Origin of the sequence: Achromobacter sp. Root170 (assembly GCF_001428165.1) — a bacterium.
Classification (GTDB): domain Bacteria; phylum Pseudomonadota; class Gammaproteobacteria; order Burkholderiales; family Burkholderiaceae_B; genus Achromobacter; species Achromobacter mucicolens.
Map to the genome: position 1 here is coordinate 507,606 of NZ_LMHN01000015.1, position 110,029 is coordinate 617,634.

General features: G+C 66.3%; 112 protein-coding genes and 1 pseudogene (2 of these 113 only partly in view). 76 read left to right on the forward strand and 37 right to left on the reverse strand.

Annotation, left to right across the window (positions count from 1 at the left end; translation table 11 throughout):
* The 5 genes in view from ASD87_RS16675 to ASD87_RS16695 are tightly spaced (at most 35 nt apart) and all read left to right on the forward strand, a layout consistent with a single transcriptional unit that may run on beyond the window.
* Positions 1-818 carry the 3' portion of an acetate--CoA ligase family protein gene (locus ASD87_RS16675; protein ID WP_056323814.1) on the forward strand. It extends 1,267 nt beyond the left edge of the window, so only the last 818 of its 2,085 coding nucleotides appear in the window; the start codon falls outside the window, past its left edge; it ends in the stop codon at positions 816-818.
* A gap of 32 nt (positions 819-850) precedes the next feature.
* A complete protein-coding gene (locus ASD87_RS16680) occupies positions 851-1,819 on the forward strand; it encodes a tripartite tricarboxylate transporter substrate binding protein (RefSeq protein ID WP_056323817.1) in 969 nt (322 codons plus the stop codon).
* A 4-nt stretch (positions 1,820-1,823) separates the two neighbouring features.
* On the forward strand, positions 1,824-3,026 hold the full coding sequence (locus ASD87_RS16685; protein WP_056323819.1) for an acyl-CoA dehydrogenase family protein: 1,203 nt from the start codon (positions 1,824-1,826) through the stop codon (positions 3,024-3,026).
* A 6-nt stretch (positions 3,027-3,032) separates the two neighbouring features.
* Entirely contained in the window at positions 3,033-4,052 is a 1,020-nt protein-coding gene (locus ASD87_RS16690; RefSeq protein ID WP_056323822.1) for an acyl-CoA dehydrogenase family protein, read from the forward strand.
* Between the two features lie 35 nt (positions 4,053-4,087).
* Positions 4,088-4,858 carry a hypothetical protein gene (locus ASD87_RS16695; protein WP_056323825.1) on the forward strand — a complete coding sequence of 257 codons (771 nt, stop codon included), beginning with the start codon at positions 4,088-4,090 and terminating at the stop codon, positions 4,856-4,858.
* Between the two features lie 22 nt (positions 4,859-4,880).
* Here the strand turns inward: ASD87_RS16695 and ASD87_RS16700 are convergent, their stop codons facing one another.
* Entirely contained in the window at positions 4,881-5,132 is a 252-nt protein-coding gene (locus ASD87_RS16700; RefSeq protein ID WP_156403441.1) for a prevent-host-death protein, read from the reverse strand.
* Positions 5,133-5,367: 235 nt separating this feature from the next.
* On the opposite strand from ASD87_RS16700, the gene ASD87_RS16705 reads away from it, so the two are divergent.
* The 5 genes from ASD87_RS16705 to ASD87_RS16725 all read left to right on the forward strand — a co-directional run bounded on the left by ASD87_RS16705 (position 5,368) and on the right by ASD87_RS16725 (position 10,950).
* Positions 5,368-6,120: a GntR family transcriptional regulator gene (locus tag ASD87_RS16705; protein ID WP_056323830.1), complete on the forward strand. Its 753-nt coding sequence runs from the start codon at positions 5,368-5,370 to the stop codon at positions 6,118-6,120.
* A complete protein-coding gene (locus tag ASD87_RS16710) occupies positions 6,071-7,387 on the forward strand; it encodes a malonyl-CoA decarboxylase domain-containing protein (protein WP_056323832.1) in 1,317 nt (438 codons plus the stop codon). The genes ASD87_RS16705 and ASD87_RS16710 overlap by 50 nt, the downstream gene beginning before the upstream one ends.
* Positions 7,388-7,441: 54 nt before the next feature.
* Positions 7,442-8,257: an enoyl-CoA hydratase/isomerase family protein gene (locus tag ASD87_RS16715; protein WP_056323834.1), complete on the forward strand. Its 816-nt coding sequence runs from the start codon at positions 7,442-7,444 to the stop codon at positions 8,255-8,257.
* A 4-nt stretch (positions 8,258-8,261) separates the two neighbouring features.
* Complete coding sequence (locus ASD87_RS16720) at positions 8,262-9,803, forward strand: malonyl-CoA synthase (protein ID WP_056323838.1); 1,542 nt, start codon at positions 8,262-8,264, stop codon at positions 9,801-9,803.
* A gap of 175 nt (positions 9,804-9,978) precedes the next feature.
* The gene (locus ASD87_RS16725; protein WP_056323841.1) at positions 9,979-10,950 is read left to right on the forward strand and encodes a tripartite tricarboxylate transporter substrate binding protein; all 972 of its coding nucleotides are present in this window, start codon (positions 9,979-9,981) and stop codon (positions 10,948-10,950) included.
* A gap of 4 nt (positions 10,951-10,954) precedes the next feature.
* Here the strand turns inward: ASD87_RS16725 and ASD87_RS16730 are convergent, their stop codons facing one another.
* The gene (locus tag ASD87_RS16730) at positions 10,955-11,911 is read right to left on the reverse strand and encodes an aldo/keto reductase (protein ID WP_056323843.1); all 957 of its coding nucleotides are present in this window, start codon (positions 11,909-11,911) and stop codon (positions 10,955-10,957) included.
* Between the two features lie 267 nt (positions 11,912-12,178).
* Between ASD87_RS16730 and ASD87_RS16735 the strand changes: the two genes are divergently transcribed.
* The 4 genes from ASD87_RS16735 to ASD87_RS16750 all read left to right on the forward strand — a co-directional run bounded on the left by ASD87_RS16735 (position 12,179) and on the right by ASD87_RS16750 (position 15,649).
* On the forward strand, positions 12,179-13,150 hold the full coding sequence (locus ASD87_RS16735; protein ID WP_056323846.1) for an ABC transporter substrate-binding protein: 972 nt from the start codon (positions 12,179-12,181) through the stop codon (positions 13,148-13,150).
* 322 nt (positions 13,151-13,472) lie between these two features.
* The gene (locus ASD87_RS16740; protein WP_056323849.1) at positions 13,473-14,363 is read left to right on the forward strand and encodes an ABC transporter permease; all 891 of its coding nucleotides are present in this window, start codon (positions 13,473-13,475) and stop codon (positions 14,361-14,363) included.
* A 1-nt stretch (position 14,364) separates the two neighbouring features.
* A complete protein-coding gene (locus ASD87_RS16745; RefSeq protein ID WP_056323852.1) occupies positions 14,365-15,159 on the forward strand; it encodes an ABC transporter ATP-binding protein in 795 nt (264 codons plus the stop codon).
* A 160-nt stretch (positions 15,160-15,319) separates the two neighbouring features.
* The gene (locus ASD87_RS16750) at positions 15,320-15,649 is read left to right on the forward strand and encodes a ribonuclease E inhibitor RraB (RefSeq protein WP_056323855.1); all 330 of its coding nucleotides are present in this window, start codon (positions 15,320-15,322) and stop codon (positions 15,647-15,649) included.
* A 3-nt stretch (positions 15,650-15,652) separates the two neighbouring features.
* Here ASD87_RS16750 and ASD87_RS16755 read toward each other — a convergent pair whose 3' ends face one another.
* The 3 genes from ASD87_RS16755 to ASD87_RS16765 are packed head-to-tail and all read right to left on the reverse strand — an operon-like array spanning position 15,653 to position 20,063.
* Positions 15,653-16,900 (reverse strand): FAD-binding oxidoreductase, encoded by a 1,248-nt coding sequence (locus tag ASD87_RS16755; protein WP_056324616.1) that lies wholly within the window; start codon positions 16,898-16,900, stop codon positions 15,653-15,655.
* Between the two features lie 8 nt (positions 16,901-16,908).
* On the reverse strand, positions 16,909-18,552 hold the full coding sequence (locus tag ASD87_RS16760) for an NAD(P)-binding protein (RefSeq protein WP_056323858.1): 1,644 nt from the start codon (positions 18,550-18,552) through the stop codon (positions 16,909-16,911).
* Positions 18,552-20,063: a polyamine aminopropyltransferase gene (locus tag ASD87_RS16765; RefSeq protein WP_056323860.1), complete on the reverse strand. Its 1,512-nt coding sequence runs from the start codon at positions 20,061-20,063 to the stop codon at positions 18,552-18,554. The genes ASD87_RS16760 and ASD87_RS16765 overlap by 1 nt, the downstream gene beginning before the upstream one ends.
* An 89-nt stretch (positions 20,064-20,152) precedes the next feature.
* Between ASD87_RS16765 and ASD87_RS16770 the strand changes: the two genes are divergently transcribed.
* The 8 genes from ASD87_RS16770 to ASD87_RS16800 all read left to right on the forward strand — a co-directional run bounded on the left by ASD87_RS16770 (position 20,153) and on the right by ASD87_RS16800 (position 25,902).
* Positions 20,153-20,539: a DUF350 domain-containing protein gene (locus ASD87_RS16770; protein WP_056323864.1), complete on the forward strand. Its 387-nt coding sequence runs from the start codon at positions 20,153-20,155 to the stop codon at positions 20,537-20,539.
* Positions 20,540-20,578: 39 nt separating this feature from the next.
* On the forward strand, positions 20,579-21,622 hold the full coding sequence (locus ASD87_RS16775) for an SPFH domain-containing protein (protein WP_056323867.1): 1,044 nt from the start codon (positions 20,579-20,581) through the stop codon (positions 21,620-21,622).
* 6 nt (positions 21,623-21,628) lie between these two features.
* Positions 21,629-23,104 (forward strand): DUF4178 domain-containing protein, encoded by a 1,476-nt coding sequence (locus tag ASD87_RS16780; protein ID WP_056323871.1) that lies wholly within the window; start codon positions 21,629-21,631, stop codon positions 23,102-23,104.
* On the forward strand, positions 23,105-23,269 hold the full coding sequence (locus ASD87_RS27205) for a hypothetical protein (protein ID WP_172802197.1): 165 nt from the start codon (positions 23,105-23,107) through the stop codon (positions 23,267-23,269).
* Positions 23,266-23,616, forward strand: a complete 351-nt coding sequence (gene speD, locus ASD87_RS16785) for an adenosylmethionine decarboxylase (protein WP_056323874.1) — start codon at positions 23,266-23,268, stop codon at positions 23,614-23,616. The genes ASD87_RS27205 and speD overlap by 4 nt, the downstream gene beginning before the upstream one ends.
* A gap of 130 nt (positions 23,617-23,746) precedes the next feature.
* Positions 23,747-24,505, forward strand: a complete 759-nt coding sequence (gene modA / locus ASD87_RS16790) for a molybdate ABC transporter substrate-binding protein (RefSeq protein WP_056323877.1) — start codon at positions 23,747-23,749, stop codon at positions 24,503-24,505.
* A 27-nt stretch (positions 24,506-24,532) separates the two neighbouring features.
* Positions 24,533-25,219, forward strand: coding sequence for a molybdate ABC transporter permease subunit (gene modB / locus ASD87_RS16795; RefSeq protein ID WP_056323878.1), 687 nt, complete (start codon positions 24,533-24,535; stop codon positions 25,217-25,219).
* Positions 25,216-25,902, forward strand: a complete 687-nt coding sequence (locus tag ASD87_RS16800; protein ID WP_056323880.1) for an ATP-binding cassette domain-containing protein — start codon at positions 25,216-25,218, stop codon at positions 25,900-25,902. The genes modB and ASD87_RS16800 overlap by 4 nt, the downstream gene beginning before the upstream one ends.
* 39 nt (positions 25,903-25,941) lie before the next feature.
* Here ASD87_RS16800 and ASD87_RS16805 read toward each other — a convergent pair whose 3' ends face one another.
* The gene (locus ASD87_RS16805; RefSeq protein ID WP_056323883.1) at positions 25,942-26,736 is read right to left on the reverse strand and encodes a TOBE domain-containing protein; all 795 of its coding nucleotides are present in this window, start codon (positions 26,734-26,736) and stop codon (positions 25,942-25,944) included.
* A gap of 175 nt (positions 26,737-26,911) precedes the next feature.
* Between ASD87_RS16805 and ASD87_RS16810 the strand changes: the two genes are divergently transcribed.
* The 13 genes from ASD87_RS16810 (at position 26,912) to ASD87_RS16870 (ending at position 43,195) form a co-directional block, all read left to right on the forward strand.
* Complete coding sequence (locus ASD87_RS16810; protein WP_082586321.1) at positions 26,912-27,508, forward strand: DUF4136 domain-containing protein; 597 nt, start codon at positions 26,912-26,914, stop codon at positions 27,506-27,508.
* A gap of 10 nt (positions 27,509-27,518) precedes the next feature.
* Positions 27,519-28,715 (forward strand): patatin-like phospholipase family protein, encoded by a 1,197-nt coding sequence (locus ASD87_RS16815; RefSeq protein ID WP_056323886.1) that lies wholly within the window; start codon positions 27,519-27,521, stop codon positions 28,713-28,715.
* Positions 28,716-28,888: 173 nt separating this feature from the next.
* Positions 28,889-29,347 carry a winged helix-turn-helix domain-containing protein gene (locus tag ASD87_RS16820; protein ID WP_369818549.1) on the forward strand — a complete coding sequence of 153 codons (459 nt, stop codon included), beginning with the start codon at positions 28,889-28,891 and terminating at the stop codon, positions 29,345-29,347.
* Positions 29,348-29,550: 203 nt separating this feature from the next.
* On the forward strand, positions 29,551-30,849 hold the full coding sequence (locus ASD87_RS16825) for an efflux RND transporter periplasmic adaptor subunit (RefSeq protein WP_056323888.1): 1,299 nt from the start codon (positions 29,551-29,553) through the stop codon (positions 30,847-30,849).
* A gap of 65 nt (positions 30,850-30,914) precedes the next feature.
* A complete protein-coding gene (locus ASD87_RS16830; RefSeq protein ID WP_056323891.1) occupies positions 30,915-34,145 on the forward strand; it encodes a multidrug efflux RND transporter permease subunit in 3,231 nt (1,076 codons plus the stop codon).
* Positions 34,142-35,635 (forward strand): efflux transporter outer membrane subunit, encoded by a 1,494-nt coding sequence (locus tag ASD87_RS16835; RefSeq protein ID WP_056323893.1) that lies wholly within the window; start codon positions 34,142-34,144, stop codon positions 35,633-35,635. The genes ASD87_RS16830 and ASD87_RS16835 overlap by 4 nt, the downstream gene beginning before the upstream one ends.
* Complete coding sequence (gene pdxJ / locus ASD87_RS16840; RefSeq protein ID WP_056323894.1) at positions 35,632-36,372, forward strand: pyridoxine 5'-phosphate synthase; 741 nt, start codon at positions 35,632-35,634, stop codon at positions 36,370-36,372. The genes ASD87_RS16835 and pdxJ overlap by 4 nt, the downstream gene beginning before the upstream one ends.
* 38 nt (positions 36,373-36,410) lie before the next feature.
* Positions 36,411-36,845: a holo-ACP synthase gene (gene acpS, locus ASD87_RS16845; RefSeq protein ID WP_056323898.1), complete on the forward strand. Its 435-nt coding sequence runs from the start codon at positions 36,411-36,413 to the stop codon at positions 36,843-36,845.
* A 49-nt stretch (positions 36,846-36,894) separates the two neighbouring features.
* Complete coding sequence (gene nagZ, locus ASD87_RS16850) at positions 36,895-37,953, forward strand: beta-N-acetylhexosaminidase (protein WP_056324624.1); 1,059 nt, start codon at positions 36,895-36,897, stop codon at positions 37,951-37,953.
* The gene (gene uvrC / locus ASD87_RS16855) at positions 37,916-39,742 is read left to right on the forward strand and encodes an excinuclease ABC subunit UvrC (protein WP_056323901.1); all 1,827 of its coding nucleotides are present in this window, start codon (positions 37,916-37,918) and stop codon (positions 39,740-39,742) included. Before nagZ ends, uvrC begins: the two co-directional genes overlap by 38 nt.
* Before the next feature lie 204 nt (positions 39,743-39,946).
* Entirely contained in the window at positions 39,947-40,519 is a 573-nt protein-coding gene (gene pgsA, locus ASD87_RS16860) for a CDP-diacylglycerol--glycerol-3-phosphate 3-phosphatidyltransferase (RefSeq protein ID WP_056323904.1), read from the forward strand.
* A gap of 160 nt (positions 40,520-40,679) precedes the next feature.
* Entirely contained in the window at positions 40,680-41,987 is a 1,308-nt protein-coding gene (locus ASD87_RS16865) for an MFS transporter (protein ID WP_056323906.1), read from the forward strand.
* Between the two features lie 206 nt (positions 41,988-42,193).
* Positions 42,194-43,195 (forward strand): cytochrome-c peroxidase, encoded by a 1,002-nt coding sequence (locus ASD87_RS16870; RefSeq protein ID WP_056323909.1) that lies wholly within the window; start codon positions 42,194-42,196, stop codon positions 43,193-43,195.
* Between the two features lie 74 nt (positions 43,196-43,269).
* Here the strand turns inward: ASD87_RS16870 and queF are convergent, their stop codons facing one another.
* Complete coding sequence (gene queF / locus ASD87_RS16875) at positions 43,270-44,094, reverse strand: NADPH-dependent 7-cyano-7-deazaguanine reductase QueF (protein WP_056323912.1); 825 nt, start codon at positions 44,092-44,094, stop codon at positions 43,270-43,272.
* Positions 44,095-44,411: 317 nt separating this feature from the next.
* On the opposite strand from queF, the gene aceA reads away from it, so the two are divergent.
* Positions 44,412-45,731, forward strand: a complete 1,320-nt coding sequence (gene aceA, locus ASD87_RS16880) for an isocitrate lyase (protein WP_056323915.1) — start codon at positions 44,412-44,414, stop codon at positions 45,729-45,731.
* 205 nt (positions 45,732-45,936) lie between these two features.
* A complete protein-coding gene (locus tag ASD87_RS16885; protein ID WP_056323917.1) occupies positions 45,937-46,332 on the forward strand; it encodes a DUF1398 domain-containing protein in 396 nt (131 codons plus the stop codon).
* Positions 46,333-46,359: 27 nt separating this feature from the next.
* On the opposite strand, the gene ASD87_RS16890 is transcribed toward ASD87_RS16885, so the two are convergent.
* Complete coding sequence (locus ASD87_RS16890; RefSeq protein ID WP_056323920.1) at positions 46,360-47,424, reverse strand: NAD(P)-dependent alcohol dehydrogenase; 1,065 nt, start codon at positions 47,422-47,424, stop codon at positions 46,360-46,362.
* Between the two features lie 106 nt (positions 47,425-47,530).
* Here ASD87_RS16890 and ASD87_RS16895 point away from each other — a divergent pair, with 106 nt between their 5' ends.
* A complete protein-coding gene (locus ASD87_RS16895; RefSeq protein WP_056323922.1) occupies positions 47,531-48,415 on the forward strand; it encodes a LysR family transcriptional regulator in 885 nt (294 codons plus the stop codon).
* Between the two features lie 28 nt (positions 48,416-48,443).
* On the opposite strand, the pseudogene bioD reads toward ASD87_RS16895, so the two are convergent.
* Positions 48,444-49,357, reverse strand: a pseudogene (gene bioD / locus ASD87_RS16900) (dethiobiotin synthase); the annotation flags it as partial.
* A gap of 133 nt (positions 49,358-49,490) precedes the next feature.
* Between bioD and ASD87_RS16905 the strand changes: the two are divergent.
* The 11 genes from ASD87_RS16905 to ASD87_RS16955 all read left to right on the forward strand — a co-directional run bounded on the left by ASD87_RS16905 (position 49,491) and on the right by ASD87_RS16955 (position 58,090).
* On the forward strand, positions 49,491-50,468 hold the full coding sequence (locus ASD87_RS16905; RefSeq protein ID WP_056323928.1) for a hypothetical protein: 978 nt from the start codon (positions 49,491-49,493) through the stop codon (positions 50,466-50,468).
* Positions 50,465-50,626 (forward strand): cbb3-type cytochrome oxidase assembly protein CcoS, encoded by a 162-nt coding sequence (ccoS, locus tag ASD87_RS16910; RefSeq protein ID WP_056323930.1) that lies wholly within the window; start codon positions 50,465-50,467, stop codon positions 50,624-50,626. Before ASD87_RS16905 ends, ccoS begins: the two co-directional genes overlap by 4 nt.
* 184 nt (positions 50,627-50,810) lie before the next feature.
* Entirely contained in the window at positions 50,811-52,298 is a 1,488-nt protein-coding gene (ccoN, locus tag ASD87_RS16915; RefSeq protein WP_056323933.1) for a cytochrome-c oxidase, cbb3-type subunit I, read from the forward strand.
* A gap of 10 nt (positions 52,299-52,308) precedes the next feature.
* Entirely contained in the window at positions 52,309-53,037 is a 729-nt protein-coding gene (ccoO, locus tag ASD87_RS16920) for a cytochrome-c oxidase, cbb3-type subunit II (protein WP_056323935.1), read from the forward strand.
* Positions 53,038-53,039: 2 nt separating this feature from the next.
* The gene (locus ASD87_RS16925; protein WP_056323938.1) at positions 53,040-53,216 is read left to right on the forward strand and encodes a cytochrome oxidase; all 177 of its coding nucleotides are present in this window, start codon (positions 53,040-53,042) and stop codon (positions 53,214-53,216) included.
* On the forward strand, positions 53,213-54,178 hold the full coding sequence (ccoP, locus tag ASD87_RS16930) for a cytochrome-c oxidase, cbb3-type subunit III (RefSeq protein ID WP_056323940.1): 966 nt from the start codon (positions 53,213-53,215) through the stop codon (positions 54,176-54,178). The genes ASD87_RS16925 and ccoP overlap by 4 nt, the downstream gene beginning before the upstream one ends.
* Before the next feature lie 74 nt (positions 54,179-54,252).
* Positions 54,253-55,743 carry a cytochrome c oxidase accessory protein CcoG gene (gene ccoG / locus ASD87_RS16935; RefSeq protein WP_056323943.1) on the forward strand — a complete coding sequence of 497 codons (1,491 nt, stop codon included), beginning with the start codon at positions 54,253-54,255 and terminating at the stop codon, positions 55,741-55,743.
* Positions 55,744-55,779: 36 nt separating this feature from the next.
* Positions 55,780-56,052, forward strand: coding sequence for a FixH family protein (locus ASD87_RS16940; protein ID WP_056323944.1), 273 nt, complete (start codon positions 55,780-55,782; stop codon positions 56,050-56,052).
* Between the two features lie 16 nt (positions 56,053-56,068).
* A complete protein-coding gene (locus ASD87_RS16945; RefSeq protein WP_056323947.1) occupies positions 56,069-56,305 on the forward strand; it encodes a hypothetical protein in 237 nt (78 codons plus the stop codon).
* Positions 56,306-56,408: 103 nt separating this feature from the next.
* On the forward strand, positions 56,409-57,332 hold the full coding sequence (locus ASD87_RS16950; RefSeq protein ID WP_056324626.1) for an ABC transporter ATP-binding protein: 924 nt from the start codon (positions 56,409-56,411) through the stop codon (positions 57,330-57,332).
* Positions 57,329-58,090, forward strand: coding sequence for an ABC transporter permease (locus tag ASD87_RS16955; RefSeq protein WP_056323950.1), 762 nt, complete (start codon positions 57,329-57,331; stop codon positions 58,088-58,090). The genes ASD87_RS16950 and ASD87_RS16955 overlap by 4 nt, the downstream gene beginning before the upstream one ends.
* 119 nt (positions 58,091-58,209) lie before the next feature.
* Here ASD87_RS16955 and ASD87_RS16960 read toward each other — a convergent pair whose 3' ends face one another.
* Positions 58,210-58,611, reverse strand: coding sequence for a DUF4168 domain-containing protein (locus tag ASD87_RS16960; protein ID WP_056323953.1), 402 nt, complete (start codon positions 58,609-58,611; stop codon positions 58,210-58,212).
* Positions 58,612-58,821: 210 nt separating this feature from the next.
* Positions 58,822-59,637 (reverse strand): sulfite exporter TauE/SafE family protein, encoded by an 816-nt coding sequence (locus tag ASD87_RS16965; protein WP_056324629.1) that lies wholly within the window; start codon positions 59,635-59,637, stop codon positions 58,822-58,824.
* 148 nt (positions 59,638-59,785) lie between these two features.
* Between ASD87_RS16965 and ASD87_RS16970 the strand changes: the two genes are divergently transcribed.
* Positions 59,786-60,583, forward strand: coding sequence for a helix-turn-helix domain-containing protein (locus ASD87_RS16970; RefSeq protein ID WP_056323954.1), 798 nt, complete (start codon positions 59,786-59,788; stop codon positions 60,581-60,583).
* Here the strand turns inward: ASD87_RS16970 and ASD87_RS16975 are convergent.
* On the reverse strand, positions 60,580-61,224 hold the full coding sequence (locus tag ASD87_RS16975; protein WP_056323957.1) for a hemolysin III family protein: 645 nt from the start codon (positions 61,222-61,224) through the stop codon (positions 60,580-60,582). The two genes, ASD87_RS16970 and ASD87_RS16975, sit on opposite strands and share 4 nt — an antisense overlap.
* A 476-nt stretch (positions 61,225-61,700) precedes the next feature.
* On the opposite strand from ASD87_RS16975, the gene ASD87_RS16980 reads away from it, so the two are divergent.
* Both ASD87_RS16980 and ASD87_RS16985 read left to right on the forward strand, forming a co-directional pair.
* Positions 61,701-62,831 carry a PHB depolymerase family esterase gene (locus ASD87_RS16980; protein WP_056323959.1) on the forward strand — a complete coding sequence of 377 codons (1,131 nt, stop codon included), beginning with the start codon at positions 61,701-61,703 and terminating at the stop codon, positions 62,829-62,831.
* Positions 62,832-62,974: 143 nt separating this feature from the next.
* A complete protein-coding gene (locus tag ASD87_RS16985; protein ID WP_056323963.1) occupies positions 62,975-63,496 on the forward strand; it encodes a DUF1993 family protein in 522 nt (173 codons plus the stop codon).
* Positions 63,497-63,539: 43 nt separating this feature from the next.
* Here the strand turns inward: ASD87_RS16985 and ASD87_RS16990 are convergent, their stop codons facing one another.
* Positions 63,540-64,037 carry a VOC family protein gene (locus tag ASD87_RS16990; RefSeq protein WP_056323966.1) on the reverse strand — a complete coding sequence of 166 codons (498 nt, stop codon included), beginning with the start codon at positions 64,035-64,037 and terminating at the stop codon, positions 63,540-63,542.
* Between the two features lie 53 nt (positions 64,038-64,090).
* The gene (locus ASD87_RS16995; RefSeq protein WP_056323968.1) at positions 64,091-64,447 is read right to left on the reverse strand and encodes a DUF1428 domain-containing protein; all 357 of its coding nucleotides are present in this window, start codon (positions 64,445-64,447) and stop codon (positions 64,091-64,093) included.
* A 169-nt stretch (positions 64,448-64,616) separates the two neighbouring features.
* Between ASD87_RS16995 and ASD87_RS17000 the strand changes: the two genes are divergently transcribed.
* Positions 64,617-65,591, forward strand: a complete 975-nt coding sequence (locus ASD87_RS17000) for a GlxA family transcriptional regulator (RefSeq protein ID WP_056323970.1) — start codon at positions 64,617-64,619, stop codon at positions 65,589-65,591.
* Between the two features lie 11 nt (positions 65,592-65,602).
* Here ASD87_RS17000 and ASD87_RS17005 read toward each other — a convergent pair whose 3' ends face one another.
* Positions 65,603-66,055 (reverse strand): GNAT family N-acetyltransferase, encoded by a 453-nt coding sequence (locus ASD87_RS17005; protein WP_056324631.1) that lies wholly within the window; start codon positions 66,053-66,055, stop codon positions 65,603-65,605.
* Between the two features lie 271 nt (positions 66,056-66,326).
* Here ASD87_RS17005 and ASD87_RS17010 point away from each other — a divergent pair, with 271 nt between their 5' ends.
* A complete protein-coding gene (locus tag ASD87_RS17010; protein ID WP_056323974.1) occupies positions 66,327-67,952 on the forward strand; it encodes a methyl-accepting chemotaxis protein in 1,626 nt (541 codons plus the stop codon).
* A gap of 4 nt (positions 67,953-67,956) precedes the next feature.
* Here the strand turns inward: ASD87_RS17010 and ASD87_RS17015 are convergent, their stop codons facing one another.
* Positions 67,957-68,442, reverse strand: coding sequence for a hypothetical protein (locus ASD87_RS17015; protein ID WP_156403442.1), 486 nt, complete (start codon positions 68,440-68,442; stop codon positions 67,957-67,959).
* Positions 68,443-68,551: 109 nt separating this feature from the next.
* Here ASD87_RS17015 and ASD87_RS17020 point away from each other — a divergent pair, with 109 nt between their 5' ends.
* On the forward strand, positions 68,552-69,139 hold the full coding sequence (locus tag ASD87_RS17020; protein ID WP_056323979.1) for an SUKH-4 family immunity protein: 588 nt from the start codon (positions 68,552-68,554) through the stop codon (positions 69,137-69,139).
* Between the two features lie 16 nt (positions 69,140-69,155).
* Positions 69,156-69,380, forward strand: coding sequence for a hypothetical protein (locus ASD87_RS17025; RefSeq protein ID WP_056323982.1), 225 nt, complete (start codon positions 69,156-69,158; stop codon positions 69,378-69,380).
* 144 nt (positions 69,381-69,524) lie between these two features.
* Here the strand turns inward: ASD87_RS17025 and ASD87_RS17030 are convergent, their stop codons facing one another.
* Positions 69,525-70,379 (reverse strand): helix-turn-helix domain-containing protein, encoded by an 855-nt coding sequence (locus ASD87_RS17030; RefSeq protein WP_056323984.1) that lies wholly within the window; start codon positions 70,377-70,379, stop codon positions 69,525-69,527.
* A gap of 264 nt (positions 70,380-70,643) precedes the next feature.
* On the opposite strand from ASD87_RS17030, the gene ASD87_RS17035 reads away from it, so the two are divergent.
* The 9 genes from ASD87_RS17035 to ASD87_RS17075 all read left to right on the forward strand — a co-directional run bounded on the left by ASD87_RS17035 (position 70,644) and on the right by ASD87_RS17075 (position 79,560).
* On the forward strand, positions 70,644-71,522 hold the full coding sequence (locus tag ASD87_RS17035) for a fumarylacetoacetate hydrolase family protein (protein ID WP_056323987.1): 879 nt from the start codon (positions 70,644-70,646) through the stop codon (positions 71,520-71,522).
* On the forward strand, positions 71,519-72,304 hold the full coding sequence (locus tag ASD87_RS17040) for an alpha/beta fold hydrolase (RefSeq protein WP_056323990.1): 786 nt from the start codon (positions 71,519-71,521) through the stop codon (positions 72,302-72,304). Before ASD87_RS17035 ends, ASD87_RS17040 begins: the two co-directional genes overlap by 4 nt.
* A gap of 94 nt (positions 72,305-72,398) precedes the next feature.
* Positions 72,399-73,715 (forward strand): amidohydrolase family protein, encoded by a 1,317-nt coding sequence (locus ASD87_RS17045; protein WP_056323992.1) that lies wholly within the window; start codon positions 72,399-72,401, stop codon positions 73,713-73,715.
* A 154-nt stretch (positions 73,716-73,869) separates the two neighbouring features.
* Positions 73,870-75,060, forward strand: coding sequence for an AMZ family class C beta-lactamase (gene blaAMZ / locus ASD87_RS17050; protein ID WP_056323995.1), 1,191 nt, complete (start codon positions 73,870-73,872; stop codon positions 75,058-75,060).
* A gap of 264 nt (positions 75,061-75,324) precedes the next feature.
* The gene (locus ASD87_RS17055; RefSeq protein ID WP_056323997.1) at positions 75,325-76,206 is read left to right on the forward strand and encodes a DUF2242 domain-containing protein; all 882 of its coding nucleotides are present in this window, start codon (positions 75,325-75,327) and stop codon (positions 76,204-76,206) included.
* A 105-nt stretch (positions 76,207-76,311) separates the two neighbouring features.
* Positions 76,312-76,737: a CopD family protein gene (locus ASD87_RS17060; protein WP_223576143.1), complete on the forward strand. Its 426-nt coding sequence runs from the start codon at positions 76,312-76,314 to the stop codon at positions 76,735-76,737.
* 314 nt (positions 76,738-77,051) lie between these two features.
* Positions 77,052-77,813: a MetQ/NlpA family ABC transporter substrate-binding protein gene (locus tag ASD87_RS17065; protein ID WP_369818556.1), complete on the forward strand. Its 762-nt coding sequence runs from the start codon at positions 77,052-77,054 to the stop codon at positions 77,811-77,813.
* Positions 77,814-77,819: 6 nt separating this feature from the next.
* On the forward strand, positions 77,820-78,923 hold the full coding sequence (locus ASD87_RS17070) for a methionine ABC transporter ATP-binding protein (protein ID WP_156403443.1): 1,104 nt from the start codon (positions 77,820-77,822) through the stop codon (positions 78,921-78,923).
* Positions 78,904-79,560, forward strand: a complete 657-nt coding sequence (locus ASD87_RS17075) for a methionine ABC transporter permease (protein ID WP_056324005.1) — start codon at positions 78,904-78,906, stop codon at positions 79,558-79,560. Before ASD87_RS17070 ends, ASD87_RS17075 begins: the two co-directional genes overlap by 20 nt.
* A 33-nt stretch (positions 79,561-79,593) precedes the next feature.
* Here the strand turns inward: ASD87_RS17075 and ASD87_RS17080 are convergent, their stop codons facing one another.
* The gene (locus tag ASD87_RS17080) at positions 79,594-80,616 is read right to left on the reverse strand and encodes a hypothetical protein (RefSeq protein ID WP_056324008.1); all 1,023 of its coding nucleotides are present in this window, start codon (positions 80,614-80,616) and stop codon (positions 79,594-79,596) included.
* A gap of 140 nt (positions 80,617-80,756) precedes the next feature.
* Here ASD87_RS17080 and ASD87_RS17085 point away from each other — a divergent pair, with 140 nt between their 5' ends.
* Positions 80,757-81,947 (forward strand): PLP-dependent aspartate aminotransferase family protein, encoded by a 1,191-nt coding sequence (locus ASD87_RS17085; RefSeq protein WP_056324010.1) that lies wholly within the window; start codon positions 80,757-80,759, stop codon positions 81,945-81,947.
* On the opposite strand, the gene ASD87_RS17090 is transcribed toward ASD87_RS17085, so the two are convergent.
* A complete protein-coding gene (locus tag ASD87_RS17090; RefSeq protein WP_056324012.1) occupies positions 81,922-82,407 on the reverse strand; it encodes a hypothetical protein in 486 nt (161 codons plus the stop codon). The two genes, ASD87_RS17085 and ASD87_RS17090, sit on opposite strands and share 26 nt — an antisense overlap.
* Before the next feature lie 145 nt (positions 82,408-82,552).
* Here ASD87_RS17090 and ppk2 point away from each other — a divergent pair, with 145 nt between their 5' ends.
* Positions 82,553-83,710, forward strand: a complete 1,158-nt coding sequence (ppk2, locus tag ASD87_RS17095; RefSeq protein ID WP_082586323.1) for a polyphosphate kinase 2 — start codon at positions 82,553-82,555, stop codon at positions 83,708-83,710.
* 4 nt (positions 83,711-83,714) lie between these two features.
* Here ppk2 and ASD87_RS17100 read toward each other — a convergent pair whose 3' ends face one another.
* The 5 genes from ASD87_RS17100 to ASD87_RS17120 form a co-directional block, all read right to left on the reverse strand.
* Entirely contained in the window at positions 83,715-84,065 is a 351-nt protein-coding gene (locus ASD87_RS17100; RefSeq protein ID WP_056324015.1) for a DOPA 4,5-dioxygenase family protein, read from the reverse strand.
* 19 nt (positions 84,066-84,084) lie between these two features.
* Complete coding sequence (locus ASD87_RS17105) at positions 84,085-84,447, reverse strand: translation initiation factor Sui1 (RefSeq protein WP_056324017.1); 363 nt, start codon at positions 84,445-84,447, stop codon at positions 84,085-84,087.
* Positions 84,447-84,830, reverse strand: coding sequence for an RNA-binding S4 domain-containing protein (locus ASD87_RS17110; RefSeq protein WP_056324020.1), 384 nt, complete (start codon positions 84,828-84,830; stop codon positions 84,447-84,449). Before ASD87_RS17110 ends, ASD87_RS17105 begins: the two co-directional genes overlap by 1 nt.
* A gap of 132 nt (positions 84,831-84,962) precedes the next feature.
* A complete protein-coding gene (locus tag ASD87_RS17115) occupies positions 84,963-85,952 on the reverse strand; it encodes a tripartite tricarboxylate transporter substrate binding protein (RefSeq protein WP_056324022.1) in 990 nt (329 codons plus the stop codon).
* Entirely contained in the window at positions 85,949-86,806 is an 858-nt protein-coding gene (locus ASD87_RS17120) for an amidohydrolase (RefSeq protein ID WP_056324025.1), read from the reverse strand. The genes ASD87_RS17115 and ASD87_RS17120 overlap by 4 nt, the downstream gene beginning before the upstream one ends.
* Before the next feature lie 111 nt (positions 86,807-86,917).
* Between ASD87_RS17120 and ASD87_RS17125 the strand changes: the two genes are divergently transcribed.
* Positions 86,918-87,805 (forward strand): LysR family transcriptional regulator, encoded by an 888-nt coding sequence (locus ASD87_RS17125; RefSeq protein ID WP_056324027.1) that lies wholly within the window; start codon positions 86,918-86,920, stop codon positions 87,803-87,805.
* A 137-nt stretch (positions 87,806-87,942) separates the two neighbouring features.
* A complete protein-coding gene (locus tag ASD87_RS17130; protein WP_056324029.1) occupies positions 87,943-89,778 on the forward strand; it encodes an ABC transporter ATP-binding protein/permease in 1,836 nt (611 codons plus the stop codon).
* 10 nt (positions 89,779-89,788) lie between these two features.
* Here ASD87_RS17130 and ASD87_RS17135 read toward each other — a convergent pair whose 3' ends face one another.
* The 5 genes from ASD87_RS17135 to ASD87_RS17155 form a co-directional block, all read right to left on the reverse strand.
* Positions 89,789-90,592 (reverse strand): aspartate dehydrogenase, encoded by an 804-nt coding sequence (locus ASD87_RS17135; RefSeq protein WP_056324032.1) that lies wholly within the window; start codon positions 90,590-90,592, stop codon positions 89,789-89,791.
* Positions 90,593-90,777: 185 nt separating this feature from the next.
* Positions 90,778-91,725: a tripartite tricarboxylate transporter substrate binding protein gene (locus ASD87_RS17140; protein ID WP_056324034.1), complete on the reverse strand. Its 948-nt coding sequence runs from the start codon at positions 91,723-91,725 to the stop codon at positions 90,778-90,780.
* Positions 91,726-91,808: 83 nt separating this feature from the next.
* The gene (locus ASD87_RS17145) at positions 91,809-93,077 is read right to left on the reverse strand and encodes a carboxylesterase/lipase family protein (protein ID WP_056324037.1); all 1,269 of its coding nucleotides are present in this window, start codon (positions 93,075-93,077) and stop codon (positions 91,809-91,811) included.
* A gap of 138 nt (positions 93,078-93,215) precedes the next feature.
* Entirely contained in the window at positions 93,216-94,166 is a 951-nt protein-coding gene (locus ASD87_RS17150; RefSeq protein WP_056324040.1) for an adenosine deaminase, read from the reverse strand.
* Between the two features lie 45 nt (positions 94,167-94,211).
* A complete protein-coding gene (locus tag ASD87_RS17155; protein WP_230964910.1) occupies positions 94,212-95,102 on the reverse strand; it encodes a LysR family transcriptional regulator in 891 nt (296 codons plus the stop codon).
* Positions 95,103-95,324: 222 nt separating this feature from the next.
* On the opposite strand from ASD87_RS17155, the gene ASD87_RS17160 reads away from it, so the two are divergent.
* From ASD87_RS17160 to ASD87_RS17180, 5 genes are all read left to right on the forward strand, one after another.
* A complete protein-coding gene (locus tag ASD87_RS17160) occupies positions 95,325-96,116 on the forward strand; it encodes a hypothetical protein (RefSeq protein ID WP_235512729.1) in 792 nt (263 codons plus the stop codon).
* Positions 96,117-96,155: 39 nt separating this feature from the next.
* Positions 96,156-96,521 carry a hypothetical protein gene (locus ASD87_RS17165; RefSeq protein WP_056324048.1) on the forward strand — a complete coding sequence of 122 codons (366 nt, stop codon included), beginning with the start codon at positions 96,156-96,158 and terminating at the stop codon, positions 96,519-96,521.
* A 94-nt stretch (positions 96,522-96,615) separates the two neighbouring features.
* Positions 96,616-98,160 (forward strand): lytic murein transglycosylase, encoded by a 1,545-nt coding sequence (locus ASD87_RS17170; protein WP_056324051.1) that lies wholly within the window; start codon positions 96,616-96,618, stop codon positions 98,158-98,160.
* A gap of 14 nt (positions 98,161-98,174) precedes the next feature.
* A complete protein-coding gene (locus ASD87_RS17175) occupies positions 98,175-98,720 on the forward strand; it encodes a GNAT family N-acetyltransferase (RefSeq protein WP_056324638.1) in 546 nt (181 codons plus the stop codon).
* Positions 98,721-98,767: 47 nt separating this feature from the next.
* Positions 98,768-98,950, forward strand: coding sequence for an oxidoreductase-like domain-containing protein (locus tag ASD87_RS17180; RefSeq protein WP_056324053.1), 183 nt, complete (start codon positions 98,768-98,770; stop codon positions 98,948-98,950).
* A 10-nt stretch (positions 98,951-98,960) separates the two neighbouring features.
* Here ASD87_RS17180 and ASD87_RS17185 read toward each other — a convergent pair whose 3' ends face one another.
* From ASD87_RS17185 to ASD87_RS27125, 8 genes are all read right to left on the reverse strand, one after another.
* The gene (locus ASD87_RS17185; RefSeq protein WP_056324056.1) at positions 98,961-99,398 is read right to left on the reverse strand and encodes an acetyltransferase; all 438 of its coding nucleotides are present in this window, start codon (positions 99,396-99,398) and stop codon (positions 98,961-98,963) included.
* 37 nt (positions 99,399-99,435) lie between these two features.
* Positions 99,436-101,175 carry a peptidase M14 gene (locus ASD87_RS17190; RefSeq protein WP_056324058.1) on the reverse strand — a complete coding sequence of 580 codons (1,740 nt, stop codon included), beginning with the start codon at positions 101,173-101,175 and terminating at the stop codon, positions 99,436-99,438.
* A gap of 40 nt (positions 101,176-101,215) precedes the next feature.
* Complete coding sequence (locus tag ASD87_RS17195) at positions 101,216-102,082, reverse strand: ABC transporter permease (RefSeq protein WP_056324061.1); 867 nt, start codon at positions 102,080-102,082, stop codon at positions 101,216-101,218.
* 5 nt (positions 102,083-102,087) lie between these two features.
* Complete coding sequence (locus ASD87_RS17200) at positions 102,088-103,011, reverse strand: ABC transporter permease (protein WP_056324064.1); 924 nt, start codon at positions 103,009-103,011, stop codon at positions 102,088-102,090.
* A 164-nt stretch (positions 103,012-103,175) separates the two neighbouring features.
* Positions 103,176-104,702 carry an ABC transporter substrate-binding protein gene (locus tag ASD87_RS17205; RefSeq protein ID WP_056324066.1) on the reverse strand — a complete coding sequence of 509 codons (1,527 nt, stop codon included), beginning with the start codon at positions 104,700-104,702 and terminating at the stop codon, positions 103,176-103,178.
* 51 nt (positions 104,703-104,753) lie between these two features.
* Positions 104,754-106,607 (reverse strand): dipeptide ABC transporter ATP-binding protein, encoded by a 1,854-nt coding sequence (locus tag ASD87_RS17210; protein WP_056324069.1) that lies wholly within the window; start codon positions 106,605-106,607, stop codon positions 104,754-104,756.
* Between the two features lie 8 nt (positions 106,608-106,615).
* Positions 106,616-107,128, reverse strand: coding sequence for a winged helix DNA-binding protein (locus ASD87_RS17215; RefSeq protein ID WP_056324071.1), 513 nt, complete (start codon positions 107,126-107,128; stop codon positions 106,616-106,618).
* 216 nt (positions 107,129-107,344) lie between these two features.
* Positions 107,345-107,548, reverse strand: a complete 204-nt coding sequence (locus ASD87_RS27125) for a hypothetical protein (protein WP_162256780.1) — start codon at positions 107,546-107,548, stop codon at positions 107,345-107,347.
* On the opposite strand from ASD87_RS27125, the gene ASD87_RS17220 reads away from it, so the two are divergent.
* Positions 107,518-109,236 (forward strand): ShlB/FhaC/HecB family hemolysin secretion/activation protein, encoded by a 1,719-nt coding sequence (locus ASD87_RS17220; protein WP_056324075.1) that lies wholly within the window; start codon positions 107,518-107,520, stop codon positions 109,234-109,236. The genes ASD87_RS27125 and ASD87_RS17220 overlap by 31 nt on opposite strands.
* A gap of 25 nt (positions 109,237-109,261) precedes the next feature.
* Positions 109,262-110,029 carry the 5' portion of a hemagglutinin repeat-containing protein gene (locus tag ASD87_RS17225; RefSeq protein WP_056324078.1) on the forward strand. Its footprint extends 9,888 nt past the window's final position, so the window shows 768 of its 10,656 coding nt (coding positions 1-768); it begins with the start codon at positions 109,262-109,264; its stop codon lies off the right edge, out of view.

Below are 110,029 nucleotides of genomic sequence, written 5' to 3' on the forward strand. Positions count from 1 at the left end.
AAAGCCGCGCGGCGCTGCGCGAGGCCGAAGTGGCGGTGTTCGAGGACCTCGGTCTGGCCGTGGCCGCGCTGGCGCCCTATCTTTTGTGGTGCGAAGCCCGCGCCATCCGGCGCCAGGCGGATCAACCGGTATTGGACACGGTGGCCGTGCCGGCCTTGCCGTGCAACGAGGCGCAGGCGCGCGCCTACGTGGCCGCGTTCGGTGTGCCCGAGGCCGCCACCGGGGTGGCCCGCAGCGCGGACGAGGCGGTGCGCGATGCGCGCCGAGTGGGCTATCCCGTCGCCGTGAAAGTCCTGAGTCCCGACATTGCCCACAAGACCGAGGCTGGCGGCGTTGCGCTGAACCTGGCGGACGACGAGGCGGTGCGCGCGGCCTGGGCGGACGTAACGCAGGCGGCGGCCCGCGCGCAGCCGGGCGCGCGCATCGACGGCGTGATGGTCCAGAAGATGGAACGTGGCGTCGCCGAGATCATCGTCGGCGCCACGCGCGATCCGGTCTTCGGGCTCGTGCTGACCGTGGGGCTGGGTGGCGTGCTGACCGAAATCTACCAGGACACCAGCCACCGCCTCTTGCCGGTGGACGAGGACATCGCCTTGCAGATGTTGCGCGAGCTCAAGGCGTTTGCGTTGCTGGACGGCTTTCGCGGCAAGCCGCGCGGCGACGTGGCGGCGGCGTGCCAGCGCATCGTGGCGATCGGCAACGCCTTGCTGGCCGCGCCCGCGCACGTGTCTCAGATCGAAGTGAACCCACTGCTTATCAAAGAGGCAGGGCAGGGCGTCGCGGTGCTGGACGCCCTGATCCTGCCCGCAACCCCGTAGCGCGATCGCGCACCCCCCAGGAGGAGACAAGCATGATCAAGAAATCATTGGCCAGCGTCGCACTGGCTTGCATGGGCATCACCGGCGCCGCCCACGCCCAGGACAACTACCCCAGCCGCCCCGTGCGCATCGTGGTGCCGTTCTCGCCTGGCGGCGCGACCGACATCATGAGCCGCCTGCTGGCGGAAAAACTGAGCGGCAGGCTGGGCCAGCCGGTGATCGTGGAGAACAAGCCAGGCGGCGGCACGATGATCGCGTCCGACTATGTCTCGCGCGCCGAACCGGACGGCTACACGTTGCTGATGGCCGCGTCCTCGCTGGGGATCGCGCCCAGCATTTACGCCAAGGTCAACTACGACCCGATCAAGGACTTTGCGCCGATCTCGCAAGTGGCGTCGGTGGTGCACGTGCTGGGCGTTCATCCGTCGGTGCCGGCCAAGAACGTCGGCGAGCTCATCGCCTACCTGAAGGCCAATCCGGGCAAGGTCAGCTACGGCTCGGTCGGCACGGGCAGTTCGACGCACCTGGAGGCCGAGCTTTTCAACAGCATGGCCGGGGTCCAGATGGCGCACATTCCGTACAAGGGCAGCGCGCCGGCGCTCAACGATCTGGTGGCCGGACGCCTGCAGGTGATGTTCGATGCGTGGGCATCGTCCGGCCCCTTCGTCAAGGACGGCAAGCTGCGCGCCCTGGCGGTCACGACCGCCAAGCCGTCGGCCTCGGTGCCCGAGCTGCCGACGGTGGACGCCTCCGGCCTGCCTGGCTATTCGGCCATGCCGTGGCTGGGCCTGGTGGCGCCGGCGCGCACGCCGCAGCCGGTGATCGACAAGCTCTACCAGAACATCGCGCAGATCTTGCAGCAGCCCGAGGTCAAAAAGCAGTTCGTGGGTCTGGGGCTGGACATCATCGGCAGCGACCCCAAGGCCTTCGGCGCGTTCATCCAGCAGGATGTGGCGACGTGGGCCAAGGTCGCGCGCGACTCGAACATCCGGCTGGAGTGACCGCATGACGAGGCTGGAAACCGCCGCGCAGGACGGCGCGGCGAGGGAAGACGAAGCGTTCCGGCGCGACCTGCGCCGCTGGCTCGATGCGGCCTACGCCGGGTTTGCGCGGTCGTGGCCCGGCGGCGCCGATCCGCGCAACCTGGACTACCGGCGCGCCTGGGAAGACACGCTGTGCGCAAACGGCTGGTCCGGGCTAGGCTGGCCGCGGGCTTACGGCGGCAAGGCGTTGCCCTTGTCGCGCCAGGCGGTCTTTCATGAAGAGCACGCCCGTTGTGGCGCGCCGCTGGGTGTGAACCTGATCGGCCACGGCATCCTGGCGCCCACCGTGCTGCATTTTGGCACCGAGGCGCAGAAGCAGCGCTTTCTGCCTGGCATCCTGACGAACCGCGAGGTGTGGTGCCAGGGCTATTCGGAGCCGGGCGCGGGGTCCGACCTGGCTGCCGTGCGCACGCGGGCGCAGGCCGAGCCGGGCGGTTTTCGCCTGAACGGCCACAAGATCTGGACGTCTTTTGCGGACCGGGCGCAGTGGTGCTTCGTGCTGGCGCGCACCGATCCCGACGCGCCCAGGCACAAGGGGTTGAGCTTCCTGCTGGTGGACATGCGCAGCGCGGGCGTGCGCGTGGAGCCCATCCGGCAGATCACGGGCGAGGCCGAATTCTGCGAGGTGTTCTTCGATGACGTCTTTGTGCCGCAGGACGCGCTGCTGGGCGAATTGAACCAGGGCTGGCGAATCGCCATGGCCGCCGCCAGCTTCGAGCGTGGCACGTATTTCATTCCTCGGCTCGTGCGCTTTGCGCAAGAACTGCGGCAGGTGCGCGAGCTGGCCTTGCAGCCCGACGCTCATGGGCGCACGCCCGCCTCGTCGGCGCCGGTGCGCCACCGGTGGGCGCGGCTGGCCGCCGACAGCCATGTGCTGGCGCTCAAGTCGCAGCGCGCGCTGGCGGGCGCGATGCGCGGCGATCCCCCTGGACCGGAAGGGTCGTCCACCAAGATCCACTGGAGCGAGGCGCACCAGCGTCTGCTCGAGCTGTCCCTGCAACTGCTGGGCGAAGACGCCAGCCTGGGCGTGGACGCCGCCGATGCGCGCGCCGCGCAACTGACGCACGCTTATCTGTGGTCGCGCGCCGAAACCATCCTGGCCGGCACGTCCGAGATCCAGCGCAACATCATTGCCGAGCAGATGCTCGGCCTGCCCAAGGCCTGACGCCTCATGAATCTGCATCTCAGTGAAGACCAGCGCATGTTGCGCGACGCCGCGCAACGTTTCCTGTCGCAGCGCCATCCCGTGGCCGTGGCGCGCGCCGCAATCGGGCAGGACGCGGCGGAGCGCCATGCCCTGTGGCGCGACCTGGCGGAGCAGGGCTGGCCCGCCTTGCTTGCGCCCGAGAGCCACGGCGGCCTGGGGCTGGGAATGCGCGAGGCCTGGATCGTGGCCGAGGAGGCGGGCCGTCATCTGCTGAGCCTGCCGCTCGTCGCCAACATGGCGTTGCTGCCCACGCTGTGCCAGGCGCGGGGCGTGCCCGCCGGGTGGACCGGCGACATGATGGCGGGTGACACCTGGTATGCCGACGCGGCCCTGCGTCCCGACGGGTCGGCCTTCATCGAAGGCGCGTGCGACGACGTGCGCGCGTTGGCCATGCGTAAGACGGGCGCGGCGTCATTACGCCTGATGCTGCTGTCGCCCGTGCGCGGCGTGGGCGGCCTGGATCCCACGATGCCCGTCGCGGTCGCGGCCAACCCGCAGGTCGTGGCCAGCGCGGATATCGAAACCGATCCCGGCACGTGGGAGGTTCTGCGCACGCGCTTGCGTGTGTTGCGCGCTGCCGAAATGCTGGGCGCGGCGTCGGCGGCGCTGGATATTGCCGCGGCATATGCCCGCGAACGCCAGCAGTTCGGGCGTGCCATCGGCGCCAATCAGGCAATCAAGCATCGTCTGGCCGAGGACTGGATGGCGCTGGACGACGCGCGGCTTGCGGGGTGGGCCGCCGCGGCCGCGTTGGATACCGGCGCGGCATCCGCGTCGCGCGATTGTCTGTTCGCGCCGCTGCTGGCCGGGCAGGCCAGCCGGCGCGTCGCGCAGAACGCCATCCAGGTCCACGGCGCGCTGGGGGTCACGTGGGAATGCGATGCGCATCTTTACTTAAAGCGCGTGTTGCGGCTGGATGCCAGCCTGGAGGCCGAGGTGCCAGGCCCCGATTTGCTGGAACGCATCTGGGAAGCGGCGGCGTAGCCGGAGAGGCTGGCCGCGGGCCTACAATCGCGCCCATGCACAAATCCAACTTTCCCTCCGAACTCGACCAGCCGACGCTTTCCGAAGTGGACGGCGTGCGCTATCTGCACTTCAACACCGAATGGGTGCAGGGCGCGATGCACATCAAGAATCCGTCTGAGCTGGTGCTGGAGTACACCGCGCAGATGATGGCCTGGCTGCTGTTCCTGGAACCGCCGAAGGAAGAGGCCATCGGCATGCTGGGCTTGGGCGCGGGCTCGCTGGCGCGCTTTTGCGCCAAGCACACGCGCAGCCCGCTCTTGGCCGTGGAATGGAACCCGCGCGTGACCGCCGCGTGCCACATGTTCTTCCGCCTGCCGGGCGCCAACCGGCTGCAGGTCGAACACACCGACGCCGGCGCCTGGGTGGCCGATCCGCTGAACGCCGGGCGCTGCCCCGTGCTGATGGTGGACCTGTACGACGCCGCTGCCGAAGGGCCGGTGCGCGACAGCGTGAAGTTCTACCGCGACTGCCGCCGCGTGCTGGGCGAGGTCGGCATCCTGGCCGTGAACCTGTTCGGCCGGCACGAAAGCTTTGGCAAGAACATCGACAACCTGTCCAAGGCGTTCGATGACCGCATCGTGCTGTTGCCCGAAGTCGAGGCCGGCAATCAGATCGTGTTGGCCTTCTCCGGCCCAAACCTGGCGATCACGCCCGCTGACTTGCTGGCCCGCGCCGAGGTGGTGGAAGGCAAGTACGGGCTACCCGCTCGCCGCTGGGCACGCTCGCTGACGCGGCATGCGGTGGACGGCGTTTTGCATTTTTGAGGGGCCTGGGCGGCAGGTCGGTTCATCCGGCATTCCTTCCGTCCAATATTTCAATCTGCGAAAACACGTCGGCCGCGGGAATGATGCGCCCTTCATCAATGTCTGCGCGGCCGCCTGCCAACAGTTGAAACAGGGCTCTTGACTGCTCCGTGGCCTCAATACGCGGAGGCTTCGTGATGACGTGCATTGCTTCGCTGTTGGCGATAGGTAGCGGCTTCCGGATTTCGGAAGATTCACAGGTGACCTTCTCGTAAGCGCTGTTTTTCGAGGGCATGGGCGTCATTCTGGTGAAGCATAAGCACGATTCCGGAATGTTAGGCTCGACCAGACCTGTTATGGGCTTGATTCAGTCCTATTCCCAGCCCGTCTCCTGTCCCCCTTTCATGCACGCCACTTCGTCTTGTTAGGGAAGGTCCCGAGTCTCCCGGGGGTTTACCTTTCTCCAACCCCGGGTCTATCATCGGCTTATTCATAATTATGAATTACGGCGTTTCCCGCGCCGCCTGCCCATGAACCATCCCATCGTCCGGCAAGCCTTGTATCTGGAAGTCGCGGACCGCCTGCGCGGCATGATTCACGCGCGGTCGCTTCGGAACGGAGAGTGGATCGACGAATTGCGGCTGGCTGGCGAAATGGGCATTTCGCGCACGCCGCTGCGCGAGGCGCTGAAAGTGCTGGCCACGGAAGGGCTGGTTCGGCTGGAACCGCGCCGCGGCTGCTTCGTGAACGAGCTGTCGGCGCAGGACCTGGAAGACATCTTCCCGCTGATGGCGATGCTGGAAGGGCGCTGCGCGTTCGAGGCCGCGCGCAAGGCCACCGATGCACAACTGGCCGAGCTGGAGCCGCTGCACGCCGCGCTGGCCGGTCATGCCAAGGCCGGCCGCATCGACGCCTACTACAAGACCAATTACCTCATTCACGAGGCCGTTCAGGCGCTGGCCGGCAATCAATGGCTGTCCGACATGGTCGGCAACCTGCGCAAGGTCCTGAGTCTGTCGCGCCATCGCAGCCTGTCCCGGCCCGGCCGCATCGACCAGTCCTGCGCCGAACACCTGGCCATTTTCGAGGCCCTGAAGGCCCACGATTCCGACGCCGCGCAGACGCTGGCGCACACCCATTTGATGCGTCAGCTTGAAGCGCTGCGCGTTCTCAGCAACGAAGACGCCGCCGATGCGGCGCCGTCCGATCCCATCGTCATCGAGGAGCCCGCCCATGTCCGCACCCGCCAATCTCGCGCCCGCGCGCGGCGCACGCACGCCTGAGCCCGAGGCCGATGTCGTCGACGCCGCCGCCGCGGCCGAAAGCGCCAGCCTGATCACCCGGCTGGGCCGGCTGTGGGATCGCGGCCGCCTGCCCAGCGAGTCGGAAGTCCGCCGCCTGTTCGAGGCGCGTCTGACCGACGTCGCCGCCAACAAGCTGGCGCGCCGCTGGTGCGAGCAGTACTCGGCGGCCGACGGCAAGGACCGCCGCCTGATGCTGGCCGCGCTGGCGCAGATCCGCGCCACGTACGCGGGTGAGGGCGGCGAAGGCGTGCGGCTCTTCAAACGATTCAACTCCCAGCCGCAGGGCCTGCGCTTCCTGGTTGAATTGCGCGCCGACATGCTGCGCTGGCGCAAGCAGGTGGCGGGCATCCAGTCGCTGGATAAGGAACTGGAAGGCCTCTTGTCGGCCTGGTTCGACGTGGGTCTGCTGGAACTGCGCCCGCTGACCTGGGATTCGCCGGCATCGCTGCTGGAAAAGCTGATCCTTTACGAGGCCGTCCACGAGATCAAGTCCTGGGACGACCTGCGCCACCGCGTCGCGCCCGATCGCCGCTGTTACGCCTATTTCCACCCGCAGATGCCGGGCGTGCCGTTGATCTTCGTGGAAGTGGCCTTTGCCAGCCAGATGGCCGACAACGTGCAGGTGCTGCTGGACAGCACGCTGCCGCCGCAAGACCTGGACAAGGCGCGCTGGGCGATCTTCTATTCGATTTCGAACACGCAGCCCGGCCTGAAGGGCATCAGTTTCGGCAACTTCCTGCTCAAGCGCGTGGTCGAGCAACTGCTGGAAGAGCTGCCCAAGCTGAAGGCCTTTGCCACGCTGTCGCCCATCCCGGGCTTCACCGACTGGCTGGGCAAGCAGGACGCCCAGGCGGTCGAGGCCATCGTGCGCGAAGACAAGACCCGCGCCAAGGACCGCAACCGCGAGGGCGTGCCGGACGGTCAGCGTTGGGTCGCGCGGCTGGCCAAGGCCGCGCAGGGCAAGGCGCCCGACGTCGTCAAGCGCGCCGGATTCCGGCTGGCGGCCTGCTATCTGCAATCCATGAAGAACGGCCTGCCGGTGGACCCAGTGGCGCGGTTTCACCTGGGCAACGGCGCGCGCATCGAGCGGTTGAATTGGGCGGCGGATACGTCTCCCAAGGGCCTGAAGCAATCGTGCGCCATGATGGTCAATTATTTGTATGACCTGGACGAACTGGACACCAACCTTCAGCGCCTGAACGACGGCAAGCCGCAGATCAGCCGCGGCGTGGGGCGCGTGGCCTGACCGCCGGAAACACGGCGGCGGATTTCATCAACAACAACAACGAGGGCAGGGGACATGACGGAGAACGTGGCTGGCCATGGCCAAGGCCAAGGCCAAGACCGTGTGCGGCTTGAGCGCGAAGGGCATCTGGCCTGGGTGACGCTGTCGCATCCGGGACGCCTGAACGCGATCACGGTCGGCATGTGGCGCGACCTGCGCGAGGTCTTTACCCGCATCGCGCAGGACGATGCCGTGCGCTGCGTGATCGTGCGCGGCGAGGGCGGCAATTTCGCGGCCGGCGCCGACATCCGCGAGTTTCCCGCCGAGCGCGCCGATCTGGCCGGGGTGCAGCGCTATCACCGCGAGATCCTGGCCCCCGCCTTGCAGGCCGTGGCGCAATGCCCGCAGCCCGTGATCGCCCAGATCGAGGGCGTGTGCGTGGGCGGCGGGCTGGAAATCGCTTGCCAATGCGACCTGCGCATCGCCGGCGCATCGGCCCGCTTCGGCGTGCCGATCAACCGCTTGGGCTTTCCGATGGCCCCGGACGAAATGCGCGGCCTGCTGGCATTGGCCGGCCGGGCGGCGACGCTGGCCATCCTGCTGGAAGGCCGTGTGTTCGGCGCCGACGAGGCGCGCGGTCTGGGCCTGTTGACCCGCATCGTCGACGATGGCGAGGTCGCGGCAGCGGCCCGGCGCAGCGCCGACCGCATCGCCCAGGGCGCGCCGCTGGCCGCCCGCATTAATAAGCGCTTGTCCGCCAGGCTCGCCACGGGCGCGGCCTTGACCGAAGACGAGTACCAGGATTATTTCTCCTATGCCGAAAGCCGGGACCACAGAGAAGGCGTGCGTGCCTTCCTGGCCGGCGAAGACCCTTCCTTTTCCGGAGACTAGACAGGTGAGCAACGCCAACCTATACGCTGTCCTGCAAGGCGGCTTTCCCAAAGACCGCAGCAAAGTCGCGCTGGAAACGCCCGACCTCCAATACACCTGGGACGACATCGACCGCGCGACCGCGTGCCTGGCGAACCTGCTGCAATCGCTGAACCTGCCCGACGGCGCGCGTGTGGCCGTGCAGGTCGAGAAGTCGCCCGAGGCGCTGCTGTTGTACCTGGCCACGCTGCGCGCGGGCCTGGTGTACCTGCCGCTGAACACCGCCTACCGCGAATCCGAGATCGAATACTTCCTGGGCAACGCCGAGCCGTCCGTCGTCGTGTGCGCCAGCAAGAACCTGGACTGGGTCAAGCGCGCCGCCGACAAGGCCGGCTGCCCGCACGTCTTCACCCTCGACGAGGACCGCACAGGCACGCTGCTGGAGGCCGCCGGCAGCCTGCCGCAAACCTTCAAGACGGTTCAACGCAAGCCGGACGACCTGGCCGCGATCCTGTACACCTCGGGCACCACGGGCCGCAGCAAGGGCGCGATGCTCTCGCACGGCAACCTGGCGGCCAATGCGCGCACCCTGCATGAATACTGGGGCTGGCGCGAGGACGACGTGTTGCTGCACATGCTGCCGATTTTCCATGTGCACGGCTTGTTCGTGGCCTCGCATGGCGCGCTGCTGGCGGGCGCCCGGATGATCTGGCTGCCCAAGCTGGACGCCGACCAGGCGCTGCACTACCTGCCGCAGAGCACCGTGATGATGGGCGTGCCGACGTACTACGTGCGCCTGTTGGCCGATCCGCGTTTCAACCGCGACGTGTGCGCCAACATGCGCCTCTTTATCTCGGGCTCGGCGCCGCTGCTGGCCGAGACGTTCTCGGATTTCAAGGAACGCAGCGGCCATCCCATTCTTGAGCGCTACGGCATGAGCGAGACCGTCATGCTGACGTCCAATCCCTATGACCCCGCGCTGGGCGAGCGTCTGGCCGGCACCGTCGGGCGCGCCTTGCCCGGCGTGCAGGTCCGCGTGGTCGACGATGCCGGCAAGCCGCTTGCGGCGGGCGAGATCGGCAACGTGCAGGTGCGTGGCCCCAATGTGTTCTCTGGCTACTGGCGCATGCCCGAAAAGACCCGCGAGGAATTCACGGAAGACGGCTGGTTCAAGACGGGCGACGTGGGCCGTTGGGGCGGCGAGTCCGCCGGCCGCGCCGCGCCCGACGACTACCTGTCGATCGTCGGCCGCAGCAAGGACCTCATCATCTCGGGCGGCTACAACGTGTACCCCAAGGAGATCGAGACGCTGATCGACGACATGCCGGGCGTGTCGGAATCCGCGGTGATCGGCGTGCCGCATCCCGACTTCGGCGAGGCGGTGGTGGCGGTGGTGGTGCCCAAGGACGGCGCGTCGCTGGATGCGTCGGCGATGCAGGCGGAATTGAAATCGCGCATTGCCAACTTCAAGGTGCCCAAGCGCGTGCATATCATTGACCAGCTGCCCCGCAACACCATGGGCAAGGTGCAGAAGAACGTGCTGCGCGACACCTACAAGGCGCTATAACCCCACATCGTGCCGGTCCCCTGCGGGACCGGCATTTTTTTACCGCATCCAAGGAGACTCATCCCCATCCAATGCCCCGAGAAGACCTGCCCTCAGCATTCAGAAGAAAAAGATATTCCAGCGACGAGACGCCAAAAAACAGGCGCCGTCCCCCGATGCAGCAAGAGGAGACAAAATGAACTATCGCACCACCGCCGCGGCCGTGTTTGCCGTGGCAGCCCTGGGTTTTGGCGGCGTTGCCGCCGCGCAATGGCCCGAACGCCCCATCACGCTGATCGTTCCGTTCCCCGCCGGTGGCGGCACGGACACGTTCGCCCGTCCGCTGGCCGCGCAGCTCACGACGCAGCTCGGCCAGACGGTGGTCATCGACAACAAGGGGGGCGCGGGTGGCACCGTGGGCGCCGGCGTTGCCGCCAAGGCCAAGCCCGACGGCTACACGTTCTTCATGGGCGGGGCGCACCATGCGCTGGCGCCGTCCCTGTACAAGAGCCTGAGCTACAACATCCAGAAGGACTTCGTGCCGGTCGCCCTGGTGGCGCAGCCGCCGCAGGTCGTCGTCATCAATGCCGGCAAGCTGCCGGTCAAGACCTTGCAGGAGTTCATCGACTACGCCAAGAAGCGGCCGGGCGAAATCAACTTCGGCACCGCGGGCAAGGGCAGCACGCACCACCTGGCCGGCGAGCTGTTCGCCATGCAGACCGGGGTCAAGCTGGTGGACGTGCCGTACCAGGGGGCGGGACCGATGCTGTCGGCGCTGATCGGCGGGCAGGTGGATCTGGCCTTCGACGGACTGGGTTCGTCCGCCGGACACATCCGCGCCGGCGCGATCAAGCCGCTGGCGGTGGCCGCCACGGAGCGTTCGCCGTCGCTGCCTGACGTGCCGACTGCCGCCGAGGCCGGCGTGCCGAACTACGTCGTGTCGACCTGGTACGCGATCTGGGCGCCCGCCGGCACGCCCAAGGAGGCCACGGAAAGGATGGCCGCCGAGATCACCAAGGCGCTGAACACGCCCAAGCTGAAGGAAACCTGGGCGGGCAACGGCACCGGCGTGCCCACGCTGACCGGTGCCGAGTTCGGCAAGTTCGTCGACAGCGAAGTCCAGCGCTGGGCCAAGGTCGTCAAGGACTCCGGCGTCACGCTGGACTAGCGCCTTACCGCCAATCGCTGGCCTGGCTGAGCCGGGCCAGCTGGTCGTGCGTCAGCGTCAGGCTGGCGGCCTTGACCAGTTCGTCCAGCTGGGCGAGCGAGGTGGCGCTGACAATGGGCGCGGTGATGCCCGGCTGCGCGATCTGCCAGGCCAGCGCGGCCTGCGCGGGCGTGCAGCCGGCGTCCTCGGACACCTCGTCCAGCGCCTTCAGGATGCGGTAGCCGCGGTCGTTCAGGTAGGTCTCGACGATCTTCTTGCCGCGCGCGCTCTTGCCTGCATCGCCGGGGCTGCGGTACTTGCCGCTAAGAAAGCCGCTGGCCAGCGCAAAATAGTTGATCGTGCCCATCTGCTGGGTCTTCACCAGGCTTTGCAGCCCGGATTCAAAGGGTTCGCGCGTGTACAGGTTGTACTCGGGCTGGATGCTTTCATAGCGCGGCAGGCTGTGCCGCTCGCTGGCGATCAGCGCTTCGGACAGCCGCACGGCCGTGTAGTTGGACGCGCCGATCGCGCGCACCTTGCCGGCTTCGATCTGCTTGGCGTATTCGCCCAGGGTGTCGGTCAGCGGCGTGTCCGGGTCGTCCTGGTGGGATTGGTACAGGTCCACGTAGTCGGTCTGCAGGCGCGCCAGCGACGCCTCCAGCGAGCGCCGGATATAGGCGGGCGACAGCCCCTTCTGGCCAGGCCCCATTTCCATGCCGACCTTGGTGGCGATCAGGACCTGATCGCGCTTGCCCGTTCGCTTGAGCCACTTGCCGATCAGGGTTTCGGATTCACCGCCCTGGTTGCCCGGCACCCAGCGCGAATACATATCCGCCGTGTCGATGAAGTTCAGGCCGGCGTCCAGCAGCGCGTCCAGCAGCGAAAAGGTGCCGGCCTCGTCGACGGTCCAGCCGAAGACGTTGCCGCCGAATGTGAGCGGGGGAACCTGCAGGCCGGATCGGCCCAATGCGCGTTTGATCATGGCTGGCCTCGGGATGCCGTCGCCGGGCGCGCGGAACGGGATGAACGGCGTTCGCCCAGCGGTGGTCAGTATATTCACGCCGCTGCCCCGTGGCGGGGCATGCCGTTATGGATGCACCATTACAGGGATTCCCCCCAACTCCATTTGGTGGGCGGCACGTTAGACTATACGGCTTTATGGCTGGCCGAACGGGTGGCAAATCCCGCGGTGGCCATGAAGACACCGGCAACTTCAACAAGCAATACCACGGGTTCAAGGAGCAAACATATGCTGATCGGAAAACACCATTTTCTGACGGTTGGCGCGATGGCGCTGGCAATGGCTATCGCCGCGCCGGCCGCCGCGCAGCAAAAGTCTGTCGCGGTGACCGCCATCGTCGAGCATCCGGCGCTGGACGCCGTGCGTGACGGGGTGCAGGACGCCCTCAAGCAAGCCGGCTACGAGCCGGGCAAGAACCTGAAGTGGCAGTATCAAAGCGCTCAAGGCAACAACGGCACCGCCGCCCAGATCGCCCGCAAGTTCGTCGGCGACCGCCCGGACGCCATCGTCGCGATCGCCACGCCGTCGGCGCAGGCTGTCGTTGCCGCCACCAAGGACGTGCCGGTGGTGTATTCCGCCGTGACCGATCCGGTCGCCGCGCAACTCGTGTCCAGCATGGACGCCTCGGGCACCAACGTGACCGGCGTGTCGGATCTGCTGGCCCTGGACAAGCAAGTCGAACTCATCAAGAAGATCCTGCCCAACGCCAAGCGCGTGGGCATCGTCTACAACCCGGGCGAGGCCAACTCGGTCGTGGTCGTCAAGAAGCTCCAGGAAATCCTGCCCAAATCCGGCATGAGCCTGGTCGAAGCCGCCGCCCCGCGCTCGGTGGACGTGGCTTCGGCGGCCCGCAGCCTGATCGGCAAGGTCGACGTCATCTACACCAACACCGACAACAACGTCGTGTCGGCCTATGAGTCGCTGGTCAAGGTGGGCAACGACGCCAAGATCCCGCTGATCGCGTCGGACACCGACAGCGTCAAGCGCGGCGGCATTGCCGCCCTGGGCATCAACTACCGCGATCTGGGCGTGCAGACCGGCAAGATCGTCGTGCGCATCCTGAAGGGCGAGAAGCCCGGCGCGATTCCGTCTGAAACCAGCTCCAAGCTTGAGCTCTACGTGAATCCGGGCGCGGCCGCCAAGCAGGGCGTGACCCTGTCCGACGCGCTGATCAAGTCGGCCGCGGTGGTCGTGAAATAATACGGCGCGATATCGGCCCCGCCATGCCTATCCGGCGTGCGCGGGGTTTTTCTTGCGTTTTTCGTGGTGTCTGGCTTACCCGATGTTCCATAGGGCGGCAGCGTTCACAAGACGTTCGCGGCCCGGCGTTGTTGCTTCCTTGACAGGTCTCGCACGTCTGCTGGCGCCGCCGGCGGGAAGACACGTGGGCGGGAAACGAGAGAAAATCCATGCCGGGAAACGTTTATTGCGAAAGCTCGGGTAAAACTGACCCGTGAACGCAAGAAATCGCGCGTTTCACTTCTTTAATATGCTCGTTTCTTATCTTGATTGGATCTGACCCATGTCATTGTTCTCGTTGTTAGGCGCACTGGAGATCGGGCTGATCTTCAGCCTGGTGGCCTTGGGCGTGTTCATCTCCTTTCGCCTGCTGCGCTTCCCGGACCTGACCGTGGACGGCAGCTTTCCGCTGGGCGGCGCAGTCTGTGCGACGCTGATCGCATCGGGCACCGATCCGTTTTCCGCCACCATCATCGCCACGATCGCGGGCGCGGCGGCCGGGCTGGTCACGGGCTGGCTGAACGTCAAGCTCAAGATCATGGATCTCTTGGCCAGCATCCTGATGATGATCGCCCTGTATTCGATCAACCTGCGCATCATGGGCAAGCCCAACGTGCCCCTGATCACCGAACCCACCGTCTTCACGATCCTGCAGCCGGCGTGGATTTCCGACTACGTCGCGCGCCCGCTGATCCTGATCGTGATCGTCATCCTGTGCAAGCTGGCGCTGGACTGGTTCTTCGCCACGCAGACCGGCCTGGCGGTGCGCGCCACCGGCTCGAACGGCCGCATGGCCCGCGCGCAGGGCGTGAACACCGGCCGCATGATCCTGGGCGGCATGGCGCTGTCCAACGCGCTGGTCGCGCTGGCGGGCGCGCTGTTTGCGCAGACGCAGGGCGGATCGGACATCTCGATGGGCATCGGCACCATCGTGATCGGCCTGGCCGCGGTCATCGTCGGCGAAAGCATCCTGCCGTCGCGCAAGCTGGTGCTGGCCACGCTGGCCGTCATCATCGGGGCCATCGTCTACCGCTTCTTCATCGCCCTGGCGCTCAATAGCGATTTCATCGGCCTGAAGGCGCAGGACCTGAACCTCGTCACCGCGGTGCTCGTCACGATCGCCCTGGTCATCCCCATGCTCAAGCGCCGCCTGGTCGGCAAGAAGGGGCGCTGATATGTTGTCCGCAAAAGACCTGAAAATCACCTTCAACGCGGGAACGCCCATCGAGACCCGCGCCCTGCGCGGCCTGACGCTGGAAATCCCGTCGGGCCAGTTCGTGACCGTGATCGGTTCCAACGGCGCGGGCAAGTCCACGTTCCTGAACGCCGTGTCGGGCGACCTGCCGGTCGATTCCGGCCGCATCGACATCAATGGCGTGGACGTGACGCGCCAGCCCGTGTGGGCGCGCGCCGGCAGCGTGGCCCGCGTGTTCCAGGATCCCATGGCGGGCACCTGCGAAGACCTGACCATCGAGGAAAACATGGCGCTGGCGCAGATGCGCGGCGCATCGCGCGGCTACAGCCGCGCCGTGAAGGCCTCGATGAAGGCCGGCTTTCGCGAGCGTCTGGCCACACTGGGGCTGGGCCTGGAAAACCGCCTGACCGACCGCATCGGCCTGTTGTCCGGCGGCCAGCGTCAGGCGGTCAGTCTGTTGATGGCGGCGCTGCAACCGTCGCGCATCCTGCTGCTGGACGAGCACACCGCCGCGCTCGACCCGCGCACCGCGGACTTCGTGCTGCAACTGACGGCGCGCATCGTGGCCGAAAACAAGCTCACCACCATGATGGTCACGCACAGCATGCGCCAGGCGCTGGACGTCGGCGACCGCACGGTCATGCTGCACCAGGGCCAGGTGGTGCTGGACGTGTCCGGCGACGAACGCCGCGGCATGGACGTGCCGGACCTGCTTGCCATGTTCGAGCGGGTGCGAGGCGAGAAGCTGTCGGACGACGCCCTGTTGCTGGGCTGATGTCGAAAAGAAAACGCGGTCTGCAAGGACCGCGTTTTTTTTCGCCCCGAATTTCTGCCCGGACTTTTTCCCGGACTTTTTCCCGGACTTTTGCCCAGCACAGGGCCGGACCTCTGCTACCATCGCCGCCTCTTGAAAAACGATAAGCAGAGCAGCAGCGATGGAAGTCAGCCAGGCGTCGATTGACGGCATGTACAGCAAGATGGCGCAGAACGGTTGGGATACGTTCGGCCGCTTGAAATGGAGCTACTGCTTCATGGCCTCGCAGGAACACGCGCTGGAACTGATCTTCCGCAAGATCGCCGACAGCAAGTACCAATTGGAAAGCCTCGAACAGGCCGACGACGAAGACGGCGGCTGGACGATGTGCGTGAGCATGGTCGAGATCCTGCCCGCGGACAAGCTCTTCCGGCGCTGCGACGCCTTCAATGACCTGGCCGACGAGTACGGCGCGCTATTTGACGGCTGGGACGTGGCACAGGTGGCGTAAACGCTAGATGAAGCGGCCGGGCCGGAAAGCCGGATGGCGCGCCGCGGCGCTGCCGTCCAGCATCTGGTCGGCCAGAATCTTCGCGGTGCCCGGCGCAGTGCTGAATCCGATGTGCTGGTGTCCCAGCGCCAGCCACAGGCCGGGATGACGCGGCGCCTCGCCGATCATCGGGCGGCTGTCTGGCAGGGTGGGGCGGCGGCCCAGCCAGGCGGCCGCATCCAGCCGGTCGCCCAACGGGAAGGCCTCGCGCGCGCGCTGTTCGGCCAGCGCAAGCTGATCCGGACGCGCGGGCGCGTCGCAGGCGTCCAGCTCCACGCCCGTGGACAGGCGCAGCCCGCGCGCCATCGGCGACAGCACGTAGCCGCCGCCTGTGTCGTACACGGGTCGCGTCACGCGCGCGCCTTCGCGGCCGCTGTAGTGCATGTGATAGCCGCGTTCAAACGCCATTGGCAGGTCGATGCCGGTGGTCTTCAAGAGCGCCTTGGACCACGGACCCAGCGCCACCACGAGCCGGCCGGCCGACAGGGATTCGGACGCCGTCGCCCCGTTCACGATCCAGGACGCGCCATCGCGGCGGATGCTGCGGGCGTCCAGCCGGCGGAATTGGCCGCCTTCGCGCCGGTAGAGATCGGCGTAGGCGGCCACGACCTCGTGCGGATCGTCCACTGAATACGATCCCTGGATCCACAACGCGCGGTGAAAGATCGGCGACAGCGCGGGTTCGGCTTCGGCCAGTGCCGCGGGGTCCAGTTCCTGCGTGGGCACGTCATACTGCGCGAATGTGCGGCGCGCCAGCGCGCCGGCCTGCCACGCCTGCGCCGAGCGGTACAGGAAGATCCATCCGGTGTCGCGCAGCCGGTGGCGCGCGCCGCTTTGGTCCAGCAGCTTCAGGTGCTCGGGCGCGGATAGCCGGATCAGGCCGTCCAGCGCCCGCGCGGTTTCCTGGAAGACGGCCGGCCGCGCGCTCATCAGAAAGCGCGCCGCCCAGCCCAGGTTCGCCGCCAGATACGGCCAGCGGTAGCGGAACTGGATGGTGTCGTTCTTCAAGAGGCGGGGCAGTTGCTTCCACAGCCCCGGATGATTGAAGGGCATCAAGGAACTGCGGGCCAGCACGCCGGCGTTGCCCAGCGACGTTTCCATGCCCGGTTCCTGGCGGTCGACGAGCAGGACCGTCATGCCGCGCCGGCGCAGTTCCAGCGCGCAGCAGACGCCGACGATGCCCGCGCCCAGCACGATGACGTGATTGCCCATGTCGATTTTCATCCTTGTTCGTGGTGGCCCAGGATACGCCCTGCCGCCTTGACGCCCCACCATGAGGCCTCTTCGAAGACCGAATACCCTGACAGGTCGGCGTGCGCGAACAGCACCGGGCCATCCACCGCGCGCAGCGCGGCCAGGCCCGGATTGGACAGGTAGCCGCAGACCGGCGTGGCCATCGCGTGGCCGCGCACCGTGATTTCAAGCTGGCGGGCGTTGCGCCAGAATTCCTTGCCGTACGCCGCAACCAGATCCGCCGCAGCGATGTCGCGCAGATCCTGCGGGCTGGCGCGCGTGAGCCAGTCGCGCGCCGCTTGCGGCGTCTGGCCGCTTAGCGCGTGATACGCCGTGAACACGCTGCGCGGCGTGCGCGCCACGCGCAGCAGCTGGTGCGTGGACACGACATAACCCAGCGCCTGGCCTTGGTAGACGACGTTGTCCCACGACAGGGGCTCGCCGGGCGCTTCGAGCGGGTAGCCGTCCATGACGAAGTTCGACACCATCCAGGCCGCGTGCGGCGCGGTGTGCACGGCCGGGTCGTAGCCGTACGCCTGCAGGTCGGGCAGCAGGCGCTGCGCGACGAAAAGCGGCATGGCGCACACCGTGCGGCGCGTCTGCACGGCATAGGCGCTGGCGGCGCCGTCCGGCGAGTCCTTCACGCACAGGACGCGCGGGCCGGCGGGCAGTTCGTCGATGCGCATCGCCGTGCCTTGCAGCAGCCAGCCGGTGTGGCCGAGCTGCTTGGTGATGGCGTCCCGCATGCGGTCGGCCAGCACGGCCAGCCCGCCGGGCCACGTCAGCACGGCGCCTTCGCCGGCGTTGGCGGCATGGCCGTCGCGGCTGGCAAAGTAGTGCAGGCCGGCCCACGCCGACACCTCGTCGTGCCGCGCGCCGTAGTCGTCGCGGCAGCAGTAGTTCAGGTACCAGTGCAGCGCGGGAGAGGTATAGCCCTCTTGCGTCAGCCACGCCTTGAACGTCAGGCCATCCAGCGCGCGCCAGGCCGGATCGCGCGAGGACAGTTCCAGCGGGATGCAGAACACCTTGCGGCCGTCGTTGCCAACCTGCGTGCGCAGGTGATCGATCAGCGCCAGAAAGCGCCGGTGCTGCGCGGCGTCCGCGTCCGGCACGCCCGTCATGGGCAACAGGCCTTCTTCCCAGCGCCCGTTGCGCAGCAGTCTTTCCTGCGGCGAATGCACGAGAACCGCTTCGTCGTAGTAGGGGCGGGCGTCGCCCGCGCCGTGTTCAAGGATGCCGAAGTCGGCCAGCATCTCGCGCACGTGGGTCGAAGCCAGCGACGGCAGGGGCAGGTAATGCGCGCCCAGCGGGTAGTCCAGACCATCGCGCTGGCCCGCCGCGGCATTGCCCGCGAATTCGGGGCCCTGCACCACGACGAAATCGGTGAAGCCCTCGCGCGCCAGCTTCCAGGCGCAGGACAGGCCGGCGACGCCAGCGCCCAGAATGGCGACCTGGTGCTGCCGGGTGCCCGACGGATGCGGCAGGGCCGCCTTGTCGCGCAACGCGTGGCCGGCCTGCATGCCCGGGTAGTGCACGTCGGGCGTCGTCTCGACGACGCGCGATCGCCAGTAACCGACCGAGCCTGCGGCGGCGGCCGTGGCAGCGCCCAGGAGGAAGCTGCGCCGGCGCATCAGCGGATGACCTTGCGCCAGTCCTCGTCGAAATACCGCACGAGCGATTGTTCGTTCAGGCGGTTCGGCGGCATGGCCAGCGCCGGCATGTCGGCGGGAAAATGAAAGAGCTCGCGCACGGTGACGGGGTCCAGGTAGCGCGTGGCCACCGTGATCTTCTCGGGCGGCGCGTAGTCGCGGCGCTTGCTGGCCAGGATGAAGCCCCAGTCGCCGAACGACGGCACGTAGGTGTGATACGGCCAGGTGTTCAGGCCGGCTTCCTTGAGCGTCGCGTCCACGCTCCAGAAAGAGCGCGGGGCAAAGTAGGGCGAGGTGGACTGCACGACCATGTAGCCGTTTTCGGCCAGATGCCGCGCCATCAGGTGGTAGACCGGCACGGAATACAGCCGGCCCAGGCCGAAGTTGGACGGATCGGGAAAGTCCACCACGATGAAGTCGTACACCTGCGCGTGGGATTCCAGCCAGCGGCCGGCGTCGTCATTGATGACGGTGACGCGCGGGTCCTTGAGCGAACCTTCGTTCAGCTTGACCAGCGGCTCGGAACGCGAAAACAGGTTCGTCATGGCCGGGTCCAGGTCCACCAGCGTGACGTGCTCGACGTGTTTGTACTTGAGGATCTCGCGCACGGCCAGGCCGTCGCCGCCGCCCAGCACCAGCACGTTGCGCGCCCAGGGCAGCGCCTGCAGGCCCGGATGCACCAGCGATTCGTGATAGCGGTGTTCGTCGCGCGACGAGAACTGCAGGTTGCCGTTGATGTACAGGCGCAGGTCGTCGTGCCAGCGCGTCACCGCCAGGCGCTGGTACTGCGTGGTCTCCGCATGGATCACGTCGTCGCCGTACAGGCCTTTTTCGGCCCAGGCGGTCATGCTGCCGGAGTAGACGAACCCCAGCCCCAGGATGCCGATCACCACACCCGCGCGCACGGCCTTCTCGCCGGGCCGGCTGACTTCGGCACGGAACAGCCAGGTGGTCCACAGCGCCACGCTGGCGTTCAGGATGCCAAAAAGAAAGCTGGTGCGCAGCAACCCCAGCTTGGGCGCGAGCAGCAACGGAAACACCAGCGACACCGCCAGCGCGCCCAGGTAGTCAAAGGTCAAAACGCGGCTGACGATTTCACGGAATTCCGCCTTGCGCTGGTTGAACACGCGCATCACCAGCGGGATTTCCATGCCCACCATCAATCCGATGATGAAGACGCCCACATACAGGGCCGCGCGAAAGGGCGCGGACAGCCACGCGAACACCAGGAACAGCACCGCGGCCGAGACGCCGCCCAGCAGCGCCACCAGCAGCTCGACGTCGATGAAGCGATTCAGAACGTCTTCGTCTCTTACATATTTTGACAACCACGAACCGATGCCCATGGCGAAGAGATAGCAGCCGATCACCGACGAGAACTGGAGGATCGAATCCCCAAGCAAATAGCTGGCGAGCGCGCTGCTGATGAGCTCGTAGCCCAAGCCGCAGGACGCGACGATCAGTACTGAAAGAATGAGAACGCGGTCGCGCATAGGGTGTCCGAGCCAAAAAATGCGTTCGCAGTATATCGAACGCGACGTATATACTGCGCGCAATTGGGAGGCTGGCAATGGGAGAAGCAATGCATCCGGCGGTGACCTATCTGATCTACATCGTTTCAGCGCTCATCATGCTGGGCATTTTCACGGCGGTCTACACCGCCGTCACGCACTACAAGGAATTCGACCTCATCCGCGAGGGCAACATTGCCGCCGCCCTCTCCTATGGCGGCGCGCTGGTCGGTTTCAGCCTGACCCTGTGTTCCAGCATCGCGGTCCATGCCAGCTTCGTCATGTTTGTGGTGTGGGGCGTGGCGGCGATGATCGTGCAGATCGTCGTGTATGCCGTCGTGTCCAAGGCCATAAAGGGCATGACCGACGCCATCGCGGAAAACAACATCGCCATGGGCGGCCTGATCGGCGCGATCTCGCTGGCGGCCGGCATCGTCAACGCCGCCTGCCTGACCTGAGCGCGGCGCGCAATCCCCGATCTGACAGGAGGACTTTCCATGAGTCTCGGTTCATTCATTCGCAAGCAGTTCATCGACATCCTGCAATGGAACGAGGATCGCGACGGCGTGCTCGCCTGGCGCCATCCGATGCAGGATTTCGAAATCCAGTACGGCGCCAGCCTGACCGTGCGGGAATCGCAGATGGCGGTGTTCGTCAACGAAGGCAAGGTGGCCGACGTGTTCGGCCCCGGCATGTACAAGCTGACGACGCAGACCCTGCCGATCCTGACCTACCTGAAGAACTGGGACAAGCTGTTCGAGTCGCCCTTCAAGTCGGATGTCATCTTCTTCAGCACGCGCCTGCAACTGGGCCGGCGCTGGGGCACGGCCCAGCCGGTCACGCTGCGCGACAGCGAATTCGGCATGGTGCGCCTGCGCGCGTTCGGCGTGTATTCGTACCAGATCTCCGATCCCGGCAAGTTCTATCGCGAAATCAGCGGCACGCGCGACGTATACACGGTGGACGACCTGGAGGCGCAGCTGCGCAACATGGTCGTGGCCGCCATGACGACCGCCCTGGGTAGTTCCAAGGTGCCGTTCCTGGATATCGCCGGCAACCAGGGGCTGATGTCGCAGAGCATCGCCGAGCAGCTGGCGCCCGTGTTCGACCGCTATGGCGTCAAGCTGGACAACTTCACGGTCGAGAACGTATCGCTGCCCGAAGAACTGCAAAAGGCGCTGGACACCCGGATCTCGATGGGCATGGCCGGCGACCTGGGCAAATTCACGCAGTATCAGACCGCGACGTCGATCCCGCTGGCGGCCCAGAACGAGGGCGGCATCGCGGGCATCGGCGCGGGCCTGGCCGCGGGCGCGGCGCTTGGCCAGACGATGGCGCAGGGCCTGGGCGCGGCGCAAGGCCAGCCGCAGCAACCCCCGCAGCAACCCGCCACGCAGCAGGCGCAGCAGCCGGCCCAACCCGCGCAGGCCGATCCGGTCCAGCGCCTGCAGCAATTGAAAGACCTGCTGGACAAGGGCCTCATCACGGCGGCGGATTACGATTCGGCCAAGGCCGAAGTGCTGAAGAAACTCACCAGTTAAGGCGCCATGCAGCAGGTTCTGTGTCCGCAGTGCGGCGCCCCAGTCAAGTTCACGTCCGCAGCCTCCGTCATGGCGGTCTGCGGCGCCTGCCGCAGCACCTTGCTCAAGGATGCCGAGTCGGTCAAGCGCATCGGCGAGGCGGCGGAGGTCCTGGAGGACTATTCGCCGCTGTGCCTGGGCGCAGCGGGCGCGCACGACGGCAAGCGCTTTGACGTCATCGGCCGCATCCAGATGCGCTTTGACGAGGGCTTCTGGAACGAGTGGTACCTGTGGTTCGAGGACGGCACGGACGGCTGGCTGTCGGACGCGTCCGGCCAGTACGCCGTCACGCGGCGGCGCAAGGCCAAGACCGCCCAGGAAATGCCGGCGTTCGACACCATTTCGCCCGGCGACGAATTCAAGCTGGATGGCCAGCGCTTCGTGGCGGCGGACGTGCGCGTGAGCCAGGCCGGCGGCGCCCAGGGCGAGCTGCCCTTCGTGCCGGGTGACGGCTGGCAGGCCAAGGTGGCCGACTACCGGAGCCTGGACGCCTTTCTCACGCTCGACTATTCCGACGGTCCGCAGCCCGAGCTCTACATCGGCAAAGCGTTCGATTTGTCCGCCATGCAGGCGGGCTCGCTGCGCACCGCGGAGCAGGTCGAGGAGACGGCGGGGCGCTTTCGCGGCCAGATCAAGGCGCTGGACTGCCCCAACTGCGGCGCGCCGATCTCGTTTGTGGCTGCCATGGCCACGAATGTGGTTTGCCCGTCATGCGCGGCGGCCGTCGATTGTTCCGGTCCTACCGCCGAGGTCATCGAAAAGGCGCGGCGCGTCGAGAAAATCCGCGCCACGCTCCCGCTGGGATCGGTCGCCAAGATGGAAGGCGTGGACTTCACGCTGATCGGCCTCATGAAATGCGCCGATCCCGACCCCGAAGAGCCGTCCAGCTGGACCGAGTACCTGCTGTTCAACGCCGCCAAGGGGTTTGTGTGGCTGGTGGAGTCGGACGAAGGCTGGGAACGCGTGCAGGTCTGCGACACCTGGCCCAGCCATAACAACGCCTCCAGCGTGCGCTGGCGCAACCGCGAATACAAAAAACTGTACGACTACACCTCGCGCGTGGAAATGGCGCTGGGCGCCTTCAACTGGCGCGTGAAGGTGGGCGACAGCACGCAGATCACCGATTACAAGGTCGGCACGCTGAAGCTGACCCGAGAACTGGGCGACAAGGAACTGGGCTGGTCGGCGTCGGCGCCGGTGTCGCCGGCGCAGCTGGCGCAGTGGTTCGACCGGCCGGAACTCAACCGCCAGAAGGCCATGCGCATGTCGTCCGGCAAGGCCGCCGGGGGCTACCGCAAGTGGGCCAAGGGCGCGCTGATCGCGATGCTGTTCCTGAACTTCGGCAACATCTTCGACGGCCGCTTCATTCCGGTGCTGATCGGGATGGTGTTTCTCTGGCTTCCGGCCCTCCTGGCCGACACGCTGATGGGCGAGGACGAATAGATGAAAGGCAAGTTGTTGTATGCCATCTACGCGGTGGTGGTCGTGCTGGCCACCACCAGCGCCAGTGCGCCGGGCACGCGCCTGGCCGGCGGCAGCAGTAGCAGCAGCTGGGGCAGCAGCTATTCGGGCGGATCGGGCTGGTCATCGGGCGGATCCCACAAGTGACCGTCCACGCAACACCCGGCCGCCACGTGCTGGCCGACTTTCGCGGCGTGGCGCCCAGTCTGCTGACCGACGCGCAGGCGCTGCAACGCCAGATGACCGCCGCAGCCCACGCGGCCGGCGCGCAGGTGCTGAGCGCGCATTTCCATCATTTCGGGGAAGGGGCGGGGGTCACCGGCGTCATCCTGCTCAGCGAATCCCACATCAGCATCCATTCCTGGCCCGAGCACCGCTTCGCGGCCCTGGACATTTTCATGTGCGGGGCCGCCCGGCCCGAAGACGCGCTCGATTTCCTGCGCGCCGCCCTGGCGCCCGAATCCGTCGACGTCACGACGGTTGCCCGCGGCTAGAAGGCAGCCCTTCAGGCTGGCCTGGATTATTCCTTGATATTTCATAAATGCGGCCTGGGCCAAAATTGACGAGCGTTATATACCTGGATATATTTCGGTGCCGAATCGTTGGTTTCCACAGGAGAAGGACATGCTTCACAAACGCCCGCTCATCGCGCTGACCCTGGCGCTCGCCGCCGCGTGGGGCGCCAATGCCAGCGCGGGTGAACTGGTGGTGTCGGCCGCCGCCAGCCTGACCAACGCATTCAAGGACGTCGCGCAAGGCTTTGAAAAGGAACATCCCGGCACCAAGGTGATCCTGAATTTCGGCGCCTCCGATGTGCTGCTTCAGCAAATCGTGAAGGGCGCGCCCGCCGACGTGTTTGCGTCAGCCGACCAAAAGGCCATGGACAAGGCGGTCGAGGAAAAGGCCGTCAAGCCCGCCTCGCGCGTCGATTTTGCCGCCAATGAGATCGTGCTGATCGTTCCGACCGACAGCAAGGCCGGCATCAAGACGCTCAAGGACCTGGAGCGTCCCGAGATCAAGCGCATTGCCTACGGCAATCCGTCCTCGGTGCCGGTGGGCCGCTATACGCAGGCTGCACTCCAGGCCCAGGGCCTGTGGGATGCCGTGCAGGCCAAGAGCGTGCTGGCGCAGAACGTGCGCCAGAGCCTGGATTACGTGGCGCGCGGCGAAGTCGACGCGGGCTTTGTGTTCGCCACCGACGCGGCCGTCATGCCGGGCAAGGTCAACGTGGCCGTGCGCGTGCCATCGCAGACGCCCGTGACCTATCCGATTGCGCTGACCACGCGCGAGGCCGCCGCCAAGGAAGCCGAAAGCTTCGTCAAGTACGTGCTGTCGCCGGCCGGGCAGGCGATACTGTCGCGCTATGGATTCCAAAAGCCCTGAGTGTCCGTTCAATCGTAGTGAATATCGATGAGTGATCCGGTCTGGGTCCCGCTGCTGCTTTCGTTGAAAGTGGCAGGCTGGGCGACGCTATTGGCGACCGTGGCCGGCACGGCCGCGGCGTATTGCCTATCCCGCTGGCGCTGGCCGGGCCGCGACCTGCTTGACGCCATCCTGACCTTGCCGCTGGTGCTGCCGCCGACCGTGTTGGGCTACTACCTGCTGGTGCTGCTGGGCCGGCGCGGCATCATCGGCGAAACGCTCGCGGGCTGGGGCATCGAGCTCGTATTCACGTGGCAGGGCGCCGTGGTCGCGGCGTCCGTGGTGGCTTTTCCGCTGGTGTTCAAGTCGGCCCGCGCCGCCTTCGAAAGCGTGGATGGCCAGCTTGAAAACGCGGCGCGCGTGCTGGGCGTGGGCGAGGCGGGCGTGTTCTTTCGCGTCACCTTGCCGCTGGCCGCGCGCGGGATCGCCGCGGGCGTGCTGCTGGCCTTTGCGCGGGCGCTGGGCGAGTTCGGCGCCACGCTGATGATCGCGGGTAACCTGCCGGGCCGCACGCAGACCTTGTCGGTCGCCATCTACGAAGCCGTGCAGGCCGGCGACGACGCCACCGCCAACATGCTGGTGCTGGTCACGTCCGTGACCTGCATCGTCGTGCTGCTGGCCGCCGGCAAGCTGGTGCCCATTGGCGCCGGCCAGCGCAACGGAGGCGGGCGATGAGCATCGACCTTTCCGTGCGCAAGCACATGGTGTCGCGCGATCGGAAGTTCGAACTCGACGTGCAATTCAAGTCGGCCGCCAAGCGCATCGCGCTGTTCGGCCCGTCCGGCGCGGGGAAAAGCCTGACCCTGCGGGCGGTGGCCGGACTGCTGCGCCCGGATGCAGGGCGCATCGAGGTCAACGGACGGGTGCTGTTCGACAGCCAGACAAGCATCTGCCTGCCCGCGCGGACCCGCCGCGTGGCCTACCTGTTCCAGGACTATGCGCTGTTTCCCCACCTGACCGTGGCGCAGAACATCGCCTTCGGCCTGCGCCGCGGATGGTTGAATCCGCCCCGGCGCGAGGTCACGCGCGAGGCCCGGCGCTGGGTCGACGCGTTCGAGCTGGGCGCCATCGTCGGCAGCTACCCCCACGAAATTTCCGGCGGGCAAAAGCAGCGCGTCGCCCTGGCGCGGGCCCTGATGCTGCAGCCCGACATCCTGCTGCTGGACGAACCGTTCTCCGCGCTGGACTCGCAACTGCGCGGCAAGATGCGGCAAGAGCTGGACGCGCTGCAACGCCAGCTGGATGTGCCGATGCTGCTGATCACGCACGATCCCGCGGACGTCGAGGCGCTGGCCGACGAGGTCTTTGAAGTGCGCGAGGGCAGGGTGGGGCGCCACGACGAGAACGTCGGGCTCTAGTGCGCCGGGGCGGCCGCCGCCTGCACGGGCGGCTGCGCGTCAGTCGAGCACGCCGAGGATCACGCTGGACGCCTTGAAAATCGCCACGGCTTCGGCGCCAACGTCCAGTTTCAGATCGGCCGCGCTTTCGTTGGTGACGATGGCGGCCAGCGTCGTGCCGCCGTCCATGGCGATCAGGATCTCGCTGTTGACGGCGCCCGGCCGCAGGTCGGCGATGCGCCCCTGCAACTGGTTGCGCGCCGACAGGCGCAGGCCCGGGCCCGGCGCGCCAACGATGACCGACGACGCCTTGACCAGTGCGATGGCTTCCTTGCCGGGAGCCAGGCCCAGTTCTTTGGTGCTTTCACGCGTGATCGTGGCCGTAACGGTATGACCGCCGGCAATACGCAGGAGCACTTCGTCGTTGACGGCGCCCGCGCGGATCTCGATGACGGTCCCCAGGAATTTATTGCGGGCGCTGGTCTTGAGCATGAATCGCCTCATCAGGTCGATGTCGCCGCTGGCATCCAGCCCCGCGCGCGTCAGGTTGTCCATAAACTTGCGGTGTTCGACTTCAAGCGCCCGGAAGGTCGCGATCAGGCCGCGCGCCCGATCGGTAAGCTGCGTGCCGCCGCCGCCCTTGCCGCCGGCCGCGCGCAGCACCAGCGGTTCACCGGCCAGGTTGTTCATGGCGTCGATGGCGTCCCAGGCCCCCTTGTAGCTCATGCCCACGGCGCGTGCCGCCGCCGTGATCGATCCGGTGGCGTCGATCTGCGCCAGGAGGTCGATGCGGTTCTTGCCGCCCCAGGTCTGGGCGCCGGAGCGAAACCAAATGGAGCCGTCGAGTTCAAGCATGCGCGTGTCGGTAGGAGTGGCCGGGAGCGACGGGAAGTGTAACGGACCGGGCGCGGGGCGCAATGCGGCCGCGACGATTCCGGGCGGATGTTTGGCGGTTGCGAATGAGATTCTGTTGAAACTTTGGTGGCTTCGCGGCACTATGTTGTCGCCTTGAACTCACGGAGAGATCCACATGAAAGCGTTGAAAATGCTGACGGCGGGTTCCATGACGGCATTGCTGGCGGCCTGCGCCTCCGGTCCCACGGTCAAGAGCGACTATGACCACCAGGCCAATTTTGCGCAGTATCAGACCTTCGGCTACATGTCTCCGCTGGGTACGGACAAGGCCGGCTACAACACGCTGCTGACTGAACGCCTGAAGAGCGCGGCGCGCGGCCAGATGGAAATGCGCGGGTATACCTACAGCGCCACCAATCCCGACCTGTTGTTGAACTTTGGCGCCAAGCTCCAGCAGCAGACCGAAGTCACGCCCGGCTTCGCGCCCATGGGGCCGTATTACGGTTATCGCACCGGCTTCTATGGCGGCTGGCCCGGCTACGGTTGGGGCGACGACGTCTATCAATACACCGAGGGCACGCTCAGCGTCGACCTGGTCGATGCGCGGCGGCGGCAACTGGTCTGGGAGGGCGTCGCTGTCGGCGAAGTCCAGAATCCCGGCAGCGCCGGTTCCCAGCAGAACGTCGACAAGGTGGTGGCGGAGATCTTCGCGAAGTATCCGTTCCGGGCCGGCATCGGGACGCCGCAGGTGCCGGACAAGACCAAGCGCTAGAGGACGCCGCATGACTGCAAGCCGCAAGGCCCTGGCCGAAGACACCGGCGACACGCCGCCCTACGACACCGTCGCGCTCGTGCTGCAAGGGGGCGGGGCGTTGGGTTCGTACCAGGCAGGGGTGTACCAGGGCCTGCACGAAGCCGGCATCCGGCCCAACTGGATTTCCGGCATTTCCATCGGTTCGATCAACGCGGCCATCATCGCCGGGTCCCCGGAAGACGAGCGCGTCGAGCGCCTGCGCGGCTTCTGGGAAAGCATCTGCCGGCCCACGGGCTTTGCCGCGCTGCCGTGGGGCGATACCTTGGACGGCATGTTCGAAGGGGTGCCGTTCGGGTTTGGCTCGCCCGCCATGAACGGACAGGTCTCCGCGCTGCAAGCCCTGATGACCGGCCAGCCGGGCTTTTTCAAGCCGCGCTTTCCGCCGCCTTACCTGGTGCGCGGGCGCGGCGCCGCCTCCACCAGCTTCTACGACACGACGCCGCTGGCCGCCACCCTGCGCCAGTTCGTGGATTTCGACCTGCTCAACAGCGGGGCGGTGCGGGCGAGCTTCGGCGCCGTCAATGTGCGGTCGGGCAATTTTGCGTATTTCGACAGCCTGCACGACACCCTGCGGCCCGAGCACATCATGGCCTCGGGCGCCTTGCCGCCCGGGTTTCCGTCGGTGGAGATCGATGGCGAGCATTACTGGGACGGCGGCATCGTCTCCAACACGCCGCTTGCGCAGGTGCTGACCACGGACAACATGCGTGACACGCTGGCGTTCCAGGTCGACCTGTGGCCCGCGCGCGGCCCGCTGCCGACGTCGCTGGAAGAGGTGGCCGAGCGGCAAAAGGACATCCAGTATTCCAGCCGCACCCGGTTGGTCACCGACCAGCTGCGGCGCGTCCTGAAACTGCGGCACGGCTTGCAGCGCCTCTTGGAACGCCTGCCGGAAAGCGAACGCAGCGCGCCCGACCTGGCGGACATCCGCAAGCTTTCGCACACGCCGGCCACCAACATCGTCAACCTCATCTACGAAGCCAAGCACCGCGAGCGCTACTCCAAGGATTACGAGTTCGGCACCGAAGCCATGCGTGAGCACTGGGAGTCGGGCCTGGCGGACATCCGCCATACGCTGGAAAAACCCGGCATCCTGGCCCGGCCCACGCAGGACAGCTGCTTTGTCACGCACGATATCCATCGCAACGGGACCCATCATTCGTAGCGCAGCGGCGGCTTACCGTCGTTTGCGGGGTGTGCAGGTCGGATTGGTCTGATAGATGCGCGGCGACGGGCTGAAATCCGCGCCGTGCAGGTAGCCTTCAAGGACATTCCGCAACCTTGTTCCGGGACGGGCCGCCCCTTGCATGCCGGCGGCCATCCTGGTGGAGATCCGCCTTGAATGCTCCTGTGCCCGCTCCCTTCCTTGCCAAGCCCGGCACGCGCAAGCCCGCGCGTACGTCCGCTAGCAACCCCGCATGCAGCCCTCCATGCAGCCCCGCGCGGACGCAACCGCCCGCCGGCTGGGCGCCGGGCCTGCCCCAAGACCCCGTGGACGGGTGGTGGAGCCTGCTCTACTGGGGCTGGACGCTGCAATTGCCCAACGGCGCGCGCTTGGACCTCACCGAACTCGAGCGCGCCTGCTTCGCGTGCCTGGTCAGGAATCCGCAGCGCGAATTGGTCCGCGATGAAGTGAAACACCTGCGCGGCGGCATGAACATGCGGTCGCTCAATGTCGCGATCTGCAGGCTGCGCACCAAGGTCCGCCAAGCGGGTGCGCGCCTGCCCCTGCACACGGTGCATGGCGTCGGCTATGCGTTCCTGGGCAATCTCCGAGAGCTCGCCAACAGCAAATAACTGTTGCGCAATTGCGCCTGAAAGTTCCCCCGGACCCCCCAAAGTACGTGATTTCCCCAATATCTGAGTTACATTACTGGGCTATTCACGTGTCGTTGGTGACGCTTGGTCATGATTTGATCGCTGCTCTTCGGCACGTTCGAATTGCTGCGGTACCTGACGCGATTTCACGACGCGCTTCATTACGCTACGCGGGGGTTTCAATGCGGTTTTCGCCTAAACGAATTTCGGGTCTGGCTGTTTCCGGTGGCGTCCTCGCGCTGATATTGGCCGGATGCGGGGAAAGACCCCAGATGAATCCCGGCATGCCCCAGGTCAGCGTGGTCACGGTGCAGCCGCAGCGCGCGCCCATCGTCTCGGAATTGCCGGGCCGCGTGGATGCCGTGCGCGACGCGCAGATTCGCGCCCGCGTCACCGGCATCGTGCAGCGCATCACCTTCGAGCAGGGCGGCGACGTCAAGGAAAACCAGCTGCTGTTCAAGATCGATCCGGCGCCCTACAAGGCCGCCTACGATCAGGCGACGGCGCAGTTGAAGCAGGCGCAGGCCAACCTGTTCAGCGCCAAGCTCCTGGCCGACCGCTACGCGCCGCTGGTCAAGGCCAACGCCGTCAGCAAGCAGGAATACGACAACGCCGTCGCGTCCTTCCGCCAGGCCGACGCCACCGTGGCCGCCGCGAAGGCCGCGCAGGACAACGCCGCCATCAACCTGAGCTACACGGACGTCACCTCGCCGATCACCGGCCGCATCGGCAAGCCGCTGGTCACCGAGGGCGCGCTGGTCGAATCCACGTCCGCCACACAGATGGCCACGGTGCAGCAGCTCGATCCCATCTACGTCGACTTCACGCAGTCCACCGCCGATCTGGCCGCCCTGCGCCGCGCCTTTGCCAGCGGCCGTCTGCAGCAAGTGGGCAAGGACGCCGCCCGCGCCACCGTCGTGCTTGAAGACGGCTCCGAATACGAACATCCCGGCAAGCTGCTGTTCACCGGCATCACGGTGGATCCCAGCACCGGCCAGGTGAACCTGCGCGCCGAGGTCCCCAATCCCGATGGCATCCTGCTGCCCGGCATGTATGTGCGGGTCCGCCTGGAGCAGGGCTTTGACGATGTCGCCCTGCTGGTTCCCCAGCAGGCGCTGCAGCGCACGGCCGACGGCAAGCAGAGCCTGATGCTGGTGCGCGACAACAAGATCGCGCAGGCGCCGGTCACCACTGGCGGCGCGTACGAAAACAACTGGCTGGTCACCAGCGGCCTGAAGGCAGGCGACGTGGTCGTGGTCGAAGGCTTCCAGAAGATCCGCCCCGGTGCGCCGGTGCAGGTCAGCCAATGGAACCGGAACGGCACGCCCGCGCAGGGCGGCGCGCCCGCCGCGCAGCCTGGCGCCAAGCCCGCCGAACCTGGCACGCAGCCCGGCGCCAAACCGGCCGAACCCGCCCCGCAGCCCGGCGCCAAGCCGGCCGAGCCGGCCCCGCAGGACAAGGCCGCCGGCCAGAAATCGTAAGCGGCACGCGGCGCAGCAAGCGCCGCGTTCCTCTTTGGTGAGCATCGCTTTCAGAGTCAGCCCACATGCCGCAATTTTTTATCGATCGACCAATCTTCGCCTGGGTAGTTGCCCTTTTCATTCTGCTGGCAGGGGTGTTGGCCATCCCGAACATGCCGGTTGCGCAGTACCCCGATGTGGCCCCGCCGGCCATCACGATCACCGCAACCTACCCCGGCGCGTCGGCCCCCGAAGTGGCCGAGTCGGTCACCAGCATCATCGAAGACCAGCTCAACGGCGCCAAGGGCCTGATCTACTACGAGTCCGTCAGCGACTCCTACGGCACCTCGACCATCACCGCGACGTTTGCGCCCGGCACCAATCCTGACTTGGCGCAGGTGGACGTGCAGAACCGCGTGTCCAACGTGATCGCCCAGCTGCCCAGCGCGGTGCAGCAGCAGGGCCTGCAGTACGAGCAGACCAGTACCGGCTTTCTGATGATCGTGACGCTGTCGTCCACCGATGGCTCGCTGGACCAGACGGCGCTGGCCGACTACATCACCCGCAACGTGAAGAACCCGGTTTCGCGCGTGCCGGGCGTGGGCCAGTTCCAGTTGTTCGCCGCGCCTCGCGCGATGCGCGTCTGGCTGGACCCGAACAAGCTGGTCGGCTTCAATCTCAGCATGGCCGAGGTCAACAACGCCATCGCCAGCCAGAACGTGCTGATCTCCGGCGGCAGCATCGGTGCGCCGCCCAATCCGGAATCGCAGCGCATCACGGCCACGGTCACGGCCAACGGCCAATTGAGCACGGTCGACGGCTTTGGCCGTATCGTCCTGCGCGCCAACACCGACGGCTCCAAGGTGCTGCTGCGCGACGTCGCCCGCATCGAGGTCGGCGCCGACAACTACCAGTTCGGCGCGCGCCTGAACGGCAAGCCCACGGCGGCCTTCGCCATCGTGCTGTCGCCCAACGCCAACGCGCTGGCCACCGCGCAAGGCGTGCGCAACCAGATGCAGGAACTGTCCAAGTACTTCCCGGGCAACATCCAGTATTCGGTGCCGTACGACACCGCGCCCTACGTCAAGGTCTCCATCGAGCAGGTGCTCCATACCCTGGCCGAAGCCATGGTGCTGGTGTTCCTGGTCATGTACCTGTTCCTGCAGAACGTGCGCTACACGCTGATCCCGGCGCTCGTGGTCCCGGTGGCCATGCTGGGGGCGTTCGCCGTGATGCTGGCGCTGGGCTTCTCGATCAACGTGCTGACCATGTTCGCGATGGTGCTTGCCATCGGGATTCTCGTGGACGACGCCATCGTGGTCGTCGAAAACGTCGAGCGGATCATGGCGACCGAGGGCCTGCCGCCCAAAGAGGCCACCAAGAAAGCCATGCCGCAGATCAGCGGCGCCATCATCGGGATCACGCTGGTGCTGGTGACCGTGTTCCTGCCGCTGGCCTTCATGAGCGGGTCGGTGGGCGTGATCTACCGCCAGTTCTCGGTGGCCATGGCCGTTTCCATCTTCTTTTCGGCGCTCTTGGCGCTGACCTTCACGCCGGCGCTGTGCGCCACGATCCTCAAGCCGGTGGCCAAGGGCCACCACGAGGACAAGAAGGGCTTTTTCGGCTGGTTCAACCGCAAGTTCGACGCCACCACGCACGGCTACCAGAACTGGGTGTCGCGCATCCTGCACAAGGGCGGCCGGATGATGCTGGCGTTCCTCGTGCTGGTCCTGCTGCTGGGCTGGCTTTACCTGCGCCTGCCGTCGTCGTTCCTGCCCGAGGAAGACCAGGGCTACGTGGTCAGCAACATCGAGCTGCCCACCGGCGCCAGCGCCAACCGTACCGTCGAAGTCATCGAGCAGGTCGAAAAATACTTCCAGGGCATTCCCGCCGTCGAGAACATCATTGCCGTGCAGGGCTACAGCTTCAACGGCAACGGTCTGAACGCGGCCATCGCCTTCACGACGCTCAAGGACTTCAAGGACCGCAAGGAGCGTCAAGATTCGGCCGGCGCGATCGCCTTCACGGCGTTCGAAAAGCAGCTCATGGGCATCCATGACGCGCAGGTCTTCACGCTGGTGCCGCCGGCCATCTCGTCGCTGGGCAACGCCACCGGTTTCGACTTGCGCCTGCAGGATCGCGGCGCCGCCGGCACCGAGGCCCTGGCGGCTGCCACCGCGCAACTGATGGGCGAGGCCATGAAGAGCCCCGTGCTGTCGCAAGTCCGTATCACGGGCCTGTCGGCGGGCACGCAGCTCAGCCTGAACATCGACCGCGACAAGGCGGCCGCGCTGGGCGTGGACTTCAACGAAGCCGCATCGCTCATCTCGACCGCGGTCGGCTCGGCATACCTGAGCAAGTTCCCCAACCTGGGCCGGATGCAGAACATCTGGGTCCAGGCCGATGCGCCGTACCGCATGCAATTGTCCGACGTGCTCAAGCTGAACGCCCGCAACGCGCAGGGCGGCATGGTGCCGCTGTCCACGTTCGTCACGGGCGAATGGGTGCAGGGCCCGGTGCAGGTGGTGCGCTACAACAGCTACGAGTCGATGCGTATCGGCGGCAGCTCGGCGCCGGGCTACTCCACCGGCGAGGCCATGGAAGAAATGCAGCGGCTGGTCGCTCAGCTGCCGCAAGGCTTCGGCTACGAGTGGACGGGGCTGTCGTACCAGGAATTGCAGGCCGGCAACCAGGCCCCCATCCTGATGGGCCTGTCGCTTCTCGTCGTGTTCCTGGTGCTTGCCGCGCTGTATGAAAGCTGGGCCATCCCCATCTCCGTCATGCTGGTGGTGCCTCTGGGCATGCTGGGCGCGGTGGCGCTGGTCAGTGCGCTGGGCATGTCCAACGACGTGTACTTCCAGGTCGGCATGGTGACCGTGATCGGGCTGGCGGCCAAGAACGCCATTCTTATCGTGGAATTCGCCAAGGACCAGTACGCGCGCGGCATGGGCCTGTACGAGGCCGCAGTGGAGGCCGCGCGATTGCGCTTCCGTCCCATCCTGATGACGTCGCTGGCGTTTATCCTGGGCGTGATTCCGCTGGCGCTGGCCACCGGCGCGGGCGCGGCCAGCCAGCGCGCGGTGGGCCTGGGCGTGCTGGGCGGCATGCTGGCCGCCACGCCGTTCGCTGTGATCTTCGTTCCGACATTCTTCGTGGTGGTGCTGGGCCTGTTCAAGACCCGCCCGCGTCTGCTCGGCGCCGAACTGCGCGCCTTCGAGCAGGAGCAGGCCGAAAAGAAGGCGGCGGCCGAAAAGGGCGCTGACCCGGCAACGCCGCAGACCGCACAACCCACTGGTGGCCAGGAGGGCAAGGAATGAAAGCCCTGATGTTCAGACAGACCGCCTTGTCCGCCTTTGTGGCGGTGGCGTTGGCCGGCTGCTCGCTGGCGCCCGATTACAAGCGTCCCGACGCGCCGGTCAGCCCGGCGTGGCCGGATCAGCCCAAGGTGCAATACGGCGCGTACTCGCGCGCCACCACGCTGGGCTCGCAGCCCGCTGCTGACGTCGTGCCGCAGGCCGGCACACCCGCGGCGGACCTGGGCTGGCGCGAATTCTTCCGCGATCCGCGCCTGCAGGCCCTCATCGAGCTTGCGCTGGTCAACAACCGCGACCTGCGCGTCGCGGTCCAGCGCGTCGAAGAGGCCCGGGCGCAATACGGCATCCAGCGCGGCGCGCAGTGGCCCAGCATCGGTGCCGGCATCCAGGGCCAGCGCCAGCATCTGCCGGCCAACATGCGGGCCGGCGGTCCGGATTCCAGCTCGATCAGCAGTTCCTACCAGGCCGGCATCGGCCTGACCACGTTCGAAATCGACCTGTTCGGCCGCCTGCGCAATCTGTCCGAAGCCGCGTACCAGCAGTATCTGTCGACCGAGCAGGCGCAAAAGACCGTTCACATCACCTTGGTGGGTTCGGTCGCGCAGTCGTATTTCAACCTGCGCGCCGCCGAGGTCCAGCTGGACCTGACGCAGCGCACGCTGGCCTCGCGCCAGGAATCGTATGACCTGGTCAAGCGCCGCTTCGACGGCGGCGTGGCCTCCGAACTGGACCTGAATCAGTCCAAGTCGCTGCTGGACACGGCCTCTGCCGACCTGGCGCAACTGGCCCGCGCCCGCGCGCAGGCCATGAACGCGCTGGTGCTGGTGGTGGGCACGCCGCTGCCCGACACGCTGCCCCCGCCGGCCACGTTCGGCCGCGACCAGGTGCTGGCCACGGTGCCGTCGGGCCTGCCGTCCGACCTGCTGGAGCGCCGGCCCGACATCGCCGCCGCCGAAAACCAGCTGCTGTCCGCCAACGCCAACATCGGCGCGGCGCGCGCGGCGTTCTTCCCGACCATCTCGCTGACTGGCCTCTTGGGCGTGGCCAGCCCGTCGCTGGGGGATCTGTTCAAGGGCGGGCAGGGGTATTGGAGCTTCTCGCCGTCGATCACGACCCCGTTGTTTGCGGGCGGCAGCATCCGCGAAGGACTGAACCTGGCCAAGGCGCGCGACAATATCGCCGTGGCGCAGTACGAGCAGACCATCCAGCAGGCGTTCCGCGAGGTCTCGGACGCGCTGGCGGGCGAGGCCACCTACGGGGCGCAGCTCGATGCCCAGCGCGCGCTGCAGGATTCGTCGGCGCGGACGCTGGAGTTGTCGAATTTGCGTTATACCAACGGTATCGACAGCTACCTGCAGGTGCAGACCGCGCAGGTGGACTTTTTCAACGCCCAGCTCGCATTGGTGCAAACCGGCCTGGCCGCGCTGATCAACCGCGTGGAGCTGTACAAGGCGCTGGGCGGCGGCTGGGAAGAAACAACGAAAGTGCAATGATAGAACTTGGTGTAAATATCGATCACGTCGCCACGCTGCGGCAGCAGCGCCACACGGCGTACCCCGACCCGATCGCCGCGGCGCTGCGCGCCGAGGACGCCGGCGCCGACCTGATCACGCTGCATCTGCGCGAAGACCGGCGGCACATCCAGGATGCCGACGTCTACGCGATCCGCCCGCAGTTGCGCACCCGCATGAACCTGGAATGCGCGGTCACGCCGGAAATGCTTGAGATTGCCTGCGCGGTCAAGCCCAGCGACGTTTGCCTGGTGCCCGAAAAGCGCACCGAACTCACGACGGAAGGCGGGCTGGAAGTGGCCGGCGCGATGGGCCCGGTGTCAGACGCGGTGGCGCTTCTGACCGAAGCCGGCATTCGCGTTTCGCTCTTCATCGATCCGGACCCGGTTCAGATCGCCGCCGCCGCCAAGGCCGGCGCGCCCGTGATCGAACTGCACACCGGCGCCTATGCCGAGGCCGAGGGCGAGGCCGCCCACGCCGAACTGCAGCGCATCCGCCTGGCCGTGACCGAAGGGCTGCGCCACGGGCTGCGCGTGAACGCGGGACATGGCCTGCATTACGGCAACGTCAAGCCGGTGGCCGCGCTGGACGGCATTTCCGAACTCAACATCGGCCACGCCATCGTGGCGCAGGCGATCTTCGAGGGCTGGGAAAAAGCCGTGCGCGACATGAAGGCGCTGATGGTGCAGGCGCGGTTGCACGCGCTGCGCGGGCTTTGAACGCGGGCCGATGACGCGTTTTGACCGCTAGCCAGGCGATGCCGATGTCCGACTCTTCTTCCGCCACGCCCGCCGGCGCCATTGCCGGCATCGGCATGGACCTCCTGCGCATCGACCGGATCGAGCGCGCGCTGGCGCGCCACGGCGACCGGTTCGCCGAAAAGATCCTGGGACCCGAAGAACTCCTCAAATTCCATGCCCGCCGCGCGCGCGACCCCGTCCGCGGGCTGCGCTTCCTTGCCACGCGCTTTGCGGCCAAGGAAGCCTTTTCCAAGGCGATCGGCCTGGGCATGCGCATGCCGATGACGTGGCGGCGCGTGCAGACGCTGAATGCGCCGGGCGGCCGCCCGGTGCTGGTGATCGCGCCCGAATTGCAGGCCTGGTATGCCGAACGGTTCGGCGCGGCCCACGTTTCCATTACCGATGAATCCGACATGGCCGCCGCGTACGTGGTGGTCGAGCGCAAGCCCTGAGCCCGGGATGTTTCCCGCCGGCTTGCCGCACATCTACAAGGACACCTCCATGGCCAAAAAGAAATCCAAGGCGGTCCTGCCCCCCGGCCCCGTGATGGTCGATGTGGCGGGATACACGCTTACGAAGGCGGAAAAGAAGCGCCTGCGCCACCCGCTGGTGGGCGGCGTCATCCTCTTTGCCCGCAACTTCGAGAACCGCGCCCAGCTCACCGCGCTGACGCGCCAGATCCACAAGGCGCGCAAGGAGCCGCTGCTGATCCTGGTGGACCACGAAGGCGGCCGTGTGCAGCGGTTCCGCGAAGACGGCTTCACGCCGTTGCCTCCGATGCGCGCGCTGGGCCAGTTGTGGGATCAGGATCCGCTGCAGGCGATGCGCCTGGCCACCGAGGCCGGGTATGTCCTGGCGGCCGAACTGCGCGCCTGCGGCGTGGACATGAGCTTCACGCCGGTGCTGGACCTGGATTACGGCGTCAGCAAGGTCATCGGCAACCGCGCCTTCCACGCCGATCCCCGCGTCGTCACCATGCTGTCGCGCGCGCTGGTGCAAGGCCTGGCATTGGCTGGCATGTCGGCCTGCGGCAAGCATTTCCCGGGCCACGGTTACGTCGAGGCCGACTCGCACCACGAGATCCCCGTCGATCCGCGCACGCTGGACGAGATCATGAAGGACGACGCCGCGCCCTACGCGTGGCTGGGCGACGCGGTCCTGCCGTCCGTCATGCCCGCGCACGTGATCTATCCCAAGGTGGACAAGCATCCGGCGGGATTTTCCAAGCGCTGGGTGCAGGACATCCTGCGCAAGCGCCTGGGCTACGATGGCGTGGTGTTCTCGGACGACCTGACCATGGAAGGCGCCGCGGTCGCGGGCGACATCCTGGACCGGGCCAACGCCGCGCTGCGCGCCGGTTGCGACATGGTGCTGGTGTGCAACCGCCCGGACCTGGCCGACGACCTGCTGTCGCGCCTTGAGTTCGACCATGCGCCCGAGTCCGTTGCGCGCATCCGGCGCCTGATGCCGCGTTTCGATGCGCCCGATTGGGATACCTTGCAGGCCGAAAGCCGTTACCAGAATGCCCGACGACTTCAATCTCAAATCGTTCCTGTCTGACCTGCCGCATCTGCCGGGTGTCTACCGGCACCTGGATGCGGCCGGCGAGGTCATGTATGTCGGCAAGGCGCGCGACCTGAAGAAGCGCGTCTCGTCGTATTTCCAGAAGACGCTGTCCAGCCCGCGCATCGCGCAGATGGTGGCCAAGGTGGCGCGGCTGGAGGTCACGGTGACGCGCTCCGAGGCCGAAGCGCTGATCCTGGAAAACAACCTCATCAAGAGCCTGAAGCCGCGCTACAACATCCTGTTCCGCGACGACAAGTCCTATCCGTACCTGCACATCACGGGGCATGACTGGCCCCGCATCGCGTACTACCGCGGCGCCACCAACAAGCGCGGCCAGTTCTTCGGCCCGTTTCCCAATGCCTGGGCCGTGCGCGAAACCATCCAGATCCTGCAAAAGGTCTTTCGCCTGCGCACGTGCGAAGACAGCGTGTTCGCCAACCGCTCGCGCCCCTGTCTGCTGCATCAGATCGGGCGCTGCTCGGCGCCTTGCGTGGGCGCCATCGAAGCGGCCGAATACGACCGCGACGTGCATCGCGCCGTCCGCTTTCTGAACGGCGAGGCCAAGGATGTCATGGGCGAGATCGAGGCCCGCATGCAGCAGGCCTCCATGGAGTTGCGCTTCGAAGAAGCCGCGGCGCTGCGCGACCAGATGGGATCGCTGGCGCGCGTGCTGCACCAGCAGACCATGGAAAACGTCAGCGGCGAAGACACCGACATCATTGCGGTGGCCATTGCCGGCGGCAAGGTCTGCGTGAACCTGGCGATGGTGCGCGGCGGCCGCCATCTGGGCGACAAGCCGTTCTTTCCCTCGCACGCCGAAGGCGAGGCCGCGCCGCAGGTGCTGGAAGCCTTCGTGGCCCAGCATTACACCGAGAACGCGATGCCGCCCATCCTGGTGTGTTCGCACACCTTGCCCGATCCCGAGCTGATCGCGCTGCTGGTCGAGCAGTCGGGCGGCCGGCCGACGCGGGTGCTGACGCGGCCGCAGGGCACGCGCCGGTCGTGGCTGGAGCAAGCGGCAAAGAACGCCGAAATGGCGCTCGCCCGCGCGCTGACCGAATCCGGCGCCCGGGCGGCCCGCACGCTGGCGCTGGCCGAAGCGCTGGACCTGGACACCGACGAAGCCGCGCTCGACGCGCTGCGCATCGAGTGTTTCGACATCAGCCACACCGCCGGCGAAGCCACCCAGGCGTCCTGTGTGGTGTTCGAGCACCACGACATGCAGCCTTCGCTGTACCGCCGTTACAACATCGCCGGCATCACGCCCGGCGACGACTACGCGGCCATGCGCCAGGTGCTGACCCGGCGTTTTGCGAAGGTGGCCGATGGCGACGCGCAGATGCCCGGCCTTGTCCTCATCGACGGCGGCAAGGGCCAGGTCGAGGTCGCGCGCAAGGTCTTCGCGGAACTGGGGCTGGACATCCAGACGCTGGTGGGCGTGGCCAAGGGGGAAGGGCGCAAGGTCGGCCTGGAAACCCTGGTGTTCGCCGACGGCCGCCCGCCGGTCGCCCTGGGCGGCGAATCCGCCGCGCTGATGCTGATCGCCCAGGTGCGCGACGAGGCCCACCGCTTCGCCATCACCGGCATGCGCGCCCGCCGCGCCAAGACACGCAACGTCTCGCGCCTGGAAGAAATCGAAGGCGTGGGCGCCCGCCGCCGCCAACGCCTCCTGGCCCGCTTCGGCGGCTTTTCCGGCGTTGCCCGCGCCAGCATCGAGGACCTGGCCTCGGTAGACGGCATCTCGCAAGACTTGGCAATCCGCATCTACGAGGCGCTGCGCTGACGCCCCGGACTTGCCCAAATGTCACGAATTCGTGTCACCCTCGCCGCCGACCCAACATGCCAAACCCCAAATTTCAACCACTCCACCCGACGAGCAATCCGGGCCGCGCGGATCCGGCTCCGCCGGTCCGCAGAGGCGCCCCCTTGAGGGGGAAGCGCCAAAGGCGCTTCGGGGGTGGGCTCTAGCTGTTAGGATACGGACACTATGCCAATTAACGTTCCCATTATTCTGACGTGGCTGCGTATCGCCATGATTCCGCTGGTGGTCGGGCTGTTCTATCTGCCCGAAAGCTGGATGTCTGTTCCCACGCGCGATACGCTGGCGGCATGGGCCTTCATCATCGCCGCGCTGACCGACTGGTTCGACGGCTGGCTCGCCCGGCGCTGGAACCAGACATCGGCATTTGGCGCATTTCTGGATCCGGTGGCCGACAAACTCATGGTCTGCGCCGCCCTCATTGTGCTGCTTGACCTGAGCCGGGTCGACGCCTTCATCTCGCTCATCATCATCGGTCGTGAAATCACGATTTCCGCGCTGCGCGAATGGATGGCCAAGATCGGCGCCAGCGCCAGCGTGGCCGTGCACCGGCTGGGCAAGTTCAAGACGGCGGCGCAGATGATCGCCATTCCGTGCCTGCTGTATAACCAGACAATCTACGGCGTCAGCACCAAACTGCTGGGCGACGTGCTGATCATCGTGGCCGCGGTGCTGACAGTGTGGTCGATGCTGTACTACCTGCAGCGCGCCTGGCCCGCGATCCGCGAAAAAGCCATGTAGTATCGATTTTCCGGGCCGGCTGAATAAGCCGGCCCGGCGCAGTTGCAGACCCTGCAGTCGCAAAAAAAATCACGCCCGGGCAAGTACCCGCGCGCCGCCGGAGACAACCCGCGAACCGCCTCGAGCGGAACGCATCCTGCCGCTTTCGCGGCCTTGTGCAATGAACACCGCTACCGCCGCCACCCCCTTGCTCTCGGACGCCGACGTACGCCGGCGCGACTGGAAAATCATCCTGCTCATCGGCGTGGCGCACGCGTCGTCCCACTTCTTCCAGCTTGTGCTGCCGTCGCTGTACGGCGCGCTGGGCCTTCAGTTCGGGCTGGACTTCGCGCGGCTGGGCCTGCTGGTATCGACGTTCTACGTGGTTTCCGGCATCGGCCAGGCGTCCTCGGGTTTCGTGGTGGACCGCATCGGCGCGCGCCCCGTGCTCTGGTTCGGGCTCGGCTGCTTCGTGCTGTCGGGCGTGCTGATCGGATCGGCCACCGGCTACGTCATGCTGATGGCCGCCGCCGTCATTGGCGGCATCGGCAATTCAGTGTTTCATCCGGCCGATTACTCCCTCATCAATCACCGCGTCACCGCCCCGCGGCTCGGCCATGCGTTCTCCACGCACGGCCTGACCGGCAACCTGGGGTGGGCGCTCACGCCCGTGTTCATCACCACCATCACGCTGCTGGCCAACTGGCGCGTGGCAGCCTATAGCGCCGCCGGCCTCGTGGCGCTGGTGCTGCTGCTGACGGTGCTGGGACGCGACCTGCTGGGTGGCCCGTCGCCCATCGAGGCCGGCGGCGACGCCAAGGATGCCGCCAACGCGCCCAAGCCCGCCGCCAAACCGCAAGAGGGCGTTCTGGCCACGCTGTCCGCGCTCTTGTCCAAGCCCGCGCTGTGGGGCGCTTTCCTCTTCTTTGCCTGCACTTCCATCGCGCTTTCGTCGGTGCAGAATTACACGATTCCCTTGCTGGGCCAGCTTTACGACCTGTCCAAGGTCACGGCCAGTTCCGCGCTGTCCGGGTACATGGTCGCCTCGGCGGTGGGCATGGCGGCCGGCGGCTTCCTGGTGTCGGCCAACCCGCGCACCGAGCGCACCGTCATGGTGGCGCTGATCCTGGCTGGCCTGACGCTGGTCGTGCTGGCGCTGGGGCTTGTGCCCGCCGTGCTGGCCGCGCCCGTCGTGGGCCTGGCCGGCTTCTGCTCGGGCGTGGCCGCACCGTCGCGCGACATGCTGATCCGCCGCGTGACGCCCAAGGGCTCGACCGGCTCGGTCTACGGCCTGGTGTATTCGGGCATGGACGTGGGCTCGGCGCTGGGGCCGCTCGCTTTCGGCCTGCTCCTGGATGCCGGCCTGCGGCAAGGTCCGTGGGTGGGCGCGGGCGTGGCGTTCGCCGTGGCCGCTTTCCTGGCGCAGTGGATCGCGGTGCAGGCGCGCCGCGCCGAACCGCCTGCGGCGGCGGCAGCAGCGCGGCCGTAATGCGGTGAGACCGCGGGCGCCGTTACCGCAGGGCGCCCCAACCCCTTTGATCGCCCCGCACGGCGCCAGAGCTGCCTTGCGCGCCATCAAGCACGACATTGCCGCGTGCGCCCCGGCGGGCGCCGCTTGATGCCTCGCAAGGCCAGGGCATGGCTTCCCCGATGTAATAACCATGTGGTTGAACTGGTTATTCACAGGAGAAGCAAATGAGAAAGACAAGTACGCTGCTGGCCGTGGGACTCGTACTGGGACTGTGGGCAAATCAGGCGTGGAGCGCGTCGCAGGAACCCATCCAGCCGATCGAGCCCGCCGTCATCAAGGAACCCGCCAAGGTCGAACTGGGCAAGAAACTCTTCTTCGATCCGCGTCTGTCCCGCTCCGGCGCGATCTCCTGTAATTCCTGCCACAACCTCGCCATGGGCGGGTCCGACAACCTGAAGGCCTCCATCGGCCACAAATGGCAGCAGGGCGGCATCAATTCACCGACCGTGCTCAATTCCAGCCTGAACATCGCCCAGTTCTGGGATGGCCGCGCCAAGGACCTGCGCGAGCAGGCGGGCGGCCCGATCGAGAACCCCATGGAAATGGCGTCGACCCACGAGCTTGCGGTGCAGGTGCTCAATTCCATTCCGGGCTACCGCGCCGAATTCAAGCAGGTCTTCGGCAAGGACACGATCACCATCGGCGAGGTGACCAGCGCGCTGGCCGCGTTTGAAGAAACCCTGGTCACGCCGAATTCGCGTTTCGACCAGTGGCTCAAGGGCGACAAGAAAGCGTTGACCGTCCGGGAACTGGCCGGATACGACCTCTTCAAGAACAGCGGCTGCGTCGCTTGCCACAACGGCGTGGCGGTGGGCGGCAACTCGTTCCAGAAGATGGGGCTGGTCACCCCCTACATCACCGAGAACAAGGCCGAAGGCCGGGCCGCGGTCACGGGCAAGGACGCGGACCGCTTCAACTTCAAGGTGCCGACGCTGCGCAACGTCGCGCTGACCTACCCGTACTTCCATGACGGCGAAGCGGCCACGCTGACGCAGGCCGTCGACGTGATGGGCCGCCTGCAACTGGGCCGCACGTTCACGCCCGATGAAAACGGCCAGATCGTGGCGTTCCTGAAGACGCTGACGGGCGACCAGCCAGTCATCCAGTACCCGGTGCTGCCGCCGTCCGAAGACGACACGCCGCGGCCTGAGCCGTTCGTGAAGTGAACGCAGATCGGTAATTGCTGAACAGCAAAAGCAAAACGGCCGCCCTGGGGCGGCCGCTTTTCGTGGCAGGCGCGTTACTGGCGGACGGTTCGCCTATCGGCGGGCGGCGCCGCCTCGAAGTTGCTGCGCCAGGGATTGATGTCCAATCCGCCGCGGCGTGTATAGCGCGCATACACCGTCAAATGCTCCGGGCCGCACGCCTGCATGATGTCGCTGAAGATGCGCTCGACGCAGTGCTCGTGGAATTCGGCGTGCTGGCGGAACGACACCACATACCGCAGCAGCGATTCGCGATCGATCGGCTTGCCGCGGTAGCGGATCTGCACGGTGGCCCAATCGGGTTGGCCGGTCACGGGGCAGTTCGACTTCAAGAGGCGCGACGCCAGCGTTTCCTCGACCACGTCGCCCGGCCGGGTGCGCAGCAGCTCGGGGGCGGGCTCATAGGTGTCGATCTCGATATCCAGCTTGTCGATGTAGATGCCGTCCAGCTCGCCCATCTGCAGCTCGGAAAAGCGCTGCGGCAAGAAGAAGTCCAGGCCCACCGGCGCGCCCGCGGCGGCGCTCAGGTCGCGTTCCAGCCGGCCGCGCAGGGCCGCCGAATTGACCAGGCGGGTCTGGTTGAACGAGTTCAGGTACAGCTTGAACGACTTGGATTCGATGATGTTGGGGCTGTCGGCCGGCACCGAGAACGTCGCCATCGCCACCCGCGGCTTGCCCTTGGCGTCCAGCCACGACAGCTCGTAGGCGTTCCACAGGTCCACCCCGCTAAAGGGCAGGTTGCCGTCATTCAGATTGAGCGCCGCGCGGTTGTGCGAGCGCGCAATGGGGAACAGCAGCGAGGGATCGTATTGCGAGGCGTAGGCCACGCTCTGCCCGAGAGGGCCGTGAGACAGGGTCATAGCAGGAATTCAAAAACGGGATGACGGCATTGTAGGCGCTGGAAGGGGCCCGATTTTCCACAACGTGAAATGTAACTCTCGGCATGTGAAAGCCGGTGTTGCGCAGCAGCGGGGCGGCATTTCATAAACGACAATCGCATTTCATTATACAAAATCAAGTTCATAACTCATTGATTTAAATGACTAACATTTTTCGTCTTGTATAAGACCTGCCTTCACATTGCTCCGCAGCACAGGCATAGACTTTCTCCAACGATTCACGCAATGCACGACGCGAATCCTTTGAAGTTCTCTCACTACTGACCAGGAGCATCACCATGAGCAATCGCGAAACCGAAATCCGCAACCTGCAGAAAGATTGGGCCGAGAACAGCCGGTGGCAGGGCATCAAGCGCGACTACAGCGCCGAAGACGTCATCCGCCTGCGTGGCTCGATCAGCGTCGAACACACGCTTGCCCGCCGCGGCGCCACGCGCCTCTGGGAACTCCTGCACAGCGAGCCGTTCGTCAATTCGCTGGGCGCCCTGACCGGCAACCAGGCCATGCAGCAGGTCAAGGCCGGCCTGAAGGCCATCTATCTGTCAGGCTGGCAGGTCGCCGGCGACGCCAACCTGGCCGGCGAAATGTATCCCGACCAGTCGCTCTATCCCGCCAACTCCGTGCCGCAGGTGGTCCGCCGCATCAACAATTCGTTGACGCGCTGCGACCAGATCCAGTGGATGGAAGGCAAGAACCCTGGCGATGAAGGCTACATCGACTTCTTCGCGCCCATCGTGGCGGACGCCGAAGCCGGTTTCGGCGGCGTGCTCAACGCCTATGAACTGATGAAGGCCATGATCGAGGCGGGCGCGTCGGGTGTCCACTTCGAAGACCAGCTCGCTTCCGTGAAGAAGTGCGGCCACATGGGCGGCAAGGTGCTGGTGCCCACCCGCGAGGCCGTGTCCAAGCTGGTGTCCGCCCGCCTGGCCGCCGACACGATGGGCACGCCCACGTTGCTGCTGGCCCGCACCGACGCCGACGCGGCCGACCTGGTGACCAGCGACGTCGACGAGAACGATCGTCCGTTCATCACCGGCGAGCGCACGGTGGAAGGCTTCTTCCGCACCCGCGCCGGCATCGACCAAGCCATCTCGCGCGGCCTGGCCTACGCGCCGTACGCCGACCTGATCTGGTGCGAAACGTCCACGCCCAACCTGGAATACGCCCGCAAGTTCGCGGACGCCATCCATCGCCAATTCCCGGGCAAGCTGCTGGCCTACAACTGCTCGCCGTCGTTCAACTGGAAGAAGAACCTGGACGACGGCACCATCGCCAAGTTCCAGCGCGAGCTGGGCGCCATGGGCTACAAGTTCCAGTTCATCACGCTGGCCGGCTTCCACGCGCTGAACTACGGCATGTTCGAGCTGGCCCACGGCTACGCCCGCCGCCAGATGAGCGCGTTCGTGGAACTGCAGCAGAAGGAATTTGCCGCCGCCGAAATGGGCTTCACCGCCGTGAAGCACCAGCGCGAAGTGGGCACCGGTTACTTCGACGCCGTGACCCAGACGATCGAGGGTGGCAAGTCGTCCACGACCGCGCTGACCGGCTCGACCGAAGAGGCGCAGTTCGAACACGGCAAGGCGCAGAAGGCTGCGTAAGCCGGCAGTGCCCGGCCTGTCCCGCGGGACGCCGGGCGCCGCATGCAGGTGTGTAGTCGCAGGTGCTGTTGTAGGGTGGATTCAAGGGTGCCTGCGGGCACCCTCTTTTTTTGTTTCGCGATGGCGCCATTCCCGCAGTACGCTGGACGGTGCGAAGGCCGAGGCGCCGGAACGGTCTTCTCCTTTTCATCGTCAGGAGCCATCCATGAACGCGTCCACGCAATCCATCATTCGTGAAACCGCGGAGGCATCCGCCCAAGGCCGCATCCACTTCGGCCAAGTCATCAGTCAACTGGCGGGCGCAGGGGTCGAATCCTATGTGGTCGACTACCGGTCCCGCCGCACCGCCTACTACCTGCCTGATGACCAGACGCTGGACATCCCGCTGGATGTGCCAGATGTCGCCATTGCCAATGACTTTGATCGGGATGCGCTGCAAGCCGCGATTCGCGGCGCGCAGCGGGGCGAGGTGATGTACCCGGAATTCAAGCGTCTGAGTTGCGCGGCGGGCTGCGTCGGCTACGCGGTGTGGATCGCGGGCCGGCACGTCACGTATTTCGGCCGCCTGGGTGATGCCCACGACGAGAAATTTCCCGACTGACCTCAGAAGGCCCTCGGGGAAGCAGGCTTATACGGCAGCGCGCGTTTCCTTCAGCGACGCCATGTCGATCACGAAGCGATACTTCACATCGTTCTTCACCAGCCGCTCGTAGGCCTCGTTCACGGCCTGGATCGGCACGATTTCCACGTCACTGACGATGTTGTGCTCGGCGCAGAAATCCATCATTTCCTGCGTCTCCTGCATGCCGCCGATCGCCGAGCCGGCCAGCGACTTTCGGCCCATGATGAGGTTGGCGCCGGGGATCGGATCCAGCGGCGTCAGCGCGCCCACCAGCGCCATGGTGCCGTCCAGCGCCAGCAGGGCCATGTAGGGATTGACGTCGTGGCTGACGGGAACCGTGTTCAGCAGGAAGTCGAACGTGCCGGCGTGCGCCGCCATGGCGTCGGCATCGCGCGAGACCAGCACCTCGTCCGCGCCCAGGCGCTTGGCATCGCGGGCCTTGTCGGCCGAAGTCGTGATCATCACCACATGCGCGCCCATTGCATGCGCAAACTTCACGCCCATGTGGCCCAGGCCGCCCAAGCCGATGACGCCGACCTTTTTGCCCGGCCCCACCTTCCAGTGGCGCAGCGGGGAATAGGTGGTGATGCCGGCGCACAGCAGCGGCGCGACGGCCTTGAGGTCGAGCTTGTCGGACACCTTCACGACGAAGTGCTCGGTCACCACGATGCGATCGGAGTAGCCCCCGAACGTCAGTTGGTCGCTGCCACGCTCCTTGTCGTTGTAGGTAAGCGTGGCGTTCTCTTCGCAATACTGTTCGAGGTTCAGACGGCACGCCTTGCAATGGCGGCACGAGTCCACCATGCAGCCCACGCCGGCGTAGTCGCCGACCTTGAATCGCGTCACGTTCTTGCCCACTTGCGCGACGCGGCCAATGATTTCGTGGCCGGGCACCATCGGGTACATGGAATTGCCCCAGTCGCCGCGCGCCTGGTGCAGGTCGGAGTGGCAGATGCCGCTGTACAGGATGTCGATCAGCACGTCATCGTCGCCCGGTTCACGGCGGGTGAAGCTGAAGGGAACCAGGGGAGTGTCGGCGCTGTGCGCGGCGTAGCCTTGGGCTTGGATCATGACGGCCTCTTGGGATGTTTGTTGAGCAGGCGTTCACAATAAGCTCGCCGAAAACCCACTTCAAGCTAGAATTTCGGCATGATTTATTGAATAAATTTGCATAATCATGCCGCTCGACAACCTATCCCATCTTGCCGCGTTCTCGGCGGTTGCCCGTCTGGGCAGCTTCCGCAAGGCGGGCGAAGAGCTCAGCCTGTCCACCTCGGCGGTCAGCTACGCCATCCGCAACCTGGAAGAGCGGCTTGGGGTGAACCTGTTCAACCGCACCACGCGCAGCGTGGCCCTGACTGAAGCCGGCCACCGCCTGGCCGAGCGCCTGCAGCCTGTGCTGCATGGCCTGGGCGACGCGCTGGACGAAATGAACCACTTTCGCGGATCCGCCGCCGGCACGCTGCGCATCAACACGTCGCGCGCGGCTTCGTACCTGTTGCTGATGCCCATGGCGGCCCGTTTTCTGGCTGCTTATCCGGACATCCGCCTGGAAATAGGGGAAGACGACAGTTTTGTGGACATCGTGAAATCCGGCTTCGACGCGGGCGTGCGTTTGCTTGAAGCCGTGCCCGAGGACATGGTCGCGGTTCCCATCGGCCCGCCGCTGCGCGCGGTGGTGGTGGCGTCGCCCGGCTATCTGCAGGGGCGCGAGGCGCCCCGGACGCCGGCCGACCTGCTGCGGCACGACTGCGTGCGCTACCGGTTTCCCAGCGGCCGCTATTTCAAATGGGAGTTCGAGAAGGACGGCGAAAAGGTGGAAATCGACGTGCCGGGCCGCATAGCCCTGAGCGACGTGCACGCCGAAGTGCGCGCGGCCTGCGATGGCATCGGTATCGGCTACGTTCCCGAAAGCTACGTGGCGGACCTGCTTGCATCGGGCAGGCTGGTGCGGTTGCTGGAGGATTGGTGTCCCGTGGTGCCGGGTTTCATGCTGTATTACCCCCGGCAGCGCCGCGTCTCATCGGCGCTGCGGGCATTCATCGACATGGCCCGGCAGTGATGCCGGGCGCGCCGGACTGGCGTTCGGCCTAGTCCGCTTCGGTTTCGGCGTCATACAGCGCTGCCAGGCATTCGGCCAGCGGCGCGATGCCCTGGGCCAATGCATCGACGGCCGCGGCATCCACGCGCGGCAGCGGCGGGATCTCCGCCAGCACGCGCACGCCGCCAAAACGCTCGATGGCTTCCCTGTTGCCCGCGGACGGCGGGCCGCTCATGACCACGCCCAGCACCGGGATGCCGCGCCGCTGCAACGCCTTCAGGCTCAGCAAGGTGTGGTTGATGGTGCCCAGTCCGCTGCGCGCCGCCAGCACCACCGGCATGTCCAGTCGCGCGATCAGGTCGATCATCATGTGCGTGTCGTCGATCGGCACATACAGGCCGCCCGCGCCTTCCACAATCAGCGGCGCCCGCGTCGCAGGCGGCACGATGGTGGTGGCGTCGACAATCGTGTCCTCCAGCGTGGCGGCCGCCCACGGCGACAGCGGCGCCTGCAGCACGTAGGCAGGCAGGTGCAGGCGCTCGGGCGGCAACCGCGCCAGGTGGGCGACGGTGTCGGTGTCGCCGGGCTCTTCGGCCACGCCCGTCTGCACCGGCTTCCAGTAATCGGCATTCCAGGCACGGGCCAGGATGGCCGACACCAGGGTTTTGCCGATGCCGGTATCGGTGCCCGTCACAAAAACGCCATTAGGCCGCTGCATGGTCTTTCTCCACGTACTAAACGCCAGGTGATACGTCACCGTGGCGCCTTGTTCGTCAAACGCGGCCAGCACCCGGCACAGTTGCGCCGCGCCCAGCGGCGGGCAGCCAGGCGCGGGGGGGGGGGCGCGCCGATGCCCTTCAAGCCGCGCAGGAAATGCAGGCCGTCAGGATGATCTTGTATCAGGCGTTCGCCGCACACGCCACCGGCCATATCGGCCATGGCCGGACGGATGGCGCGGGCGGGGCGGATGGGGGCGGACAGGGGGGGGGCGGACAGGGGGGACGGACAGGGGGGCGGGCGGTGCGGCGGCAAATCGCCACGACCGCCTTGATTCAGATCAAGGCGGCCAGGGGCGGGCCTGATTACCATCGCCATCATGCGTGCCAAATCCATTTTCGCCGTCCCGGCCAGCCTGCCCGACGCCGACCGCCAGCAACGCCGCCACGCGCTGGTGCGGCTGTCGCTTGCGTGGCTGGCGATGATGCAGGTCATGATGTTCGCGTGGCCCGGCTACCTGCGCCACGAATCCATGCCCGCCGACGCGCTCGAAACCCTGGATTGGGCCATCGTCCTCATGAACTGGGCCAGCTTCGCGCTGACCGTGCCCGTTGTCCTGTATTCGGCATGGCCCATCTGGCGCCATGCCGGCGCCAACCTGCGGCAGGGGCGCGCCGGCATGGACGTGCCGGTGGCGCTTGGCATCGTCGCCGCCTTCATCCCCAGCGTGCACGCCACCTACACCGGCCACGGCGAAGTCTATTTCGACTCGGTCACGATGTTCGTGGCGTTCCTGCTCACCGCGCGCTATCTCGAACTGTGCGCCCGCCAATCGTTCGGCGGCGCGGGTTCCGCCGGCCGCCGCCATGCCCGCGTCGAAGACCAGCGTCTGCAATTGGGCGCGCGCGCCGACCGCGTGGCGTCCCGGTTCGTCCTGGCGCAGGTGGCGCTGGCGCTGGCCGCCGCCGCCGGCTGGGCCTACATCGATCCCGCCCACAGCATTCCCGTCATGGTGGCGCTGCTGGTCATGAGCTGCCCGTGCGCCATGTCCATGGCCGTGCCCACCGCCATGGCGTCCGCGCACAGCGCGCTGGCGGCGCACCCCGACATGCCCGAGTCCGCGCTGGACGCGCTGCTTGCCGAGGCGCGGCGCAAGGCGCGGCAGAACCTTTACGGCTCGCTCGTCTGGCACCTCCTGATGACGCCGCTGGCGCTGGTCGGCTGGGTCACGCCCTGGCTGGCTGCCATCACCATGCTGCTGTCGTCGCTGGCGGTGGCCTACAACTCGTGGCGCTTGTGCCGCCGCGACTGGTCGGGCGCCGCGGCGGCCGGCAGCGCGCTGGGGGCGGCATCATGACCATCCTCTACCTTCTGCTGCCGCTCTCGCTGCTCTTTGTCCTGGCCATCGGCGTATCGCTGTGGTGGGCCGTTTTCAACGGCCAGTACGACGACACCGACAACGCCGGCACGGCCATCCTGCGCGACGACGACAGCGGCGCCGCCAGCCGTCGCTGACGGTCGCGCGCCCCTCGCCGCGGCCGCCGGCCAGGTCTTTTCACGGCCAGATACCCCTAAGAGCGTTGCGGTTATGCAGCGATGTCCAAGGCGTCGCACCCCGGTTGATCCAAATCAACGCCGACTCCTGTGACTAGTCCCATCATCGAAGCCTGGAAGTTCTTGTTACTTTAGGGGATGGGTGATGAACGATTGCCCCGCAATCGCAAGCAAGTCCGATACCTTCAACTACAAGGTCGTGAGGCAGTTCGCCATCATGACCGTGGTCTGGGGCATTGTCGGCATGGCTGTCGGTGTGTTTCTTGCCGCGCAGCTAATTTGGCCTCAGTTGAATTTCGACACCGCATGGCTCAGCTACGGCCGCCTGCGCCCGCTGCACACCAACGCCGTGATCTTCGCCTTCGGCGGCAGCGCTCTTTTCGCGACGTCCTACTACGTCGTGCAGCGCACCTGTCAGGCGCGCCTGTTCTGCGACAAACTCGCCGCCTTCACGTTCTGGGGCTGGCAGGTCGTCATCGTCGCGGCCGCGATCACCTTGCCCATGGGTTTTACCAGCAGCAAGGAATACGCCGAACTCGAATGGCCCATCGACATCCTGATCACGCTGGTCTGGGTCGCCTACGCCATCGTGTTCTTCGGCACCATCATCAAGCGCCGGTCCAAGCACATCTACGTGGCCAACTGGTTCTTCGGCTCGTACATCCTCACCATCGCCATCCTGCACATCTTCAACAACATTGAAATGCCGGTGTCGATGTGGAAGTCCTACTCCGCCTACGCGGGCGTGCAGGACGCCATGGTGCAGTGGTGGTACGGCCATAACGCGGTGGGCTTCTTCCTGACCACCAGCTTCCTGGGCATGATGTATTACTTCGTGCCCAAGCAGGCCGGCCGTCCCATCTACTCGTATCGCCTGTCCATCGTCCACTTCTGGGCGCTGGCCTTCACGTACATGTGGGCGGGCCCGCACCACCTGCTGTACACGTCGCTGCCCGACTGGACCCAGTCGCTGGGCATGACCTTCTCGCTGATCCTGCTGGCGCCTTCCTGGGGCGGCATGATCAACGGCATCATGACCCTGCAGGGCGCCTGGTACAAGCTGCGCACCGATCCGATCCTGAAATTCATGGTCACCGCGCTGTCGTTCTACGGCATGTCCACGTTCGAAGGCTCGATGATGTCGATCCGCACCGTGAACGCGCTGTCGCACTACACGGACTGGACCATCGGCCACGTGCACTCCGGCGCGCTGGGCTGGGTCGCCATGATTTCGTTCGGCTCGCTCTACTACTTGATCCCGCGCCTGTACGGCCGCGAAAAGATGTACAGCGTCAAGGCCATCGAACTGCACTTCTGGATCGCGACCATCGGCGTGGTGCTGTACATCGCCGCCATGTGGATCGCTGGCGTGCAGCAAGGCCTGATGTGGCGCGACACGGCGCCGGACGGCACCCTGGTCTACAGCTTCGTCGAAGAACTGAAGACGCGCGTTCCGTACTACCTGATCCGTTTGCTGGGTGGAACCCTGTTCTTGTGCGGTGTGTTCGTCATGGCCTGGAACGTATGGAAGACGGTGAGCGGCGCCACGGCGGTCAATCCCGCCATTCCGCAAGACGATCCCCATGCCGCCCGTCCGACGGTCCCCGCGACCGCCGTGCCGGCCACTGTTTGACGAGGACATCATGGCCAACAAGAATCACGGCTTCTTTTCTCACCAGACCCTCGAGAAGAACATCGGCTGGATGATCATCGCCAGCATCCTGGTGGTCTCCTTCGCAGGGCTGGTCCAGATCATCCCGCTGTTCTTCCAGCACAGCACCACCCAGCCCGTGGCGGGCGTCGAACCCTACAGCCCGCTGCGGCTGATGGGCCGCGACGTCTACATCCGCGAAGGCTGCGTGGGCTGCCACTCGCAGCAGGTTCGCGTGCTCGCCGCCGAGGTCCAGCGCTACGGGTCGTACTCCGTGGCGGCTGAATCGGTCTTCGACCATCCGTTCCTGTGGGGCTCCAAGCGTACCGGCCCCGACCTGGCCCGCGTGGGCGAGCGTTATTCCGACGACTGGCACCGCATCCACCTGCGCGATCCGCGCAAGGTGGTGCCGGAATCCAACATGCCCGCCTATCCGTGGCTTGAAAAGACGGTCATCACCGGCCAGAACGTCGATCAGCGCATGCGTGCCCTGCGCGCTTTGGGCGTGCCCTACACCGACGAAGAAATCGCCGCCGCGCCGAAGGCCATCGAAGGCAAGACCGAAGAAGACGCGCTCGTGGCTTACCTGCAAGGGCTGGGCGTGGGCGTGCGCAAGGCGCAGCTGGCCAAGCAGGCTGAAGAGGCCAAGAAGGCCGAAGAAGCCAAGAAGTCCCAGCAGTCCTCGGCGCAGCCGGCCGCTCAAGCGGCCTCGGGAGGCTGATCATGGTCGGCTATATCAGCGCAATCGTCACCGCCATCTCGATGGCGACCTTTTTCGGCATCGTCTGGTGGGCCTGCTCGCGCGGCCGCCAGAGCGCCAACCGCGAATCGGCCATGCTGCCGTTCGCACTGCCCGATGAATTCGGGCAGGCACAACAAGATGGAGCGAATCGGTCATGAGCGATTTCGTCAATGGCTTCTGGGGGTATTTCATCTCGATCGTCGCCGTGGGCGGGGTGGTGTGGTGCGTGTGGCTGCTGTACACGCAACGCCGCTGGCTCAGCGCCAAGCCGGCCAGTGGCCAGGTCGAGGACACCGGTCACGTCTGGGACGGCGATCTGACCGAGCTCAACAACCCGGTCCCCACCTGGTGGACGTGGATGTATCTGCTGGCCTGCGCCTTTGCGCTGGGTTACCTGTTCCTGATGCCGGGCCTGGGCGAGTACAAGGGCAAGCTGGGATACAGCAGCGCCGACGAAGTGGCGCAGCAGCAGGCCAAGATGGCCGAGGCCGTGCGTCCCATCTACGCGCGCTTCGAAACCATGACCGTGCCGCAGATCGCACAGGATCCGGGCGCCCGCGAAATCGGCCAGCGCCTTTTCCTGAACACCTGCGCGCAGTGCCACGGTTCCGACGCCAAGGGCGCGCCCAGCTTCCCCAACCTGACCGACGGCGACTGGCTGCACGGCGGCTCGCCCGAAGCCATCATGCAAACCATCAAGCAAGGCCGCCACGGCATCATGCCGCCCTGGAAGGACTCGATCGATCCCAAGATGGCCGGCGACATCGCGCAGTACGTGCGTTCGCTGTCGGGCCTGACCGCCGATCCGGTCCGCGTGTTCCGCGGCAAGCGCGAGTTCGCCAACTTCTGCGTCGCCTGTCACGGTGTCGATGGCAAGGGCAACCAGCTCGTCGGCGCGCCGAACCTGACCGACGACGTCTGGCTCTACGGCAGCTCGGAAGCCAGCATCGTCAAGACCATTCTTGAAGGCCGCGACAACCGCATGCCGGCACACGAACACATCCTGAGCCCCGAGCAGATCAAGATCCTGACTGCCTGGGTCTGGGGTCTGTCGAACAAGCCCGACGCGCAGAAGCAGGCCGCTGCATCGCCCGCCGAGTCCGGCGCGGCCAAGCAGTGAACCGGCAGCACGTAAATGGACGGCCGCGCAGCGGCCTTCCATATCACTAAGCACTAACCAGCACGGAGCAGCAAATGGAAGATGGGTCAACCGCAAGCGTCAGCAGTTCGCCTGGCGGTGACCCGCCGCCTTGGCGGCCGCATACACGGCCGCCGCGTCCTGGCCAGGAAACCCTGGAACAGACGCTGGCGGGGGTGCGAAGCAAGATCTACCCGCGGTCCGTCAGCGGCATATTTGCCCGCTGGCGCATCGCGTTCGTCTTCATCACGCAGATCATCTTCTACGGTTTGCCCTGGCTGCAATGGAACGGGCGACAGGCCGTGCTGTTCGACCTGGGCGCGCGCAAGTTCTATTTGTTCGGACTGGTACTCTGGCCGCAGGACGTCGTCTATCTTGCCGTGCTGCTGGTCATCTCGGCATTGGCGCTGTTTCTTTTCACGGCGGTGGCCGGGCGCCTGTTCTGCGGCTACGCCTGTCCGCAAACCGTCTACACCGAAATCTTCATGTGGATCGAGCGCAAGGTCGAAGGCGACCGCATTGCGCGCATCCGCCTGGACGAATCGCCCTGGTCCTGGCGCAAGTTCCGCCTGAAATTCACCAAGCACTTCCTGTGGATCGCGCTGGCATGGTGGACGGGATCCACATTCATCGGCTACTTCGCGCCCATCCGCGAACTCGGCCACGAACTCTTCGCGCTCCAGCTCGGGCCGTGGCAATGGTTCTGGATGCTGTTCTACGGCTTTGCCACCTGGGGCAATGCCGGCTTCATGCGCGAATCGGTGTGCAAGTACATGTGCCCGTATGCTCGCTTCCAGAGCGTGATGGTCGATCCGGACACGTTCGTCGTCACGTACGACAAGCGCCGGGGCGACCCGCGTGGCGGCCGCTCGCGCAAGGTCGACCACAAGGCGCAAGGGCTGGGCGACTGTGTCGACTGCAGTCTCTGCGTGCAGGTCTGTCCGACGGGCATCGACATCCGTGACGGCCTGCAATACATGTGCATCGGCTGCGGCGCGTGCATCGACGCCTGTGAGCAGGTGATGGACAAGATGCAGTACGAACCCGGTCTCATCCGCTACACGTCCGAGCGCGCCATGCTGGACGGCCTGTCCACCAAGAGCGCGCGGTCGCATCTGCTGCGGCCTCGCGTGCTGATCTACGGCACGTTGATCCTGATTCTGGCGGTGGCCTTCGTGGCCTCGCTGGTGGTCCGCAACCCGTTACGCGTCGACGTCATCCGAGACCGCGGCGTGCTGGGCCGCGAGGTGGCGGGCGGCATGATCGAAAACGTTTACCGCCTGCAGATCATCAACACCTCGGACGCGCCAATGCGCCTGCGCCTGACTGCCGAAGGCATGCCCGACCTGGCGGTGATGGCCGGCCAGCAGGGATCGGACGTGGTCGAGGTCGAGCCGGCCGCCAACAAGCTGGTGCCGATGGTCATCCGCGCCCCGGCGGGCGCGACGCCCGGCGCGCATGCCATCACGCTGCGCGCCAAGGGGCAGGACGGCGAGAACCGCCAGGTCGAAACCGATGAAGCCGCCAGTTTCTACGTGCCCGAGTAGGGCTGACACCCGCCCTGGGCACTACAAGGACATTTCATGAACGCTGCACACATCACCCTCGAATCCGCCGACCCGGCGCATCCCGTCAAGCCCTGGTACCGCGAGCCCTGGCCGTGGATCCTGATGGCGGGTCCGTTTGCCGCCATGATAGGCTGCTTCATCACGATCTACTTTGCGATGACCCAGTTTGCCGGCCAGCCCATCCAGGAGGGCGTGGTCAAGCGGGGGCTGGTCATCGAACAGACCGCGCCTGCTGCGGCCGGGACGCAGTCGCCGGCGGCTGCCAGCCCGGCAGCCGCCAAACCTTGATCGGGGGAGTGCACGCATGGGATTGCGATCGCTGATGTGGATCCTGTGGCCATCGTTTTTGGCCGCCGCAGCGGGAAGCGCGCTGATCTTCGCCCTGATCGACCCGCTGGACGTGACCATTTTTGGATACGTTCCCACGGGCCGCATGGGCTTTTACACCGTGTCGTTTTTCGTCCTGTGGGTGATGGCCGGCTTTTCCAGCGCGCTGACGGCCTACCTGATGCCAAAGGTGGAAGAGGACGAAGACTTCTAAGGCCAGTGTTTCCAAAAATCAAACACACCGTTCCGCCTGGCTGAACAAGCAGGGTCTGCGCGGCGGGTAAAATCCTCCGGCTATGGTCAAGTTGGGGGCTCGCGTGCAGCCAGTCATTTCAGTACAAGGCTTATCCAAGCAATATGCGTCCGGATTCCAGGCGCTCAAGAACGTCAACCTGGACATCCAGCGCGGCGAGATTTTTGCGTTGCTCGGACCGAACGGCGCGGGCAAGACCACGCTGATCAGCATCATCTGCGGCATCGTGAATCCCACCCAGGGCAAGGTGCTGGCCGACGGTCACGATATCGTGACGGACTTTCGCGCCGCGCGGTCCAAGATCGGATTGGTGCCGCAGGAGATCTCCACCGACGCCTTTGAAAGCGTGTGGAACACCGTCACCTTCAGCCGCGGGCTGTTCGGCAAGCCGGCGGATCCCGCCTATATTGAAAAGGTCCTGCGCGAGCTGTCGCTGTGGGACAAGAAAGACAGCCGCATCATGGCGCTGTCCGGCGGCATGAAGCGCCGTGTCATGATCGCCAAGGCGCTGTCGCACGAACCGGCCATCCTGTTCCTGGACGAGCCCACCGCGGGCGTCGACGTCGAATTGCGGCGCGGCATGTGGGAAATGGTGCGTCGGCTGCGCGAAAGCGGCGTCACCATCATCCTCACCACGCACTACATCGAAGAAGCCCAGGAAATGGCGGACCGCATCGGCGTCATCCGCAAGGGCGAGATCATCCTGGTCGAGGAAAAGAACGCGCTCATGGCCAAGCTGGGCAAGCGCCAGCTTGCGCTGACGTTGAAAGCGCCGCTGCCGGGCATTCCCACGGCGCTGGACGCCTACCAGCTCGAACTGTCTGCGGACGGCTACAAGCTGGTCTATACCTATGACAACGAACGGGGCGGCGACATCTCGCGTCTGCTGCAGGACCTGAGCCGCCTGCAGATCGAATTTGCGGACCTGAATACCTCGGAAAGCTCGCTCGAGGACATCTTTGTCAGCCTGGTGCACGGTCAATCATGAACTTCTACGCCATACGCGCCATCTACCTCTTCGAAATGGCCCGCGCCTGGCGCACGCTGATGCAAAGCGTGCTGTCACCGGTGATTTCGACCTCGCTTTATTTTGTCGTGTTCGGCTCGGCCATCGGATCGCACATGGTCGAAATCGACGGTGTGAGCTACGGCGCGTTCATCGTGCCCGGCATGATCATGCTGTCGCTGCTGACGCAAAGCGTCGCCAACGCCTCGTTCGGCATCTACATGCCGCGATTCTCCGGCACGATCTACGAGATCCATTCGGCGCCGATTTCCTACGTGGAGATCCTGATGGGCTACGTGGGAGCGGCCGCCAGCAAATCCATCATCCTGGGCCTCATCATGCTGGCCACCGCGCGTCTGTTCGTGACGTTCGACGTGGCGCACCCGTTCTGGATGCTGTCCTTCCTGGTGTTGACCGCGGTGACGTTCAGCCTGTTCGGCTTCATCATCGGCATCTGGGCCGACGGCTTTGAAAAGCTGCAGATCATTCCGCTGATGATCATCACGCCCCTGACGTTCCTGGGCGGCACGTTCTATTCCATCAACATGCTGCCGCCGTTCTGGCAGACCGTCACGCTGTTCAATCCCGTGGTCTACCTGGTCAGCGGTTTCCGCTGGGCGTTTTTCGGGGTGTCGGACGTCAGTATCGAAATCAGCGTGGGCATGACACTGGTCTTCCTGGTGGCGTGCCTGATCGGCGTGCGTTGGATCTTCAAGACGGGTTATCGCCTGAAGACCTGACAGGTCCAATGAACAAGGCGCCGCAGCCCCAGCAGGGATCGCGGCGCCGAGTCATCGAATTAGCCGCGTCGTACGCGGGCGGAATCCGATGTGGTGTCCGTTTGGATTGCCGTTGCAGGTCAGCGCTGCGCCGGCGCCATCTTCATCAGACGGTCGCGAAGCTGGGGATCTTGCTGCACGGCTTGGCCGATACCGTTGAATTCCTCGACGGACAGCCCGTCGGCGCGGACAAGTTTGACCATCTTGGCGTCGGCTTCCTGAACGACCTTCTGCTTGGCCTCATCGGTCTTGGCGGCGTCGACCTTGGGACGGTATTCGTCAACGACGCCCGAAATCTTCTGCGAAGCCGAAGCGAACTTCTGCAATTGTTGATCCGTCGGTTTCTGGATGGCGGGAGCCATGCCGGGCTGGGCCTGCGTCTGCGCCGGGGCCTGCGCGCTTTGTTGAGCCAGGGCGGGTGCACCGGACAGCGCCGTCGTCAGCACGGCGGCGGATAGGAATGCAAAAGTGGAACGCTGCATGAAAACTCCTTGTTCCGGTTGAAAGTCCGACCATGATGACGATCCGGGGGGCCGGCGGACAAGTTTCGCGATGTGTTTTCCTGTTTCGGCAGGCCACGAGACGACCGCGCCTGGGCGGGGGGCGCCCCGGGAGCGCACCCGAAACGTTTTGCGCGGTTTCGTAGTCGCTGCTGGCCGCGATGTTTCCTTAGGTTTGCCGAAAATCGAGGGTTAGAGCGCGATCATGCTCAACATGACGAGAATCAGCAGCAGCACGTAGACGCGGGCATGCACACGGTCGGGGATGCGCGGGATCAGCGGGGCCGCAAGGTGAATCCCGGCCAGCGACCCCAGCGCAAGCACCGCGAAGGCCAATATGTCCACATATCCCACAATCCACGGCGCCAGCGCCTGGGGCAGGTCGCGCGCGGCGGCCAGGTAGGCCAGCGTGCCCGCCAGCGCGACCGGCAGCGATAGCGGATTGGCCATGGCGGCGGCCTTGGCCATGGGCAGACCCCGCCGGCGCAGCAGCGGCACGGTCATGACGCTGCCTCCCACCCCTAGAAACGCGGCAATCATTCCGATGACGACGCCGCCGCCCATCGCGGTAACGCGGTCCAGCCCGCGCGGCCCCGCGTCGTCGCGCCCAGACATGAAGCCCCGGCGCAGCACGCAATCCAGGACAGTCGCCGCCAGATAGACGATGAACGCGTGGCGCACGAAGTCGCCGCCGGCGTGCATGGCGGCAAGCGCGCCCAGCAGTGCGCCCGCCGCGATATAACCCGCCAGCGGCCAGACGTATTCACCGATAAGGTTGCCGGCGCGCCAATGCTTGCGCGTGGCCGAGACTGAGTTGACGATCATCACGCACGTGGAAGTGGCCACGGCGATGTGCATCGCCGATTGGCGCATCGCGTCGTCCGCGCCATGCAGCGACGTCAACACGCCATACAGGGCCGGCACCACCACGAAACCGCCGCCAAAGCCGAACAGCACCGTCGTGACGCCGCTCAGAACGCCAACCAGCGCCAACACCAGATAGATCATGTCGTTGCCCAATCAGGAAAAGCGCCACGATAGGACGCCAGCGGTTGGCCCGCTTTCGAGGGTGGGACAATGATGTTTTCGTTTCGGCCAACGCCTTGCGCCGTGGACGCGTCACATCCAGGCTGGCGCCTCGCTCCCGGCAGATCCCATGCGCAATACCCATATCGACCGCTACGACAACCTTGACCGCCCGGTGGTGGCCATCGGCAACGACTATCCGCCCGGCGGCCTGCTACCGGCGCACGCGCATCGGCGCGCGCAGTTGCTGTACGGGGCGACGGGCGTCATGCACGTCGTGACGCGCGACGGCAATTGGGTGGTGCCGCCGCAACGCGCCGTCTGGATTCCGGCGGGTGTGACGCATCAGGTCCGCATGCTGGGCGTCAGCACGCGAAGCGCGTACATCGAGCCGGGCGCGGCGCGCGCGGACCGCACTGTCTGCGAGGTGATTGAAGTGTCCGCGCTGATGCGCGAGTTGTTGCTGGAGGCGGTGGATATGCCCGCCGCCTATGATCCGCGCGGCCGGGATGGGGCACTGGCTGCCTTGCTGCTGCACGAGATCGAGCGCGCGGCGGTTCTGCCCCTGCATATTCCGCTGCCGCGCGACAGGCGTCTGGCGCCGCTATGCCGCGCGTTCATCGCCGCGCCGGATGCGCTGATGCCGCCGCAGGCATGGGCCGACCGGCTGCACGTAAGCCTGCGCACCTTCAGCCGGGTTTTCAGGCAGCACACGGGCATGTCGTATCTGGCCTGGCGGCAGCGCGCTTGTGTGGTGCTGGCATTGGCGCGCCTGGCCGAGGGCGACCCCGTCACGGCAATTGCGCTGGATTTCGGGTATCAAAGCCCTGCGGCGTTTTCAACGATGTTCCGTCGCGTGCTGGGCCATCCGCCGACTGCGTATTTGCGGCAGGCGCCCGCGGCTGCTCAGGCGCCGTTGCGGCGTTAGGCGGCGTACCAGAACACCGCAAAGAAGTGGCAGACGGTGCCTGCTAGCACGAACAGATGCCAGATGAAATGGCTGTAGCGCCAGCGGTTGTCGAAGACGAAAAACACCACGCCGCCGGTGTACGCCAGCCCGCCCGCCACGAGCCACCACAGTCCGCCGGCCGGCACCAGTTCAAGCAGCGGTTTGACCGCGATGACGACGATCCAGCCCATTGCCAGGTACAGTCCGGTGGACAGAGCGGGCCGGTTGAGCCGCTTGCTCGCCTTCAGGCCCACGCCCAGCAGCGCCAGGCTCCAGACGAGTCCAAAGAGGGTCCAGCCCCATGGTCCGCGCAGCGCGCCCAGCGCGAACGGCGTGTAGGTGCCGGCGATCAGCAGGTAGATGGCCGAATGGTCCAGTACGTTGAAGATCTGCTTGGCGCGGCAGCGTGGCAGCGCGTGATAGATGGTGGACGCGAGGTACAGCAGGCACATCGAGGCCGCGAACACGGCGGCGCCGGCAATGAAGGCGGCATCGCCCTGACGCACTGCGGCGGCGATCAGGAGCGGTGCGCCAGCCAGCGCGCCGGCGGCGCCAAGTCCGTGGCTGATGCTGTTGGCGATTTCTTCGCCCAGGGTCTGGGGTCGGTCGTTGGGAAACATGGGGGACCTGTTTGTGACAAGTTGCCCACCTTAGGCCTTTTGGTTCGGGCGCTCAAGCGCAAGGGTTCAGTTCTGCCGGCCGATACCGGAAAGATTTGATCTGGTGCAAGGTTGAGACCCAAGTAGGCGATCCAGGCGAGCGGGGCGAACAGGACGAGCCGCGCAGGCAGGGTGGTTAGTTACTCTGTGATACATTTGACGCGCGAATTTGACGCGCGAACGAACTGCCCGGCAGAGGCGGCGCGCGTTCTTCACTTTGGGCTTGCACGTCGGCCGCGCGTGGCGCTGCCGTGATCGACACTCTTAAGGGAAGCACCCATGAATCCGGCACTCGGCGTCACGGTTGGAAAGTTCTCATCACGCGACAGGCATCTGTCTTGCGGAGCGGCATAGCCGCGGCGACCGCCGTCCGGCGCTGACGCCCTCGGCTTCTCCGGATGGCGCGGCAAACAGGAACTTCCGAACAGGCCCACTCAATGGCGCGCAGTTTCAGCAGTCTGTTTTTCAAAGCGGCAAAGAAGATCACCCGGCTCCAGCGCGCGGCGATGCGCCTGGCGGCCCCAAAACCCGCCCGCAAGCGCGCGGCCCCGGCCCGCAAGAAGGCTGCGGGCGTCACGACCGGACGGGCGGCCAAAACGGCGCGGCCCGCTGGCGCCGCGGGCGCGGGTAGGGCCGCGGCGGCCGACACGGCGCCGCTGGGCGCCGGGCGCTGGGAAGCCTTGCGCCAGTTCTCTGACAAGACGGGCCGCAGGCTGGCTTTTTCGCGCTACACCCCCGCCACCGCCCCGCCCGCGGGAATGCCGCTGGTCGTGATGCTGCACGGCTGCCGGCAGACCTCGGTCGCCTTCGCGCGCGGCTCGCGCATGAACCAGTGGGCCGATGCCGGCGGCTTCATGGTGTTGTATCCGCAGCAATCGCTGGCGCGTCAGGTGCAGCGCTGCTGGCGCTGGTTTCAGCCCGACGACGACCATGGCGGCGCCGAGGCCGACCTGATCGCGGCGCTGATCCGATCCGAAGTGGCGCGCCACGGCGTCGATCCCGAACGCATCTATGTGGCGGGCCTGTCGGCGGGCGCGGGCATGGCGGCGCTGGTCGCGTTGCGGCATCCGCGCCTGATCGCCGCCGTTGCCATGCACTCGGGACCGGTCGTCGGCGACGCGCACAACGCGGGCCACGGCCTGGGCACCATGCGGCGCGGCAGCATCAAGCCGCTTGCGCCGCTGCTGGAATCGGTCTCGGATCCCGCCGTCTTCGAACTGGGCATGCCGGCGCTGATCCTGCATGGCCAGCTCGATCCCGCCGTGGCGCCCCGCAACGCCAAGCAGCTCTTCGAACAATTCCGCACGTTGAATACCGCCGATCCGCACGCGTTGCCGGTCGAACGCGTGCTGGGCCTGGGCACCGAAAAGGCCTACCGCCGGGTGGACGTGCTGCGGGGCCGCAAGACCGTGTTGCGCCTGTGTGAAATCACGCGGCTGGAACATGCCTGGAGCGGGGGCGATCCGTCCATCCGTTATCACGCGCGCAGTGGTCCGGATGCCTCGGCGCTCGTGTGGCGCTTCTTTCAGGGGCAGCGGCGCACGGGGGCGATTGCCGGGGCGCAGTGAGCGCGCTGGATCGCTGGGCAATTGCGGCCCGGCGGGATTGTTCAGGCGCAAGGAACGGTGATGTCGCGGCTACCGGCGGCTTGCGGGGCGGGCGCGGCGTAACATCGCGATTGCACACTCACACCCTTACGGAAATCTTTGCCATGCCCTTGTCCATGTATCAGGCGTCCGTGCCTGTCTTCATTCGCGGCCTGAACGTGCTGGCCGCGCTGCTCGAAAAGGCCGCCGCGCATGCGCAGGCCACCGGCATTGACCCTGCCGATCTCGTGAACGCGCGGCTCGCGCCCGATATGTATCCGCTGTCGGGTCAGGTGCAGCGCGCAAGCGATGCCTCGAAGTTCGCAGCGCAGCGATTGTCGCAAGGCGAAGCCCCGAAATTCGCCGACACCGAAAGCACACTTGAGCAATTGCAGCAGCGCGTCGCGGACACGATCGCGTATCTGCAAAGCGTCAAACCCGAGCAGATTGACGGCGCCGAAGCGCGCCGGATCACGTTGAGCTTTGGCGATTTCAAGCCCGAGTTCCAGGGCGATGAATATCTGCTGTCCTTCGCGCTGCCCAACTTCTATTTCCACGTGACCACCGCGTACGGAATCCTGCGCCAGGCAGGCGTGCCGATCGGCAAGTTGGACTTCCTGGGGCCATATCCGCAACTGGCCCCTTGATGGCGCGGGACGCGGCCCGTCGCGAGCCGCGTCTGCGTTGCCATCACTGCTTCGATGGATCGCCGCAGCCGTCCATCGGGCCCATCTTCGCCATGTTCTGCAGGATTTCGTCGGGCGTGAGGTCCTGGATGTGCGTGGCGATGGACCAGCGGTGGCCGAACGGGTCCACCACCTGGCCGTAGCGGTCGCCCCAGAACATGTCGGCGGCAGGCATCGTGACCTGCGCGCCTGCTGCCACCGCCTGCTCGATCGCGGCATCCGCGTCGGTCACGTACAGGTGCAGCACGGCAGGGGTGCCCTTGAGCGCCTTCGGTCCCAGGCTGCCCCATTCCGGAAAATCATCCATCAGCATGAGCACCGAATCGCCGATGCGGATGGCCGCATGCATGATCTTGCCGTTGGGGCCGGGAAGGCGCATCAGTTCCTCGGCATTGAAGGCTTTCTTGTAGAAGGCGAGGGCGTCGGACGCGCCTTCGCAGATGATGTGCGGCGTCAGCGTGTGCATGCCGTCGGGAATGGGCTTGGCTGCTTGGGTGGCCATGGTGGGTCTCCAGGGTGGTTGAACGGTGGCGCGAAAGTGCGCGGCCGCGTTGGCTAGTTGCCGACCAGCGTGGCGAAACCGCCCCAGCACATGCGCTTGACGTCGAATACGCCCTCGCAGCACATGTCCGCCAGGCGCGGGTCGGACATCACCTTGGCGTTGATGCTGTTGCGCGCTTCCTTGCTGGGATACAGGATCCAGGCGAAGACGACGACCTCGCCCTCGCGCGCGCCGGCGGCCGCGCTGAAGGACGCAAAACCTTCCCCGTCGATATCGTCGGCCACGCCTTCGCGGTAATCCAGCGCGCCGTGCTCGCGCCAGATGCCTTCGGCGTGCGTCGCCATCTTCTTGTACGTCTCCAGGTTTGCCTTGGGTACGCACAGCAGGAAACCATCTATGTACTTGTCCATCGATCACTCCTCACGTCCGTGTTGTTCTGGTTTGGCCGGGCGTCCGCAATCCGTCCCGGCCGCCGTCCGGATTTCTGGGTCGGCAGGAGCCACTGTATCGGGATCCGCGCGGGTTTCAGATAGGCGATTGCGACAATCTTGCGGGTGGATTGCGTCAGCTTGCAGGCGTATGCTTGGCAACATGAAAAACGTCGCGTTCCTGCTGCCCAAGGGGGCCAATATTGCGTCCCTGGAAACCGCGCGCCACGGGTTCATGGTGGCCAACGAATATCTGCGCGCGCATGGCCGCGAGCCGCGTTTTCATGTGCGCACGCTGGCCCTCACGCGCGAGGTCAGCCTGGACGATGGACGCATCAAGGTACAGGCCGACATGGTGCTGGCCGACGCCACCGATATCGATATCTGCATCGCGCCGCCGCTGCTGGGATCGGTGTCGGACGCGGTGCTGTCCAACCGCGAACTGATTGAATGGCTGTCGCGCCACCACCGCGAGGGCGGCGAGGTAGCCAGCCTGTGCATGGGCGCGGCGCTGCTGGCCGCGGGCGGCGTCCTGGACGGACAGCAGGCGGTCGTGCATTGGGTGGCGCAAAACCTTTACGCCAGCCTCTTTCCCACGGTGCAGTGGACCAGCGATCGCGTCGTCATGGCGGAAAACGGGGTGTATACGAGCGGGGGCGCATTCTCGGCCGCGCACCTCGTGCTGCACCTGATCGAGAAATACACGGATCGCGACACCGCCATCTGGTGCGCCAAGTATTTTCAGCTGGACTGGAGCCGGCAAAGCCAGCTGCCGTTTTCCGTCTTCATGGGACAGAAGTCGCACGCGGACGACATTGTGCGGGCGGTGCAGGAATACATCGAAGGCCGCTACCGCGAAAAGATCACCGTCGAGGAACTGGCCGGCCGGCACGCGCTTGGCCGCCGGACGCTGGAGCGGCGGTTCCGCCAGGCCACGGGCAACAGCATCGTCGAATACGTGCAGCGTGTGAGGGTCGAAGCCGCCAAGCAGCGTCTGGAAACGTCGCGCAAGAGCGTCGCCGAGGTGATGTACGAAGTCGGCTACAACGACACCAAGGCTTTTCGCGACATCTTCAACAAGTACTGCGGCATGTCGCCCGTCGGGTACCGCGAGCGCTATCAATAGCGCCAGAGCGTTCAGCCCTGATACCGGTAGACGCGCGTGTCGCGCATCGCAAAGCCGGCCGACTCGTACAGATGGTGCGCGGACATGCGCCCTGGGCTGGACGTCAGGTCCAAGGTGCGGGCCTTCAGCTCGCGGCTTTTTGCGATGGCCGCACGCGTCAGCGCCATGCCGACCTTCAAGCCGCGCGCCTGTTCGTCCACCACCACGTCCTCGATCCACGCGCGGATGCCGGTGGGCACGCGAAAGTGCACAAGGGTGAGGGTGCCCACGATGCGCTGATCGGGCGCCATCCTGGCGATGAATACGTGATTGCCCGGCGCGTGGATGATCTCGTCCAGATCCGCCTTCGACGGCGGCGCCGCGTTTGCGGACAACTGAGGCAACAGGCGCGCGAAGGCCTGCACCAGCGCGTCATTGGCCGTCGTCGCCAGCGAGACGGTCACGCTGTTTTCCAAGGGTTTCATCGGAAGCTCCCCAAAGCCTGCATGCGCCATATAAAGCGCCTGAATACTGCAGTACGTCAAGTTGATGTCAATTACGTTGCTGCTGCGCAGCATAAGTGCGTTGTCTTTGTTCAATCGCAAATTAATTAACGGATAAATATTTGCGAAATGTGACATCAAACCTAGACTGGGGTTTTCCCCCTGTTCGATGTTCCATGAAATTTCCGTGTGTTAACGCTGCACCTGATTGCATGGCAATGGCTGAAGATCGACACCCCTGCAAGAGACCCTCATGAAGACGCTTCGCATCCATTTCGGCAATCTCTCCATTGGCGCCCGGCTGAGCCTGGGCTTTGGCGCTGTGCTGGCCCTGCTGCTGGCCCTGACTGGCCTGTCGCACTACGAGTTGACGCGCATTGGCGGCATCAACCGCATGATCACTCAGGAAACCTGGGCGAAGGCCAATGCGATATCGGTGGTCGACGTGACAACGCGCGCCAACGCGCGCGCCAATCTGGAACTGATCGTCAACGCGGACCCGGCCGCGACGCAGCGGCTGTTCGAGCTGATCGAAGCCAACCGCAAGCGCATCGATGAGGCCCTGGCCACGATGCGGCCGTTGATGAAGACCGCGGACGCCGCTGCCCGGCTGCGTGCGCTGGAAGAAGCGCGTGGCCGTTACGTGAAGTCATTCCAGTCGGTTGGCGCCGTGCTCAAAGGCGGCGACCGCGAGGGCGCCCGCCAGCGGCTCTTGCAGGAGACGCTGCCCATCCTGGACAGCCTGCAGGATCACATCATTGCGCTTTCCCGGCAGCAGGCGGCCGAGATGGACGAAGCGGGAATCGCAAGCCAGGCGGTCATCGACGAGGCCGAGCGCCTGAACGCGGGCCTGTCGGCGCTGGCGCTGGCAGTGGGGGCCCTGCTGGCCTGGCGGGTCAGCCGTTCGATCACGCGTCCGCTCGCCCGGGCGGTCAAGGCTGCCGAGACGGTGGCAAGCGGCGACCTGGGCCAGCGTATCGAAGCCGGGTCCCGGGACGAGACAGGACGCCTGCTTCATGCCCTGCAAGACATGCAGGACAGGCTTGCGGGCGCGGTCCGCGCGATCCGGCAGGGATCGGAGACCATCTCCAGCGCGTCGGGCCAGATCGCCGCTGGCAATACTGACCTGTCCAGCCGCACCGAAGAGCAGGCCGCATCGCTGGAGGAAACCGCGGCCTCCATGGAAGAGCTGGCCTCCACCGTGAAGCAGACCGCCGACAACGCGCGCCAGGCCAACCAGCTTGCGGCCAGCGCATCGGAGATTGCGCTGCGCGGCGGCGCGGCGGTGTCCGCGGTGGTGGGCACCATGCAGGACATCTCGGCCAGTTCGCACAAGATTTCCGACATCGTGTCGGTGATCGACGGCATTGCTTTCCAGACGAACATCCTGGCGCTGAACGCGGCGGTCGAAGCGGCCCGCGCGGGCGAACAGGGCAAGGGCTTTGCCGTCGTGGCGGGCGAGGTGCGCTCGCTGGCCCAGCGCAGCGCGCAGGCGGCGCGCGAGGTCAAGGCCTTGATCGAGGATTCCGTAGGCAAGGTCGGCGCGGGCGCCCGGCAGGCCGAAGGCGCGGGCGCAACCATGCAGGAGATTGTCACGGCGGTGCAGCATGTGACGGACATCATGGGCGAGATCGCCGCCGCCTCGCACGAACAGGCCAGCGGTATCGATCAGGTGAACCGGGCCGTGGCGCAGATGGACGAAGTCACGCAACAGAACGCGGCACTGGTCGAGGAAGCTGCGGCCGCCGCGGGTTCGATGCAGGATCAGGCGCGCGAGCTGGTGCGGGCGGTAGGTGTGTTCCGGTTGGCCGAAGACAGCGCGCGGCGCGGCCAGGATCCGGCGCCGGCGCAAGCGCGCGGGGCGCTGATGCTGGCATAGCCCGCTACTTGCCGCAGGCGGCCTGCAAAGCCTTCATTTGCGGGCTGCCTGGCGCAAAGCGCACGAACTGCACCTGGCTTTCGTCCAAGGTCTCGTCCTTGATGGCGGCCACCAGGTTGTCGCGCAGGTAGTAGGTGGTGGACGGCAGGAAACCGACCTGCGCCCGCCGGCAATCGAACAGCACGTCCGTGACCGCCCGGTCATAGCTTGCGCGTTGCTTGTCCCCGCCCGGGATCGTCTGGGCGGCGGTGTAGCGCATTTCCATCTTCCCCTTGGCGGTCCCCGAGGCCTGCCGCGTTTCCGGCAGGCCACCGATCCGAATGGACACGTTCGGGTGATCTGGCCGCGGCGGCACCTCGAACCATTGCTGCGCGTGGGCGTCCGAGCCGGCAAAAAGCGCGGCCAGGACGGCCAGGGGCGTCAGGATCCGCAAACGAAGAATGCCCGTCGTGGGGGCGGGGCGTGCGGAAACAGCAAACGGTGGGCGCATGGTCTGTCCGTGGGCGCAATAAGGCGGGCGTTCAAATGTAGCAAAATGCGGTCTTGGCGCCGCACGATTTATCTCCAAGCCGCGGGCGCTTGCCAGGACACGCACTCACATGAATTCCTTCGAACACGTCCGGGCGCAGTTCGCCCGGTTTGGCGAACTGCGCCCGCAGCCGCGCGAACAGTGGCAAGGCAGCCTCGCGCTGCCGCAGGGGGTGGCCGACTTCTACGAACAGGTGGGCCCGTGGGGCGCCACCCGTCACCAGAACGTGGGACCGGTCGGCATCACGCTGTCCGAAACCAATATCAGCTTTGCACCCTTGCATAAGCTGTGGGACCGGCAGGCCGGCTATCGCTGGGATGCCGTGAGCGGAAAACGGGTCGACGATTGGCGGGACAACTGGCTGATGATCGCCGACCAGAACGCGGACCCCTTCATCCTGGATACGGGTACCGGCCAGATCCTCCATGCCCGGCACGGCGCGGGCGCCTGGGATGCCGGGATGGTGGCCCCCGACCTGCCGACGTTCGCCGCCGCCGCTGCCGCGGTGGGTCTTGTCTGCCTGGAGGCCGACGAAGATCTGCGCAACGATGACTGGGAGATCAAGCCCGAGCACCGGGCGCGTGCCTTGCAGGCGCTGACCGCCGTCCTTGGGGACGCGGACGAGGCCGAGGTCTTTCTGGATGTGCTCGAGTTTTAACGAAAGGAATCAACCCATGGTGGCGCTTGCCGAACTGGCCGAAGACTGCGGCATTGCGCTGCCTGCAATGCTGCGCCAACTGATCGACGCCGGACACTCCAGCTATGGCGACATCGCGGCATGGCGCGCGGATTGGAAGGGCAACACGCTCGCCGCCCGTCGGACATCGGCCATCTGGTCGAAGAGGGGTTCACGCCGGCCGAGGCCGTGGCCTGCGTCAGGGCGAACATCGGAATCCTGAAGGCATATCTGCCTCAGGCCATGCAGGCGGAATTGGAACGGCTGATGGCCGGGGCGCCGCCGGTGCCGACCGACGGGTCGGCGGCGTGGATCGATGCAGCGAGCGCGGCCAGTCGTAGCGCCATCACCTGCGCGACTTTCTCCTTCAGGGAATTCCAGTCAATAGATGCGGCGCGGAACCCGTCGCCGCTCGCCGAAAGCGCGACGGCGAAACCCCCATGTGATCGCGAAAGAAACGCGAAAAATTGCCGGGCGTGGAAAAGCCCAGGTCCATCGCCACCGAGGTCAGCGGCTGTTCCTGCTGGACCAGCCTGCGCACGGCTTCTTCCACGCGCACCGCGCTCCAGAAGACCTGCGGCGTGGTATTGAGCTGGTCCCGGAACAGCGCAAAGAAATGGCCTCGCGATAATCCCACCTTGCTGGCGATGTCTTCCACCGCAACCGGTTCGTGCACGTTGTCTCGCATGTACAGGATCGCGGTGCGAAGCCGCCGGTCCAGCGTCTGCGGTCGCGGCGCGGGGCCGGACGGGCGGCCCGCCTGGGAAGACGATTCGATTGCCGCATGCAGCAGCGCCTCGACTTCCGCGTCGATGTCGGCGCGCGGGTGGTCCTGCGGCGCGACGATCTTGTCGAGCAGGCTCCAACAGGTCTGGCGCACCGCCGGATCGATGGGCACGCCTGGCGCGGTGAAATGGAATGGCCTGCCGGTGGCGGCGCGGCGCTCGTCCAGCCAGGGCTTGGCAATGTACAGGACAAGGAAGACGGCCGGGCCAGAACGGTCGAGCAGGCGGGCATCATGGGACTCATAGGTGTTCGTGCCCAGCGCAAGCTGTTCGCTGTAGCGAACCAGTTTCGAGCCGACGTGCGCTTCGGCCCGGGCGCCACCCAGCCAAAGGGCCAGCTGCATTTCCGCGTGCGCATGCGCGATGAGGTCCCCGCGCAGTTCCAGCACGACCGCGCGGCCGAATACGCCCTCGTGCAAGGCGTAAGTTTCCTGCATGCGTTGTCTCCCAATTTCTGATCGGGCGATGAGCGCGCTGACTCTCGCCGGTGCCCCTGTCCACCGAGGCCATTTGCGGGAATTTTATGGGCGCGATTTCAGGCATTGCCGGGCTCTAGGTGTATACACCTAGCACGCGATCTGACTCTGCGATAAGTTCCCGCACCGATCGATAAGCGCAGCCCCAGCCGCGCTCCTAAAGTCGTGACTGATGGCGACGCATCCACCCGCTCGCCGACTTTCAGAAGCACGAAGGAGACCGCGGTGCGCATTGCAAGTTTCTTGATGAATGGAGAGCCCGGCGTCGGGCTGGTGTCGGAGGACGGCGTGACGGTCGCGCCGCTGGCGCTGGACGACGCGGGCAGGCAGCTCGGCGCGCAGGCCGTGATTGATCACCTTGCGGCGGGCCGTCCGCTGCCCGCCACGCTGACGCCGCTGCGTCTGTCGGACGTCGTCTTGCGGGCGCCGCTGCCCCGTCCGCGGCGCAACCTGTGGTGCGTCGGGCGCAACTATCACGCACACGCCAAGGAGTTGTCCGCGTCCGTCTTCAAGGACAACGACGCCAACCCGGCGGCCTGGCCCATCGTCTTCACCAAAGTGCCGGAATGCGTGGTGGGACCGCGGGCGCAAGTCCTGCTGCCGGTTGGCGTGTCCGCGCAGATCGACTACGAGGCCGAGCTGGGCGTGATCATCGGCAAGACGGGCAAGAACATCGCGCGCGGCGAGGCCCTGGATCATGTCTTTGGCTACACCGTCATCAACGACGTCACCGCCCGGGACGTGCAGATGCGGCATCAGCAGTGGGACATGGGCAAGTCGTTCGACACCTTCTGTCCGATGGGGCCGTGGATCGTCACGGCCGATGCGTTCGATGGCGCAAGGACACGTGTGCGCTGCTGGGTGAACGGGGAGTTGCGGCAGGACGGGCCCACCGAGAACATGATCTTCGACATCCCGGCGTTGATCGAGACGATCTCGCGCGGCATCACGCTTTATCCGGGGGACGTGATCGCCACCGGGACGCCGGCAGGGGTCGGCATGGGCATGACGCCGCCCCGGTATCTGGCCGCGGGCGACGTGGTGCGGGTGGAGGTCGAGGGGTTGGGAAGCATCGAGAACGAATTCGTGGGAGCGCCGGCATGACGACACAAAACATCAAGGGCCTGTCGGTGGAAATCGACGGCGACGGCCCCGCGCTGCTGTGCATCCACGGGCTGGGCGGCTCGTCCAATACGTGGACGCCGCTGATGGCCGCCCTGACGGGCTTTCGTGTCATCCGCCCGGACCTGCCGGGCAGCGCCCGATCGCCACTGCCGGACGACACCCTGTCGGTCGCGGGCTACGTCGACGCGCTGGCGCGCATGCTTGAAGAGCTGGATTGCGGCCCCGTGCATGTGGCGGCGCATTCGCTGGGGACCATCGTCGCGCAGCATCTTGCGCTTAAAGCCCCCGCACAGGTCCGCTCGCTGGCGCTGTTCGGCCCGCTTGCCGAGCCCCCCGAAGCGGGCCGGCCGGGCATCCGGGCGCGGGCGGCGCTGGCCCGCCAGGGCGCACCGGCCCTGCAGGAAATTGCCGACGCCATCGTCAAGGGCGCCACCAGCAGCCGCACCAAGGCGGAACAGCCCGCGGTGCTGGCGCTGGTCAGGGAGAGCGTGATGCGGCAGCCGCCGGAAGGGTATGCCCAAAGCTGCGAAGCGCTGGCCGACGCGCGCGCCGCGGATCTGGAACGGCTGGGCGTGCCGGTGCTGCTGGTGACGGGCGACGAGGACGGCGTCGCGCCGCCCGCGCACGTAAAAGCAATGGCCGCGCGCATCCCGGTCAGCCGCTGCACCGTCGTGCAAGGCTGCGGCCATTGGACGACGTTCGAGCAGCCCGGCGCCTGCATCGCCGCGTTCCAGGCGTTTCATGCGGATCTGCCGGGCTAACACCCGCCTGCCGGGCAGATCCGCGGAACCCCCAACCCGCATCAATACTTTTCATAAAAAAACCGGCCCCGCGGGGTCCGGGAGGAGACCACTCATGTCCAGAATTGCGATTACCAACGTTGTCATCTTTGATGGAAGCGGCGATGACGTCTTTGACGGCGAGTTGCTGATCGATGGCGGGCGCATCGCCGAGGTGGCGCGCCTGCCCGGCCGGGTCAATCGGGACGGCGCGCGCATGGTCGATGGCAAGGGTCGTTTCCTGATGCCAGGCATGACCGAAGCGCACACGCATTTCTCGTGGAACGACCAGCCCACGTTGGCCGCCATCCAGTTCATGCCGCCCGAGGAACATATCCTGTGGTGTGTGCGCGTGGCCAAGCGCTACCTGGAAATGGGATGGACCTCCGCCATCGGCGCGGCGGCGGCCAAGCCCCGGCTGGACGTGGTGCTGCGCAATGCAATCGAGGCCGGCGAATGCCCGGGGCCGCGCTATCTTGCCGGCAGCCAGGAGATCACGACCATCGGCGCGCTGGGCGACAACACGTTGCCGCACATGCATTTCGAAGAGCTGAGCTTTGGCAGCGTCTGCAGCGGCCCGGAGGAAATCCGCCGTTCGGTCCGCACGTTCATCAAGTACGGCGTCGACCACCTGAAGATCAATCTGTCGGGCGAATACATCGCTGGCCTGCCGGCCGAGATGTCGCCCTTCGCGGAAGATGAAATCGCGATGCTGGCGTCCGAGGCCAAGCGTTACGGCAAGCGGATCGCGGCGCACGCCCGGTCCAGCGAGTCGGTCAAGCAATGCGTGCGCCACGGCATCGAGATGGTCTATCACGCCAGCTTCGCGGACGACGAAGCGCTGGACATGCTGGAAGCCAACAAGGACAGGCACTTTGTCGCGCCCGGCATCGGCTGGCTGGTGCGCACGGCCTACCACGCGTCCGATTACGGGATCACCCCCGCGATCGCGGAAAGCATGGGCTACAAGCGCGAGCTGGAGATTGCCTCGGAAAGCCTGCGCAAGATGCACAAGCGCGGCATACGCATCCTGCCGGGCGGTGACTACGGCTTTGCGTGGATGCCGCATGGCACGAACGCCAACGACCTTCAATACTTCGTCGACTACATCGGCATGACGCCGGTCGAGGCCTTGGTGGCGGCCACGCGACTGGGCGGGCAGATCATGCAGCGGCCCGACGAGCTGGGCATGTTGCGTCCCGGCTACATGGCCGACGTCGTCATGGTGGACGGCAACCCGTTGGACGACCTGTCGCTGCTGGTGGATCCGGACCGGATCGTCCTGGTGATGAAGGACGGTAAGGTGTGCAAGGATACGTGCGCCGCGGCGCAGGACGGCACAGTGCACAGGGATGCGATCCAGCCGTCGCGTGCCGAGCCGGCCTTGGCCTGACGCGGGGCGCCGATGGCTGGCGTCCCGGTCGGCGGACCTGCCCGTCGGCCGCAGCAGGGGAAGGGCGCCTGATGGCAGGCGCGGCGCGGTACGATTCGGCATCGCCGCGCCGCCGATCCCGCCGGACGGTCCGTCCCCTTCCTGAGAACGCTGCATGTTCACCCGTAGATATTTCTGCGCCAGCCTCCTTGCGGCTGGCTTTCTTGGCGCCCTGCCCAGTTCGGCTGTCGCGCGCTCCGAGCTGCCCTACATCGACAGCGTCGTGAACGAGGCGGCCCGCTCGGTCATCCGCCAACACGACATCGCGGGCATGGTGATCGCCGTGACGCACCAAGGCCGCCAGCGTTTCTACACCTATGGCGTCGAATCATTGCAGACGCGGCGCGCCGTCAATCGGGACACGATCTTTGAAGTGGGCTCGATCAGCAAGACCTTCACCGTGACGCTTGCCGCGTATGCGCAGGCCAAGGGCTTGTTGCAGTTGACCGACAGTCCGGCGCGCTTTTTGCCCGAGCTGGCCGGCACTGAATTCGCCAAGCTGACCTTGTTGAACCTGGCAACGCACACGACGGGCGGTTTTCCGTTGCAGGTGCCTGACGAGGTCCGCGACAACGCGCAATTGATGCAATACCTGAAGGCCTGGAAGCCGGAGCATGCGCCTGGCACGTATCGCTCGTACGCCAATCCCAGCATCGGCATGCTGGGCGTCGTGGCGGCTGCAAGCCTGAAGCAGCCGTTTGCCCAGGCGATGGAAAAGGACCTTTTTCCAAAGCTGGGTCTGTCCAGCACGTTCATTGAGGTGCCCGCCGCCAAGGCGTCGCGCTACGCGCAGGGCTACAACAAGCAGGGCGCGCCGGTGCGCGTGAATCCGGGCGTGCTGGCGGCCGAGGCCTATGGCGTGAAAACCAGCGCGCGCGACCTGCTGCGCTTCGTCGAGGCCAGCATGGACATGGACGTGCTGGACAAGGACATCCGCCGCGCCATCGCGGACACCCACGTGGGCTATTACCAGGTGGGCGCAATGACGCAGGACATGGTGTGGGAGCAGTTCCCGTATCCCGTGCCGCTGGATTCGCTGCTGACGGCCAACGCCGGCACGCTGAACAGCCAGAGCCATCCGGCCCAGGCGCTGCAGCCGCCGCTGGCGCCGCAGGCCCAGACCTGGATCAACAAGACGGGGTCCACCAACGGCTTCGGAGCCTACGTGGCGTTTGTGCCCGCGCGCAAGCTCGGCATCGTCATTCTGGCTAACCGCAACTACCCGAACGACGCGCGCGTGCGTCTGGCGGCGGAAATCCTGGGGGCGGTGGACAAGGAGCCCTTGGCGCCTGCCGCCGCGCGTTGATGGCGCTGTCGTCGTTGCTGCCGTAGTCGCTGTCGCTGGCGCGGCAAACCTGTTGCATGCAGGTCATGGACCGCGCATCGAATTCGATACGAATTACGACGCCTGATGTTCCCTGAGGCGGCCTCGCATATAGGGACACGGCCATCGGCCTGGAAACGGCGGAATGCGAACCTGTTTCAACATATCTCCGATCAATTCCGTCCCCAATAAACGTCCGGGTTTCTTGTCGGATAATGCACGTCGTTGCTCCACGCCGGACCTCTCATGCCACGCGCCACCCGCCGTATCGTTTTTCCCCTGTTCGCCACCCTGACGGCCGTCCTGGCCGGATGTTCTTCCCCCAAGCCCGTTTACGAGCGAGAGGACTTCGCGCAAAGCGACACCTACTCGCGCAGCGTTCCGGCGGCCAGCAGCGCCGCCTGCGACGCGGGCCGGCGTGCCTTGCTCAGCCAGGGATACAACATCGACAAGTACGAACCGTCTCGCGTGACCGGCCACAAGAACTTCGAGGGCGAGGACGGGCAGCATACGCAGATCAGTTTCAACGTGGAGTGCGCGCCCGACGGCAGCTCGCACGAAGGCGCCACCGTGTTCGCCAACGCCGTGCAGGACCGCTATTCGATCAAGCGCACGGGCAACTCGGCCAGCGTGGGGGTCAGCGTGCTGGGCCAGGTCTCGATGCCGTTTGGCGGCAGCGACGACTCGCTGGTCAAGACGGCAAGCCAGACGGTGACGCGCCCCAAGTTCTATGACGGGTTCTTCCAGCTGTTGGAGCGATACCTGCCCGACGCCAAGGCGGCCGCCGCGCCGCGCGAGCCGTCCGCGCGGCCGAAGGGAGCGGCGTCAAAGTCGGCGGCTTCTCCCGCCACAGCCCCGGCCCAGGCGCCGGCCGATCCGGTCGTGGCGCCGGATGCGCCGGCCGACACGCTGAATCCGGCCGCGGCCGGCGGCGACAAGCCGGCGCCCGCCACAGCGCCCGCCACGTCTGCGCCGGCGGCAAAGACGCCCGCCTCGGGGGAGCCCGCCGCGGGATCGCCCGCCGCGGGATCGCCCGCCGCACAATCGCCTGCGGCCGCACCTGCCGCCGCGGGAACGCCCGCCGAAGGGGCGACTGCTCCCGCGCCGGCTTCGCAAACCCGCAATTGACGCCGTTGCCGCCGGCGCATCCACCGCCGGCGCGTTTGCCGTAGCGCAAACACTGCAGGCCAGCGCGCCGCATCGCGCTGGCCGCGAGCGGCGATAATGCCGCCCATGACATACCAACTCCTGAAAATGGCCCATGTGGCGGCCGCCGTGGCGTGGCTGGTGGGCTCGCTCTTCGTGTCGCTTTTTCTCCTGACGTCGCAGCCAGAGCATGGCGACGACGCGCCCAAGGAGCGCCGGATGCTCCACGTCCTGCGCCGCTGGACGCTGTTCGTCACCACGCCGGCCATGGTCATCACCTGGTTGATCGGACTGCACCTGGCCATGACGTTCGGCTGGTTTGCGATGAACTGGATCTGGATCAAGGTCGCCTTCGCGATCAGCCTGTCCGGTTTGCTCGGCATGCAGAGCGCATCGCTGCGGCGCATGGCCGGCGGCAGCGGCAAGCGGCCGCCCCTGATCGACCTGCAGGCGCCGTTCATCGTGCTGGCGGCAGCGGCCATCGTGACGCTGGTCGTGGTCAAACCGTTCTGAACGGGCACACCTGACCGCCGGTCCGGCGCATGGCGGGGGCGCCATGCCTGGACTGCGATATGACAACGCGCCATATCGAATCAACCGCGTAATAACGACTCAACGAACAAGTCGTTCGCGCGCACAAGCCCCGTCCCTAGAATCGTCTCCTCTCATAACTGCACGGGTTCAGAGGCGATTCCATCATGACTATTCGTACTTTTGCGGCCGAGGCCGCGGCGGACGCGTCCGTTTCCGGCGGCGCGCAGCCCGCGCGTTTCGCATGGGCGCCGATGTTCAAGCGCTTGCTGGGTGCGGTGCTGGCGTCCGCCGCCATGTTTCACGGCCCCGCCTTCTCGGCCGACCCCAAGCCGCTCAAAGTGGGCGTGCGCGGGGGCGTTGACGAGCAGATCTGGGAAGTGGTGGCGCAGGTGGCCAAGAAAAATGGCCTGGCCGTCGAGCCCGTCGTCATCACCGGCACCGCCAGCCCGAACGAGGCGCTGAATAACGGCGATCTCGAGGCGAACGCCTTCCAGCACATTCCCTTCCTGAACGACCAGATCAAGCAGCGCGGCTACAAGCTGGTGCCGGTGGCCAACACTCTGATCTCGCCCATCGCGTTCTACAGCAAGAAGTACAAGTCGCTCAAGGATTTGCCGGACAGCGCGAAGGTGGGCATTCCCAACGATCCCAGCAATCAGACGCGCGCGCTGGTCATCCTGCGCGACCAGGGTCTCATCACGCTGAAAGACGGCTTTGATCCGGCGACCGGCACGGCCACGCTGGCCGACGTGACGTCCAATCCCAAGAAGCTCGACTTCGTGGAAAGCGCATCGGTGGTGCTGGCGCGCTCGCTGCCGGACGTGGACACCGCCGCCATCGTCAACAGCTTTGCGTACCAGGCCGGGCTGATCGCCACGCGCGACGGCATCGCGGTCGAGAAGAAGGAAAACAACCCGTACGTGAACATCATCGTGGTGCGCGAGAAGGACAAGGACGCGCCGTGGGTGCCCGAGCTGGTCAAGGCGTATCACTCCGAAGCAGTGCGCCAGTTCATCCTGACGAAGTTCGAAGGGTCGGTGATCCCGGTCTTCTAGGCAATCATGCAACGCGAACTTTCCCTGCCCCAGGACGCCATGCGCGCCACGCAAGCGCCGGCGCGCGACGCGCACATCGTGTTCGAGGGCCTGCAGAAGCAGTACCAAGGCCCCGCGGGCGCGGTTGCGGCGCTATCTGACGTGTCGTTTTCGATTGCGCGCGGCGAGGTATTCGGCATCATCGGCCGCAGCGGGGCGGGCAAGTCCACGTTGCTTCGGTCGATCAACATGCTGGAACGGCCCAGCGCGGGCCGCGTGTGCGTGGACGGGGTGGACGTGGGCAGCCTGGACGAGGATGCGCTCGTGGGCCTGCGCCGCCGCATCGGCATGATCTTCCAGCACTTCAATCTGCTGTCGGCCAAGACGGTGGCCGAAAACGTCGCGCTGCCGCTGCGCGTGGCGGGCGTGAAGCCGGCTGCCGCGCGGGCGCGGGTGGAGGCGCTGCTTGAGATGGTGGGCCTGCGGGACAAGGCCGATGTTTACCCGTCAAAGCTGTCCGGCGGACAGAAGCAGCGCGTGGGCATTGCGCGCGCGCTGGTCCACGAGCCCGAGATCCTGCTGTGCGACGAGGCGACGTCCGCGCTCGACCCCGAGACCACGCAATCCATCCTGGCGCTCCTTTTGGACATCAACCGCAAGCTGGGCCTGACTGTCGTGCTGATCACGCATGACATGGCCGTGATCCGCGAGGTCTGCCACAACGTGCTGGTGCTGGATGGCGGCCGCAAGGTCGAGCTGGGTGAGGTGTGGCGCGTGTTCGGCAACCCGCAGGCGGATGCCACGCGCGCGCTGCTGCGGCCGTTGCAGCACGATCTGCCGGCGGACCTGGCGGCACGGCTGGTGCCCGATCTGCACGGGCGTCCTGGCGTTGCGGTGCTGCGGTTGCGCTTTACCGGCCAGGGCAGGCCCGACGGCGTGTCGCTGCAGGCGCTGGCTGCGATGGGGCCGGGCGCGACGCTGCTGCACGGCGGACTGGACAGGCTGCGCGGCCACGCGCAAGGCAGCCTGCTGGTGTCGGTGCCCGCAGGCGCATTACAGGAAGAGGCCGCGCGCGCCGCGCTGGTGGCCGATCAGATCAAGGTACTTGGCTATGTCGCTACCGATGCTTGATAAATACCTGCAGGCATTTCTGCAGACGCTGACGATGGTGAGCATTTCCGCGGCCATCGCCATAGGCGCCGGCCTGGCGCTCGCGGTGGTGCTGACCGTCACCGCGCCGGGCAGTCTGTACCCGCGTCCGCGCTTGAATAAGGCGTTGTCGGTCACGGTAAATACCTTCCGCGCCATCCCCTTCATCATCCTGCTTGTCGCGATGCTGCCCTTCACGCGCTTCCTGGTAGGCACGACGCTGGGCACATGGGCGGCCATCGTGCCGCTGTCGGCGAACCTGATTCCGTTTTTTGCGCGCATTGCGCAGGTCAGCCTGAACGACGTGGACCACGGTCTGGTCGAGGCGGCGCGCGCCATGGGCTGCCGCCGGTGGCACATCGTGCGCCATGTGCTGCTCCCGGAAGCCTTGCCGGGCATCATCGGCGGCATGACGGTCAGCGTGATCGCCATGATCAACGCCTCTGCCATGGCGGGCGCCGTTGGCGCGGGCGGGTTGGGGGATCTGGCGATCCGCTACGGCTACGAACGCTACGAGACGCGGGTGATGTTCGAGGTGATCGTCATCCTGATCGCGCTGGTGTCGATCGTGCAATTTACCGGCGAGTGGCTGTCGCGCCGCGCCGACCACAAGCGCTAGCGCATGCGTGCCCTGATTGAAGGCTTATCCGGCTCAGCGCAGCGGCGCCTGCGGCATGGCCGCCAGGGATTGCGTCGCCAGCCGTTCCTGCTCGAGGGCCAGCCGGTTGACGGTGTCCTGGTGCTGGTGAAAGCGCGTCAGGTCGGCGTTGCGGCCGAACTTCAATTCGTTGCGGTCCGCGTACCAGAACTGGCGGTTGTCATCGAGCAGCGTGATCATCAGCCCGAACTCGTGCAGGATTTGCGTTTCCAGGTCCCAGACGCGCCGCAGTTTCTCATTGCTTGCCGCCCGCGAGTCCGTCAGCGCCTGCAGGATCTTTGCCTTTTCAGGTTCGGAGATGGTCAGCGAGCGCACCAGCGCGGGCATTTCGTCCAGCACGTCCAGGCTTTGCTGGCGGTAGGCGGGCACCAGCTTTTCGGCCTGTTCCAGAATCAGGCGGCTTTCGATCAGGCCCGAGTCGCGCGCCAGCCGGCCGGCGTCAAAGAGCCGGGGCAGGCCGATTTCCTTGAGTTCCTGCAGGTAGGCGCGATGCTGCGCAAGCCGTTCGCCGGCGACGGTTTTCATGGCCCGTTCCATTTCGCCGTACGGACCCGTGGCCTTGGGCGAGGGGTCGATGGCCGGCACGTCTTCGGGCACGCCGGAGCCGCCGCCGGCCTGCATGCGCAGCGCGTCGATGGCCTTGCGGATTTCGGTGTTGGCGATGTCGCGCTGGCGGTTGTCGTGGCTGCGTTCGGCAAGCGGCACGGCCACGGCGGCCAGCAGGAACACCCCCGCGCCCAGCATGATGCGCACGCGGTTGCGCGGCGTGCGAAAGCGTTTCCAGAGGGAAAAGACGCCCAGGACGACGAGCAGCAGGGCGCCCAGGAGCATGGCGCCGCCGAAGGCCAGTTGCGCAACCTCCAGCATCGTTTCCGGACGGCTGCTGTAGACGGTCCACGCCAGCATCGCGGAATAGACCAGACAGGTGGCGGCCTTCAGGAGCCAGCCGGGTTCGGGCGGAGCCGTGGCCAGAGCGGCCGGGCCGGCAGCCGTGGCGGGCGCTTGCGGGTCGTTCATGTGGCGCGTGAAAACGGGGATACGGCGTTTGACTGTAAAGACTCGCTTGGGCCCCGTCAATGCCGCGGGCCGGCGGCGCGAACCGATTTCAGGGCAGGCGCGATGCGCGTCTGCATCCACCGATGACAGGAGTGAATGACATGACCGACCACCCGCAACACGGTTTTGCGACCCGCGCCATCCACCTGGGCTACGACCCGCTGGACGAACAGGGCGCGCTGTCGCCGCCGCTGTATCTGACGTCCACCTACACGCAGGACAGCATCGAGGCCTTTGACCGGATCCGGCTTGGCGAAGCCCAAGGCTATGTCTACGGCCGCACGCGCAATCCCACGCAGGCGCTGCTGGAAGAACGCCTGGCGTCGCTGGAAGGCGCCGAGGCCGGCGTGGTGACGGCCTCGGGCATGGCGGCCATCTCGGCCACCCTGTTTTCGCTGTTGCAAAGCGGCGACGAGATCGTGGTCGACCAGATTGTCTACGGCACGGCCTTCACGCTGTTCACGCAGGGGCTGGCCCGCTTTGGCGTGCGGGCCGTGTTCGCGGACTTCACCAAGCCCCAGACGGTGGCTGCCGCCATCGGGCCCAAGACCCGGGCCGTGTACTTCGAGACCCCCGCCAATCCGAACCTGCGGCTGGTGGACATTGCGGCCATCTCCGCCATCGCGCGCGGCAAGGGCCTGCTGACGATCGTCGACAACACGTTCGCCACGCCGGTGCTGCAGCGGCCGCTCGAGCACGGCGCGGACATTGTGCTGCATTCGGCCACCAAGTATCTGGGCGGGCACGGCGACCTGCTGGCGGGCGCGGTGCTGGGCCGCAAGCCGCATATCGACGCCATCCGGTTGCAGGGACTGCGCTACTTCACCGGCGCGACGCTGTCGCCGTTCACGGCCTTTCTGGTGCTGCGCGGGATCAAGACGCTGGAGCTGCGCGTGCAGCGGCACAGCGAATCCGCGTTGAAGGTGGCCAAGCTGCTGCGCGAGCACCCGGCAGTGGCCGACGTGTTCTATCCGGGCCTGTCCGGCACGGCGGGCGCGGACATCGCGGCGCGCCAGCAGGCGGCGGGTGGCGGACTGGTGGCCTTCGAGCTGAAGGGCGGGTTGTCCGCCGGCAAGACGCTCTTGAACAGCCTGAAGCTGGCGCGCATTGCGGTCAGCCTGGGCGATCCCGAGACCCTGATCCAGCATCCGGCGTCGATGACCCACGCCAGCTATTCGGCCGAGGACCGCGAGCGCTACGGTTTGTCCGAAGGATTGCTGCGGCTGTCCGTGGGGCTGGAAACGCCCGAGGACATTCTGGCGGACCTCAAGCAGGGTCTGGATCGCGTGTAGCGGCGGGCAGGTCGGCAGAGGCGGCGTCCGTGCGTCGCCAGGCCACCCACTCGCCTTCGCCCTCGAAATGGCGCAGGCCCCGCGCGGCGGTCGCCAGGCCCGCGCGCAACACGTCCATGTCCAGGCCGGGCAGGTTGCGGAGCAGGGCGGGGGGCAACTGATTGATGTCCAGCACGCGCGCGTCGAAGTCCATTCGCATCAGCCCGCCGCCGTCGGTGGGCACGCGGACGAACCACAGGCTTTCCATGTAGTCGCCGAACCACGGGTCCGGATAAATCGCCTGCGTGAAAACGAACCCGAATTCATGAATGTCGCGCCAGGGCCAGAATTCCTGCAGGCCCATCGCTCGGGCCAGTTCGCCCGAGCGCGTCAGCCCGGCGTCATCAAAGCGCACGATTTCCTGCAAGGGGTCTTCGGCTGCCGGGGGGCCGGCGAACCATCGCTTGATGAATGACCACATGGGTGTCGCGATCGAGGGGACCAGGGAGGTGCAGTGTAAAGGGGCCGGGGTAGTGTAAAAATGTTACAACCTTTGATCCCAATCAATTTCGCGCACCCTGGCGCAAGCTAGGGTTGAACTTTTTGGCGCAGCAAGGACAGGACGAATGACCGACAAGATATCGCAGGCTCCCGATCAAGACGAAGCCGCCCCGGCGGCGCCGGTCAAGCGCCCCGCCGCGGCCAGGGGCGCGGCCAAGCGCACGGCGAATGCCCGCCCGGCGGCCGCATCTGCCACGGGGGCCGCCATCGAGCCCGCCGTCGAACTGAGCAAGCGCGTGACGGCGCGGCAGGATGCGGCGCGGCAGGAGACCGCGGCGGTGCTGGCCGATATCGCCGGCCGCTACCAGGTGGGCGAACCGGGCGAGGCGCGCGCGGCCCTGCGAACCGTCATCGATGCGCTGTCGGCCGATGATGCGCAGGCCGTCCACCGCGCGCTCCTTGACGCCAACCGGCAGCCGCCGGGGGCGCGCCGCAACCCCGACGAAGAGCTGGCCGGAGATTGGCGCGAGGGCGTCTATCCCTACCGCCACCGCATGCTGCGCCGCAATTACGAAAAGCAGAAGTACAAGCTGCAGGTCGAACTGCTGAAGCTGCAGGCGTGGGTCAAGGCAACCGGCCAGCGCGTCGTGATCCTGTTCGAAGGGCGCGATGCGGCAGGCAAGGGCGGCACCATCAAGCGCATGATGGAACACCTGAATCCGCGCGGCGCGCGCGTGGTCGCCCTGGAAAAGCCGTCCGACACCGAGAAGGGCCAGTGGTACTTCCAGCGCTACGTGCAGCACCTGCCCACCGCGGGCGAGATCGTCATGTTCGATCGGTCCTGGTACAACCGCGCCGGCGTCGAGCGCGTGATGGGATTCTGCTCGCAGGACGAGTACCTGGCGTTTTTGCGCCAGACGCCCGATTTCGAGCGCCACCTCGTCAGCAGCGGCATCACGCTGATCAAACTGTGGTTTTCGGTCAGCCAGGAAGAACAGCGCCGCCGCTTTCAGCAGCGCAAGGTGCATCCGCTCAAGCAGTGGAAGCTGAGCCCGGTGGACCTGGCGTCGCTGGACAAGTGGGACGATTACACGCGCGCCAAGGAAGCCATGTTCGCGCACACCGACACCGCCGATGCGCCGTGGATCGTGGTCAAGTCCGACTGCAAGAAGCGCGCGCGCCTGAACGCCATGCGCTATGTGCTGAGCCGCCTGCCCTACGAGGGCAAGAGCGACGACGCGCAGATGGCGATCGATTCGCTGATCGTGGGTCGCGCGCTGTAGGGGATCAGCCGCCCAGCGCAGCCAGGTTCAACACGTGGCTGCGCCCGATCCACACCGCGCAGTCGCGGTGGTCGCGCAGCGAATTGCCGGTGTTCGGATGCATGAACACATCCAGCGCGCCGTGGTTCAGTGTCAGCCAGGTGGCGATCTCGGCCAGATGCTGCGGGCCGAACGCGATCTGGTAGCTCCATTGCGGATGCGGGCCGACGGGGCGCTCATGGAAGCGCCCCATTTCCATCTTGCCGTCAAACGTCGCGACGATCCGTTCGCGCAGGGCGAACGCGGCATCGCGGCTTGCCGCGTCGAAGTACACATGGGCGTGCCAGCTCGCGACGTCCGTCACGGGAATTTCCATCGTTCTGTCCTGATCCGGTTCAACCGCCCGCGCGCTTGGCGCGGTGGCCTTGTTTCGTGAGCGCGTCGATGATGCGGTCGCAGTGGTCGCCCTGCACCTCGATCACGCCGTCCTTGACGGTGCCGCCCGAACCGCACGCGGTCCGCAACTGCTTGCCCAACGCGGCCAGGGCGTCGGGCGCCAGCGCCAGTCCGCGCACCAGCGTCACACTCTTGCCGCCGCGGCCCTTGGTCTCGCGGGATACCCGCGCCACGCCATCGCCCGCCGGGGCCGTGCGGCTGGCCGCCTGGCATTGGCATTGCGCCGCAGGCTGGCGGCATTGCGGGCACATGCGCCCGGACTCGGTGGAATAGACCAGGCCGCCTGAGCCGCCGCGCTTCATCAAGACTTGCCCCGCATCTGGTCGATGAGACGCCGATCGCGCTTGGTGGGGCGTCCCGCGTCGATGCCCAGCGCCGGTTCCGGCGCCAGGCGCCGCATTTCGGCGGCGCGCTCGCGGGCGGCCACGCTCTCGGGCGTTTCTTCATACAGCAGGCGCGCCACCGGCGCGGGGCCTCGCACACCGCTCACGGCCACGACGCGCACCTGCAAGGGGGGGTCTTCCTTGCGGACAGCGACGACGTCGCCGGCGCCGACCTCGCGCGCGGGTTTGGCCGGCTGTCCGTTCACGAAGACGCGGCCCTTGCCGATTTCCTGCGAGGCCAGGCTGCGCGTCTTGTAGAAGCGCGCGGCCCACAGCCATTTGTCGAGTCGGATCTTGTCCATCCAGCGGGTTCCTGCGGTAAAGCTGTCCAAGGCGTCATGATAGCCCCGCCCGCGCGGCAAAAAAAAACGGCGCCCAGCATGAGCGCCGCAAACCGGCTACGCGGTGTCCGGGCCCAGCAGGCCCGGCAGTACTCAATCCAGTTTCAGGCCCGCTTCCTTGACGACGCGCTGCCACTTTTCGATCTCGGCGCGGCGGAACGTGTCCAGTTCGGCAGGCGTGGAGCCGATGGGTTCGGCGCCGATGCCGGCAAGCTGTTCGGCGATCGCGGGATCCTTCAGCACCTTGGCCAGCGCCTGCGACACCTGTTCCACGATGGCGGGCGGCGTGCCGGCCGGGGCGAACACGGCGTTCCATTCGTAGGTTTCGTAACCCGGCACGCCCGATTCGGCGATGGTGGGCAGGTCGGGCGCGGTCTTGGAGCGCTCCAGTCCGCCGACGGCGACGGCGCGCAGCTTGCCGTTCTTCACGTGCTGCCAGGCAGAACCCATGCTGGCGAACATGACGGGCACCTGGCCCGACATCACGTCGATCATGGCCGGGCCGCCGCCCTTGTACGCGACGTGCTGCAACTGGGTCTTGGCCAGCAGGTTGAACAGCTCACCCGCCAGGTGCTGGGCCGAACCGGGACCGGCCGAGGCAAAGTACACCGGCTCCTTGGCATCGGGCTGGCCCAGTTTGATGAGGTCGGCGACCGACTTCACTTCGTACGACGGCGTCACGACCAGCACGTTGGGCACGCGCAGCAGCAGCGACACCGGCGCGAAGGCCGACAGCGTGTCGAACTGCATCTTGCTGTGCAGCGCGGGGTTCTGCGCGTGATTGGAGGCGTCCAGCATCAGCGTGTAGCCGTCGGGATTGGCCTTGGCGACAACGGCGCCGCCGATCATGCCGCCCGCGCCGCCGCGGTTTTCGATGACCACGGGCTGGCCGAGTTCGGCCGCGAGCTTCGGGCCGATCAGGCGGGCGACCACGTCCACGGTGCCGCCGGGCGGATAGGTCACCACCAGTGTGACCGCGCGCTCGGGGTAGGCGGCGTGCGCGGCGCCGGCGGCGCCAGCCAGCAGGCCGGCGGCGGCGAACAGCGCGCTACGCTGCGCCAGGCGTTTGATGAGAGGGGTCATGGAGTGTCTCCTTTGAATTGGAATAGCTGCAACGGCGTGTCGGCAAGCACGGCCCGCCGTTGCGCGGGGTCGTCGATCCAGGCGTCCAGCCACTGCGTTGCCGCGGCATAGGACGCCAGGTGGCGATGTTCGGTATGGGGCCAGTCGCTGCCCCACATCAGGCGTTCGGGGGTGTAGGCGTCCAGCAGTTGCTGCGTGGCCAGCCGGCCGGAGGCCGCGCAGGCGGCAGCGGCCCAGTTGCGGTAGGGCGCGGCCAGCTTCACCCACACGCGGCCGCTGTCCGCCTGGCGCAGCAGGTACTGGAAGCCGGCGTCGGAAACACCGAGCGCGGGATCCGGGCGGCCAAAATGATCCACCACGATCCGGCAGCCCGCAGCCAGCAATGCCGGCATCACGCCGTCCAGGCGCGCAGCCTGCACATGAACTTCCACATGCCACCCCAGCGCATTCACGCGGGCAAGCAACGACTGCCAGGCGGGCGTCTGCAATGCGGGGCTGTCCAGCCCGACAAGGTTCAGGCGGATGCCGACCACGCCCGCGCCAGCCAGGTCTTGCAATTCAGTGTCAGTGATGTCCAGCGCCACCACGGCCACGCCGCGCAACCGGTCGGGCGCCGCGCGCAGCGCTTGAACCAGATGGCTGTTGTCCGTGCCCAGGAAGCTGGGCTGCACCAGCACGCCGTGGCGCATGCCGTGCGCATCCAGCAAGCCCAGATACTCGGCCAGCGTGGCATCGTAGTCCGGCGTGTGGCGGCGCGTGTCGGCAAGGGCGAGGCCTTGGTGAAACACGTGGGCGTGGGTGTCGACGGCGGCGCCTGGAATCGGCGAGGGCAAAGCAGTCTCCTGATTCGGCATGGCGTTCGCGGAACGGCACTGCCGGCATGTAATGTTCTGTAAGTCGGGATTCTAGGAAGTCGATGTATAGTTTTCCATTGTGGAAAAGCGCTTTTTATATATTGGATCAATATGGAAACCCGGCACCTTCGGTACTTCCTGGCGGTGGTGGACCACGGCAGCGTCAGCCGCGCCTCGGACTGGCTGGGCATTGCTCAGCCTGCGTTGAGCCAGGCGCTGACGCGCATGGAAAAAGACCTGGGCGTGCGGCTGTTCGAACGGTCGCGTCAGGGCACGACGCCTACCCCCGCCGCGCAGGCCATCCTGGAAGACGTACGCGCCAGCGTGGCGCGCATCGACGCCGCGGCGCGCCGTGCGCGCGAGATCGGGCGGGGGAGCGCAGGGCAATTGACGGTCGGTCTGGTGTCCTCCGCGCTTTTTGACACCTTGCCGCGCGCGCTGCGCCAGATGCGCCAGCAGGCGCCGGGCGTGCGCATCATCCTGCGGGAAATGAGCAACGCCGAACAGGCCGAGGCCTTGCAGACGGGCGAGATCGATATCGGCCTGATGCATACACCCGTCGCGGTGGGCGGCCGCATGCGCGAGCGCCAGTTGCTGCGGGACCGGCTGGTGGCCGCCGTGCCCGACGAGTTCGAGGTGCCGCCCGACGGTCAGGTGTCGATGGCGCAGATCGCGCAGGCCGGTCTGGTCATGTACCCGCAGTCACAGTTGCCGGCATTTTACGCGGACATCCTGGATGCCATGCGCAAGGGCGGACACGATGCGCACGTGAACCAGGAGGCCAGCCGCACGTTGACGGTGCTGTCGTGCGTGGCGGGCGGCTGCGGCGTGGCTTTGCTGCCCAGCTGGATACGGTCCATGGATTTTCGCGGCGTGCGCTTTTGCGAGGTGCGCGATGGCGAGCGCCTGCCCAGTTTCGACCTGAGCGCGATCTGGCCCGCGCGCAGCGTGCCCACGCTGGCGGACCTGTTCGCCAACCTGGACCTCGGTCCAACTTGATGAAATCGCGTCTCGGCTTTCAACGCGCCTTCAATGTCCTTGGCGGTGGCTTAAGCCAGGCTTAAAGCGGCAGTTTTGCCGGAACTGCGCCGGATCCGGACGTCTAACCAGGAACGTCATTGCGAGGTTCCGGGCTCATGGATCTGAATTGGCAGCAGCAACTAGCAGAAAGCGCCCTGTGGCTTGCGCGCGCGTTCGGCATCTCCGCCGTCGCGCTGGCGGTGGTCACGCTGATCCTGACGCGCACCACGGTCTGGGGCAGGAAGTTCTGGCGGCTGGCTTGGCCGTACCTGACGCCTCGCCGTAGTTGGCGCCCGATGCTCACCCTGGCCTTGCTGCTGTTCCTGGCGATGTTCGCGGTGCGCATGACCGTGCTGTTTTCGTTCTGGTACAACGGCTTCTACAGCGCCTTGCAGGCGCTGGACCAGACGGTCTTCTGGCACTTCCTGGGGATTTTCGCGGTGCTGGCCACCGTGCATGTGGTGCGCAGCCTGGCCGACAGCTACGTGGGCCAGGCCTTCGACATTCATTGGCGCGTGTGGTTGAACGAACGGCTGACGCGCGACTGGCTGGGCGCGGGCGCCTACTACCGCGGTCACTTCCTGGCCGAGCCCGTCGACAACCCCGACCAACGCATCGAACAGGACATCGCGCAATTCGTGACGGGGTCGCGCACGCTGGCGATCGGCGCCATCAGCGCGATTGTGTCGCTGGTGGCCTTCACGGCGATCCTGTGGGGGTTGTCGGGCCCGCTGACGCTGGGCGGCGTGGAGATTCCGCGCGCCATGGTGTTCGTGGTTTATCTGTACGTCATCGTCGCGACGTGGCTGGCCTTCAAGATCGGCCGCCCGCTCATCAAGCTGAACTTCCTGTCCGAGCGCCTGACGGCCAACTTCCGTTATGCGCTGGTGCGACTGCGCGAGAACGCCGAGAACGTTGCGTTCTATCAGGGCGAGGAAGTGGAGCGGGCGACGCTGTGGACGCGCTTCACGTCCTACATCGCCAATCTGTGGGCGCGCGTGTACCGGGGCCTCAAGTTCGACGGATTCAACCTGTCGGTCAGCCAGATCGCGGTCGTGTTTCCGTTCATCCTGCAGGCGCCGCGCTTTTTCAGCGGGGCGATCAAGCTGGGCGATGTCATGCAGACCTCGCAGGCTTTCGGGCAGGTGCAGGAATCGCTGTCGTTCTTTCGCAGTTCCTACGACACGTTCGCCCAGTACCGCGCGACGCTGGATCGTCTGAATGGATTCCTGGATGCCAACGAGGCCGCGCGTGCGCTGCCGCAGGTGCAGACCCAGACGCTGCCCGATGGCCTGGAGATCGAGGGCCTGGATGTGTCGCGCCCGGATGGCGCCTGTCTGCTGGACAACCTGAATCTGCGCCTGCATCCCGGACAAGCCCTGCTGATCAAGGGGCCGTCGGGCAGCGGCAAGACCACCTTGCTGCGCGCGCTGGCCGGACTATGGCCGTACGCCCACGGCGTGGTGCGGCGGCCGCAGGGCGCGTCCGCGCTGTTCCTGTCGCAGCGTCCATATCTGCCGCTGGGCGACCTGCGCGGCGCGGTGGCGTACCCGGGGCTGGCGCAACCGGCCGACGACGCGCGGCTGGCCGATGCGTTGCGGCAGGTCAACCTGGGGCATCTGGCCGGCCGGCTCGATGAGGTGCACGACTGGTCACGCGTGCTGTCGCTGGGCGAGCAGCAGCGCATTGCGTTTGCCCGCGTGCTGTACAACCGGCCCGCGCTGGTGTTTCTGGACGAGGCCACGTCGGCCACGGACGAAGGGCTGGAGCACATGCTGTACAGCCTGCTGCGCGAGGCGCTGCCGGACAGCATGCTGGTCAGCGTGGGCCATCGCAGCACGCTGGATGCGTTCCATACCCAACGGCTGGATCTGGACGGAACGGGCCGCTGGCAGGTCGGGCCCATGCCGGCGCCGCGCCACGGCGACGCGTTGCGGCGGGCGGCGGCTTAAAGGAGGGGCCTCAGGTGCCGACGCGCAGCGGTCCGGTCAGCTTGCGCAGTGCGGCGATCACGCTTTGCGCGGTGATGCGTCCGGTCTTGGGATTGGCCGATGGGATGTTCTGGATTTCCATCGAGAACGAGGCGGAGTCGGACACGACCTCGACGCGGTGCAGGTTGCGATCGAGCGAGGGATCGGCCCAGATTTCCAGCGTGGTGCGATCCGGGCCGATGCCCGCCAGCGACACGCTGACGGCCACGTTGAGGTTGGCCGGAAAGCCCACGGCGGCCTCGCGCGGCGAGCCGCGGAAGATGAGGCGAGGCTCGGTGATGCCTTCGATGTCGATGTTGTTGTCGGTCAGGTAGGGTGCGCCCAGCAGGCCGCGCACCGGCTTGCGGGTGATCATCGTGACGGAATGGATGACGCCTTCGGCCGCGGCGGTGATGGCGTCCAGCCCCAGAATGGCGCCCGACGGCACGATGACCTGGCCGCCGTGCTGGCGCGCGATGTCGATGAGGTCTTCGTGGCGCAGCAGGGCGCCCGAACTGAGCACCACCATCTTCTTGCCAGCGCGCAATACAGGTTCGGCGATGTTGCGGAACACGGCCGCGGGCGCGCATTCCACGACCACGTCGCAATGGTCGGCAAGGCCGTCGATGGTGGTGAAGGCAGGCGCGCCGTCTTTCCACGAGAAGGCGGGCGGGGCGCTGGGATCGCGCACGGCGACGGCGGCGAGCGTCAGGCCGGGCAGGCCGGCATCGAGGGATTGCGCCACGGCCTGGCCGATGGCGCCGAAGCCGGCGATGCCGACGCGGTAGCTGTTCATGGGTATCCGAAAAAGTTGGACCCGCGGCAGGACCGCGGGTGGTTCGGGAATGCGGCAGGCAGCGCGCCGCAAGGCTGCCGGCCACTGTAGCCACCGGCTGGCGACGCGTCAATGCGGGATGCCCGCAAGGCCGCGCAACCACGCCGGCCCCGCGCCCCAAGCAAGCCGCCGGGACTTGGCCGGCGCTATTGCAGCTTGATCCCCAGCTCCTTGATGAGCGGTCCCATCTCGGCGCGGTCGGCCTGGATTGTCGCGGCCAGTTCGTCGGGCGTGCTGCCGATGGGGATCATGCCCAGGGTCTCCATCTGGGCCTGCATGGCGGGATCCTTCAGAATGTCGCTGACCGCCTTCTGGATCTGCGCGACACGGTCCTTCGGAATGCCGGCCGGCCCCATCAGGCCGATCCACGGCTGCGGCGCGTAGTCCAGGCCGGACTCCTTCAGTGTGGGCGTGTCCGGCAGACCGCCGAAGCGTTGCGGGCTGGTGATCGCCAGCGCCCGCAACCGTCCGCTGTCGATCAGCCCCTTCGAACTGGACGGTGCGTCCAGGCCCACGTCCAGCTGTCCGCCGATCAGGTCGTTCTGGGTCTTGCCGGACGATGACGAGGGAACGTACAGCGCCTTGATGCCCGCGCGCCGCGCCGTCTGTTCCCAGACCAGGTGGAATGCGGTGCCGATTGAAAACGAGCCCACGCTCAGGCTGCGCGCGCGGCTTTCGCGCACGAAGTCTTCCCAGGTTTTGAGCGGGCTGTCCTTGGGCACGATGAAGATGAACGGCGTGCGCGCCACCAGCGAAATGGGCTGCAGGTCCTTTTGCGTGTCGAACGGCAGGCTATCGACGGCAAACGGCACGATGGTCACCGAAGAGGCGACCACCATGCCCAACGTGTAGCCGTCGGGAGCGGACTTGACCAGCGCGCCGGTGCTGATGATGCCCGAGGCGCCCGGCTTGTTCTCCACGACGACGGGCTGGCCCCAGGCCGCGCCCAGCTTGCTCGCCAGGACGCGCAGCATGACGTCGACCGGACCGCCCGGCGGATTGGAAACGATGATCTTGACCGGTTTTTCAGGATAGGCGGCGGTGGCGGAAAGCGGCAGCGCGAGCGCCAGCGCAAGAAGGCATTGCTTGAACATGGAATTCCCCTTGTGTTGTTGGTGTGCAAGGCGCGGGGGGCAAGCCCGGCGTCAGATGCGGCATGGCGGGTGGCGTGGCGGGCTCAGGCCAGGATCTGCATGTGCGGCGCTTGCGGCCAGGCCGGCGCATCGCCCCGGATGAAGGCCAGCCAGGCGGTCTGCGTCTGGCGCGCAAGCTGCTCTGCATGCGCAGCAGGCAGACCGGCCAGCATGGGCGCCCCGGTAAAGGCTTGCAGGGTGTCGAACACGAACGGCAGCTCGATGCAATGGCACGCGCCAAAGCGGTCCGTCGGTGCGACGTCAAAGCGCGCCAGCCAGGCGTCTCGGCCTTGCGCGGCGGCGTGCCCGGCCCACTGCCGCGATGGCGCGCCGAACACGGCGTCGCCCATCTGCTGGCTGGCAGCGTCGGTGCCGTGGTCTGGAAAGGCGGCCATCTCGTCACGCGTGTAGCAGACCAGCACGTCTGCGCGGCCCGCGGCGGTCATCAGCGCGGGGGCAATGCCCAGCGGCAGCACCTGGCCATCGAGCACCGGTGAAAACAGGCTGCGGCTGCTGCCTTCGGCCTGCAATGCCTGCGCCACCTCGGGTGCTTGTTGGGCAGCCAGCAGCGCGGACACTGGCAATTTCCGGGCCTCGGAAAGCGATTCGGCCCCGGCCGCGCGCAGATAGACCTGTCCCAAGGCTTCGCCCTGCGCCGCGCTGCGAAAGCCGCGGCCCAGCGCGGCGCTCTGCAGGATGGCGCGCGAGAAGCGGGGCTGGCGCGTCAGCATCGCGCAGATCGACGAGGCGCCCGCCGATTGCCCCATCACCGTGACGCGCTCGGGGTCGCCGCCCAGGTCTTCGATATTGGCCAGCACCCAGTCGATCGCCATCTCCTGGTCCAGCAGCCCGGCATTGGCCGTCTGCCCCGGCACGTACAGCCAGCCAAGCGCGGCTAACCGGTAGTTGACGGCCACGACGACCACGTCGCCCCGTTGCGCCAGGCGCGAGCCGTCGTACCAGTCCAGCGCGCCGCCGCCGCTTTGCCAGGCGCCGCCGTGCAGCCAGACCACGACGGGACGGCGCTTGCCGTCCGCGGCCGGGGTCCACACCGTCAGGTGCAGGCAGTCTTCGGATTGTTCGGCATCGAAGTCGCCCATGGCGCCGCGCAGGCGCGAGGGCAATTGCGGCGCCACGGCGCCCATTCCCGTGGCGTCGAATTCACCCCGCCAACTGGCCGGCTGCGGCGGCGCAAATCGCAGTTCGCCCACGGGCGCCTGCGCATAGGGAATGGCGCCGAAGCGGCACACGCCGCCGTCGCGCACGCCGGCAAGCGTGCCGCTGCGCAGCGCCGCCTTCACGCGTTCACTCATATCCTGCCCCTTGTCTCGTTGTTCATCGTCCAGCGGCGGCAAGCGTTGCTGCCGCCGGACTATGGTAGGGAGGAAAGTGCCGCGCCGGGCATGCCGGTTTTGAACAGAGCCATGCGCAACCCGCATGGCTGGAAGGCGTTACCTGGCGATGCGCGCGTCCAGGCTGTTGTCCGCCAGGGCCTGCGCCTGCTCGCGCGTCATGCCCAGGTGCTCGTAGAGCGCGTGGAAGTTCTCGTTGACATAGCCGCCGAAGTAGGCCGGATCGTCGGAGTTGACGGTGACCTTCACGCCGGCATCAAGCAGCGACAGGATGTTGTGCTCGCGCATGTGGCCGAACACGCGCAGCCGGGTGTTGGACAGCGGACAGACGGTCAACGGAATCTGCTCGTCGATCAGGCGGGCGATCAGTTCGGGATCCTCGGCCGCGCGCACGCCGTGGTCGATGCGCAGCACCTTGAGCAGATCCAGCGCTTCCCAGATGTATTCGGGCGGACCTTCCTCGCCCGCATGCGCGACGGCGGGCAGGCCTTCGGCGCGCGCGCGGTCGAACACGCGTTGAAAGAGGCGCGGCGGAAAGCCTTGCTCGCTGCTGTCCAGGCCCACGGCGATGAACGCATCGCGGTAGGGCAGCGCCTGCTCCAGCGTGCGCATGGCCTGTTCTTCGGGCAGGTGGCGCAGGAAGCTCAGGATCAGGCCGCTGGTCACGCCCAACTGCTTCTCGCCGTCGGCCAGCGCCTGGCTGATGCCGTTCAGCACGGTCTCGAAGGGCACGCCGCGGTCGGTGTGCGTCTGCGGATCGAAGAAGGGTTCCGTGTGCACCACGTTCTGCTCGCGGCATTTGAGCAGGTACGCCCAGGTCAGGTCGTAGAAGTCCTGCTCGGTGCGCAGCACGTCCGCGCCGCGGTAATAGAGATCCAGGAATTCCTGGAGGTTGTTGTAGTCGTAGGCGCCACGCAGGGCGTCGATGTCGGGCCAGGGCAGCGCCACGCCGTTGCGTTGCGCCAGCTTGAACAGCAGCTCGGGTTCAAGCGTGCCCTCAAGATGCAGGTGCAATTCCGCCTTGGGCAATGCGTTGAGCCATTCGTACATGGGTGCTCCGGTATGAAAAAGGGGCGTGTTCGGGGGGCGCGCGGCTCAGGCGGCCAGCGCAATGCCATCGGCCAGAATGGTGCGTTCGAGCTGGGCCGCGAAGGCGCGCGCCTGACGGGTGCTGGGACGGTCGCGGCGCCAGATGGCGGCAAGCGGAGACTTGCGCAAGGCGGGGCGGGCGGGCAGCACGGTGAGTTCGCCGCGCGCCTGCCGGACGGCCGCAACGCTGCCGGGCAGCATCCACAGATACTGACCGTCCAGCAGCAATTCGCGGCCGAATTCCAGCGACAGGACGCCGATCATATCCGGAATCGCCAAACCGGCCTGGCGCAGGGACAATTCCAGCTCGCCGCGGATGCGGCTGCCAGGCAGCGCAGTGATCCACGGATACGCGACATAATCGGCCAGCGTGGCCCCCGGCAGACGGGTCAGCGGATGATGCGGCGCGCAGGCCAGCACCACGGCGTCCTCAAGCAACGTGGTCGAACGGTAGATCTGCGGATTGACGGTGCTGGAGAAACGGCTGATCAGCACGTCCAGCGCGCCGGCGTCCAGGTCCTCGATCAGCCGTTCGTGCGTGCCGATCTCGATGGTGAGCGTGATGCGCGGGTGCGCCTCGCGGTAGTCGCGCGCAGCCTGCGCCACCGGCCAGCCCGCAAACATCGAAAAGCAGCCCACCGTCAGGCTGCCTTCCTCGCCGCGCGAAACGGCGGCCAGGTCGACCTCGGCCTTGCGAAAGCCCGTCAGCAACTGGCGCGCGTGGCGGCACATGGCGTCGCCCAGCGGCGTGCAGGTGGTGCCCTTTGCGGTGCGCTCGAAGAGCCGCGCGCCCACCAGTTCCTCGATCTCGGCGATGGCGCGCGACAGGCCCGATTGCGTGCTGTGCAATTGGGCCGCCGCCTTGGACAGGTTGCCCAATTCTGAGACGGTCAGCACGATTTCCAGGTGCCGGATGCGGAGTTTGCCTCGGAACGGTGTCATGGCGCGGGGAAGCGGAAGCGATTTGCCGATTATTCTCCCGCGCTGGCCGCTTGGCAACGCGCGGAGGGATCCGGGATATAGTTCGACGCTTGGCCGCGTGGGGGCGGCGAATGGCGGCCGCGCTGCGCGCGCGGGGGTCTGCAACAGCTTCGGCTTGCAACGGGAGAAGCGGAATTGATGTTGAAAAGACGCGGCGGCAAGTGCAGCGGCCAGTGCGATGGCAAGTGCGGCGGCCAGTGCGTAGGGCTATGCGCCGGCAACGGCAGCCGCCCCTGCGGCGGCAGGCGCACGGCGATGATTGCCGCGGTCACGCTGCTGACCGCGGCGCTGGCCGGTTGCAGCGTGTCACGCGTCGACGACGTGGCCGTCAAATGGCCGCCCTTCAAGCAAGGCACGCCGGTCGTGCTGCCGTCGGATCCAGCGCAATGCCCCGACCTGGCCGGCGTCTATCGCGCGCAGGGTGAACGGCGCGCCGGCGATGCCGATGCGTTCCTGCTCGAGGACCTGCGCGGCTTTCTGACGTATCCGTTGGATCTGCCGGGCATGCGCGATGCCCCCTTGCCGGCATGGAAACCGTCGCCCCGCGCAACCGTCTCGTTCGTCCCGGATGCTCTCGGATGGCAGATAGAGGCGCGCGATGAGCACGGCGCGCGCCAGGTGTCGCAGCTTGTCCTGCAAGAGGAAGGCGCCGATACGGCAGCCGTGGGCGAACCCCCGCATCCCGGCAATGCCATCTGGCGGGCTGCCGGATGCACGCAAGGCCGGCTGTGGGTCAGCGTGCGCCATGACTGGCGCCAGCATGAGTCCATGGGCGTGCGACGTCACGTGGCCATCCTGCGCAAGGACGCGGGCGGGCTGCTGCTGACGGTGGCGCGAGAGTCCGACAGCATCGGCATGCTGCTGCCCTGGTACACCAATGACGGCGATTTGTTCCAATACTGGTTTGCGCCCGCCACCGATCATCCCTGAAGTCCGCGGGCGCAAGCCTGCCCATTTTTTGAGAGAAACATGACCGCTAAACGGATCGTCACCTGGACCTTTTTCTTCGCGCTGTTCGTTGTACTCGTGGCGCTGTTCTGGCGCCAGCTCTTCGATCAGACCCCGCCGTCGATGCGCGAACTGGGTGGCACCATCGAGGGCGGCAACGCCCACATCTATGGCGAGTCGCCCCGCCAGGACGGCATGGCCGACCGGGCGATGCTGGCTGCTGCGCAGCGTGGCGATCCCGGCGCGCAATACCTGCAGGGCCTCGTCATGGAACACTTCGACATGAAAGAGGCGCTGCGCTGGTACGAGGCCGCCGCCGCTCAAGGGTATGAAATGGCTGTGCAGCGCCTGGCGGAGTTGCGTGAGGCGCCGCCCGCCCCGCAATGATCGGCCGGTGTCCGCAGGCAGGGCAGGGGCCGCGTTCGATTTCGGCCGCCGGTCGCGGTACGATCCCGGCTGACCTCGATTTTTCAGGAAAGCCATGCGCCAGAGTTTCTCCCGTCCTCGAATCGACAGCTTTTCGCGCGTGCTGCTGGCCGCGGCCCTGACCGCCGCCGGCGCCGGCGCCGCGCAGGCGCAGTCGCCCGGATCTGCCACCGGATCGCGCATCCAGACGCCCGCGCCCGAACAGCCGCAACCCGCGCTCAAACCCAAGCGCAGCTTTGACGACACGCCCGCGCCGGCTGCCCATGCCGCGCCCGCTGCCGCGCCGGCCACTGCGCCCGCTACTGCGCCGGCGGCAGCCCCTGCTGCTTCCGCTGCGCCCGCCGCCGCGCCCGCTGCCACGGCAGCCCCGGCCGCCGCGCCCGCCGCCCCGACGGTCATCGTCCCCACAGAACTCGACACCAAGGCCTGCATCGACAAGCTGCGCAAGGGCGCCACGGCCAACGGCGTGACCGTTGCCGACTGGAACAAATACACGGCCAACGCCACGCTGCTGCCCACCACCGTTGCGTCGGCCAAGGGCCAGCCCGAGGGCCGCGAAAGCTGGTGGGATTACATCGCCAAGACGGTCGACGACGAGCGCGTGCTGGACGGCAAGGCCGTGCTCGGCAAGTACGGCGCTCAGCTGGGCGCCATCAGCCAGCAGTATCAGGTCGATCCCGCGACGCTGGTCGCCATCTTCGGCATCGAAACCAACTATGGCCGCCAGGTCGGCAAGACCGACGTGCTCAACGCCTGGCTGACGCGCGCCTGCACCGAAAACAAGACGCTCTGGGAAAAGAACGCCTACGCGTCCGTGCGCCTCTTGCGCGACGGCGTCGTGCCCGCCGACAAGTTTGTCGGGTCGTGGAGCGGCGCGTTCGGCATGACGCAATTCATCCCCACGTCGTTCTACGAACTGGCCGCCGACGGCGATGGCGACGGCCGCATCGACCTCTACAACTCGCTGCCCGACGCGCTGGCTTCCACCGCCAACCACCTGCGCAAGCGCCGCGCGCAATGGACGCATGGTCTGCCCGCCGTCGTGGAAGTGCGCGTGCCGGCAGAACTGGCCGCCGCGATTCCCGCCGAGCCCGACGCCGAGTACGTGGGGTCGCAGGATCGCCGCACGATCGCACAGTGGGCGCAGGCCGGCGTCAAGCAGGGCGACGGCTCGGTGCTGAAGCTGCCCTCGGGCAATGACCAGCAGGCGTACCTTTTCGCGCCGACCGGCGCACGCGGCCCGGTGTTCCTGGCCACCGTGAATTTCGACGCCATCCTGCACTACAACCAGTCGCGCCGTTACGGCCTGGCTGTATCGCTGCTGCTGAACCGCCTGCAAGGCGGTCCGGCGCTCGTCACGGCGTGGCCGACCGACGACCCTGGCCTGTCGCGTGCGCAGATCAAGGAACTGCAGAAGCAGCTGTACGGACGCGGTCATGACATCGGCGTGGCCGACGGCATTCCCGGCGGAAAGACCCGAGACGCCGTGCGCGAGGAGCAGGCGCGCCTGAACCTGCCGCAGGACGGTCGCGTGGGCAAGCGCATCCTGGATGCGCTCAAGGCGGAGCAACCGGCCGCCATGCGGGCTTATCCGGAATAATGAGCGAGCCTGCCATGCCGTCCACCGAATTTCCCGACGATTTCCAGACCCTGCGTCTTTACGCGCGCCGCATGTCGCAGGCGCATCTGCCGTTCATGATCGAGATGCACGCCAATGCCGATCTGATGCAATCGATGGGCGGAACGCGCGACGCGGCGGCCAGCCGAAGCTACGTGGCGCAGAACATCGTCCACTGGACCGAACACGGCTACGGTATGTATGTGCTGCAGGACCGCGAGACGGGCCTGCCCGCTGGCCGTGCCGGGCTGAAGGCGACGGCGTCGCCCGGCCGGGCCAGCGTGGAGCTTGCCTATGCGCTGCATCCCGACAGTTGGGGCAAGGGCTATGCAGCGGAGATTTCCCGCGCGCTGATCGGGCTGGGGTTTCGCCTGCTGCCGGTGGACGTGCTGGGCGCCGTGGCGCTGCGCTCAAACCTGGCGTCGCAGCGCGTCATGGAAAAGACGGGGCTGCGTTACGTCGGCATGACGGGCGACGCGCCGGAACCCAAGGTCTGCTACGAAATCCGCCGCGCGGATTGGCGCAAGCGCGAAGGCGTGTGAACGCCCGCGCCGTGCCGGCGCATGACGCGCAGCGCTAACATGGCGCCATGAGCAAGAAGAAATCTCCGGACGACGATCCGCCGCCCGTTCCGCCTGAACGCCCCGAGCCCGGCGAATGCTGCAACAGCGGCTGCATTCCCTGCGTCTACGACCTCTATGACGAGGCCATGGACCGCTATCGCGAGGCCTTGAAAGCGTGGCGCGCCCGGCACGAAGCGGGCGGCGCCTGAACGCGTTGCCTTAGCCGGCCAGCTTCATGTGAATGATGGGAAAAGGGCGGCCGGCGTCGTCGTGGGCCGAGCGTCCCACGTCTTGAAATCCGTAGTGCTTGTAGAAGCCGTGCGCCTGCGGATTCTGCTCGTTCACGTCGACCAGCAGCGTGCCATGCAGCGAGCGCGCAAAGTTAAGGAGCCGGCGGCCGGCCCCCTTGCCGCGCTTGTTGGCATCCACGAACAGCATTTCGACCTTGTTGCCGGTCAGGCCCATGAAGCCGGCGACTTCGCCGGCATCGTCCTCACAGACCCAGACCCTTACCGACGGCAGGTACGTGTTCAGCACCTTCGGGTACATGGCCTGGATTTCCTTTTCCGTCAGGAAAGTGTGGGTGGCGCGCACCGAACGGAGCCAGATGTCCACCAGGGCCAGATCGTCGCCGTGGTTGCGTTCTCGGATGTTCATTTTTTTATTGCGGGTTCAAGCGGCGGGATCCAGGCGTTTATAGTCCCGCGCGATACAGATCGGTGGCCGCTAGGACGGTTTCCATCTGCACAGTATGCGCGAAAACGAATCGGTCTCCGTAGACCGTTTCATCCGGAAACTCCGAGATGAGCGCCATTGGCAATTCTTCACGATCGGTTTCCGTGACCTGCACGGGAATGCCGTTGAGCACGTCGAATCCCTTTTCCAGCGCGTGTGCGTGAAAGAGTTCCAGTTGCCGCGCGTTGAATTCCACCAGCCCCGGCACGTTGCGCGCAAGCCGCGCGGTGACGCCTTCGATCAGATGCCGGGCGCGCTCGCCCCAGCCCGGATGATGGCGCAGCACCAGAAAGAACCCCTTGGGGATGGTCCACAGTTCAAAGTGGCGCGGCAGGTAGCCCGACAGCGGACGCGTCCATTCGTGCGCGGGATAGCCGTGCAGGTTGATGTGCAGCTGCGCGCCGCTGATCGCATGCGCCTGATGGCGGCCTTCGCGTTCGAAGAACGGCGCGCGCTCGCGGTAGGCGATATCGTCGCCTAGCGCGCTGTAGCGCGAGGCGTGCAGCATGTGGCGAGGATGCTGCTCGCGCAGCCGGTTGAACAGCGCGTAGCCATCGGGATTTTCCGAGGCGATCAGCGCAAAATGCGCATCGCCGCGCGCGGCCAGCGTCTGCGCGGCGCGCAGGGCGCCCACCACGCCGGAGGTTTCGTTGGCGTGCTGCGCGCCCGAAATGAAGACGGCTGGACCCGGGCCGCGCACATAGGTGCCCAGCACCGGACGGCCCTGCCGGGACACGGCCTGGAAGGTGTCGCCGCCAAAGGCCGCCATGCACCCGGCGATCTGCGCGGCCGACAGCGGCTCGCGCACCTGCGCCAGCGGACCGGCAGGCGCCGCCGGCGTCACGGGCGCGACGGGTGCGAAAGGTTCCACCGAGATCTGCACGCGCGGCGCGCCATCGTGGCGGCGGATGTCGGGAATGATCTGGCCGGGTTGCAGGCCCCGGTCGCCGGAAGGGCGGCCGGAGTGCTGCTGGAAGTGCTCGAGCAGCGAGAAATAGATGTCTTCGTGCAGCGCCTCGAAGGTGCTGACGATTTCCTCGTCGACCGGCAGCGCGAAGTCGATGCCGGGGAGGTCGACGCGGATCTCCAGCCGGTCGAAATACGGCTCGTGCGCGCCCCAGGTGTGGGTGCGCACCGTGTCCATGATGCTGCGAAAGAGCAACTGGTATTCGGTGGCCTGCGCGGCATCGGTTTGCACCGCGCCGCTCGCGTCGCGCACCCGCAGCCAGCCGGTGGGCGACAGCTCTGGCGTGCCGTCCGGCGCGTGCCCCAGCTGATTGGGCGCGAAGACGCGGGCGTCGAGCGTGCGGCCGTCGGCATAGCCCAGGGTGACGTCGTAGTGCAGGTCCTTTGCGCCGGGCAGCATCGTCACGCGGACGTCCTTCAGCAGCGCGACGAGGGGGTAGGCTTCGAGCGTGAAGCGCTTGGCCTGCGCGTGCTCGTGCAAGGGATAGCGGATCTCGGCCGAGACCAGCCCGTCGTGCTCGACCTCTTCAAGGAAATAGTGCAGCAGCGGCTTGTAGGCGCTGCGAAAGCGCGCCGTCACGCCGGCCTGTTGCAGCCGGTCTTGCGCGGCGCGGCGGGCTTGGGCGCTCTCGAACAACCAGCCTTCCACGACCGCGCCGCGCCAGGCCGGCGCCATGTAGGCGTGCGTCCAGGCGTCCAGCGTGCGATCGAAACTCTTGTCCAGCAACGACATATTCAATATTCCTTCCGCGCCCAGGGTGCGGATCGATTCATCAGACCTTGCCGGTCGGATCCAGGCGGTCGCGCAGCCAGTCGCCCAGCAGGTTCAGGCCCAGCACCGTCAGCATGATGGCCAGGCCAGGAAAGACGCTGACCCACCAGGCCGTCTGCATGTACGTGCGGCCATCGGCAAGCATACCGCCCCAGCTCGGGATCATGGGATCGACGCCCAGACCCAGGAAGGTCAGGCTGCTTTCCAGCAGGATGTTGTTGGCCACGTTCAGGGTCATCAGGATCACCAGCGGACCCAGCAGGTTGGGCACGATGTGGTGGCGGATCATCGCCAGGTCGCGCACGCCGAAGGCGCGCGCCGCCAGCACGAATTCACGCTCGCGCAGCGCCAGCACCTGCGCACGCACCAGACGAGCGTACTGCACCCATTGCGAAACGATCATGAAAAAGATGACGTTGAACAGGCCGCCGCCCAGGATGGCGATGAAGGTGATGGCGACCAGGATGAAGGGCAGCGCCAGTTGCACGTCGGCAAAGCGCATGACGATCATGTCCCAGAAGCCGCGGTAGTAGCCGGCAACGAGACCCATGATGATGCCCAGGAGCGCGCCGCCCAGCACCGAGGCAAAGCCCACCAGCAGCGAGATCTTGCCGCCGACGATCACGCGCGCCAGCACGTCGCGGCCCAGCGGGTCCGTGCCGAACGGGTGGGCGGCCGACGCGAAGGGCGCCATCAGGCGCGCGGCCAGGTCCATGGATTCGCCGCCGTCCGGAAACAGCCAGCCGGACGCCAGCACGAGCAGGACCATGACGCCGGTCAGAAGCGCGCCCAGCACGAATTCCAGCGAGCGATAGCGGCTGCGCGGCTTCATGGCCTTCGGGGCGGCGGGGGAAGTGGTTGTCTGCATGATGCTCAACGCGTGCGGATACGGGGATCGACGATGCCGTAGGCGATGTCGACGATCAGGTTGACCAGGACGATGACGGTGGCCAGCACGGTGACCGTGCCTTGCAGCACCGGATAGTCGCGGCCGGAAATGGCGTCGAAAGCCAGCGTGCCCAGCCCGGGCCAGTTGAAGACCATCTCGATCACCACGATGCCGCCGATCAGGCCGCCGAACTGCAGGCCCAGGTACGTGATCAGCGGAATGGCGCAATTGCGCAGCGCGTGCTTGTACAGCACGACACGCTCTTTCAGCCCCTTGCTGCGCGCCACCATGATGTATTGCGCCGACAGCGTTTCCAGCATCGTCGTGCGCACCAGGCGAATATTGGTGGCGCTAAGGATGATCGCCATCGTCAGCGACGGCAGCACCAGGCTGGCCGGACCGCTCCAGCCCGAAGGCGGCAGCAGCGGGAAAGTGATCGACAGCAGCAGCACCAGCATCAGCGCCAGCCAGAAGTTGGGAAACGACAACCCCACCAGCGACAGGATGCGGATGGCCTGATCGGTGGGCTTGCCGCGCTTGATGGCCGCCTGGATGCCCAGCGGCAGCGAAATCAGGATGGACACGATGAGCGACGTGAAGGCCAGCATCAGCGTGGCCGGCAGGGCGTCGCCGATCAGCTTGGCGACCGAGGTGCCGCCCATGAAGCTACGCCCGAAATCGCCGTGCAGCAGGCCTTGCATGTACGACAGGTACTGCTCGTGGAACGGCCGGTTCAGTCCGAGCGCCTGCCGGATGTTGGCCAGATCCTGTTCGGTCACGCTGCCGGACCCTTGGCTGAGCATCAGCGCAGGGTCGCCGGTCAGGCGCACGGCATAAGAAACAAGCAGCGTCACGGCCACGATCACGAAGACCGCCTGCAACACGCGTTTGATGAGAAATCCGGTCATAAGGCGCCGCAACGGCTTGCGCCGTGGCGGGAAAAGGGTGTTAACGCGGCATCGATGCGCACCGATGCCTCAACGAGGCACACCCCAAGCGGGATGCCGCGGATCCGGGCTCTGCCGGTCCGCAGGCATGCCCCTGGGGGAGGCGCGAAGCGCTCGGGGGGGACTTACTCTATGGCCGTATCCAGGAAACGGAAGCGGATGTCGCCAGGAACCTCCAGGTTCTTCACGCGCTTGTTCACGCCCACGATCGTGTTCAGGCTATACAGCGGCATTTCCAGCGCCTGGTCGGCCACGTACGCGGCGATTTCGTGCAGCATCGCTTCGCGCTTTTTCACGTCATAGACCGTCCGCTGCGCTTCCAGCATCGCGTTCAGCTTGGGATCGTTGTCGTACGGATTCCACTTCTGACCCGAGTGGTACATCAGGTATGCCGTGTTGTCGTAGTCGTACGTCCAGCCGCCCCACTGGTTCTGCCACATTTCGCCGGTCTTGCCGCCGGGAATGATGTCGTTGAGCAGCACGCCGGTTTCATACGGCTTGATGGTGGCGCGCACGCCCACGCCTTGCAGGTAGCCGGACACGGCCTGCGCCACTTCGCGGAAGTTCGAGTCGCTGCCGCGCACGTCGATCTGCACCGTGGCGCCCGGCTTCACGCCGGCGGCCGCCAGCAGCTTCTTGGCTTCGGCGGGATTGAAAGGCAGCGGCTTTTGCTCGGGGTTGTAGCCAAACGACTGCGGACCCTGGAAGCTGGCGATGGTCTTGGCCTGGCCCAGCAGGAGCTGCTTGACGATGGCGTCGCGATCGACCGCCATGATCAGCGCACGGCGCACGTCGCGGTGCTGCGTGATGCCGTTCCTGGTGTTGTAGCGCAGCGCGAAGGCTACCGGGCCGCCCGTGGAGATGACGTCGGCGTTGCCCGACTTTTTGACCGTTTCGATCAGGCCCAGCGGGATCAGCGTGGCGATGTCGATGCGGCCGGCCTGCAATTCGGCGACCTGCGTGCCGGGTTCGCCGATGAAGCGATACACCACCTTGTCCAGCTTGGGCTTGCCGCCCCAGTATTCGTCGTTACGCGTCAGCGTCACGTTGACCTTGGGCTGGTAGCTGTCGAACTTGAACGGGCCGGTGCCGACCGGATGCGTGTTGAAGTTGTCTTCGCCCTTTTCCGTGATGTACTTGGGCGGCACGATCATCGCGCCGTAGCCCGCCAGCTTCGTCAACAGCACGGGGTCCGGCTGCTTCAGGATGAAGTCGACCGTGTACGGGTCCACCACCTTGACCTCGCCGATCGAGTCGTAGTTCGACTTCTGCGGGCCCTTGGCGCCTTCCGCGCCCAGCAGGCGGTCGAACGTGAATTTCACGGCCTCGGCATTGAAAGGCTCGCCGTTATGGAACTTGACGCCTTCGCGCAGCTTGAAGCGCAGGCGCTTGTTGTCGTCCAGGTATTCCCAGCTGGTGGCAAGGCCCGGCTGCAGCTTCAGGTCGGCGCCGCGCATGGTCAGGCCGTCGTACAGGTTGCTGCCGACCGAACCCCAGAACGTCACGAACGTGTCGATCGGATCCCAGCTTCCCGGATCCTGGTTGATGGCCACATTGAGCGTGCCGGCGGCGTGCGCCGTCGACACGGGCAGCGCGGCGGCAAGGGCCAGCGTCAGCGCGGTGGCGGAGAGGGTGGTGCGAAGGAATTGCATGGTCGCCTCCAGGGACGGGAAATCGGGTCGGACCGACGGATAAAAGGGGTTTCAGGCGGCGCGGGCGACCTGATGGCCGGGCGCGAACTCAAAGAGAGGAACAATCGTGGGCTCATCGCCCACGCGGCGCACCGGGCTGGGGATCTCGCCCTCGATCAGGGAAGTGTCGATGTGGCGGCCGGGCTCGGCCACCGGCACCGCCGCAAGCAGCTTGCGCGTGTAGGCGTGCTGCGGCGATTCGAAGATCTGGCGGCGCGTGCCCAGTTCGACGATCTGGCCCAGGTACAGCACCGCGACGCGGTGGCTCACCTTTTCCACCACCGCCATGTCGTGCGTAATGAACAGGTACGACAGTCCGCGATCCTTTTGCAGATCCATCAGCAGGTTCAGGATCTGCGCCTGAATCGACACGTCCAACGCCGACACGGACTCGTCCGCGATGATCAGTTTGGGATTGCTGGCCAGCGCGCGCGCGATGCACACCCGCTGGCGCTGGCCGCCCGAGAACTCGTGCGGATAACGCGTGGCGTGCTCGGGCTTCAGGCCCACCTGTTCCAGCAGCTCGCCCACGCGCCGCGCGATGGCGTCTTCGCCGCTCAGCAGGCCATGCGTGCGGATCGGCTCGGCGATGCTGAAGGCCACGGTCTTGCGCGGGTCCAGCGACGCATACGGATCCTGGAAGATGTATTGGATCTCCTGGCGCAGGCGCTGGCGTCCCGCGCTGTCCATCGAGAAAATGTCCTGCCCGTTGTAGCGCACCGCGCCGGACGTGGGCGCCACGAGCTGCTGCAAGGTCTTGCCAATGGTGGACTTGCCGCTGCCCGATTCGCCCACCAGCGCCAGCGTCTCGCCGGGATAGACGTCAAAACTGACCTGCTCGACCGCATGCACCCGGTGTGTGACGCGGCCGAACAGGTTGTGGCCAACGTCAAAGCGCGTGGTCAGCTTGTCCACGCGCAGCACCGGTTCGTCGTAGCGTGCGGTGTCCTGTTCGCGGGTCTCGCCCACCTCGCGCAGCATGTCGCCTTCCAGCACGGTCTGCGGCGTGCGCAGCGGCAGGTCGCGGCCCGTCAGGCTGCCCAGGCGCGGCACGGCGGCCAGCAGCGCGCGCGTGTAGGGATGCTTGGGCGCGTTGAAGATTTCCTGCACCGTGCCTTGCTCGACCTTCTTGCCGCGCAGCATGACGACCACGTCGTCCGCCATCTCGGCCACCACGCCCATGTCGTGGGTAATGAAGATCACCGCGGTGCCCAGGTCGCGCTGCAGTTCGCGGATGGTGTTCAGGATCTGCGCCTGAATCGTGACGTCCAGCGCCGTCGTCGGCTCGTCGGCGATCAACAGGCGCGGCTGGCACGACAGCGCCATCGCGATCATCACGCGCTGGCGCATGCCGCCCGACAACTGGTGCGGATAGCGGTCCAGCAGCTGTTCGGCATCAGGCAGGCGCACCTTTTCCAGCAGCTTGCGCGCCGACTGGCGCGCCGCCGAACGCGACAGCTGCTGGTGCAGCATGATCGCCTCGACGATCTGGTCGCCGATGGTGAACACGGGATTGAGCGACGTCATCGGCTCCTGGAAGATCATTGCGATGTCGTTGCCGCGGATCGCGCGCATCTGTTCATCGCTGGCTTGGGTCAGGTCGACCTCGCGATCGTCGCTACCGCGGAACAGGATCTGGCCGGTCGAAATGCGGCCGCCGCTGTAGTCAGTCAGGCGCATGATCGCCATCGACGTCACGGATTTGCCTGAACCGGATTCGCCCACGATCGCCAGCGTGCGGCCGGGCCGCACGTCGAAATCCAGGTTGTCGACGGCGCGAAACCCGCCGGTGTCGGTATTGAAATCGACCGATACGCCGCGCACGGACAGCAGCGGGGCGGGGGCGGAAACAGGAATGCTAGACAACGTGGTTCTCACAGCGAGGTGGCCGCGCGGGCGGCCTGGTCGTACAGGCCCGAAAGGGCACGCAAGGTATTGGCCAGTTGATGACTGGCGTTGTCGGCGGCGGGGGAGTCGATGAACGGTTTGACGAGGCACTGCTCGCGCACTTCGGCGTAGCGCTGGATGGCGGCCGCGCCGGCGTCGGTGGTGGTGTAGATCACTTCCTTGCCCGTCTTGGCGCTTTGGACGACGCCTAGGCGCTCCAGCTTCTTGAGCGAGTAATTCACCAGGTGGGTGTCTTCGACATTGAGCGTGAAGCAGATGTCGGCCAGTTTCTTGCCCCGGCCCCGATGGAATACGTGGTTGAGCACCAGGATATCCAGCGACGTCAGTTCGGGCAGCCCCGCACACGCCATGCAGCGCACCATCCAGCGGTTGAACGCATGCGACGCAATGATCAGGCCGAATTCGACCTCGGACAGCTCTGGCGCGGAAGACGCAAGGTGGGAAGACGAAACGATGGCGTCCCGAACGGATACAGACATGGGCAAGGCGGGCAAAGGGACGGATCAACGACAAAACGTTGGCGAATTATTGACGATTTGTAGTTATGCCGGCATTCGGGTTAACCCGGCCCGATATTTCAGAGTTCTCTGATTTCTGCCGTTTCGCCAGCGTTTTACAAAGGCGGCTGATGTAGATGCCTACGCACCCGTTCGAAGTCGATTTGTTACGTGTCCGAGTTCCGTCTTTAAGAAATATCAATAAAAGACGGCAATGGTCGGCATACGGACGGCAAAACGTCGCAATGGTGCGGAATTCAACCAAGAAACAATAGATATATATTGTAATAAACGGTATTGCGCGGCAAAATTCAGCCCCAATCGATCAACAGGAGACGACGCACGGCGGTTGGCCGAAAGCGTCCAGACGTATGAGCGGATCGCAGCATTTTCACGGAGCATGGTTGATTTGGGCGGCGCTTTGCGCCGGAGCGGGCATCAGTTCGGCGTGGGCGCAACCCGCCCCTGAGGCCGCACAGCGCGCCACAGAAATCCAGCGCCGGCAGGAGCAGGAAATCGACGCTCAACGCGCGCGGGCGGCCGAGCGTCCCGACGTGCTGTCGGCGCCCTCCGGGGCCCAGCCGGGCGGGTTGGCCCTTCCGCCCGAAACCCCGTGCTTCGTCTTGCGGGAAGTCATCTGGGAAGGCGCCGAGCCGCCGGATCTCCTGGCGCGCGCCACGGCCATCGTGCTGGGCGAATGCGTGGGCGGCCGCGGGTTGCGGGCGCTTCAAGAACACCTGATCGGCTTGCTGATCGACGACGGCCTGGTCACCGCGCGCGTCGTCGTGCCCGAGCAGTCACTTGCGGACGGGTCGCTGACGCTGCGTTATCTGCCAGGCCGCATTTCCGCTGTTCAAAGCCAGGACGGCATCGGTTGGTGGCGCACGGCGTTGCCCACCGGCCCGGGCGGCGAACTGAATCAGCGTGATCTGGACCAGGCGCTTGAGAACATGCGGCGGCTGGGCAGTCAGGCCGATGCCGCCATCGATATCGCGCCCGGTCCCGAACTGGGCGACTCGGACATTCTCATCAAGCCCGGCACCGGCAAGCGCTGGCATGGCTACCTGGGTGGCGACAACGGCGGCATGGATACGGTGGGCAAGTATCAACTCAATGCCGGCCTGACCCTGGATTCCCCGCTGTTCCTTTACGACCAGTTGTCGGTCTCGTGGAACAGCAATGCGCACTGGCGCGACGCCGACTCCCACACGCGCGCCGCTTCCATCAACTACAACGTGCCGTTCGGCTACTGGACCGTCTTCGCGGGCGCCAGCAAATCCACATACCGCCAGACGGTCGCCGGCTTCGAAGAACCCATCGTCTACGGCGGCACCACCAAGCAGATCCAGGCAGGCGTATCGGTCGTGCCGTACCGGGGCACCTCCTACAAGGGCAACCTGTCACTCACCGTGCTGCGCAAGCGCACCGACAGCACCCTGAACGACGTGGCCATCGACGTTCAGCGCCGCGACGTCACGGGCTACGAGATCGGCTACGGGCATCGCCATTACGTCGGCCAGGCCGTGCTGGACATCGGCGGCGGCGTGCGCGGCACGCTGCCTCAGTTCTCCGACGAGCCCGGCTACATCTACGGCGACCCGGACTGGAACGGGCGCAGCACGATTCTTACCGCCAACGCGGGCGCTTATCTGCCGTTCCAGGTTGCCGGGCAAACGCTTGCCTATCAGGCCAACTGGCAGATCCAGCACGCCAAGACGGCCATTGTGCCGGCTGACTACTTCACGATCGGCAACCGCTACGCCGTGCGCGGCTTCGATGGCCAGATGACGCTCGCCGCCGAAGATGGCTGGACGCTGCGCAACGATCTGTCGTTCAACCTGGACGATCTGACCGGCCTTGCCGGCCAGCAGCTCTATACCGGCTTGGACGTCGGGCGGGTGGGCGGCCCGTCCGCCGAGTACCTGTCCGGCCGGACGCTGGTCGGCGCGGTCGCAGGCCTGCGTGGCCGTCTGTCCATTCCCCATGTCAGCGCCAGCTACGACCTCTCGGCCGGCTGGCCGCTCAAGAAACCCGAATCGCTCAAAACCGCGTCCACCGTCTTCGCGATGGCCGTGATGCTCGAGTTCTAAATCCGCTGTTCCCCGTCAGGTGCGCATGATGTCCAAGCTTCGTTCGTTGATTGTCTGGTCCATCGTCTTCACGCAGGTCTGGACGCCCGTGCTGGCGCAGACGCTGCCGATCTCCGTCGACAGGAACGTGGCCGGGCAAAAGCCGACCGTGGGCGTCACCAACGGCGTGCCGGTCGTCAACATCGCGCCGCCGTCGGCGGGCGGCGTGTCCAACAACCGCTACACGCAGTTCAACGTGGGACCGTCCGGCGTGGTGCTGAACAACAGCGGCGGCGCCAGCCAGACGCAACTGGCCGGCCAGGTGGCCGGCAATGTCATGTTGGGCAACCAGCGCGCCACCACCATCCTGAACCAGGTCACCGCGCCCAACCCGTCGCAACTGATGGGCACGCTTGAAGTCGCGGGCAATCGCGCCAATGTCATCGTCGCCAATCCGGCAGGCATCACCTGCAACGGTTGCGGCTTTCTGAACGCCGATCGCGCCACGCTGACCACGGGCCGTCCGCAGGTGGGGCCTGACGGCAACATCGCGCTGGAAGTTGCCGGCGGCAAGCTGCGCGTCGAAGGCCAGGGGCTGAACGGCACCGCCACCAGCCAGGTCGACCTCATCGCGCGGACGCTGGAAATCAACGCCGGCGTCTGGGCCGACCGGCTCAACGCCACGGCGGGTGCGGCGCGCGTGGATTACGCCACCGGCAACGCGACCGCTGGCACCGGCGAGGGCCCGGCGCCCGTCGTGGCGCTGGACACCGCGGCGCTGGGCGGCATGTACGCCAACAGCATCCGGCTGATC

Bases quoted from the DNA above. Each gene is read 5' to 3' on its own strand.
- ASD87_RS16680 (WP_056323817.1), top strand. From the start codon at position 851: ATGATCAAGAAATCATTGGCCAGCGTCGCACTGGCTTGCATGGGCATC.
- ASD87_RS16685 (WP_056323819.1), top strand. From the start codon at position 1,824: ATGACGAGGCTGGAAACCGCCGCGCAGGACGGCGCGGCGAGGGAAGAC.
- ASD87_RS16690 (WP_056323822.1), top strand. From the start codon at position 3,033: ATGAATCTGCATCTCAGTGAAGACCAGCGCATGTTGCGCGACGCCGCG.
- ASD87_RS16695 (WP_056323825.1), top strand. From the start codon at position 4,088: ATGCACAAATCCAACTTTCCCTCCGAACTCGACCAGCCGACGCTTTCC.
- ASD87_RS16700 (WP_156403441.1), bottom strand. From the start codon at position 5,132: ATGCCCTCGAAAAACAGCGCTTACGAGAAGGTCACCTGTGAATCTTCC.
- ASD87_RS16705 (WP_056323830.1), top strand. From the start codon at position 5,368: ATGAACCATCCCATCGTCCGGCAAGCCTTGTATCTGGAAGTCGCGGAC.
- ASD87_RS16710 (WP_056323832.1), top strand. From the start codon at position 6,071: ATGTCCGCACCCGCCAATCTCGCGCCCGCGCGCGGCGCACGCACGCCT.
- ASD87_RS16715 (WP_056323834.1), top strand. From the start codon at position 7,442: ATGACGGAGAACGTGGCTGGCCATGGCCAAGGCCAAGGCCAAGACCGT.
- ASD87_RS16725 (WP_056323841.1), top strand. From the start codon at position 9,979: ATGAACTATCGCACCACCGCCGCGGCCGTGTTTGCCGTGGCAGCCCTG.
- ASD87_RS16730 (WP_056323843.1), bottom strand. From the start codon at position 11,911: ATGATCAAACGCGCATTGGGCCGATCCGGCCTGCAGGTTCCCCCGCTC.
- ASD87_RS16735 (WP_056323846.1), top strand. From the start codon at position 12,179: ATGCTGATCGGAAAACACCATTTTCTGACGGTTGGCGCGATGGCGCTG.
- ASD87_RS16740 (WP_056323849.1), top strand. From the start codon at position 13,473: ATGTCATTGTTCTCGTTGTTAGGCGCACTGGAGATCGGGCTGATCTTC.
- ASD87_RS16745 (WP_056323852.1), top strand. From the start codon at position 14,365: ATGTTGTCCGCAAAAGACCTGAAAATCACCTTCAACGCGGGAACGCCC.
- ASD87_RS16750 (WP_056323855.1), top strand. From the start codon at position 15,320: ATGGAAGTCAGCCAGGCGTCGATTGACGGCATGTACAGCAAGATGGCG.
- ASD87_RS16755 (WP_056324616.1), bottom strand. From the start codon at position 16,900: ATGGGCAATCACGTCATCGTGCTGGGCGCGGGCATCGTCGGCGTCTGC.
- ASD87_RS16760 (WP_056323858.1), bottom strand. From the start codon at position 18,552: ATGCGCCGGCGCAGCTTCCTCCTGGGCGCTGCCACGGCCGCCGCCGCA.
- ASD87_RS16765 (WP_056323860.1), bottom strand. From the start codon at position 20,063: ATGCGCGACCGCGTTCTCATTCTTTCAGTACTGATCGTCGCGTCCTGC.
- ASD87_RS16770 (WP_056323864.1), top strand. From the start codon at position 20,153: ATGCATCCGGCGGTGACCTATCTGATCTACATCGTTTCAGCGCTCATC.
- ASD87_RS16775 (WP_056323867.1), top strand. From the start codon at position 20,579: ATGAGTCTCGGTTCATTCATTCGCAAGCAGTTCATCGACATCCTGCAA.
- ASD87_RS16780 (WP_056323871.1), top strand. From the start codon at position 21,629: ATGCAGCAGGTTCTGTGTCCGCAGTGCGGCGCCCCAGTCAAGTTCACG.
- ASD87_RS27205 (WP_172802197.1), top strand. From the start codon at position 23,105: ATGAAAGGCAAGTTGTTGTATGCCATCTACGCGGTGGTGGTCGTGCTG.
- modA (WP_056323877.1), top strand. From the start codon at position 23,747: ATGCTTCACAAACGCCCGCTCATCGCGCTGACCCTGGCGCTCGCCGCC.
- modB (WP_056323878.1), top strand. From the start codon at position 24,533: ATGAGTGATCCGGTCTGGGTCCCGCTGCTGCTTTCGTTGAAAGTGGCA.
- ASD87_RS16800 (WP_056323880.1), top strand. From the start codon at position 25,216: ATGAGCATCGACCTTTCCGTGCGCAAGCACATGGTGTCGCGCGATCGG.
- ASD87_RS16805 (WP_056323883.1), bottom strand. From the start codon at position 26,736: ATGCTTGAACTCGACGGCTCCATTTGGTTTCGCTCCGGCGCCCAGACC.
- ASD87_RS16810 (WP_082586321.1), top strand. From the start codon at position 26,912: ATGAAAGCGTTGAAAATGCTGACGGCGGGTTCCATGACGGCATTGCTG.
- ASD87_RS16815 (WP_056323886.1), top strand. From the start codon at position 27,519: ATGACTGCAAGCCGCAAGGCCCTGGCCGAAGACACCGGCGACACGCCG.
- ASD87_RS16825 (WP_056323888.1), top strand. From the start codon at position 29,551: ATGCGGTTTTCGCCTAAACGAATTTCGGGTCTGGCTGTTTCCGGTGGC.
- ASD87_RS16830 (WP_056323891.1), top strand. From the start codon at position 30,915: ATGCCGCAATTTTTTATCGATCGACCAATCTTCGCCTGGGTAGTTGCC.
- ASD87_RS16835 (WP_056323893.1), top strand. From the start codon at position 34,142: ATGAAAGCCCTGATGTTCAGACAGACCGCCTTGTCCGCCTTTGTGGCG.
- pdxJ (WP_056323894.1), top strand. From the start codon at position 35,632: ATGATAGAACTTGGTGTAAATATCGATCACGTCGCCACGCTGCGGCAG.
- acpS (WP_056323898.1), top strand. From the start codon at position 36,411: ATGCCGATGTCCGACTCTTCTTCCGCCACGCCCGCCGGCGCCATTGCC.
- nagZ (WP_056324624.1), top strand. From the start codon at position 36,895: ATGGCCAAAAAGAAATCCAAGGCGGTCCTGCCCCCCGGCCCCGTGATG.
- uvrC (WP_056323901.1), top strand. From the start codon at position 37,916: ATGCCCGACGACTTCAATCTCAAATCGTTCCTGTCTGACCTGCCGCAT.
- pgsA (WP_056323904.1), top strand. From the start codon at position 39,947: ATGCCAATTAACGTTCCCATTATTCTGACGTGGCTGCGTATCGCCATG.
- ASD87_RS16865 (WP_056323906.1), top strand. From the start codon at position 40,680: ATGAACACCGCTACCGCCGCCACCCCCTTGCTCTCGGACGCCGACGTA.
- ASD87_RS16870 (WP_056323909.1), top strand. From the start codon at position 42,194: ATGAGAAAGACAAGTACGCTGCTGGCCGTGGGACTCGTACTGGGACTG.
- queF (WP_056323912.1), bottom strand. From the start codon at position 44,094: ATGACCCTGTCTCACGGCCCTCTCGGGCAGAGCGTGGCCTACGCCTCG.
- aceA (WP_056323915.1), top strand. From the start codon at position 44,412: ATGAGCAATCGCGAAACCGAAATCCGCAACCTGCAGAAAGATTGGGCC.
- ASD87_RS16885 (WP_056323917.1), top strand. From the start codon at position 45,937: ATGAACGCGTCCACGCAATCCATCATTCGTGAAACCGCGGAGGCATCC.
- ASD87_RS16890 (WP_056323920.1), bottom strand. From the start codon at position 47,424: ATGATCCAAGCCCAAGGCTACGCCGCGCACAGCGCCGACACTCCCCTG.
- ASD87_RS16895 (WP_056323922.1), top strand. From the start codon at position 47,531: ATGCCGCTCGACAACCTATCCCATCTTGCCGCGTTCTCGGCGGTTGCC.
- ASD87_RS16905 (WP_056323928.1), top strand. From the start codon at position 49,491: ATGCGTGCCAAATCCATTTTCGCCGTCCCGGCCAGCCTGCCCGACGCC.
- ccoS (WP_056323930.1), top strand. From the start codon at position 50,465: ATGACCATCCTCTACCTTCTGCTGCCGCTCTCGCTGCTCTTTGTCCTG.
- ccoN (WP_056323933.1), top strand. From the start codon at position 50,811: ATGAACGATTGCCCCGCAATCGCAAGCAAGTCCGATACCTTCAACTAC.
- ccoO (WP_056323935.1), top strand. From the start codon at position 52,309: ATGGCCAACAAGAATCACGGCTTCTTTTCTCACCAGACCCTCGAGAAG.
- ASD87_RS16925 (WP_056323938.1), top strand. From the start codon at position 53,040: ATGGTCGGCTATATCAGCGCAATCGTCACCGCCATCTCGATGGCGACC.
- ccoP (WP_056323940.1), top strand. From the start codon at position 53,213: ATGAGCGATTTCGTCAATGGCTTCTGGGGGTATTTCATCTCGATCGTC.
- ccoG (WP_056323943.1), top strand. From the start codon at position 54,253: ATGGAAGATGGGTCAACCGCAAGCGTCAGCAGTTCGCCTGGCGGTGAC.
- ASD87_RS16940 (WP_056323944.1), top strand. From the start codon at position 55,780: ATGAACGCTGCACACATCACCCTCGAATCCGCCGACCCGGCGCATCCC.
- ASD87_RS16945 (WP_056323947.1), top strand. From the start codon at position 56,069: ATGGGATTGCGATCGCTGATGTGGATCCTGTGGCCATCGTTTTTGGCC.
- ASD87_RS16955 (WP_056323950.1), top strand. From the start codon at position 57,329: ATGAACTTCTACGCCATACGCGCCATCTACCTCTTCGAAATGGCCCGC.
- ASD87_RS16960 (WP_056323953.1), bottom strand. From the start codon at position 58,611: ATGCAGCGTTCCACTTTTGCATTCCTATCCGCCGCCGTGCTGACGACG.
- ASD87_RS16965 (WP_056324629.1), bottom strand. From the start codon at position 59,637: ATGATCTATCTGGTGTTGGCGCTGGTTGGCGTTCTGAGCGGCGTCACG.
- ASD87_RS16970 (WP_056323954.1), top strand. From the start codon at position 59,786: ATGCGCAATACCCATATCGACCGCTACGACAACCTTGACCGCCCGGTG.
- ASD87_RS16975 (WP_056323957.1), bottom strand. From the start codon at position 61,224: ATGTTTCCCAACGACCGACCCCAGACCCTGGGCGAAGAAATCGCCAAC.
- ASD87_RS16980 (WP_056323959.1), top strand. From the start codon at position 61,701: ATGGCGCGCAGTTTCAGCAGTCTGTTTTTCAAAGCGGCAAAGAAGATC.
- ASD87_RS16985 (WP_056323963.1), top strand. From the start codon at position 62,975: ATGCCCTTGTCCATGTATCAGGCGTCCGTGCCTGTCTTCATTCGCGGC.
- ASD87_RS16990 (WP_056323966.1), bottom strand. From the start codon at position 64,037: ATGGCCACCCAAGCAGCCAAGCCCATTCCCGACGGCATGCACACGCTG.
- ASD87_RS16995 (WP_056323968.1), bottom strand. From the start codon at position 64,447: ATGGACAAGTACATAGATGGTTTCCTGCTGTGCGTACCCAAGGCAAAC.
- ASD87_RS17000 (WP_056323970.1), top strand. From the start codon at position 64,617: ATGCTTGGCAACATGAAAAACGTCGCGTTCCTGCTGCCCAAGGGGGCC.
- ASD87_RS17005 (WP_056324631.1), bottom strand. From the start codon at position 66,055: ATGAAACCCTTGGAAAACAGCGTGACCGTCTCGCTGGCGACGACGGCC.
- ASD87_RS17010 (WP_056323974.1), top strand. From the start codon at position 66,327: ATGAAGACGCTTCGCATCCATTTCGGCAATCTCTCCATTGGCGCCCGG.
- ASD87_RS17015 (WP_156403442.1), bottom strand. From the start codon at position 68,442: ATGCGCCCACCGTTTGCTGTTTCCGCACGCCCCGCCCCCACGACGGGC.
- ASD87_RS17020 (WP_056323979.1), top strand. From the start codon at position 68,552: ATGAATTCCTTCGAACACGTCCGGGCGCAGTTCGCCCGGTTTGGCGAA.
- ASD87_RS17025 (WP_056323982.1), top strand. From the start codon at position 69,156: ATGGTGGCGCTTGCCGAACTGGCCGAAGACTGCGGCATTGCGCTGCCT.
- ASD87_RS17030 (WP_056323984.1), bottom strand. From the start codon at position 70,379: ATGCAGGAAACTTACGCCTTGCACGAGGGCGTATTCGGCCGCGCGGTC.
- ASD87_RS17040 (WP_056323990.1), top strand. From the start codon at position 71,519: ATGACGACACAAAACATCAAGGGCCTGTCGGTGGAAATCGACGGCGAC.
- ASD87_RS17045 (WP_056323992.1), top strand. From the start codon at position 72,399: ATGTCCAGAATTGCGATTACCAACGTTGTCATCTTTGATGGAAGCGGC.
- blaAMZ (WP_056323995.1), top strand. From the start codon at position 73,870: ATGTTCACCCGTAGATATTTCTGCGCCAGCCTCCTTGCGGCTGGCTTT.
- ASD87_RS17055 (WP_056323997.1), top strand. From the start codon at position 75,325: ATGCCACGCGCCACCCGCCGTATCGTTTTTCCCCTGTTCGCCACCCTG.
- ASD87_RS17060 (WP_223576143.1), top strand. From the start codon at position 76,312: ATGACATACCAACTCCTGAAAATGGCCCATGTGGCGGCCGCCGTGGCG.
- ASD87_RS17065 (WP_369818556.1), top strand. From the start codon at position 77,052: ATGTTTCACGGCCCCGCCTTCTCGGCCGACCCCAAGCCGCTCAAAGTG.
- ASD87_RS17070 (WP_156403443.1), top strand. From the start codon at position 77,820: ATGCAACGCGAACTTTCCCTGCCCCAGGACGCCATGCGCGCCACGCAA.
- ASD87_RS17075 (WP_056324005.1), top strand. From the start codon at position 78,904: ATGTCGCTACCGATGCTTGATAAATACCTGCAGGCATTTCTGCAGACG.
- ASD87_RS17080 (WP_056324008.1), bottom strand. From the start codon at position 80,616: ATGAACGACCCGCAAGCGCCCGCCACGGCTGCCGGCCCGGCCGCTCTG.
- ASD87_RS17085 (WP_056324010.1), top strand. From the start codon at position 80,757: ATGACCGACCACCCGCAACACGGTTTTGCGACCCGCGCCATCCACCTG.
- ASD87_RS17090 (WP_056324012.1), bottom strand. From the start codon at position 82,407: ATGTGGTCATTCATCAAGCGATGGTTCGCCGGCCCCCCGGCAGCCGAA.
- ppk2 (WP_082586323.1), top strand. From the start codon at position 82,553: ATGACCGACAAGATATCGCAGGCTCCCGATCAAGACGAAGCCGCCCCG.
- ASD87_RS17100 (WP_056324015.1), bottom strand. From the start codon at position 84,065: ATGGAAATTCCCGTGACGGACGTCGCGAGCTGGCACGCCCATGTGTAC.
- ASD87_RS17105 (WP_056324017.1), bottom strand. From the start codon at position 84,447: ATGAAGCGCGGCGGCTCAGGCGGCCTGGTCTATTCCACCGAGTCCGGG.
- ASD87_RS17110 (WP_056324020.1), bottom strand. From the start codon at position 84,830: ATGGACAAGATCCGACTCGACAAATGGCTGTGGGCCGCGCGCTTCTAC.
- ASD87_RS17115 (WP_056324022.1), bottom strand. From the start codon at position 85,952: ATGACCCCTCTCATCAAACGCCTGGCGCAGCGTAGCGCGCTGTTCGCC.
- ASD87_RS17120 (WP_056324025.1), bottom strand. From the start codon at position 86,806: ATGCCGAATCAGGAGACTGCTTTGCCCTCGCCGATTCCAGGCGCCGCC.
- ASD87_RS17125 (WP_056324027.1), top strand. From the start codon at position 86,918: ATGGAAACCCGGCACCTTCGGTACTTCCTGGCGGTGGTGGACCACGGC.
- ASD87_RS17130 (WP_056324029.1), top strand. From the start codon at position 87,943: ATGGATCTGAATTGGCAGCAGCAACTAGCAGAAAGCGCCCTGTGGCTT.
- ASD87_RS17135 (WP_056324032.1), bottom strand. From the start codon at position 90,592: ATGAACAGCTACCGCGTCGGCATCGCCGGCTTCGGCGCCATCGGCCAG.
- ASD87_RS17140 (WP_056324034.1), bottom strand. From the start codon at position 91,725: ATGTTCAAGCAATGCCTTCTTGCGCTGGCGCTCGCGCTGCCGCTTTCC.
- ASD87_RS17145 (WP_056324037.1), bottom strand. From the start codon at position 93,077: ATGAGTGAACGCGTGAAGGCGGCGCTGCGCAGCGGCACGCTTGCCGGC.
- ASD87_RS17150 (WP_056324040.1), bottom strand. From the start codon at position 94,166: ATGTACGAATGGCTCAACGCATTGCCCAAGGCGGAATTGCACCTGCAT.
- ASD87_RS17160 (WP_235512729.1), top strand. From the start codon at position 95,325: ATGTTGAAAAGACGCGGCGGCAAGTGCAGCGGCCAGTGCGATGGCAAG.
- ASD87_RS17165 (WP_056324048.1), top strand. From the start codon at position 96,156: ATGACCGCTAAACGGATCGTCACCTGGACCTTTTTCTTCGCGCTGTTC.
- ASD87_RS17170 (WP_056324051.1), top strand. From the start codon at position 96,616: ATGCGCCAGAGTTTCTCCCGTCCTCGAATCGACAGCTTTTCGCGCGTG.
- ASD87_RS17175 (WP_056324638.1), top strand. From the start codon at position 98,175: ATGCCGTCCACCGAATTTCCCGACGATTTCCAGACCCTGCGTCTTTAC.
- ASD87_RS17180 (WP_056324053.1), top strand. From the start codon at position 98,768: ATGAGCAAGAAGAAATCTCCGGACGACGATCCGCCGCCCGTTCCGCCT.
- ASD87_RS17185 (WP_056324056.1), bottom strand. From the start codon at position 99,398: ATGAACATCCGAGAACGCAACCACGGCGACGATCTGGCCCTGGTGGAC.
- ASD87_RS17190 (WP_056324058.1), bottom strand. From the start codon at position 101,175: ATGTCGTTGCTGGACAAGAGTTTCGATCGCACGCTGGACGCCTGGACG.
- ASD87_RS17195 (WP_056324061.1), bottom strand. From the start codon at position 102,082: ATGCAGACAACCACTTCCCCCGCCGCCCCGAAGGCCATGAAGCCGCGC.
- ASD87_RS17200 (WP_056324064.1), bottom strand. From the start codon at position 103,011: ATGACCGGATTTCTCATCAAACGCGTGTTGCAGGCGGTCTTCGTGATC.
- ASD87_RS17205 (WP_056324066.1), bottom strand. From the start codon at position 104,702: ATGCAATTCCTTCGCACCACCCTCTCCGCCACCGCGCTGACGCTGGCC.
- ASD87_RS17215 (WP_056324071.1), bottom strand. From the start codon at position 107,128: ATGTCTGTATCCGTTCGGGACGCCATCGTTTCGTCTTCCCACCTTGCG.
- ASD87_RS17220 (WP_056324075.1), top strand. From the start codon at position 107,518: ATGAGCGGATCGCAGCATTTTCACGGAGCATGGTTGATTTGGGCGGCG.
- ASD87_RS27125 (WP_162256780.1), bottom strand. From the start codon at position 107,548: ATGCTCCGTGAAAATGCTGCGATCCGCTCATACGTCTGGACGCTTTCG.